This is a genomic window from Pectobacterium betavasculorum (assembly GCF_000749845.1).
GTDB lineage: Bacteria > Pseudomonadota > Gammaproteobacteria > Enterobacterales > Enterobacteriaceae > Pectobacterium > Pectobacterium betavasculorum.
The window spans coordinates 576,712-692,054 of record NZ_JQHM01000001.1; the positions used below are offsets into that span (position 1 = coordinate 576,712).

A 115,343-nucleotide genomic window follows, 5' to 3' on the forward strand; every position below is an offset into this window, starting at 1 on the left:
GCGGCGCGGGTAAGGAGAAATCAGAAAGCAATGCCTGACGATAGAGCGGGCTGTTGAAGCCACTCGCTGAAAATAGTCCGAACTGATAACTCTGTTGGCTTAGCGCGGCGATCAGCGCTGAGGGTTTACGCGCACTCAGGATACCATCCATATAGGTCGTCGAGAGGCCGTAAAACAGATTAAATAAGGCGGCATCTGGTTGAGAGCCCGAATCGTAGTGATCGCTGAAGCGCACGTTTTCTGAGGCGAAGCGCGACAGGTTAGGCATTCGATTTTGTATGTCATCTGGCTGTGTATCATCGATCATCACCATCAGCAGGTTATAGCCGCTACCGTTATCGCGGAAGGTGAGGTTATTGAGTGGATACTCTACCGTCATAGCTTCAGGATTACCCTGCTGCGTCAATCGGCGCTGATATTCCTGTGCATCCAACAGGCCATGTTTTTCCAGAAAACGACGGGCCGTCATCGGATAAGACAGCGGCAGGTTGGCACGCTGCATGGTAATCGGGCGATAGAAATTCGCATCGGCCCAAATGTACATCAGGTGCGATGCGAAGAACGCCGAGATGAAAACGCCCGCCAGCGGTTTGCCAAAATGGCGGCGATTCAGGCTGCGGAGTTTTTGCCAGCACCAGGTGCCGAAGAGCATCTCCGCCATAAAAATCAATGGAATGCCAATAAACATCCACTGCCAGTCGCGGGCAATCTCCCCTTGTCCTGGGTTGACAACGAGCTCCCAAACGGTGCTGTTAAGGTGCAAGTGAAAACGTGTAAAGACTTCAACGTCGACTAACAGTATTGTCAGCCCAGTGGTTGCCAGCGCCGCAGACAAGAACCGCAGCAGACGTTGCGACATCACAATGAATGTGAGCGGGAAGATAATCAGCAGGTAGGCAGCAAAAACAATAAAACTGAAATGGCCAAGCCAGCTAACCAGCGCGTAAATTCGACCGAACAGGGACGTTGGCCAATCGGCAACAAACAGATAGCGGCTACCCAGCCCCAGAGTGAGCAAAATGTTGAATAAGGCGAACCAGTGTCCCCAACTGATCATCTGGGAGACTTTTTCGCGGTAGCGCTGACGGTTGGTTACCATACGTTGGTCAAGACTTAGTGAGCTTTATCGGCTTTTTTAATCGAAGCCTGTAGGGCTTCAGCGAAAGAACGCGCCAGAATCTGACGTTGAGTCGGTGCGACGCTGGTGTTAATCAGGTTCGTCACCATGTTACCGAGCACCATCAAAGCAAGATCGGTCGGGGCGTGGTGCTTTTCCAGAACATTGACCATCTCAGAAAGCAGTTGTTCAACGTGTTCGTCACTATAACGGGATGATTGTGGCATAAAATGGCGTATCTCAAGCTGGTAAAGTCGCTTATCTTACCGTATAGGCTTATGCTTTTCCGCACTTTTATCATTAATGTACTTTTATCACTGACGTGCTTTTATCAATAACTAGTGTAGACGCTCAGTGCGCATACCGGTGCGAAGGGGCAGCTTTATGTATTGCGAGTGGTCCGTATCAGTGTTTGAATACGCGCCTTGCCAAAAGGAGAGTTTATCATGAGTCTGGATATTGCCCAGATTACCCTGCATCAGCTAATTAAACGTGACGAACAAACGCTGGAAATGGTGTTGCGTGATTCCCTATTGCCGACCAATGCGGCAGTAGAAGATATGATGGCTGAACTGCATCGCGTTTACAGCGCCAAGAGTAAGGCTTACGGGCTGTTTAATGAGCAAAGCGAGTTGGCGGATGCGCTGCGGGCTTGTCGCAAAGGGGATGAGGACTTTCTGAGTTTCTCACGCGCCGCGACTGGACGCCTGCGTGACGAACTGGCGAAGTATCCGTTTGCAGAAGGCGGCATTGTGTTGTTCTGCCAGTATCGTTATCTGGCGGTCGAATATTTATTGATATCGGTACTTAATAGCTGCAACAGCATGCGGGTTAATGAACAGCTGGATATCAGCACCACGCACTATCTGGATATTAATCATGCCGATATCGTCGCACGTATCGATCTGACTGAATGGGAAACTAATCCTGAATCCACGCGCTACCTGACGTTTCTGAAAGGGCGCGTTGGGCGCAAAGTGTCTGATTTTTTTATGGATTTTCTGGCAGCATCAGAAGGATTGGACACCAAAGCACAAAACCGTGGCCTGCTGAAAGCCGTCGATGAATATTGTGATGAGGCACAGTTGGATAAAAACGAGCGTCAGAATTATCGCCAGCAGGTGTATAGCTACTGCAATGAGCAGTTGCAGTCCGGCGAAGAAATCGAGCTGGCATCATTGTCTCAGGAACTACCACCGCTGGGTGAGAAAACCTTTCAGCAGTTTTCAACCGATCAGGGTTATGAGTTGGAAGAGAGCTTCCCCGCCGATCGCGGGACACTGCGTCAGTTGACCAAATTTGCGGGCAGCGGTGGCGGCATTAGTCTGAACTTTGATGCGTTATTACTTGGCGAACGGATTTTCTGGGATCCGGCGACGGATACGTTGACGATCAAAGGTACGCCGCCGAATCTGCGCGATCAGTTACAGCGTCGAACGAGTGGTAGCAAGTAGTAGAAATCGAGCAAGAAGGCACTGCTGCCCTTTTTCTTATCGTCAGGAAAAGGGCAGCAGCTGATAATGTCTGAAAATGACAACGAAATAGTTGAGCCAGCGTATGTCCCTGCGACGGGCCTTCAGGCGGGCAAAACCCCGCACATGGTCTAGTAGCATAAGTACCATCACCAGACCGCGCAAGGCATCAATAGCGGTAAGCCGTTGAGAGATATCTCGAAACATATTCACATTCCTTTGTGAATAAATTTTTTATAAAAAAAACGCCGCATAAGCGGCGTTCCTCTTTCCCGGCGTCCCGGAAAACGACTTCAGCGCAAACTAAACGCGAACGAAGTCGATATGAGTCAGTTTAGGTTTGTAAACGTGACGTTGTACAGCCTGAACTTTAACTTGAACTTCTTTGCCATCGATAGACAGGATCAGTGTTTCACCGTAGAAGCCTTCTTTCACTTCTTGGTTTTTTACTGAATCGTGGTCCAGTTCGATAGAGACTGGTGCTTCTGAACCACCGTAAACGATGGCTGGGAATTTACCAGCTGAACGCAGGCGGCGGCTCGCACCCTTACCCTGACCTTGACGTGCTTCTGCTTTGATAGTAATCATTTTCTTCTCTACTTATATAAAGTAATCCTGCTACAGGCGACCCAGCAGCAGGTTGGGTTATTCAGCTTTTGCGAACAAAAGCGGGCTAAATTCTAGCGGAATATGGCTCCGCGGGCAAATGAATCCCAAAATTACTCGTCATACTTCAAGTTTCATGTGTGTTGGCAGCGATACTCGGCACACTGGCGTGAGCCTCGTCCCGTTGGGGCCGCTGCAAGCAGCGTTCAAATCTGCTTTTAGCAGATTTGTCAGTCACCCGAATCACTTACCTGAGTAAGCTCATCGGGATTAAATGAGAGACATCCTGTCTCTCACCGGAGGCCAGCCGTTGGCTGGTCAAATTCGTTCCCGACGAATTTGACCCTCACTTGCCGCCTGCCTGAAACTCGAATTATTTAGAGTATACTTTAGCCGCGGAGCTCGTTGGCGCGGCGAAAGCGGCCCTGATAATCAAAGAGCTTTTCGCGTATTTGCCAGAATTTTCCGTGTTTACGGGCGACGACAAAATCAGGTGCGCGTAATAATAGCTGCTGTGCGATGACGTCAGCGGCATTTTGCCAGTTAAACGAGGTTCCCGGTGCGCGTTGGTGAACACGTAAGAACTGTTGCAGGAAAACGTGGCGCTGAGAGGTAGTGTGCAGGCGAAAACGTTCACTCACTTCGGCACCGTCTTCATCGTGGTAGGTAATTTTTAACCACTCACCTTTTGCATCCTGTCCCTGTTCGAAGCTCATACCACTACAGCGCAAAACCAGCGCATCTTTCAGTTTCAGCGCGGCTTTCAGCATGTCATCGGGGTCGACCAATATCTCGTCACACTGGTGGCAACGCCGTGCAGCAATATCGTTTTCTGCTCCACAGTGTGGGCAGACTTTAAACCGAAACCGGAAATCACACTGTTGGCGTTGGCCGCTTTCCGTCATTTCCCAGCCCTGACAGCGGCGGCCATAGTGTTCGATAATATCGTCGTCCGGGGTGGTTTTCCCCCAGAACAGGTTAGCAAAACCACACTCAGGGCAGAAAACCTGCACCGGCTGGCTGCCAGCATGAGGTTTACTATTGCCGACTTCTGGCGTGTAGAGATCGTGTGGGTTACCTGCGTAATCCAGTATCAGACAGTCCGTTTTCCCTGGATACAAACGTAAACCGCGTCCGACAATTTGCTGATAGAGACTCACGGACTCCGTTGGGCGAAGGATGGCAATAAGGTCGACATGCGGGGCGTCGAAACCGGTTGTTAAAACCGCTACGTTTACCAGGTATTTCAACGACTGCTGTTTAAAGGCGTCTATCAGCGCATCTCGCTCGGCGGGAGGCGTATCGGCGCTGACCAGCGCAGTCTGAACGGCGGGCAATAGCGTTGCAATTTCTTTGGCATGCTCGACGGTAGACGCAAAAATCATCACACCGCGCCGCGTTTGCGCATAATCAACAACCTGGCTGATGATGTGCGGCGTAATACGCTGCTGGCGTTTGAGTTCGAGATTCAGGTCTGCTTCACTGAATAGCCCGTTGCTGCGTGCGACAAGTTTACTGAAATCATATTGCACCACTGGCATATCCAGCCGATTCGGTGGCACCAGAAAGCCATGCTTGATCATATAGCGCAGCGGTAACTCATAGATGCAGTCGCGGAACAAACAACGCTCGTCGCCGCGCATCATGCCGTGATAGTGATACTGATATATCCAGCCTTTGCCAAGGCGATAGGGCGTCGCAGTCAGGCCAAGCAGCCGCAGTTGGGGGTTAGTCGTTTGCAGATGCTGGATGATTTGCTGATATTGACTGTTATCGTCATCGCTGATGCGGTGACATTCATCAATGAGCAGTAAGGAGAAGGCGTTATCGAACTGGTCGAGATTACGTGCGACAGACTGCACGCTGCCAAAGACGACCTTTCCCTGACTCTCTCGCTGTTGCAGTCCTGCGGCGAAGATATCTGCTTCCAAATCCCAGGCGCAGTATTTGGCGTGATTTTGTGCGACCAGTTCCTTGACGTGCGCGAGCACTAGTACACGACCACGAGCAAGTCGTGCCAGTTCGGCGATCACCAGACTTTTCCCTGCACCAGTAGGCAAGACGATGACGGCGGGTTGAGTGTGACGCCGAAAATAGTCGAGCGTGGCAGAAACAGCCTCACGCTGGTAAGGCCGCAGTGTGAATGACATCGCTAGTGCTGGCAGATTTTACTGGCGCTGGTGGTGAAGCCTGTATCGTGCGGAATGAATTTTCCGCGTTCAGACAGAAATTGCACCAGCATTGAAGCCGTCATGTTTTCGGCGGAGCAGGTATGAAAACGCGCTGCGCTGCCGAAGCGGGTTTCTATGGCGGTAATCAGCTGTTCGGTAGTAAATGACTCACCGGACGCGATCATCATTTGCAAAACTTCATGACCGTGAATAGATGACATGGTTGTCCTTAAAATATAAAAAATTGCCTTTATTATGCCTGTTGATAATACCCAGTGCGAGGGGTACGCAGCGTGAAGGTAGGCTAAAAAGAGCAACTTGCAGGCGGTGAATTGCAGGACGGGCGGGCAAAGCCCCGTTATACTACTGTCTCACGATTTGGGACCGGCAGTTATTTGAAATAGGTAGTCAGTTTTAATGCGATTGGACAAATTTTTATCCCAGCAGTTGGAAATTAGTCGTTCACTGGTGGCGCGCGAGCTCCACGCACAGCGTGTTACCGTCGATGGTGAAGTGGTAAAAAGCGGTGCATTCAAGTTATCCCCCGAGCATAACGTTGAATTTGATGGTAACCCGTTGAAACAGCAGAACGGCCCGCGTTATTTCATGTTGAATAAGCCTCAGGGTTACGTTTGTTCAACGGACGATCCCGATCATCCTACCATTCTTTATTTTATGGATGTCCCGGTGGCGTACAAACTGCATGCCGCAGGGCGTTTGGATATCGATACCACGGGGCTGGTGCTGTTAACTGACGATGGAAAATGGTCGCATCGTATTACCTCACCTAAACATGAATGTGAAAAAACCTATCTGGTGACGCTGGAGCTGCCTCTGGCCGAGGATACCGCTGCGCAATTTACGGTGGGTGTACAACTGCATAGCGAGAAGAATCTCACTAAACCCGCTACGCTTGAGAAGATAACGGACCATGTTGTTCGTTTGACGATTAGCGAAGGCCGTTATCATCAGGTGAAAAGGATGTTCGCTGCGGTGGGTAATCGCGTTGTGGATCTACATCGCGAGCGGATCGGTGGCATCTGTTTGGATAGCGAACTGGAACCGGGGGAATTCCGGGAGTTGAGTGCTGAAGAGATTTCCAGCGTAAAATAATATTGTTCAGAATAGCCTTATTTCTAATCTGGAGCTAGTTAGTGCAATTACGCCGTTCTCCTCACCTCGGGCTGATTTTTATTCTTGGCCTGATTTCGATGCTAATGCCGTTAGCTATCGATATGTATTTACCCGCGCTGCCGACCATCGCTAACGAGTTTGGCGTGGGGGATGGGCACGTCCAAATGACGCTCAGTGCTTACGTGCTGGGTTTTGCTATTGGCCAGATGTTCTACGGACCGATGGCGGACAGCCTGGGGCGTAAACCTGTCATTCTCGGCGGCACGTTGGTTTTTGCGTTTGCAGGCGTGGCCTGTGCGCTGGCGCAAACGGTAGAACAGCTGATCTATATGCGTTTCCTGCACGGTGTTTCTGCCGCCGCCGCTGCGGTCGTCATTAATGCACTGATGCGCGATATGTTCTCGCGGGATGATTTTTCTCGCATGATGTCGTTTGTCGTGCTAGTGATGACGGTTGCCCCCTTAATTGCACCGATTGCCGGTGGTTGGCTGCTGTTGTGGTTTAGCTGGCATTCCATTTTCTGGACGATCTCTGCTGCGGCTTTTCTGGCGTCAGCGCTGATCTTCTTTTTTATCAAAGAAACCTTACCGCCTGCGAAACGGCAGAAATTTCATCTGCGTACCACTATCGGGAATTTCGCCATTCTGTTTCGCCACAAGCGGGTGTTTAGCTATATGGCGGCGAGCGGGCTTTCGTTTTGCGGCATGTTCTCTTTTCTGAGTGCCGGACCGTTTGTGTATATCAATCTGTACGGCGTTTCTCCTCAGAATTTTGGCTACTATTTTGCCCTGAATGTCGTCTTTCTGTTTGTGGTGACGCTGTTTAACAGTCGCAATGTACGGCGGTTGGGGGCGCTGGCGATGTTCCGCACAGGGCTGGTCATTCAGTTTGTGATGGGGATATGGCTGGTGGTTGTCTGTCTGTTCGATCTCGGTTTCTTACCGCTGGTGTTTGGTGTTGCGCTGTTTGTCGGCTGTATCGCGATGGTGGCGTCGAATGCGATGGCGGTTATTCTTGATGATTTCCCGCATATGGCAGGGACGGCCTCATCGTTGGCTGGCACGCTACGCTTTGGTCTTGGTGCAATTGTGGGTGTTGCCCTGTCACTGGCTTCCTTCAACAGCGCCTGGCCGATGGTGTTATCTATGGCGCTCTGTTCTATCGGTGCATTTCTGCTGTACCTGTACGCGCATCGCTCTCCCGCGGCCTGATTTTCCCTATCTTTCAGATGCAGGTAAGTGTGCCTACATCTGAATCTGCTTTCTTCTCTTTCTCATTTTCCTTCTGACAATGGTAGCCTGCCATTCCTTTTTGTTTTGCTAATGTAAAATATTTGACCTAAAAGTGAACGAAGGGGCTGAAAAGGGTTGAGATATTAAATGGAAAAGGTTACATATAGCCGGAAAAGAAGAGCGATTCGTGATCAATTTGGCATTAATAGCGCTTGCAATCAGGTTCGTTAGCCACTGTCACGATATGCAAAATATGTGTTTGTTGTTTTTTTGTTCACAAAAAGTGGCAAAAAATAGTGCGAACACGTTACCATGATAAATATGTTACCATTTTGTGAATTATTACCTGAGGAAACAGTAGTGGACGGTTTTCAACTTTCGGTAGTTCATCGTTTGCCGCAAAGTTATCGCTGGTTATCGGGTTTTACAGGCATCAATGTTGAACCGATTCCGCTGAGCGGCAGAGAAGAAGACAATAACCTGATTGGCCTCAAACTGTTGAGCCATGATGGTGATATCGCATGGGAAATCATGCGCCAGCTGAATCAATCCCTGTCTGAAATACAGGTTGAATGCGCCGTTCTGGAATGGGAAGGCGAGCCGTGTCTGTTTTTGCATCGTAATGATGAAAGCACGTCAATGTGTCGTCTGAAGAATGTCGGTGTTGCTATCGCTGAATCTGTATCGGCACAGTACCCTTTTTAAACCGTAGCGTCAGCAGCCTGACGCTACGTATTCTCTCATTGTGGCGACGATGCTCCTGTCGTGCAGGATGAGAACTGTAGCAACTCCCGCGTATAATGTTCGGCAGGGTGCGTGAATACCTGTTCACATTTCCCCTGTTCGACCACTTCTCCCTGCCGTAATACAATAACCTGATGGCACAGCGAACGAATAACCTGCAAATCATGGCTGATAAACAGGTAGGCGATTTTGTGTTTTTCCTGTAATGATCTCAGCAGTGCCAGAATTTGCGCCTGAACGGTTCTGTCCAGCGACGATGTGGGTTCATCGAGGATCAGCAGTTCTGGTTGCAGGATCAGCGCCCGAGCGATAGCGATACGCTGGCGCTGACCGCCGGAAAACTCGGATGGATAGCGGTAGCGGGTGGTGGGATCAAGGCCGACCTCCTGCATCACCGCCACCACGCGCTGCTCACGTGCTTCCTTGCTTAATGCGTGATGAACGGTCAATCCCTCAGCAATGATTTGTTCCACGTTTAGTCTTGGGTTCAGCGCCGAGTTAGGATCCTGAAAGACAACCTGAATCCGGTGACGGAAGGGCAGCATTTGCTTACGGGTCAGCCCTTGCAAAGCATGCCCATCAAACCAGATATCGCCGCGTGATTGAATCAGGCGCAGTAACGCTAATCCTGTTGTGCTTTTTCCTGAACCAGATTCCCCCACCAAACCCAGGCTTTCACCGCGCCGTAAGGTGAAACTAATATTGTTAACCACCTTCTTTTCATCAACGGTACGGCGCAAAAGGCCGCGTTTGACAGGAAATGAAACGTGCAGTTGTTCCACCCGCAAGAGCGGTTCACCGTCGTCCTCTACTGGAAGCGGCTCGCCTGATGGCTCTGCGTCCAGCAATTGGCGCGTGTAAGGATGTTGCGGCGCGCTGAAAAGCTGCTGACAGCTGTTGTGCTCCACAGCCTGACCTGCCTTCATAACCGACACGTTATCCGCCAACTGACGGACGATGCTCAGATCGTGGGTGATGAACAGTAAGCTCATCCTTAATTCCTGCTTCAGCTCATTCAGCAATTTCAGTATTTGCGCCTGAACGGTAACGTCCAGCGCCGTTGTGGGCTCATCGGCAATGAGTAAATCGGGCTGGGTGAGTAGCGCCATGGCAATCATGACGCGCTGGCGTTCTCCACCGGAAAGCTGGTGTGGGAAATCATTCAATCGGCTTTTCGCCTGCCGAATACCCACGCGATCCAGACAGGAAATGACTTCGCTTCGTGCTGCCTCGGTGCGCATACCCCGATGTAGAGAAAGTACCTCAATCAGCTGTTTTTCAATGCGTTGCAGAGGGTTGAGCGACACCATCGGTTCCTGAAAGATCATCGCAATTCGGTTACCGCGTATCTGACGCAGTGTTTTTTCATCGGCATGCAGCAGCGATTGCCCATCAAAACGAATATCCCCTTGCGGATAAACCACGGGTGGGGAAGGGAGCAAACGCAAAACTGACAGTGCGGTGACGCTTTTCCCCGAGCCTGACTCACCGACCAATGCAAGCGTCTCGCCGGTGTTCACCGCCAGTGAAAGCTGGTCGACAACACGCTGTTCCTGATCGCCTTTGCGGAAGGCAATGCTGAGATTATCTATCTGCAATAAAGGTGAACTGGACATATTAATGTGCCTTGCTGGGGTCAAAGGCGTCGCGCACCGCTTCGCCGATAAAAATGAGTAAGGAAAGCACGATGGAAAGTACCATAAACACGGTAATACCCAGCCACGGTGCCTGAAGGTTATTTTTCCCTTCCAGCAATAAAGTGCCTAATGATGGCGAGCCCATCGGCAGACCAAAACCGAGAAAATCCAGCGAGGTCAGTGTGGTAATCGAGCCGCAGAGAATAAAGGGCAGATAGGTTAGCGTCGCGACCATCGCGTTTGGCAACATGCAGCGGAACATAATGGCGCGATCGCTGACCCCCATCGCCTGCGCCGCGCGAATATAGTCAAAGTTTCGCGTACGCAAAAACTCTGCCCGCACCACGCCAACCAGACTCATCCAGCCGAAAAGTACGGTAATCGCCAATAGCCACCAGAAGTCCGGCTGAATCACACTGGACAGCAGGATGATGAGAAACAGCGTCGGCATGCCAGACCACACTTCGATAAAGCGTTGGCCCCATAGGTCGAGACGTCCGCCGTAATAGCCCTGTGTCGCCCCTACGATAATACCAATCACGCTGGATAGGATGGTGAGCGCCAGACCGAACAGCAGAGAGATACGGAAGCCATAAAGCACCTGTGCGACCACGTCTTTCCCCTGACTGTCCGTCCCCAGCCAGTTCTGCCAAGAGGGGGCCGATGGAAAGGACGCCGTAGTTGCATAGTTTATGGTGTCGTAGCTGTAGTGAATCAGTGGCCAGATGGCCCAGCCGTGGCTGCTGATACGTTCGGCGATATAAGGATCGCGGAAGTCAGCCGTGGTATCTAACTGTCCACCGAACGTTCTCTCGCTATGATCAATCAGTACCGGCGTATAGAGCTGACCGTCATATTTCACCAGCAGCGGTTTGTCATTGGCGATCAGTTCGGAAAACAGGCTGAGGATAAACAGCACCATGAAAATCCACAGCGACCAGTAACCGCGACGATTACTTTTAAAACGCGCCCAGCGCGCTTGATTAATCGGGCTTAAGCGGCTCATTGGCGACCCTCAAAATCGATACGCGGATCTACTAGCGTATAAGTTATGTCGCTGACGATATTCAGCAATAAGCCGATCAGCGTGAAGATATACAGCGTGCCGAACATGACGGGATAATCACGTTGCAGCGTGGCGTCATAACCTAACAGACCCAGCCCGTTAAGAGAGAACATCACTTCGATCAACAGTGACCCGGTGAAAAACATACTGATAAAGGTGGCGGGGAAGCCTGCAATCACCAGCAGCATGGCATTTCGGAACACGTGGCGGTAGAGAATGCTCTTTTCATCGAGCCCTTTTGCGCGCGCCGTAACGACGTATTGCTTGCGAATCTCATCCATAAAGGAGTTCTTGGTGAGCATCGTGAGGGTAGCAAAACCGCCAATCACGGAAGCCAGAATCGGTAGCGCGATATGCCACAAATAGTCGGTAATTTTGCTGTACCACGGTAGGGTGTCAAAATTACTGGAAACCAGGCCTCGAAGCGGGAACCAGTCCAGATAACTGCCTCCCGCGAACAGCACAATCAAAATAATCGCAAACAAAAACGCTGGAATGGCATACCCGATAATGATTAGCGTGCTGCTCCAGGTATCGAACGGTGTGCCGTTCTTTACTGCTTTCTTGATGCCAAGGGGAATCGATATCAGGTAGACGATTAGCGTACTCCACAGTCCCAGCGTAATCGAAACAGGCATGCTTTCTTTAATGAGTTGCATCACCGAAGAGCCACGGAACAGGCTGTCGCCGAAGTCAAAACGAACGTAATCCCACAGCAGTTTAAAATAGCGCTCATGGATCGGTTTATCGAAACCATAGCGTTTAGTGATTTCCTCGATGACTTCCGGGTCGAGCCCACGTGAACCACGGTAAGCGTTCTCTATATTGGGCGCGCCGCTGGAGCCCGTGCGCGCCATGCCTGCATCCATTCCGCTATTGGCGGTATAGCCGCTGCCGTGTCCCATTTCGATTGCTGCGATAGCTTGATCGACTGGGCCGCCGGGAGCAATTTGTACAATGAAGAAGTTAATCGTAATAATCGCCCACAGGGTTGGAATGACCAGCAAGAGGCGGCGTAACAGATACGTTCCCATTTTGATTCCTTAACGTCGCTCTGCGGGCAGCGTGGCCGCCTGTTTGGTATCGAACCACCAACCATCAAAACCAAGCGAATAGGCTGGACGCACGGCGGGCATGGCAAACTTGTTCCAATAGGCAAAGCGGTCATGATTGGAATACCACATCGGAATCATGAACTGATTCCAGGTCAATACCCTGTCGAGAGCGCGACCGAGTGACTGTAGCGGCGCTTTTTGCCCCTGATGCTTAACGATTTCCTCGATAAGCGAGTCAATAGCGGGATCGCTGACTCCCGGCCTGTTGTAGGTCGAGTCGATATACTGGGTACTCCAATAAATGGGTAAGTCATCACTGGGGTAGAGAAACGCCCTATAAACTGTGGCCGTCATATCGAAATCCCGTTTACGGATACGATTATTGAACTGTGTGCTGTCGATGTTACGCACGTTCATGGTGATGCCCAGTTTTTTCAGGCTCTGCTGGAAAGGCAAGACATACTGCGAATTACCGGCGCTTGGCAATAGCAGTTCAAACGCAAATGGCTGCCCGGTTTTGCGATTAACCAGTTTTTGATCTTTCAGTTCCCATCCAGCCTCTTCCAGCAGTTTGATTGCCTTGAGCCAGTTTTGTCGATCATATCCGCTGGCATCGGAGGAGGGCGGTTGATAGCTGGAGCCAAAGACTTCGGGGGGAACGTTGTCCTTCAGTGGCGTCAGCCAGGCCAGTTCCTCTGCGCTGGGTTCCCCTTTAGCGGCATACTCAGTATTTTGGAAATAGCTATCGGTACGTTGGTAGGCGTTGTAATACAGCGCTTTGTTCATCCAGTTGAAGTCAAACGCCAGGGCTAATGCCTGACGAACGCGGCGATCCTTAAACAACGGCCGCTGGATATTGAACGCGAGCCAACGCGTATCCTGGGCGGATTGATTGATCTGCTCCTGTTTAATGATATAGCCACGCGCAAAATTGCCGCCCTGATATTGGGTCGCCCAATGTTTTGGCGATCCTTCTTCACGCAGGTCGAAGGCTCCGGCTTTAAAGGCTTCCAGCGCAACGCTGTCGTCCAGATAATAGTCGTAGCGAATTTTGTCGAAATTGTACTGGCCTTTATTTACCGGCAGATCGGCACCCCAGTAGTCTTTCACGCGGGAATAGGTGACATATTGCCCCGTTCGATAGGCGGTAATGCGATAAGGGCCACTGGCCGGAGGCGGATACGATAGCGGCTCGCTGAATTTATGATTTCTCCAGAATTTCTCCGGCATGATGGGCAGAGTCAGCAGGCTGAACATGCGGTTCTTGTCGGACACGGGAAAATCGAAGCGTACGGTCAGCGGCGCAATGGCTTTGGCGGTCACATCTTTAAAATAGATGCGGAACTGCGGCACGCCCTGCGTCATAAACATGTTGTAGGTGAACGCCACGTCAGCGGCGGTGATCGGTGAGCCGTCATGAAAGCGGGCTTTGGGATTCATCTCTATTTCAATCCAGCGGAAATCCGCCGGATGGCGTGTTGTCAGCGCGACTAACGGATAATAGCTGCCGGGTTCGTCATCAGAAGACGTAAAGAGCGAATCGTAGAGTCGTTCCGTACGTGCTGCCGCCACACCACGCAGCGCGAAACGGTTGAAATTGTCAAAAGTGCCTAATGCGCTGAGAGTAATGTTGCCGCCTTTGGGGGCTTCAGGATTGACATAGTCAAAATGGCTGAAATTCTCGGCATATTTGGGTTCACCCAAAAGCGCAAAGCGAGTGCTGTTCTCAATCGTTTCGGCGTACAGCCCAAAATGGGTCGTGCAAAGCAATACGGCAGCGATAACGCGTTTTAACATCTGACGGCAATCTCCTGCTAGCGGACGTTATCTGATTGGGCGACTGGGATAGACATGCCATATCGTAACGTCGACGATACCGATTTGTTCGGCATAAAGTTCTTGAAATAATTAACATTCCCATCGGGAAGTTGCGTGTTTTCTTTTTATCATGAAATCAGGTGATAAACCTACCTTAATCACGGCCTGTTAATGTTTCAGGTTGTTGAGTTAGTCATATTTTGCGCAATATGCCGCAGAAGGGGAGGAACGCAATGGTATTCGGGGGGCTTTAAATCGAAAGGATTCGTCTACACATGTCAGTTTAAGGGGGGCGCAAAGGCCCCCTTCAGGCTATCACCACGGAGTCGTGAGCGCAGGTGACGCGTCATGCGATGGGAAATGTGGTAGTACGTGCTCAGCCAACTCTTGAATCACTTCTGCGGCTGGCCGCTCCGAGAATTGAATACCCAGTGCGGCATGGTTGACGCCTGCTTGCCGCCATTCTTCCAGCAAGGCGATAAGACCTTTACGTCCCGTGCGTAAAACATAGCCGCCACGCAATGGGGTGCGCGGGTGATCGGGGTCGTCCACCAAGTCTAGCCATTCGTTGGTCGTGTGCGGACGGAATCCACCATCGGGAATCAGGTTGCGCCAGGCTCGGATCTTTTCTGCCAGGCGTTGCGGTCCCTGACGATTGTGTGTGGCTTCGGGATAGGTTAGCCAGCCATCTGCATGTTCGGCTATCCACGCTAGGGACTGGCCGGACGAACTGGTGACGATTAGCGGAATTGCGCCAGTGGCGGGCTTGGGCAGGAACTCTGCGCCGTTGATTCGGCCCAGAGGTGAATCAATGGACAGGTTGTCCGCTCGTACCAACTGGCGGAAGTATGCCACTGTCTGTGAGAACCGCTCCCCACGCCCGCTATGTTCCAGCCCATACGCGGGGAATTCGCTGGCTCGGTCACCGGAAGCGATGCCCATTACCAATCGGCCACTCGATAGCTGGTCGATGGTCGTGGATGCCTTGGCCAGGTCGATCGGATGGCGCAAGGAAAAGACTGCGCTGCCTGTGGCCAGCGCAATCGTCTTCGTTTTTGCTGCAAGGAAAGCCAAATAGGTGAAAGGATCGAATACCTGCCCGGCATCGCCGAACGATGGGTCAAACAGCGGCACATCGCGCACCCATACGGCGGAGAAGCCGCGACGGTCGATATCCGTTACCAGATCCGTTTGCCCAGCCAACACACGCATGTCGCCTTCGTAGAATCGCAGCGGCAAGAAGATTCCGATGGTCAGTTGGTCAGGGGCGAACATCCGCCGATAACCTGGATGTGTGGCGAACGCGGTAAAAGAAGCACCGCCTGAAACCTGGATATCAGTCATGGCTAGTATGTCCTTGTGTCGTCTTTGATTCATGCGCCCGTTGCGGGGGCAGGTAGCGTGATGCCCTTGCGCACGGCAGGTCTTGCCGCCACACGTTCATGCCAGTCAGTCAGGTGTCGGCATGCACTGAAGTCGAAATCGATGATTCGCGCAATGTGCGTCCAACCGAAGTGGGCGATATCTGCGATGGAATAGTCATCGCCAGCCAGATAAGGATGTTCGGCCAGTCGTGCATCCAATGTGGCAAACGCGTCATGCGTCAGGCGACGATAGCGCGCGATGTTGGCAGGCTGCTTATCTTGGGCGAACAGCTCGAAATGCACCCTCTGACCTATGATCGGCCCAACGCTTGCAGCGTGAAACACCAACCATTGGATGGCCTCCCAGCGTTTCCTGGGCTCTGCCGGAAGTAGTTGCTCGGTTTTTTCGGCCAGGTACAGCAGGATGGCTGCGGACTCGAACAACGTGATGCCCGTCTCATCGTCTTTAATCACAGGAATACGCCCGTGCGGATTTAGGCGCAGGAACTCGGGTTGCCGGTGTTCCCCATTGTCGATGTGGATGTGATGCAAGGTGTACGGTAAACCTAGTTCTTCCAGAGCAATGGTGATCTTGAAGCCGTTGGGCGAACTGTCGGTGTAAAGCTGAATCATCGTGCGGCCTCCACAACGGCCGTCTTGCCTGGCAGGATGAGCGCCGCGCATGCTAAACCGATCGCTACCAAGCTAGCAGATACCAAGACGGCGTAGCTAAAGCCCTGCGCGGCGCTGCCTCCATTCGCCAGCACTGCGATGCTGACGGCGACGCCGACTGTTAAGCCGATGGCGGAACCGACCTCCTGTGTTGTTGTGAGCATACCGCCAGCTATGCCATGATCGACGGCATCGACCCCTTCGATACCGGCCACCGTCCAAGCGGGGAACGCGATGCCGTAACCGATGCCTGCCAACAAGGTGCCGGGTAGGATAGATGTGCTCCATGAGGCATCAGACGTCAGTGATGCGCCCAGCAAAGCGAGTCCACCGATGAACAGCGTCAGGCCACCCAGAATGACGGGCTTGGTGTCCATTCTGGCGAGCAGTACTGGGCCAGCCCAGGCGCTTGCCAACGTAAAGGCCGTTGCCATCGGGAGCAGCCCCAGCCCTGTCTGTGTGGCGGTGAAACCCTGTATCTCCTGCATGTAGAGCGCAATGACCACGAAGGTCGGGCCTAGAGCGGTATTCGCCAGCAGTGACACCAGATTGGCACCTCCCGTCATACGTCGCCAGAAAATAGAGAGAGGCATCAACGGAGCCTCGACCTTACTTTCCACCCAGATGAACAGTGCCAGCAATCCCAGTGCCAGACCGACCAGCCCGAATGTGACTGGAGAAGACAGACCAACATGTTCGCTATTGGCAAAGGCGTAGACCAGTGTTGCGGCCCCTGCGGCGACTAAAAGTGAACCCCAAATGTCCAATTGTCGGGCGACTGTTTTGGTCTCGGGCTTACCATGCGGCAAGGCACCGGCCAAAGCGATGACCAGCAGACCGACAGGTACGTTGATCCACAGCACCCAGCGCCAGCCCATCAGGTCGGTAATGATGCCACCTAGGATCAGACCCGCGACAAACCCACTGGCAGCCACGGCTGTCCAAGCCCCAAGCGCACGGTTACGCTGTTTCTGTTCGGGAAACACGGCTAGCAGTAATGAAAATGCAGAAGGTGAAAACAATGCAGCACCAAACCCTTGCAAGGCGCGGGTGGCGATCAACACCATAGGGCTTTGTGAGAAACCGCCGAGCAAGGAACCGACGGTAAAGATTGCCAGCCCAGTCAGGAACACGCGCCGACGGCCAAACATATCGGCGGCACGTCCACCCAGCAATAGAAACCCTGCAATGGCTACACCATAGGCATTGATGACCCACTGTAGTGCGCCCGGTGTGAAGCCCAGACTTTCCTGAATCTGTGGCAAGGGAATCATGGTGATGGAGAAGTCGAGTAAGGCGACGAACTGGGTCGTGCAAAGTAGAATCAGGCAAAGCCGCCAGCGCGGATTGTTCATAGGAGCTCCTAAGTTAATATATTTTATCTAAACCGATCTATTAATTCTAAACAGGCCGTATGATGGGGGCTAACCTCCGTTATCGGAAACGATCATTTCTTCTCTTTTGATTTAGGAAAACTAAACTTGATGACAACATCGCTCCCTCTGTTGGCGCTGCGCACCTTTGTTGAGGTTGGGCAGCGGGGTAGCATCAAAGCTGCGGCTGAAGCTCTGAACGTGACATCTGGCGCAGTTAGCCAACAAATTCGGGCTTTGGAAGAGCGGGTTGGGGTGGTGCTTTTCACACGAGAGCGGCAGGGTCTGCGGCTTACCGAGGCGGGGGCTGATGTTCATCCCTTGCTGCTTCAGGCCTTCGAACAAATTGAAAAAGCAGTGCAGACTTTAGATCAGATTAAGGCTCGCCAGACCCTGACAGTCAGCACGGTTGCCACCTTTGCTGCATCATGGCTGGTACCGCGTCTGGGCCGATTTAACCATCGCTACCCGCACATCGAGGTACGGGTCGAGGCGACCTCGGCCGTGGTAGACATGCGCCGAGATCGTGTAGATGTAGCGCTGCGGCATGGGTTGGGCGTCTACCCCAGTCTGGACGTCATTCGTCTGATGGCCCCTGTACTGGTTCCGGTGGCTTGTCCTGGATTGGTTGCTACCGATGCTAGACTTAAAGAGCCCGAAGATTGCCTGACTTACCCACTGTTGCACGATAGCGATCGTGCAGACTGGCTGCTTTGGCTTGCAGCGCATGGGGTTGCCGAAGACCCTCGCGCCGAAAGAGGAACTGCGTTTGAGGATGATTTTTTGTTGATCCGTGCGGCGGAAGCGGGCCAGGGACTTGCGCTAGTGCCGTTAGAGTATGCGGAAGATGAAATTGCTGCGGGGCGCTTGGTGCAAGTGCTCGACAAGCCGTGGCCCGCACGGTTCGCCTATTATGTGGTGACGAAACCGGGTGCCATGCAGCGGCAAGAGGTCAAGGCGTTTGTGGACTGGATCCTGGAAGAAGCAGAGCGCATTGCATAACGCGATCTGCCCGACAGCGTGGTCAGTATCGCCCTAAGATTTTGATAACCCTGCTGTGGCAAGTCCAGATAGAGTCGAGAGAATTTTGGATCGGGGTCATAGTGAAATAAAAAAACGCCGCTTAGGTGATAAGCGGCGTTAGGTCGTTTCGTATCATTGGCTAGTTAAACAATACCACAGCAAGGGACGGATATTGTTTAACTGGTTTTTCCTTTACTCAGAACACGGCGTCCTTCTTGATAACGCTTGTTCCAGTAGTTTTCCGTCATTTTGGAGATGATGACGCCACTGCTGGTTGATGCGTGGACGAACTGATCGTTACCGAGGTAAATGCCAACGTGGCGTCCGGTTGAACCTGCACGGAACAGAACAAGGTCGCCAACACGCAGTTTATTGCGCTGAATTTGCTGTCCCATCTCTTGCTGTTCATAGGTAGAACGCGGTAAATCCATGCCAAATTGTTCGCGGAAGGTGCGCTGAACGAAAGCTGAGCAGTCAATGCCACGACGACTATCACCGCCTAAACGGTAACGAACGCCTTTCCAACTGGCATATTGGTTAAGCAATTTGGACTTAATGTCCACGTTGCGAACCAGTGCTTCAAATTCATCCTGAGAGGCTTGCAGTAAAAGACCATCTTTATCATTAACTGCATGCATATCAGTTTGAGCTTTATGGTTATATGCACTATTACTTCCACATGCGGAAAGCATCATTGCTACCGCTACGGCAGGCACTGCCCGCCAGATATATCTCAGAATCGGTTGAGACTTGACCATTGTTGTTATGTTCCCTTGCTGTCCTTAACGATAAATATCGCTATGTAGTATCCCCATTTGACTGGGTATAAATGCCAACGAAAACGAGACTCAGACTAAATCAGAGTTTCTTATTAGCCAAATACTCATCAGCGAAAGTGTGCCTGAATGCACATTATTTCTCCCGCCGCTGTTAGTTCATGATGCGCTAAAAAGCAAACTTGAACGAGACTACCGTAACAGCAGCAGGATTGCGAGAAGTTTCAACTATTTTATTTATAAGATTTAATGATGTATTCAGCTAAAAAACGGCGATGCAAAAATCTGAAATCATAAGGATTTATACTGTCCATTTCTTCGGTAATGGCCGATTTAACAGAGCAATAACGGCATCGCTTGCTGGCGTTAATAACCACCAGCTCAGGCCGACTAAAACAACCGAGAGCGAGCCGACTGCAATATCGGTAAACCAATGTGCACCAATCATGATACGAGGCAATGAGAAGATTACCGTGATGGCTAAGCTGATAGCGAAAGCGGTGCGGGTAAAATAGCGCAACATAAAAGCAGCATAGATCATCAGCATCATGCCGTGGTCGCCGGGGAAACTGTCCGATGATGCATCTTTGGTAGGAATGCCTGTTAAATCTGAAACGCGATTGACGTCACTAAAATAGAGTGTCGGGCTGGCGTGTTGCACGGGTAGTAAATGTCCGGCCTGATTTAGTACCACGGCAGTTAATAACATGATAAAGCCTATGATTAACAAGCGACGACGCTCTATGGGCGTGGCTTTCAGATAAAACGACAGGTACAGCGAACCCATCGCAATGAGTGCACAGCCGTCAAAGGCGCGATTATTGGTAATGGCGACCAGATGTAAAAATGTCGGACTATCAACTAAAAGACGATTGAAATAGAAAAAAATGTTGCTGTCTAGTGTGAGCCAAAAACCATGATTTTTCGGCAGATACCAGGATAAAAATAGACCAATGCCCAATACATTGAGCATTAAAATAGAAGAAAGGCGAGTAAGTGACATTAAGGCTAACCATCCAAAGACGAAGAACGTTAGCTTAATCTGCGTGAGTTAAACGTGCCTTTAACAAGGCGGTTTGTAACGTATTCCATTCCGCCGGTGTTTCATTAATGACTTCGATACGGCTATCAATCGGTGTCGTTGAGCGCGTTTCTATATTAAGGTCGTACCCTTGGCGGTTGACGACGAGCGTCCCTTCTTTTATACGCATCACTCCTTTAACCCGACTCACAGGGGAAAGGCGGACCCAGTCCAGCAGAGCGGCGGTGTCAAAAGCGGTTTCAGGCTCAAATATCCAGCCGCAGGCATGGTAGCCTTGTCCTTGATTAAGAGAACGTCGCCAGGATTCTCCACCCGGTAGCTTCAGTGCGGCTAAACCATTTGTTGGTTTATGTGAATGGTGCTGCGCGCCATCGGGAAGTTCGCGCACACGGTTTTGCGATAAAGGGTCGCGGAGGGGGGCGAGATGCTGCCAGTCAATATTTCCCTGGCTGGCTTCGATAATTTGCCGACCATCGCCGCTTGTCTGTTGCCACTGCTGTAAGGCTGTAAGATCGTCAGTGGTATAGGTATCGCGCTTGTTGGCGATAATAATGTCAGCGGCGGCAAGCTGATCGCGGAAATTTTCATTTCCCGTGTAACGTGGGTCGCTTAACTGACGTGCATCCAGCAGACACAGCGTGGCATGCAAAGTCAGCCAGGGTTCGTAGATATCGCTCGTCAGCAATGAGAGAATTTGTTTCGGGTGGCCGAGCCCAGTGGGTTCGATGAGTAACCGATGGGGTTTTTTCTGTTGCAGCAGCATATTTAAGCCAATCTGCATCGGCAAGCCGTTCACGCAGCACATGCAGCCGCCGGGAATTTCTTTCAAAACGGCACCAGTGTCCGCCAGTAAGGCACCGTCAATGCCCACTTCACCAAACTCATTAACCAGTACCGCCCAGACTTCGTTTTCAGGTTTTTGCGACAGAAGATGGCGAATAGTGGTGGTTTTTCCACTACCCAGAAACCCCGTAATCAAATTGACTTTCGTTAGCATGGCAGGCTCCTATGTGAATGGAAGGCTGAGATGTGCCGGATATGTCATCCGGCAATATGTATCGTGCTGATGGTGTGAGGTACGTTGTTAGTCTGCGCGGCCCATGTAGCGACGTTCTGGGATATGGATACGAATTTTTTCACCTGCGCTCAGGTACTCAGGAACTGGGATGACCAGACCAGTACTCATGGTTGCTGGCTTGTTGCGTGAACTGGCGGATGCACCTTTAATACCCGGCGCTGTCTCAATAATTTCCAGGTCTACCGTCTGCGGCAGTTCCAGCGCGATGATTTGACCATCCCAGCTTAATACCTGAATCCCAGGCATGCCACCCTCAGGGATAAACAGCAGCTCTTCTTCTATTTGATCTTTTTTGAAGAGGTACGGGGTGTAATCCTCATCATCCATAAAGACGTATTCGTCGCCGTCAATATAAGAGAAGGTGACCGTACGGCGCGTCAGCGTGATGGTATCGATAATATCGTCGCCTTTAAAACGCTCTTCCACTTTCAAACCCGTGCGGACATCAGAAAAACGCATTTTATACAATGTACTGGCACCTCGGGCACTTGGACTCTGGACGTCGATATCCTTTACCAGCAACAATTTGTCGTTATAGTTAACGACCATTCCGCGTTTAATCTCGTTCGCTCTTGCCATAAAAATTACCTGCTATAAGGAGTGTGATTTTTGTGGCGACACGTTACTCGCGCCGGTGAATTCAGGCAAGCATATACTCGCCATACTTCAAATTTCATGTGCATTAGTCGCGCTAATCGGCTTATCCCTGAGCGTCACCCTAAGGGCTAACGCTTGGCGCTGTTCAAAACGAATATATTTTGTTCTGAAACTCGAATTACGTAGAGTATAAGATGGATGCGCTGATATTGGTTTTTTGCTACGGGGCTGTTATGGTGGCGATCTCTATCTGTTGTCAGCCCACCGGAGAGTTTGCTGATGGACTGCCGCCCCCACTGCGGTGCTTGCTGCATCGCCGCATCGATTTCAACGCCTATGCCGGGCCTGCCGCACGGCAAGCCAGCAAACACGCCCTGTATTCATCTTGATGAGGCGATGCGCTGTGGGTTATTCCATTCCCCTCTGCGGCCTGCGGTTTGTGCGGGGCTCAAGCCGCGCGCGGATATGTGTTTCAGCCATCGCGATGAGGCGATGATTTACCTGCTCAAACTGGAAGCCGACACCACGCCTTAAATGGCGGCGGTCAGACGTCTTTGATGCGCCACATACAATAGATAGAACCGACGATCATCAGCAGTGCGAAAAAGAAAACGGCGTGGTAGTCCCAGATTTCAGCAACAATCCCGGCCAGCGAACCGGAGATGATCCAGCCAACGCGTGTGGTATTCGTAAACAGCGTCGTTGCAGCCCCTGCTTGTCCGGGCATTAAGTCCTGAAAATAAAGCATACCGATTCCGGCCAGAATCCCGATGAAAATGGCATTCAGCACCTGTAGCGCCAGCAGCGCGGTTTCTCCGTTGAACAACAACAACCCACCAAAGAACAGCAGGCCGGATGCAACAGCAAGCCGCATCAGGAAGCGCTTACCGAAGCGTGTGGCAACATAACCCGCGATCAACATCACCGGAATTTCCAACCCGGCAGCAACACCCATCATGATACCCGCCAACTTTTCTGGCAGGTGTAACTCATGCACCAGATATAGCGGCATATTAATGAGGTAAATCCCGTTGCAGGTCCACATCAAGGTACATGCTATAAACAGCAAGAGCGTGTCCCGACGGTTGCGACGCGGTGATTCCAGCGTGGAGGTGGTTTTCTCTACGACTTTAGGCATTGAAGGCAGAAAGAATTTGACCAGAATGCCACACAAGATAAAGACGACGGCGGCCGTCAAATACATCGTCGTGAAGCCGAATCCTAGTGCTAGCGCAAAGGCGATAGGTGGACCGACAACCCAGGCGAGAGAAATTTGCGCACGCAGGATTGAGCTGAACATTGCCGCTTCACGACCCGTTTTGTCTGCGTGCTCACGTGCCAACGCAAAAAGTTGCGGGTTTGCGGTTGAGCCAAAGCTGCTCAGCAAGACGCCGATAAAAAGCAGAATAAAGTAGTTACGGTTCCACGCAAACAGCATACAGGCCAGTGCGCCCAGCAGGCAGCAGACGAAGATCAGCGATTTGCGATCGCCCTGACGATCCGAGCGAGTGGCCAGCATTTGACTGACGATGATGCCGATAACCGCGCTGCCGGTATAAAACATGCCGACCAGAAAAGGGCGAGCCTGCACTTCACTGGAAAGAAAAAGGCTGAGCGTAGGGAGTTGTAGGGCACCGGCCGTTCCAGTCAGAAAGGCAATAACCAAAAATGCTGACGATGTCAGGTCAGGCGGACGTCGCGTTGTGTTTGCAGGAGTGAACATAAATAAATTGATAGCGCTTGGAAAATAGGCAGAGGCTGTCGAGCGCGACATAGTACTCGGGTTTATAATGAAACAGAAATCTTGTTTCATTATTTTTCGTCAGCACGGCTTCAGCCAGGGGATGGTTTTTGTTGGTGGGCTGCGCGTCATCCACGTTAAAATGTGCGTGATGTCAAAATTCTGGCACGTCAGCAGTGCAGAAAGCTTGCATAAATGGCGTAATAGAATGAGACTTTTGAAACGTTTCAGCGGAATTTTTTTTGAAACGCCCTAACAATCGACACATTTTTTTCTCATAAAAGCTGAAACGATTCAACTTTCAGCAAGAGAGGAGAGCCATGTTCCAGTTGTCACAGCAAGATATTCATTTGGGTGCAGCGGCCAGTAATAAGCAGGAAGCTATCCAGCTTGTTGCTTCAGCACTGACCGAGGCCGGGTGCGTTAACGCAGGGTATGTCGACGGCATGCTACAGCGAGAACAGCAAACATCTACCTATTTGGGAAGCGGCATTGCTATCCCTCACGGCACAACCGATACCCGCGATCTGGTATTGAAGACCGGGGTTCAAGTATTTCAGTTTCCTCAGGGTATCGCCTGGGGTGAAGATCAAACCGCCTATGTGGTGTTGGGGATCGCAGCGCGTTCTGATGAGCACCTTGCATTGCTGCGTCAGTTGACTCATGTCCTGAGCGACGATCGCGTAGCGGCACGTCTGGCGAGTACAACCTCAGCAGAAGAGCTCCGCAGCCTGCTAATGGGCGAACAGCAACTGGCAGAATTCCGTTTTGACACCTCGCTGATTGCGCTGGACGTGGCGACCGATAATCTATTGACGCTTCAGGCGCTAAACGCCGGTCGTCTTCAGCAGGTTGGTGCAGCAGACGCCAGTTTTGTCAGCACCACCATCAGCAATAAACCGCTGAATCTGGGACAAGGTGTGTGGTTCAGCGATAGCGCTATTGGTAACCTCAGCAGCGCGGCTGCGGTAGCGCGCCCGGCAACGCCTTTTAGCGTTGAGGGTGAAAACGTAGCTTTGCTGGTAACGGTTGCGGCGGCTGACGATCAGGCTTTTGCGCCTATCGATTACCTGAGCAACCTGCTGATTGCGCAAAAAGCAGAACGTTTGCTGACGGCTGATGCTCCGACGCTGCTGGCACTCTTGACCAGCGACGTACCGGAAGAGAGCGAAGTGCTGACAGCAGAATTTACCATTCGCAACGAACACGGCCTGCATGCCCGTCCGGGTACCATGCTGGTGAACGTGATCAAGCAGTTCACGAGTGAGATTACGGTGACCAATCTGGACGGTACCGGCAAGCCGGCAAATGGTCGTAGCCTGATGAAAGTCGTCGCGCTGGGCGTGAAAAAAGGTCACAAACTGCGTTTCACTGCCAGCGGTAGCGATGCGGAACAAGCACTGGCCGCTATTGGCGAAGCGATTACGTCCGGTTTGGGCGAGGGGGCAGCATGAGCAGGAGAGTAGCCACAATCACCCTGAATCCAGCTTACGATCTGGTTGGCTATTGCCCGGAAGTTGAGAAAGGCGAAGTCAATCTGGTTCAGACAGCGGGTCTGCACGCCGCAGGTAAAGGTATTAACGTTGCCAAGGTGCTGAAAGATCTCGGGATTGATGTCACGGTAGGTGGCTTTCTGGGGAAAGACAATCAGGATGGTTTTCAGCAACTGTTCAGTGAACTGGGCATTGCCAACCGTTTTCAGGTTGTGCCAGGACGTACGCGTATTAATGTCAAATTAACCGAAAAAGATGGCGACGTAACCGACTTCAACTTTTCCGGTTTTGAAGTGACACAGCAAGACTGGCAGCGTTTCGTCAATGACTCGCTGAGCTGGCTGGGCCAGTTCGACATGGTCGCGGTAAGCGGTAGTTTACCGGCTGGCGTCGATCCTGATGCGTTTACCGACTGGATGTCTCGTCTGCGCACCCAGTGCCCTTGCATTATCTTCGACAGCAGCCGTGAAGCGCTGGTGGCGGGGCTGAAGGCCTCTCCCTGGTTGGTGAAACCAAACCGGCGGGAGCTGGAAATATGGGCTGGGCGTAAATTACCTACGCTGGCTGATGTGGTGGATGCCGCTCACGCGCTGCGTGAACAGGGTATTGCGCATGTTGTTATCTCACTGGGCGCGGAAGGCGCTCTGTGGGTGAATGCATCCGGCGCGTGGCGGGCATTGCCACCTGCCTGTGATGTGGTTAGTACGGTAGGGGCGGGCGACTCCATGGTTGGGGGGTTGATTTATGGCTTATTAATGCGTGAGTCCAGTGAACACACTCTGCGTTTGGCTACAGCGGTTTCGGCTCTGGCCGTCAGCCAAAGTAATGTAGGTATTACCGATCGTCCTCAGTTGGCCGCAATGATGGCGCGTGTCGACCTGAAACCTTTTAACTGATACAGCAGGAGACAAACAATGAAAACGCTGCTGATTTTGGATAAATCACTGGGCCTGGCGAGAAGCCAACTGGTGAAGAACCTACTCGGCGCTGCCGCTGCGAAAGCAGGGGTGACGTTTACAGAACAAGCTAACGACGCTGAACTGGCGATCGTTCTGGGTGCATCCGCAGCGTCGGACAGCGCACTGAATGGCAAGCAGGTTTATGTCGGTGATATCGAGCAGGCTGTTTCACAGCCGGAGGCTTTTTTAGCAAAAGCGCAGGCTGAAGCAACGGTATATCAGGCTGTCGCGTCAGCTTCCGTTCAGCAACCTGCTGCTGCCAAGCGTATTGTCGCGATAACGGCGTGTCCGACTGGTGTCGCACACACGTTCATGGCAGCAGAAGCGATTGAAAGCGAAGCAAAAAAACGCGGCTGGTGGGTTAAAGTGGAAACGCGCGGCTCTGTTGGCGCCGGTAATGTGATTACTCCAGAAGAAGTTGAGCAGGCCGATCTGGTGATCGTTGCCGCAGATATTGAAGTCGATCTGGCTAAATTTGCCGGTAAGAAGATGTATCGCACGTCGACTGGGTTGGCATTGAAAAAGACGGCACAGGAGTTAGATAAGGCGCAGGCTGAAGCTAAAGTGTATCAGCCATCCGGGCAAGCCAGTGCGTCAAGCGCGAGCGAGTCTGGTCAGAAGGGCGGAGCAGGCCCGTACCGCCACCTGTTGACCGGCGTGTCTTACATGCTGCCGATGGTCGTGGCAGGCGGTTTATGTATCGCACTGTCGTTTGTCTTTGGTATTGAGGCCTTTAAACAGGAAGGTACGCTGGCAGCGGCGCTGATGAAGATCGGCGGTGGTTCTGCCTTTGCGCTGATGGTACCTGTGTTGGCAGGTTATATCGCTTTCTCCATTGCGGATCGTCCTGGTTTAACGCCGGGTTTGGTCGGCGGGATGTTGGCGGTAAGTACGGGAGCGGGCTTCCTCGGCGGGATTATTGCCGGTTTCCTGGCGGGTTATATTGCCAGAGCGATCAACAATAAACTGATTCTGCCGCAAAGTTTGACTGCGCTAAAACCGATCTTGATCATTCCGCTGGTCGCTACGTTGATCACCGGTCTTATCATGATTTATGTCGTCGGTACGCCGGTGGCGAAAATCCTGACTGGTCTGACAGGCTGGCTGCAATCCATGGGCACGGCGAATGCGGTGATCCTGGGTGCGATTCTGGGCGCGATGATGTGTACGGATATGGGTGGCCCGGTTAACAAAGTGGCGTATGTCTTTGGTACTACTTTGCTCAGTAGCCAGATTTACGCACCGATGGCCGCTGTTATGGCTGCGGGTATGGTACCACCGCTGGCGATGGGGCTGGCAACCGTACTGGCAAGCAAGAAATTTAACCCGACCGAGCGTGAAGGGGGCAAAGCGGCGTTTGTTCTGGGTCTATGCTTTATCTCCGAAGGTGCGATTCCTTATGCTGCGCGTGATCCAATGCGCGTTCTGCCTTGCTGCATCGTCGGTGGTGCACTGACCGGTGCACTGTCAATGGCAGTGGGTGCTAAGTTAATGGCACCACACGGTGGCCTGTTCGTTCTGCTGATTCCAGGCGCCATTACCCCAGCTATCGGCTATCTGTTAGCGATTATTGCGGGAACAGTAGTAGCTGGCGTGCTGTACGCACTGCTGAAACGCTCTGATGAACAACTGGCGAAAGTTGCGTAAGTTTGATCATCATCGTGAATAAAAAGTAATGCCATAACACAAGGATGTGGATGAGATAGCGCCAGTTGGTATTCACCATCTGGCGCTTTTTTTATGGGCTCTACCCCAGATGCAAGAAAAGCGATCCGAGGAACGGAAACGAGGGATGGGATAGAAGAGTAAAGCGTTTGCGCCATGGGAAAAAGCGTCAGGAACGCTTTTGAACGTCGCTTGCGACGGCTCTGCAAGGGAGAATCTCAGGGATGAGATTCATATCTGCGCAATCCGAGCGTACAAGGCTGTATTCACAGCGTCTTTACGATCTACCCATTACCCCCGTCCAGCACACTCGACTAGCAACGTTAAAAACACACCTGCGCTTGGGATAAAAACTAATTAGCATTGGGCTTCAGATTTGAGCCAGGCGATTTCGTCGGCCCAGATGTCGGGATTGATCGTTTCCAGAATCATCGGAATACCGTCAAAGCGGGCATCTTTCATGATATAGCTGAAAGCGGTTTTGCCGATGTTGCCTTCTCCGAGACTGTGGTGTCGGTCAACGCGGCTGCCGAACCCGCTTTTCGCATCATTCAAATGCATTCCGCGTAGATAGCGGAATCCAACAATGCGATCGAACTCAGCAAAGGTCGTTTCACAATCCGCTTCTGTTCGTAGATCGTAACCGCCAGCGAAGGCGTGGCAGGTATCGATACAGACGCCGACACGGCTTTTATCTTTCACTCCATCGATGATGGCCGCCAGATGTTCAAAACGGAAGCCCAGATTACTGCCTTGTCCGGCGGTATTTTCAATTACGGCAGTGACACCGTCCGTTTCCGCCAGCGCGATGTTGATGGACTCGGCAATACGCGCCAGACACTCCGCTTCCTCGATCTGTTTCAGATGGCTACCAGGGTGAAAGTTCAACAAACTCAGCCCAAGCTGCTGGCAGCGGGACATTTCATCAATAAACGCGATACGTGATTTCTCCAGCGCTTCGCTGTCTGGGTGACCCAGATTAATCAGATAACTGTCGTGGGGCAGAATCTGTGCCGACGTATAGGCGTACTTTTCACACGCGGTTTTAAAACGGTCAATGACCTCCGCGCTGAGTGCAGCAGCCTGCCATTGGCGCTGATTCTTGGTAAATAAAGCGAAAGCGGTCGCTTTTATCTCATGTGCCCGGATCACGGCCTGATCGACACCGCCTGCTGCGCTAACGTGCGCACCGATGAATTTCATGTTGGTCTCCTCTGATAACGGGGACATTATGGCATCGTCGTGTATACCCGTCATACTTCAAGTTGCATGTGCGTTGGCTGTGCGACTCAGCACACTGGCCGTGTGCCTCGCTCCGTTGGGGCCGCTGCAAGCAGCGTTCAAATCTACCTTCGGCAGATTTGTCACTCACCCGAATCACTTACTCAAGTAAGCTCATCGGGATGAAATGAGAGACATCCTGTCTCTCACCGAAGGCCAGCCGTTGGCTGGTCAAATTCGTTCCCGACGAATTTGTCCTTCTCTTGCCGCCGGCCTGCAACCCGAATTATTTAGGGTATGGGTTAACCAGATGTTAACAGGTAAATAATTTATCGTTAGCTGAATAAGTGTTCGAAGAACAGATTGATTCCCGCGCCACCGATCACCAGCCAGAGAAATAGAATAAGTGCCAGTAGCAGCGGTTTTGCTCCTGCCTGACGGATGGCACTGAATCGGGTAGTCAGGCCGAGTGCCACCATCGCCATCGTCAGTAGTACATTATCAAGTTGAACTAACTGGATGACGAGTGTCGGAGAAAGTAGCGAGAAAGAATTGAAGGCGGCGACGGCGATAAACCCTAGCGCAAACCACGGGAACATCAGTGGAACAGCGTTTTCCGCATCACTTTTTTGCGTGGTTTTTTTCAGAAAAAATCCGAGCATGAGAAGGAAAGGTGCCAGCATCATCACGCGCAGCATTTTGCTGATGACGGCGATGTTTTCCGTCGTGCCGTCAACGGCATGCCCGGCGGCAACGGCCTGAGCGACTTCATGTATCGTTGAGCCAAAATACAAGCCGACGATCTGCGGTGTAGCCTCAATCCACTGATGTTCGAGATTGAGCTGATAGAGCCACGGATACAAAAACATGGCTGTCGTACCGAATATCACCACGGTGGAAACCGCGACAGCAATGGTATTGCCAGAGGCTTTGACAACAGGTGCTGTTGCCATTATCGCCGCCGCACCGCAGATGCTGCTGCCAGCACCGATGAGAATCACCGTCTCATTGTCGAGCTTCAGCCAGCGCTTGCCAATCCAACAGGCAAGCAGAAATGTCAGCGTGACGACGGTAAGATCGACGGCGATACCCGTAAAGCCGACCGCAGCAACCTGCTGAAAGCTGAGCCGAAAACCATAAAGTATAATGCCCCAGCGGAGTAAATACTGCTTGGCCCACTGTACGCCGGGATCGCACAGAGAATGAATTCGCGGATAAACGCTATTTCCCAGCACGATCCCAATCAGGATCGCTAATGTCAGTGAGCCGGGCCCCCAGTGGGCGATTTTCGGAATATTTGCCAGCCAGAGAAGTGAAAAAGTTATTAAACTTATTAGCAGCAGACCGGGTAATCGCGCTTTTGCTCCATCGGGTGGTGTTATCGTTTGTAATGTCGCATGAAGGGCCATGGGTTGGTGCCTATTCTGACTATACCGAATTGAGAAGCCAGCTTATAATTCACGAGATTAAAAGAGAAATTGATTATATATTTATAACCTATAAGTATTTCAGATAAAGAGCGCACTATGCACATCACGTTACGTCAACTGGAAGTCTTTGCCGAAGTCCTGAAAAGTGGTTCAACGACACAGGCCTCCGTTGTGCTTTCACTTTCTCAATCGGCAGTCAGCGCCGCTCTGGCGGATTTAGAAGGGCAGTTGGGGGTTCAGCTTTTCGATCGCGTGGGTAAACGTCTGGTTGTTAATGAGCATGGCCGCCTGCTGTACCCCAAGGCGCTGGCATTGCTTGAACAGTCGATAGAGATTGAGCAGCTCTTCCGGCGTGATAATGGCGCACTGCGTATTTATGCCAGCAGTACCATCGGCAACTATCTATTGCCTGCAATGATTGCCCGCTATCGCCATGACTACCCTGAAATTCCGTTGGAACTGCATGTCGGTAATACAAAAGATGTGATCACCCGCGTGTCCGAATTCAGTGTCGATTTGGGTTTGATCGAAGGGCCTTGCCATCATCCTGATCTGATTACACAGCCCTGGCTGGAAGATGAGCTGGTAGTATTTTGTTCTCCCGAACATCCGCTCAGCCGGGGGACGGTATCATTAGCGGCGCTGGCGGATGCGCAGTGGATCCTGCGTGAACGTGGTTCAGGCACGCGTGAAGTGCTGGATCATCTGCTGTTAACGCACCTGTCGCATTTTCATTTGGTGATGGAGTTAGGGAATTCGGAAGCGATTAAACATGCGGTTCGCCACGGGATTGGTATCAGTTGCCTGTCGCGGCATGTTATTGCTGAGCAACTGGCGTCAGGTTCACTGGTGGAATTGAAAGTGCTATTGCCTAAACTCACGCGGACGCTGTATCTGGTACATCACCGACAGAAACACCTTTCAAATGTGTTGCAACGTTTCCTGAGTTATTGCTGTGAAACGCCATAGCGAATATATTTTCTGCTGCTAATGATCGGGCGTGAGTTATTAACCTCTCTTATAACTCGACGATCTTAACTATCCAGCACAACGCTATTTGTTACAATCCTGCCTCGATTTTTAGCACGAGCACGCAGGATAACAATGGCTCAGCACGATATTCAACAAACTACACAGGGCGCACCGACCCTGCGCCGTGAACTGAAAGCGCGGCATTTAACGATGATCGCCATTGGCGGATCGATAGGAACCGGGTTATTTGTCGCTTCTGGTGCGACGGTTTCACAAGCGGGTCCCGGTGGCGCACTCCTGTCTTATGCCCTGATTGGGTTGATGGTTTACTTCCTGATGACCAGCCTGGGCGAACTGGCTGCGTTCATGCCGGTTTCCGGTTCATTTTCTACCTACGGTTCCCGCTATGTTGAAGAAGGTTTCGGCTTCGCGTTAGGCTGGAACTATTGGTACAACTGGGCGGTGACCATCGCGGTCGATCTGGTAGCTGCGCAGCTGGTGATGGGATATTGGTTCCCTGAGGTTTCCGGCTGGATCTGGAGCGCCCTGTTTCTGGCGCTGATGTTCCTGCTTAACTACATTTCCGTGAAAGGATTTGGCGAAGCCGAATACTGGTTCTCACTGATTAAAGTGACGACAGTTATTATTTTCATTGCTGTTGGCGTGATGATGATTACGGGCATCATGAGCGGTGCGGAAAATGCCGGGTTCCACAACTGGCAGATCGGTGATGCGCCGTTCGCTGGGGGCTTTTCCGCGATGATTGGGGTCGCGATGATCGTCGGTTTCTCTTTTCAGGGAACCGAGCTGATCGGTGTGGCTGCTGGGGAGTCTCAGGATCCGGGTAAAAATATACCTCGCGCGATTCGTCAGGTTTTCTGGCGCATCCTGCTGTTTTACATCTTAGCGATTCTGATTATCAGTTTAATCATTCCGTATACCGACCCGAACCTGCTGCGTAATGATGTGAAAGACATTACGGTGAGCCCGTTTACGCTGGTGTTTGAGAATGCGGGCCTGCTGTCTGCCGCTGCGGTTATGAATGCGGTTATTCTGACGGCAGTACTGTCGGCAGGTAACTCCGGCATGTATGCCTCTACACGTATGCTGTTTACGCTGGCATCGGAAGGTAAAGCGCCGCGTATTTTCGCTAAGCTGTCAAAAGGCGGCGTGCCGCGTAATGCGCTGTATGCAACAACCGTGGTGGCGGCACTGTGCTTCCTGTCTTCTCTGTATGGTAACCAAACGGTTTATCTGTGGCTGCTGAATACCTCCGGTATGACGGGCTTTATTGCCTGGCTAGGGATCGCGATCAGCCATTACCGTTTCCGTCGTGGCTATGTCATGCAAGGTCATGATCTGAGCCGCTTGCCTTATTTATCGAGTTTCTTCCCGCTTGGTCCGATCTTTGCGTTTGTGCTCTGTCTGACTATCACGTTGGGGCAGAATTATCAGGCATTTTTGGAAGATAAAATCGACTGGTATGGCGTCACGGCAACGTACATTGGCATTCCGCTGTTCCTGCTGATTTGGTTGGGCTACAAGCTGTATCGTGGAACTGGCTTCATTAAGTATCAGGACATGACGTTCCCAGATTATAAAGACTAAATCGTAAGAATACGGTTATTGGGCGATTCCCTGCGGGGGTCGCCTTTTTATTGATTTTTTTCCTTTCTGATATCGCTGCTCTCACTTTCTGTCATCTATAGATATTGATTTAAATCAAATTTATTCACCTTGATTATTAAGGGGTATTTTTTGTTAATTTGATTTAATGATAGATGGGTTAGCTTAATATATTGTTTATTATGTGTTTTATATTTAAAATCACACCAATCTTATTGAGTATGTAAATGATTTTAATTTTCATTTACAATTAACCCCCGATCGTTACAATGTGTCAAACAAAAAAACTCAATGTAAATCATTCATTTTGAGGGCATAGACACATGGCAATAAATATAAAAAAATCGGTGGCATTAGCGCTTGCTACAACGGTATCTACCCCTGTTATCGCCGCACAGGACGATACACTGGTTGTAACAGCTTCTGGCTATGAACAAAAAATAACCGAAGCGGCAGCGAGTATTTCGGTTGTCAGTCAGGATGAGCTGACTAAGCGTAAGTATAACGATCTTGGTGAAGCGCTCAGCGACGTGGAAGGCGTGGATGTACGTAGTTCAACAGGTAAAACGGGCGGTCTGGACATCAGCATTCGCGGCATGCCAAGCGACTATACGCTGATTCTGGTTGATGGTATTCGCCAGAACGGTTCATCAGATGTTACGCCGAATGGGTTTGGTACGATGAATACCAGCTTCATTCCCCCGCTGGCGGCGATAGAACGCATTGAAGTTATCCGCGGGCCGATGTCAACGCTGTATGGTTCCGATGCGATGGGCGGCGTGGTGAATATTATCACTAAAAAAGTGTCGAAAGAGTGGGTTGGAAATATCACTCTGGATCATACCTTCCAGGAAGACACAGACTATGGCGACGCTTCCAAATTCTCGATTTATTCCAGCGGTGCGCTGATTGAAGATAAGCTGGGGCTTGCCCTGCGCGGCAACATTTTACGCCGCGATGCATCAGAGGTGAGTTCATCCTCGACCGGACAAGAACTGAGTATGCGTGGCCCGAACCCGGTTAAGTCAGACAATTACCTTTTGGGGGGTAAGTTATCATGGCTGCTGGATAGTCGTAATACCCTGTGGCTGGATGGTGAAGTCTCCAACCAGAAATATGATAACAAGGAAGAACAGCTTGGTGCGTTGGGAGCGGGTACTGCGGCTCGGGGCGGCGGTTATGAAGATACACTGCGCTATGAGCGTCGAAAAATTACGCTAGGCAGCGATAATCAGCTCGATTTCGGTACATGGAATTCAAGCTTTTCCTTCAACCAGACTGAAAATAAAGGACGTTTGATTCCTCGCTCTACGGTACCTGCTGGTTCAGCAATGTCAGGGCAAAAGCGCGAGCTAAAAAACACCAACTACATTCTTGATACGAAATTGGTGAGCCCGCTGGGAGAGAGTCATTTAGTGACGTTAGGTGGACAATATTGGAATGCCGTCATGAAAGACGGGATCGTTCTGGCGAATACGGGTGAAAAATTCGAACAGAATTCGTGGTCGCTCTTTGTTGAAGATGAATGGCGCATTGTTGATTCGCTAGCGTTAACCACAGGCGCTCGTTATGAGCATCATGAAGCGTTTGGTGGTCATGTGAGCCCGCGTGCTTATCTCGTGTGGAATGCGTTGGATGAATTAACGATTAAAGGTGGGGTGAGCACAGGCTACAAGGCGCCATCGTTGGCTCGGTTACATAACGGCATAAGTGGCGTAACGGGGCAGGGTACGATCAATACGATTGGTAACCCTGACCTAAAACCGGAAGAAAGCGTAAATACGGAACTGGGGGCGTACTATGAGCATTTTAGTGGTTTCTCTACTAACGCTACGCTTTTCCATAACCGCTTCCGTAATAAGATCGATAGTTACGAAATAGATACGGTAACGTCTAGCTACCGTAATATTGGTAAAGCGAACACACAAGGTCTGGAGCTGGGATCGGCTATCCCTCTGTGGTCAGATAGCTGGACGCTGAACGTGAATTACACCTTTACCGACAGCGAACAAAAAGGCGGAGAAAATCCCGGTGCTCGCTTGACCAATACCCCGAAACACATGGCCAATGCGCGTTTAAACTGGAATGTGAACGAGCAGTTGAGCACCTGGCTTAAAGCGGAATATCGGGGTAAAACGGCTCGTTTCACCGAGAATTACGATCAACTTAGCCCGGCAAACAAGGTCGTTCATGACAATCTTGGAGCGGATTTCAAATCATTCACCGTCGTGAACCTCGGCGGATCGTATAAGATCTCCAAAGATGTAACATTGAACGGATCGGTTAATAACCTGCTGGACAAAGATTTCACTAAAACTTATGTTTTCCCGGTCGGAACGGGTACGACAACGGCCGGTGATTACTTTACGTCAAGTCAGGTAACTACGGGTTCCGTCTTGCCTGGTCGTAATTACTGGGTATCAGTAAACATCAACTTCTGATGAAACCGCTCCCCGGAATGAGTCAGGCTCGTTCCGGGGGGTAATGACTCTCACTCCGCTTCTTTCCCCTCCAAAGACATTGCACCACTTCTGCATTTTTTCTCGCACATTTATTCTTGCTGATTAACGACCGAGCTTTGCTATCACTCTTATTATTGCCACCCTTTGCCAACATAATGAGAACAATGAGTGAATATCATCAACACTTATTTTCTGTGATATTTCTGAATATCGACGATAGCAATGTCGATGAATGAAATTCATTATATTAGGTATTGTTAATTGCTTTAATGCTGACTACGCTTCACGTTAGGGAGTGATGGATTTTCAATGAAGCAGGAAGTGTAACGTTATTAATACGTTCGTTGTCTTGTATCATACGGAGAATTTAATTCATTATTTTTGTATGGGAATACCTGCCGTGATTACCGACTGTGGAACCTTTGGTATCTACAATCGGAAATCAGTGTATGAATAGCAACCAGGGCGCGATGATGTTAAAAATTACCTTTTTGGATAAAGGCTCACTGCCTGAAACCATTTTCCTGAAAAAGACGAGTTTTAGGCGTCCACAATGCCGCCATGAATGGATTGAATATAACCATACCTCACCCGATCAAGTCATCGCCCGAGCAAAAGACACCCACGTTATCATCACAAATAAAACCCTATTAACGCGAGATACTTTGGCCGCGCTGCCTAGGTTGAAGCTGATTGCGGTGACGGCAACAGGGACTGACAATATCGATCTTGCGGCAGCGAAAGAGCTGGGGATCATGGTCAAAAACGTGCCGGGCTATTCGACACAAGCCGTGTCAGAACACGTTATTGCCATGATGTTCGCGTTGAAGCACAGCCTTATGGCATGGTATCGCGATCAACTAAGCGATCGCTGGGCCAGCCAGTCGCAATTTTCTTACTTCGATCATCCGGTCAAGGACATTGCGGGGTCTACGCTGGGTATCATCGGTGCCGGGACGATTGGACGAGAAGTCGCGCGTTTGGCTCAGGCGCTGGGAATGAAGGTGATTTTTGCCGAGCACAGAGGGGTATCACAGTGTCGTGCTGGGTATCTGCCATTTGAGGAAGTTTTGCGGCTGGCAGATGTGATTTCACTCAACTGCCCGCTAAATACGAGTACGCAGCATCTGATTAATTCAGAGACGCTCGCGTTGTGTAAGCCAACCGCGTTTATTATTAACACCGCCAGAGGTGGGCTGATTGATGAGAACGCGCTGGCATCGGCATTGCACCAGCGTGGAATTGCTGGTGTAGCGCTAGACTGCCTGAAACAGGAGCCTCCAGAAAAAGACAATCCGTTGATGGCCGCGGCGAAAACCCTGCCTAATCTTCTGATTACTCCGCACATTGCCTGGACATCGGCCTCATCGCTGCAATTGTTGATGGAAAAGACGATTGAGAATATTGATGAGTTCGCACAGCAGAATGGACACAAATAAGATAGAGTTTGATTTCGCCGGGTGTGAGGGAATATTGCCCGGCAGCGAAAATATGATATTCGTCAATTTTAATTCATTATCAAAATTGAACGTTCAAGCCGGTTGAATCTTTCGTAATCTATTGTCTGCTTAACTTTTTATATCCCGTGAAGATGAAAATAGCGACACATTAGTATTAAGTAATTACGTATTTTTTGTGATTATTCTTATGTTTATTTTGTTTTTATAGAAAGTATTCACCCACAAATAATAACGCAAGTAAATAGTGCTGTATGGTGGTGACTTTTTCCTGCGGTTAACGCTTATATAAAAGTAATGAGGGAACGGATTGATGGGGTGCATTGTGAATTCGCCCCAGTCAGATGAATGGGGCGGAGGTAAATAGGCATTAGCGTTTCTGGATATACGTCATCGCCAGCGCGAGCGCCAGAACCAACCCTTTGATGATATCCATAGCGTAATAAGGTACAGAAAGCATCACCAGACCATTCTGCAAGACGCCAAGAATAACCGCACCGAGCAACGTACCCAAAGCATTCGGCTTGCCGGATCCCGCCAGTGAGAAACCGATATAGGCTGCGGCAACGGCATCCATGAGGTAGCCGCCCCCGGCATTAACCTGCGAAGAGCCGATGCGTGATGCGAGTAAGATCCCACCTAGCGCGGCGAGTAATGAAGAGAACACATACGCCTGCACCCGATAACGTGCGGTGCGGATCCCAGCCAGCCGAGCGGCTTCCGGGTTGCCGCCGATGGCATACATCCGGCGACCGTGCTTGGTAAGGGACAGATACAACTGCACTAGCACCGTCACGGCCAGCATGATGACAACAATCACTGGCACCTGGCCCAGCGTGGCAAAGAACTCAGGAATAACGCCTTCCGCCATTTCGCCGCTGGGCAACACCATGTTTTGCGTGATGGAACCGCCATAGCTGTACGTCATCGCCACGCCCTGAATGACGAACAGACTGGCGAGCGTTGCCAACATATCGGGAATCTTCAGCACGACGATGAGAAAAGCGTTGAATAGCCCGACTAGCGTACACAGCAGGAGCGTCAGGACAATCGCGTCGGTGGTGCCGAATCCATGCCAGACAAAGAGGGAGATAACCAGTGCGTTGGCCAACGACGCCGTTGATCCCACGGAAAGGTCAAATCCGCCCACGGACAGCGAAATGGAGACGCCAATCGCAATCACTGTGACAATGGCGATAGAACGCAAAATATTGATGATGTTATAGGGATCGAGAAAGTTATCCGACGCTAGCCCGAACAGGGCAATCAACGCGACAACGGTAATTAACATGCCCCACTTATAGAGAAACTCGAAAACGTGGTGACGGAAGGGGAGCGCCCCGTTAGATGAAAGTGGGTGACTCACGCGGGAGTTCCTCCAGTTGAATATAAAAGTAGGGTTTCTTCGTCAATCTCTGCGGCATTCAGCTCTGCGACAATGCGGCCATCCCATAGCACGCAGATGCGATCGCAGAGCCCGACAAGTTCGGAAAACTCGCCCGATGCATAAATAATGCCTTTGCCCTGTCGGGCGAGGCCGTCAATCAATGTAAACAGGTCCTGTTTGGCCTTGATATCGACGCCTTTAGTGGGCTCATCAAAAATCAGAACTTGTGTTTCACCGCGTAGCCACTTGCCAATGGCCACCTTTTGTTGATTCCCACCCGACAGGCGTGCGAGCTTTTGCGCCGGGCCGGTGGTGCGAACCGCGAACCGCTCAACAATCTGTTTCGCCCAGCGCAATGCCTTGCCGCGGCTGAATATCCCCCAGCGGGAAAAACTGTCGGTGGCAGTGATACTAAGATTCATGGTGACGGATTCATCAATAAAAATCCCTTCTTTGCGCCGCTCTTCAGGAACCAGCGCCAGACCTTGCTCGACGGATTGGTGAGGTGAATGAGGCTGCCAGGGTTTGCCACGATATTCTCCCTGTGTTATCTGGCACGGTTCCGCGCCGAACAGTGCTTTGCACAATTCGGTTTTACCCGCACCGGCCAACCCGGCAATGCCCAGAATTTCCCCTTTGCGCAGTGTGAGCGAGATATTGTGCAGCAGCGTTTCGTCGTGCAAACCGGTGACCTGAAGCAGCGTCTCTTCGGAAGTTACGGTTCGGCGCGGTGGGAAGATATCGTCGAGCCTGTGTCCCAGCATTTTCTCTACGATCTCTTCACCGCTCAGCCCCCGCATCGCGCCGCTGCTGACAAATTCGCCGTCACGCAGAACGGTCAACGTATCGCAGATTTCACTCAGTTCATGAATACGGTGGGAAATAAACACGATTCCGATGCCATCGGCCTGTAAACGGCGAACTACTTGAAAGAGACGTGCGCTTTCAGCCTGATCCAGCGGAGCGGTAGGTTCATCTAAAATCAGGAAGCGACACTCGTGAGATAACGCACGGGCCAGTAGGATTTGCTGTTTCTCAGCCAGCGAGCAGCTACCCAGACGTTGGCGAACATTAAGGTGAACACCAAGCTGGTCAAGCAGCGTCTGTGCCTGACGGTATATCTGCGACCAACTCAGTAGATGCCCGTCCTGCGCCAGCGTATCCAGCATAATGTTTTCCGCCACGGATAGCGTGGGAACCAGCGCGACATCGACTTCCTGCTGCACCAAATGAATGCCGTACCGCTTGGCATCACGGGGCGAATGAACATCGACCTGTTTACCATTAATCAGAATATCACCCTGATAGTGATCGTAAGCGCCTGACAGGATCGTCATCAGCGTGGATTTACCCGCACCATTCGCGCCAGTCAGGGCATGAATCGAACCACCTTCCAGTGTGAAATTAACCTGCTTGAGGGCGTGGAAACCAGAAAAGGAGATAGAAATGTTGTGCATTTCCAGTCGACTTTGGAGGGTAGAGATCATGGTCGGTAACGCTCTTGGCGGTCAAGGTCATGAAATAACGGAAAAGAAAGGTAGCATATATCCCAGAGAATTTAATACAGCTTCACGTGTTTGAGTGTCGTGGGCTATGAACGAAAAGGCATAAATTAAATAAAAAAGTTCTTAATCTGCCGCTGGCAAGTGAATAAGATGGAATTATCAACAGGGTAGAACGCCATCTACCAGACAAACATAAGATAAGAGCCGTGCTCAAGATAGGGTACGGAGAGGAATGCTCAAACATGCACACCACGACCGTTCGCGTACAGGTTGGTCCTGCCAACTATTTCTCTTTTCCTGGCGCCATCGATAAGCTGCTGGAGTTTTACCCGTCAGAGGTGCTGAAAAACGCGCTGTGGATCTACGGTGAACGTGCGATCGCCGCCGCTCGTCCTTATTTACCGGCCGAGTTTGAGTCATCTTCAGCCCGACGGGTTCAATTTGGTGCGCATTGCAGCGAGGGGGAAGTCGCAAAATTGGTGGCACAGGCAGGCGGTGAATGTCAGGTTGTCATTGGCGTTGGCGGTGGAGCCGTGCTGGATACCGCTAAGGTCGCTGCGCGTCATATCGGTGTACCGCTGGTGGCCATCCCGACCATTGCGGCAACCTGTGCGGCCTGGACGCCTCTGTCCGTCTGGTATAATGATGCCGGCCAGGCTTTACGTTTTGAAATTTTCACCGATGCCAATCATTTGGTATTGGTCGAGCCGCGGATCATGCTGGCAGCGCCGGTTGAATATCTGCTGGCAGGAGTGGGGGATACGTTGGCGAAGTGGTATGAAGCCGTGGTTCTCAGCCCACAGCCTGAAACGCTGCCTCTGTCTGTTCGTCTTGGCTTACAGACTGCGCTGGATATCCGCAATGTATTGCTGCAACAAAGTGCGTCCGCGTTAGAAGCCGTCAAGCGCGGTGAGCTGACGCAGGATTTTCTAGATGTGGTGGATGCGATCATTGCTGGGGGCGGCATGGTTGGTGGATTGGGAGAGCGGTACACTCGCGTAGCGGCAGCGCATGCGGTTCATAATGGCTTGACGGTGTTGCCACAAACCGAACGCTTTCTGCACGGTACCAAAGTGGCTTATGGCATTCTGGTGCAAAGCGCCTTGCTGGGCGACAAGGAAACGTTGCTCCAGTTGAAAGCGGCGTTCAAGGTGTTTGGTTTACCCACATCGCTGGCTGAGTTGGATGTGGATATTCACGATCGCGCTGCGCTTCAGGCCGTGATTACTCGTACTTTGCAAACGGGGGAATCCATTCATTATCTGCCACTGGTGCTAAATGAAGATGTCTTGCTGGCAGCGTTTAACACCGTTGAGTCGGGCAGGGAATAGATCGTAGGGAAGAGGCGGAGGGAAGTCTCCGCCCTCAAAGACTATTCTTTATCTTTAAAAACTACTGTGTTTTCTCGTAGGGGAATGAATTTTTGATATAGCTGGCGTAGTAACGATACTTCGTCTTGCTTGCCATCAGCTCTTCATAAATCATGCGTGCTACGCCGCTGTAGAGATAGATACTCCCATTCAGCAGTTCGACTTCCAACTGACTTTTTTCTGCATCGTAACCGACTGAAAATAACTCGGTTGATGCAACGCGTTTTCTCTGCAAAATTAATCACTCCCAACCTATCGATGCCGCATCCTGACGGTATGCTACCTTTCGAAAACCATATCGTGTATACACCCGTCACACTTCAAGCTGCTTGTGCGTTGGCTGCTCTTATAGTTGCCGCCTGCCTGAAACTCGAATTATCTAGAGTATATAGCTCGAAATATATCGCGGTTAAACAAAATCATATCTTTATTAGATCATGAATAATCAGTAAATGCTCACAGAATTTCTGCTCTGTCTCCCATCGACCAGTTTGTTATTTGTCGCCGATGAGGGATATCCTGATTATGCCGTTAATCCTGAGCGATCGCTCGTTGAAAAGCAGGTTGGCTTTCTATCCGTTCAATGTACTGCTGAATATGCGGGTAGTGGCTTAAATCCAGTCGCGTTTTCGCCAAAACCAACGGCACAGCCATCTGTATATCGGCACCGCTGAGCGACTCCCCGGTAAACCAGTCCTGTTTACTCAAATGTTGTTCGATGAACTGAAGCTGAGTGGTCAGTCGCGGCACAATAAAGGCTTGCTCGATACTTTGCACAATTTTTCGTGCTATCGGGCGGATGAAAAACGGCATTGGCGCGGACTCTGTTTTCGCTAATACCAGACGCATCACCAGAAGCGGCATGAGCGAACCTTCGGCAAAATGCAGCCAGAAGCGATAGTCCAGCAACGCTTGCCCGCTCTGTGGACGCAGTCTGCCATTGCCGTAAGTCTCAATCAGGTATTCCACAATGGCCCCGGATTCGGCAATGGTCAATTCGCCATCGGTAATCACCGGCGATTTCCCTAGCGGGTGAATCTGCTTGAGCGACGCCGGAGCACTGAACGTTTTTGGGTCGCGCGCGTAGCGAATAATTTCATAGTCAACGCCCAGTTCTTCCAACAGCCAGGTCGCGCGGGTCGAACGCGATTTTTCGAGGTGATGAACGCGTATCATCAAGATTTCCTTTTTGTTTGTCTTGGTTCCGGTAATGAGGCGGGACAGGTGTGTAATCGAATATTTTAATGCGACTGCGTTGTAACAGGAAAGAGAAACAGCGCTCAGGGTGTACCGGAGCGCTGTTCTCAACGGGATAAGCATAGCACCATTATTCGAACAACTATCGTGCGAGCGGTTCTTCTTCAAACAGGTACTGGGCGTGGAAGCGCAGGTGATCTTCGATGAAACTGGCGATGAAGAAATAGCTGTGATCATAGCCGGACTGGGTTCGCAGCGTCAGCGGCCACGCGTACTGACTTGCCAGCTCTTCCAGTTTTGCCGGCTGCAACTGATCGGGGAGGAACTGATCGCAATCGCCCTGATCGACCAACATGGGCAGCTTCTTCTGGCTATTTGCCAGCAAATGACAACTGTCATACTGCAACCACTGGGTTTCATCCTCGCCGAGGTAAGCGGTAAGCGCCTTACGCCCCCAGGGAACCTGGCTTGGGTTAACAATTGGCGCGAACGCCGATGCAGACAGAAATTGCTCCGGATTGCGTAGCGCCAGCATCAGCGCACCGTGGCCACCCATCGAATGTCCACTGATGGACTGGCGGCTGTTCACATTAAAATGTTGCTGAATCAGCGCCGGTAATTCGCTACTGATGTAGTCATACATCCGGTAGTGTGTTGCCCAGGGAGCCTGCGTAGCATTCACATAGAATCCCGCGCCCTGACCGAGATCGTACCCTGCGTCATCTGCTACGCCATCGCCGCGCGGGCTGGTGTCCGGCATGACCAACACCAGACCCAGCTCGGAGGCAACGCGCTGTGCGCCTGCTTTCGTCGTAAAGTTTTCGTCGTTGCAGGTTAACCCTGACAGCCAGTAAAGCACGGGCGGCGGGGTGTCATCCTGTGTCGGTGGCAGATAAATACTGAACGTCATGGCAGTGCTCAGCGTTTCTGACACATGGCGATAGCGCTGTTGCCAGCCGCCAAACATACGGTGTTCTTCCAGCAGTTCCAGTGATGAGTTCATCGCTGTACAGCCTCCTTTTTATTCCTGACAGTGCGCAATTAACCGAAATGAATCACTGAGCGAATCGATTTTCCTTCGTGCATTAAATCGAATGCCGTGTTGATGTCGTCTAGTCCCATGGTGTGGGTGATGAAGTCATTCAGCGGGAATTCACCTTTCAGGTAACGATCAACAATACCTGGCAGTTCACTACGACCTTTCACACCGCCGAAAGCAGAACCGCGCCATACGCGACCGGTTACCAGTTGGAACGGACGTGTTGCAATTTCTTCTCCTGCGCCTGCCACGCCGATGATGATGGATTCACCCCAGCCTTTATGGCAGCACTCTAGCGCGGAACGCATAACGTTAACGTTACCGATACATTCGAAGGAGAAGTCCACGCCCCCATCAGTCAGTTCAACAATCACGTCCTGAATCGGCTTATCGTAGTCTTTTGGATTGATCAGGTCGGTGGCACCCAGTTTACGTGCCAGATCGAATTTGCTGGTGTTAAGATCGACACCAATGATGCGTCCGGCACCGGCCATTTGCGCGCCGATAATCGCCGACAAACCAATACCGCCGAGGCCAAAAATAGCCACTGTATCGCCTGCTTTAACTTTTGCTGTATTCAGCACGGCACCCATGCCGGTGGTAACGCCACAGCCCAGCAGGCAGACTGCTTCCAGTGGCGCTTCTTTATTCACTTTCGCCAGCGAAATTTCAGGTACAACGGTGTGCTCGGCGAAGGTGGATGTTCCCATGTAATGGAAAATCGGTTGGCCGTTTTTGGAGAAGCGGGTGGTGCCGTCTGGCATCAGGCCTTTACCCTGTGTGGAGCGAATAGCCTGGCACAGGTTTGTTTTGCCGGAGCGACAGAATTTACATTCGCCACATTCCGGGGTGTAAAGTGGAATAACGTGATCGCCAACGGCAACGCTGGTTACGCCTTCCCCAATGGCTTCGACAATCCCGCCACCTTCGTGGCCAAGAATTGCCGGGAACACACCTTCAGGATCTTTGCCGGACAGCGTGTAGGCATCTGTGTGGCATACGCCAGTGGCGACGATGCGCACTAACACTTCACCTTTCTGCGGGGGCATAAGATCCACTTCTTCAACCGACAGTGGCTGGTTTGGACCCCAGGCGATGGCGGCACGGGTTTTAATCATTTGCATGGTGGAGACTCCTAATGGCATACCGTTATGGGTGGTAAGTTTAATGATAGGGCGCGGTGTTCAGCACGACATCGCCTCTATTGAAAATAGTCGTTTACTGAAAATAAATGTTCATTCCGGCTGGGTGGACTGCTCAATAATGAGTTTTTTAAGCGCTTCGACATTGGGGCCGAAAGCGTCGCGCCGCCAGACTAGCCAGGTTGAGGCAGTTGCGATATCGGGTGGTAACTCATGTACCTGAACGCGTGCGCCTGCCGGCAGCGATTCGAGGACGGCATAGGGCAACATGGCCAGCCCCGCGCCGCTGGCTACACAGGCAAGCATGGCGTGGTATGAGTGGATTTCCATGATAGTGGCAGGGATGACACCATCCTGGCGGAACCAGTTCTCCAGGCGTTTTCTGTAGGAACAGCTGGGGCGAAAGGCAAACAGCGTATCGTGGCTGGCATCTCGAGCATGCGTTATCGGCGAGTGTGCAGGGTCGGAGATCAGTACTAATCGCTCCGCAAAACACGAGCAACCATTCAGTTCGTCGTACACCACGGGGCCATCGACTAACGCGGCTGCCAGCGTTCCTGCCCGCACACGCTCGATAATTTCTCCTGACGTGCCGGTATTCAGAGACAGTGAGACATTCGGGTAGCGCTGATGATAAGCTGCTAATAGCGTCGGCAAGCGAGTTGCCGCGGTGCTTTCCATCGATCCTAACGCGAAGTTACCTGCGGGTTCGCCCGTGCGCGTCATGCTGATCGCTTCCTCGCTGAGCGCCAGAATACGCTGTGCATAGCATAAAAAATTGTGACCTATCGGCGATAGACGCAGGCGCTGTTTCTCACGGATAAACAGATCGGTGCCCAGCTCCTGCTCTAACTGACGTAATCGCGTGGTCAGATTTGAGGGCACCCGATGAAGCTGCTCTGCGGCACGCGCGACGGAGCCCGTTTCGGCGACAAGACAGAACATGCGGAGTTGGGTCAAATCCATATCTTTCTCTTTTTGTAATGAACTATTGTTTGATTATTCATTTTTTGTGAAGTGTAGCGGCAAGCTGTGCATTTCGCAACTGGCTTGGATCGCATGGGTAGCGAACACAACCTCAATCTGGTGGCATGAAGCCTGCTGGCTGATGAAAATTAGAGGTGTAATTATCATCTGGATTAATATCTGGATTTAGAAAGGGAACAAATCGATGAAATGATCACGGTCTGAATTAATAGCACCACAATCACCTATTACATAAATAGGTGATATTTTCCAGAAAAAGAGGTCAGGATAAAAATAAGAATAATCACAGAAAAATAAATTCGTATTTTCCCCGACACAATGGGGGAAGAGAGAAAATAAATAGATAATTAAAATAAACAGTTAAATGTATAAGTAAATAGTTGTAACCAAACAATAGTCAAAAACTATCGCATTTCTTCATTTCTATCGCATTTGTTGATGTAAGAGCGTAAAGTGCCCAGCCAAAGTGCCGATAATGTCAATGTATGGCAGGAGCATTTTATCGTTACTGTAAGGAAGTGCATCTTTTTGTCATTAAAGGAAAATAACTCTAACTAATGAGGGCATTAGCTCTTCATTAAATGACGTAACACCCGGCGTATTTCCAATTAACGATGTGCAACTATCTTGTAGAAAGCGCAGAGGAAAACCGCCAGATAATTTATAGGAGTCTTCTGTGAATTTTTTAAAAAATATCACCATCAGGGCAATGCTTTTAACAATATTAGGGCTGTTTTTGATTGTATGGGGTGGAGCCGCTTTCTTTACCTCTACGTCATTAAGCAGCATGACTAAACTATTGGAGTCCGGCGACACTCAGCGTAAAAATGTAGAGATGCTGGTAAAAGGCAACGACCAGTATTTCCGTACGGTTACTCGCTTGTTGCGTTCGATGGATTTTCAGGAAACGGGCGAAACGGCGGAAGCAGAAAAAGTATTTACGTCTGCAACCACCGCATTGAAAAACACCTCGGATCAACTTGCTGCGTTTAAAGCTGCTACACATGCTGGCGTCGATAAAGACACGGCAGATAATATGATCGCGTCGTGGACCCAACTGTTGGATAACGGGTTGACGCCGATGTTGAACGCCGCTCGTGAGAATCGCCAAGAAGAGTTTCGTCAGCTTTTCCGTAAAGCATACCCGCCGCTGAGCGTGGCGTTTGGCAGCAATATGGAAAAATATCAGACCGCGATGATTTCGTCTTCAGAGACGTCAATGAATGAGGTCTATGGTCTGGCTAGCTGGAGTAATTATATCCTGCTGGGTGCAGCAATCATTGGGTTGTTTATCCTGCTGCTGACAGACCGCTATCTGGTTAACTATCTGGTCAAACCGTTAAATATGCTTAAAGGTTATTTCCAGGTTCTGGCGGCCGGGCAGCTTGGTCACCCACTTGACGAGTTTGGTCGTAACTGTGCTGGGCAACTGATCCCTTACCTGAAAGAGATGCAGGGAAGTCTGGTTAATACGGTTTCTATCATCCGTGACAGTTCAGCGTCGATTCATCAGGGCTCAAGCGAGATCAAAAGCGGTAACAACGATCTGTCCGCGCGTACCGAGCAGCAGGCCGCCGCACTGGAGCAGACGGCGGCTAGCATGGAAGAGTTGAGTGCGACAGTGAAACAGAATGCCGATAACGTCCATCAAGCGACGAAGCTGGCACAGGAGGCTTCTGTGGCTGCGAAGAAGGGCGGCGATGTTACAGCAGATGTGATGGCGACGATGGCGAGCATCACGACAAGCTCGAAGAAAATTGCCGATATCACCAGTGTGATCAACGGGATTGCCTTCCAGACCAATATTCTGGCGCTGAATGCGGCGGTAGAAGCAGCCAGAGCCGGTGAGCAAGGTCGCGGCTTTGCAGTCGTTGCGGGCGAAGTCCGTAATCTGGCGCAGCGTAGTGCTCAGGCGGCGAAAGAAATTGAAAGCCTGATTGCGGAATCCGTTCAACGCGTCAACATGGGGTCAAATCAGGTCACACAAACTGGCGAAGCGATGGATTCCATCATTTCTGCCATTACCCGTGTGAACGATTTGATGGGAGAAATCGCATCGGCATCGGATGAGCAGAGTCGTGGTATTACTCAGGTTGGTCAGGCTGTTACCGAGATGGATGGCGTTACGCAACAGAACGCCGCGCTGGTTCAGGAATCTGCCGCCGCCGCTGCATCTTTGGAAGATCAGGCCCGTCAGTTGACCGAGGCAGTATCGGTGTTCCAATTGTCGGCCACAGAGGGGCATCGTCGTCCTCAGCAGCGTCTGGCAGAGAAAGCGCCAATGGCGCAGAAGCCGATGTTATTAGCAGCCGCTGGCGGTAAGAAAGGTCATACCAACGACAACTGGGAAACCTTCTGATAATTTCATGACAAACGGTGTCGGAACAGCGGTGGCCGCAAAAATCAGGTGATTTATCGTTAAAAGCACTGGGATTATGTTCTCAGTGCTTTTTTGTTTATCGCCGAATAGCCGCATTCCTGTGTGTACTCTTCGACGCTTGCTAAGGCGCACTGGCACACGCGCCTGCTTGATAACTTGAATCTATTTCAACAATCATGACATACAATCGCTGGATAATCGTTACTCTCTCAACTAGAGTGTTGACGGCGCTAGGGTCTGACCGAGGCCGTGATAGTGCGATAGGCATAGTTACACCTGCAGGAGAATAATAATGTCATCACTAAGTAAAGAAGCCGTTATGGTGCACGAAGCGCTATTGGCACGCGGTCTGGAAACGCCGCTGCGCGGAGCGTTATTGGAGCGGGATACGCGTAAGCAACGTATTGCCGAGCATATGACGGAAATTATGAATTTGCTGAGCCTCGATCTGGGCGATGACAGTCTGGCTGAAACACCGACGCGTATCGCCAAAATGTACGTTGATGAAATATTCTCCGGCCTGGACTACGCAAACTTCCCCAAAATCACCATCATTGAAAATAAAATGAAGGTCGATGAAATGGTCACCGTGCGCGATATCACATTGACGAGTACCTGCGAACACCATTTCGTGACGATCGATGGGAAAGCCACCGTGGCGTATATTCCGAAAGATGGCGTCATCGGTTTGTCGAAGCTCAACCGAATCGTTCAGTTTTTCTCCCAGCGTCCTCAGGTGCAGGAGCGCTTAACTCAGCAGATTTTGATCGCATTACAAACGCTGTTGGGAACAAATAATGTTGCAGTCTCCATTGATGCAGTGCACTACTGCGTGAAGGCGCGCGGTATTCGAGATGCAACCAGTGCCACGACCACGACATCGCTAGGCGGGCTGTTTAAGTCCAGCCAGAACACACGCCAGGAATTCTTGCGCGCGGTACGCCACCATAATTAAGCCTCTTTTATTGGCGATGATGAGGAAAGTACCCGTTGTCATCGCCAAACTGATTATCGCTAAATCAGTAAGCATCTTCGCTTTTTCCCCGTCTGTGCATACAATCGCTACTTTGATGCTTTGAAAATGTAATTTGTATGCCTTCTCACACTGTACCGTCACCTCATTTGCCACCCTCGCGGATCGTTGCGCTAGATTTCGCGCGTGGCATCGCTATTTTGGGCATTCTACTGCTGAATATTACGGCGTTTGGTTTACCGCATGCGGCATACCTGAATCCGGCCTGGCAGGGGGAATCCACATTATCTGATGCCTTAACATGGGCGGCGATGGATCTGATCGCGCAGGCGAAATTCCTGACGCTATTTTCTCTTCTTTTCGGTGCGGGATTACAGCTTCTGCTCTCGCGGGGAAAACGTTGGGTACATGCACGCCTGTTCTGGTTAATGATCATCGGGCTGATTCATGCCACTTTTCTGTGGGATGGCGATATTTTGCTCGACTATGCGCTGATTGGGCTGGTGTGTTACGGCATGATTCGCCACGCGGAGAGCAGCCAACTGTTAATGCGTACCGGGGCGGTTCTGTATCTGGTTGGAATTGGCGTACTGTTTGTGCTGAGTCAGATTCTGAATTTACAACCGGGGAGATTCTGGCTGCCCGATATAGCAGAGATTACCTATGAGGCTTACTGGCGAACGTTAGGCGGGCCAGTTGCGTGGGGGAATCGTGTTGATTTGCTAACGGAAAGCCTGTTATCGCTGGGCGTGCAGTACGGCTGGCTACTGGCGGGATCGATGCTGTTAGGCGCAGGGTTGATGCGCAGTGGCTGGTTGAAAGGTGAGTTCAGTACCACACACTATCGTAAGGTTGCCCTGTGGCTGATTCCGCTGGGCGTGGCAATTAACAGTATTGGCGTGGCAGGGCAGTGGCTGGTGGGGTGGGAGTATCGCTGGAGCGGGCTATTGTTGCAGATTCCGCGTGAACTGAGTTCACCAATACAGGCGATAGGGTATCTTGCACTGTGTTACGGTTTTTGGGCCACGCTATGTCAATGGCGGATCACATATTGGGTTACGGATATCGGGCGTATGGCGCTAACCAACTATTTGCTGCAAACGCTGATTTGCGTAACGTTATTTAACCAGCTTGGCCTGTTTATGGCCTTCAGCCGTCTGCAACTGCTGGCGCTGGTTCCCATTATCTGGGGAGTCAATCTGGCCTTTTCCCACTATTGGCTACGTTATTTCCGTCAGGGGCCGCTTGAATGGCTATGGCGTAAACTGACCAATGCGATAGGTAAAACGGCGTAAAAAATACGCTACGGTGCGGTTTTCTCGTTTTGCTGTGTGGGCTCCGATACTGTTTTCGTCGGTTGATAAGGTTTAGTCTGATTTACTGGCGAAGTCAGCACCTGTTCCGGCAGAACGGCAGGGTAGTCTGGCGCATCTTCTGGGATCTTATGCTCTGCTGGAATCGGCACCTGTGGTCCTAAAAAGCGTGGTTCGCGTTTGAGAATATACAGATCGAACAGTGCACCAAGACGAGCGCCAAACTCACGAACTCGCACGGTCATCATGTTTTTTGGGGAGGGCACGGCGTAACACTGCGCCTGAATGCCAAGGTGCAGCGCGATGAATAACGCACGCTCACAGTGGAAACGCTGTGTGATGATGGTGAAATCGTTGGTGTCAAAAACCTTGCGCGTTCTGACGATGGAATCCAGCGTGCGGAACCCTGCATAGTCCAGCACGATATCGGAAGGTGGCACGCCCGCAGCGATCAAATCGCGACGCATTGTCATCGGTTCATTGTAACTTTGCAGCGCGTTATCCCCGCTTAATAGCAGATAGCTGACTTTACCGCTGTTATAGGCGTTAATCGTCCCTTGCATACGGAATAGGTAATACTGATTGATTACGCCAGTACGATAGTATTTTGCTGTTCCCAGGACGACGCCGACCTGGCGTTGCGGCAAGGTCTGAAGCTCATCGTAAATAAATGGCGCGGTTTTCCAACTGATCCAGCGGTCGAGGGCAAAAGCAGAGAGCAGCAGCACGCCAATGAGGGCTAACAAAGCGAATGTCAGGCGTTTCCACATGCTTATGCCTCGGGTAAGGCTAGTAGACTAATCATGCCTCAAGGCTACTTTACCTGACAGGGGGACGCAAGACGAAGGCGAAGAACGGGCAGTTTATTGATTGAATTTTCAGCGTTCGGGGAGATATGGCGTGAAAATAAAACGCCAGCCTTTCGGGCAGAAAAGCTGGCGTTATGGGAGCGTTAAACGCGGCTGCCCCACAGATCGTATTCGTCTGCGTGTTCGACTTTCACTTTGACGATGTCACCGACTTTCACGCCAGTTTCGCCATTTAGGTAAACTGCACCATCAATCTCTGGCGCATCGGCCATGCTGCGACCAATCGCACCTTCTTCGTCGATTTCATCGATCAGCACCAGCACTTCACGGCCAATTTTATCCTGCAAACGCTGGGTGGAGATTGCTTGTTGAAGTTGCATGAAGCGATGGAAACGTTCTTCTTTCACTTCTTCCGGCACCTGACCTGGCAATTCATTAGCCGCTGCGCCTTCGACTGGGCTGAATTTGAAACAGCCTACACGGTCAAGTTTGGCTTCTTTCAGGAAGTCGAGCAGCATCTGGAAGTCTTCTTCCGTTTCGCCGGGGAAGCCGACAATAAAGGTAGATCGCAACGTTAAATCAGGGCAAATTTCGCGCCAGCGCTTAATGCGCTCCAGCGTTCTTTCTACCGCCCCCGGACGCTTCATCAGCTTGAGGATTTTCGGGCTGGCGTGTTGAAGAGGAATATCCAGATAAGGCAGGATTTTGCCTGCTGCCATTAATGGAATCACGTCGTCTACGTGCGGGTAAGGGTAGACGTAGTGTAGGCGCACCCACACGCCAAGCGACGCCAGTTGCTCACACAGGCTGACCATACTGGTCTTGACCGGTTGGCCGTTCCAAAAGCCGATGCGCTGCTTCACATCAGCGCCGTATGCTGAGGTGTCCTGAGAAATCACCAGCAGTTCTTTTACGCCGGCATCAACCAGACGTTTCGCTTCATCCAGCACCGAGCCGATCGGACGGCTATCGAGATCGCCACGCATGGAAGGGATGATGCAGAATGTACAGCGGTGGTTACAGCCTTCTGAAATTTTCAGATAGGCGTAATGACGCGGCGTGAGTTTCACACCCTGTTCGGGAACCAGACTGGTAAACGGATTGTGCGTCGGTTTAGGAACATATTGATGCACGTGTGACAGCACTTGTTCATAGCTGTGTGGCCCGGTAATTTCCAGAACCTTGGGGTGCACTTCGCGTATTTGATTTTCTTTGGCACCCAAACAGCCTGTCACTATGACTTTGCCGTTCTCATTGAGCGCTTCGCCAATCGCTTCCAGCGACTCTTGCACGGCGCTGTCAATAAAACCACAGGTATTGACGATCACCAGTTCAGCGTCGTCATAACGTGGCACGACCTGATAACCTTCAGTACGCAGTTCGGTCAGAATCCTCTCGGAGTCGACGAGGTTTTTCGGGCAGCCGAGGGAAACAAAGCCGATACGTGGTTGCGGGGTAGAAACATTGCTCATAATGATAAAGAAATAGTCAGATTGGGGTTCATTAGGGCAGCGATTGTACCGATGCCAGCATCAAATTCCTACAAGAAGATGAGGGGTACTATTGCAATGTATCGGTGCCCAATCTACGCCAACTCGTTTGCGCATTGGTTGCGTTTGTCGGTTAGCGTATCAAATGATGAAGGGGGGAGGCTGCCGCTCTTTTTTCTTCTTCAACGTTGACAAGGAAAGCGTATAACGGGGCGAGTAAGATAAAAGCGTCCCTCAGTGTAGTTGCAAGCTGTTTATTGAATAGGTCGGGTATATTAGGGTTCTCTACCATTACGGAGAAAGACTTCCTGTTATACCAGGTAGCGATTTCATCGGGCAGATCGGGCTTTAATGAGCGCTTATAACTTTCACCAGACAGTTCGAATTGGGATAATAAGGGTCTGGTTGCTTGTAAAAAAGTTTGTTCTTTGTTCAGGATATGTTCCCTCACCCGATCCATTGTGTCACGGCTTGCGGCGTAATAACCCAAACCGTAATAAAAAGAGTGAGGTCTGATTTCGAAAAAGTAAACCGGTGAGTCGATCCATTCCTTTTGCGGACGTTTGAACACGAGCCACATTCTATCGCGATAGCGCGATTTATCTTTAGAAAATCGAGTATCTCGATATAGGCGAGAAATCGTCTTTCCTATATCGGGTCTTATTTCAATAATAGGATCGATTTCCTGTATCGTTGGTGATAATGAGACGACTAAGTTTTGGAAAGGTTCTAACAAGATCTTATTATAAGAGGCCTTATTTTCATCATACCAGTCTTTGCTGTTTTCTTCTTTTACCTTACTGAGGAACGTAAGGCTTTCTTTGGTAAAACCAGTAAATATCGGAGATGTCGATTTCATTCTTGCCCCTACATTATCCTTTGATGGCAATATCCGAGTATTAATAGGCTTTTGCTTAAGGTTTAGCAAGGAGAAAATCGCCGTGATTAAAAAGAGAACGATAAGTGTGACTTAAATCAATTTTCTATTTGGCTTATGAATTTTAGCTAGGAATGATAAAAAAGCTAATGCATACTTATTACAGGTATAAAGAATTGTTTTTATCGGTATCAGTAGGATTGACAATGGTTCTTCGCTAATTATTCGCTTGTTAATTAAGTTGAATCTTATATATTTTATTTTTTCCCGTATTCCTAATAATGTTATTGAATTTATTTTCTTGATGTTTAAGTGATTTTACAAAATTTCCGGCTTTCTGCCTATAACTATAAAAGGTCTCTAATGAACTGAGAAATAACAGATTATCTATATACGAGTCAGTTCAATGTCAGAAGGACGGCCTTTGTTGGTCTAACATTTATCAGCATGCCTAATTTTTGGCATCATCATTCTATGGTGCTTGTACACACAGACTCTGTTCCATTAAAAATCAGTGCGTTAAAATCACAAATAGGCTTTTAGTATTAATATCATGGAGTTTAAAGATTTTCTCCGTGTTACCCGTGCGAGTATTTAAATGTTCTTTTTATATGAATAAGGAATAGCGATATGTTTAAACCAAATAGTGTCATTCTCTATGTTAATGATGTCGATGCCAGCACAACGTTTTATGCGTCTATTTTTGGGGAGGGGCCTATTGAAGCTTTTCCTGGCTTCTCCGTATTTTCTTTGAAAGATGGATTTATCTTGGGGTTACAAACAAAGCATGATATTGAGCCTAAACCTGAACCTGCCTTTGGTGGGTTTGAACTGTGCCTAAGTGATATCTCAATTGAGGAAGTCGATGCTATTTATAATGACTTTGCATCCCGTAATGTGCCTATGGCATTGACGCCGACCAGACTGGAATTTGGTTACACATTTGTTGCACTTGATCCGGACGGACATCGAATTCGTCTTTGCGCGACAGACACTAGTGATATTGAAAAACTGTAATTCATCGACTGGCTTTATTCTTTTTATATTAAATTATTTGGAATAAAGTCAGTTTATTTATCTTAAGTAAATTATAAAAATCACTTATTGGTGCGGTATGACTCTGCCTGTCACTCTATAAAATGAATATTCATCCCAAATACTGAGGAGAATAATGTGGGAAAAGTATGGTTTATTACGGGAGCCTCCCGTGGTTTTGGCCGTATATGGACGGAAGCGGCATTGCGGCGTGGAGATTGCGTTATTGCCGCTGCGCGTGAGCCAGAAAAATTAGCAGATTTATGTGAGTTATTCGATGACAGACTGTTACCGGTTACGTTGGATGTGTGCGATCGGGCAGCCGCCATGCGGGCGGTAGAAAAGGGTGTACACCAGTTTGGCAGGATTGATGTGGTGATCAATAATGCCGGATATGCGCTTTTCTGTCCGTTGGAGGAGGTTCCAGAGTCTGATGCCAGGAAAATTATTGAAACGAATTTTCTTGGTTCTCTATGGGTAATACAAGCGGTATTACCATTATTAAGAGAGCAGAGAAAAGGGCACATTATTCAAATATCCAGCATTGCGGGTTTAATGACTTTCCCCGGTATGGCGATGTATAACGCGACTAAATGGGCGGTGGAGGGATTACTTGAAACATTGGCTGGTGAAGTCGACGAATTTGGTATTCATGTCACGTTAGTTGAGCCTGGTCCACATTTAACAGACTGGATTGGCTGCTCGGCTACCCGACCGCCTCATAGCGATATTTATCCTCCCTTGGAGGAGATGCAGCAGCGTTGGCCCCGATTAATGCCTGCTGCGCCGGAAAGTGTAGCGCAGCCAATGATGGAATTAGTTGACGCGGCTAAACCACCGTTGCGAATTTTATTAGGGGAGGGGTTAAAAACGCTGATTTTAAAAAATGGGCAGCATCGTCTGGCTGAGTTTATATAATGTATTGATTATAAATACCCTACTTCATAAGGAATAAGGAAATATCATGAAGCATAGCGCCACACGTGAAAATAATCGGAAGACCGTTAAGCAGTACATGGAAACTTTAGGGCAGGCCAGGCTATCACGACATGAGCTCTTTGATGATGAAGGATACGGTGGATTATGGACCACAGATACAGGAGAGCCCGTTGTCACTAAAACTAAAAAACGGTTAGCTGAACATGCGGTGTGGTCATTAGCCTGTTTTCCTGATTGGCAATGGTATAACGTCCAGATATTTGATACCCAGGATCCGGATATTTTCTGGGTGGAATGTGATGGAAAAGGCGAAATTAATTTTAAAGGATATCCAAAAGGATATTATGAAAACCATTTTATTCATTATTTTCAGTTTAAAAATGGAAAGATAATTATCCAGAAGGAGTTTATGAATCCTTGTGAGCAATTTCGTGCGCTTGGAATACCCGTTCCAAAGATAATACGTGAAGGTATTCCCACTTAATTTAATTTTTATTACTTCTATGTCAATCGCATGATGATGCGATGGTCTTTTACGCCTCAAATATTGAAGAGGATATGACATGGCTATACCCCAGATAGAAGAGTACGATCTTGGTTCTCCAGTGCTGTCGGTTAAAAATAATGTTTCATGGAATATTGAGCCTTCACGATCTTTACTTTTAGTTCATGACATGCAGGACTTTTTCCTCGCGCCGCTGCCAACAATGCTACGTAATACGCTAATAAAAAATTGTGAGAGTTTAATTGATTGGGCAAGAAAGCACTCTATTCCTATTGTCTATACCGGACAGAAAGGAAATATGACGCCGAAAGAACGTGGCCTGCTTTATGATTTCTGGGGGGCGGGCATGAGTGCCGAACCTGCTCATACTAAGATTGCGTCGGAATTATCACCACAGTCTGAAGATTATGTATTGAAAAAGTGGCGATATAGCGCTTTTTTCTCCTCACAGTTGGATGAGATTTTTAATCGTAACCAAAAAGACCAAATAATTATATGTGGTGTCTATGCGCAAATAGGGATTTTGACTACGGCTCTCGATGCATATTCTCGCGATATTGAGGTTTTCCTCGTTCAGGATGGCATTGCTGATTTTTCGTGTGCGGCGCATCAGAACATGTTGACTTATGCGGCTTCATGTTGCGCTTCTATTCTGCCTGTAAAAGAGGTGCTGAAATGACGACGGAAGCCAGCATCACTGAATTGCTTAAGCACGGTATAGGCAGAGGAAATCATTCATTTGCATTGTTATTCCGGCCAGAGAAAAAAGCCTATCCCGAAATCGAAATAATAGAGGGTGATGAGCACGAACTGGCGTATTTGCACGATTTAGACGACCTTCTGGTGAAAAAAGAGCAGGAGGAAACGCAAGATATATTACTCGTTGCCCCCTATCGCCAGATTACAGAGCGGGGCTATTGCGCGATTGATGACCATAAGCCCCTGATTGCGATTGCCATTACGGATTACAACACTGTACCGCTACACAAGGCGTTAACGTGTTTGCCCAGTGTTGCCGTGAATGTCAGAAATGCGCATTTCACACCGTCTGATGAGGAGTACGCCCGCACGGTCGCTGAGGTTATCCAGAAAGAAATTGGAACCGGGCAGGGGGCAAATTTCGTGATTCGTCGCGCTTATAACGCGACGCTAACCGACTACAGCGCGGAGATGGGATTAACCATCTTTAAAAATCTATTGCTGCAAGAGAATGGCGCGTATTGGACGTTCTTTATTCAGTGCCGTGATGTGACATTAATCGGTGCCTCTCCTGAGCGGCATATCACGTTGGATGAACAGCGTGTTTCCATGACTCCCATCAGCGGCACTTACCGTTATCCGCCGACTGGCCCGACTCGCGAAGGGCTCATTGACTTCTTATCGAATGAGAAAGAGGAAGATGAACTGTCAATGGTTCTTGATGAAGAACTGAAAATGATGACCAGGATTTGCGACTCGGACGTAAAAACCTTTGGCCCGTTTTTAACGCCAATGTCACGTTTGGTGCATACAGGTTACCGACTTGAAGGACATTCTTCGCTCTCTGTCCCCACGATTCTTCAACGGTCTTTATTTGCACCGACGGTGACCGGTAGTCCCCTCGAAAATGCGACGCGAGTTATTGAGAAGTATGAATCATCCGGTAGAGGCTACTACAGCGGTTTTGCCGCATTAGTGGGACAAACGTCTGGAAAGCCCACGATTGACTCGGCAATTTTGATCAGGACGACTGAAATTGACCGGACTGGCGCGATGACAATGGGGCTGGGAGCGACGCTGGTGAGAACCTCGGATCCTGCTTCGGAAGCGGCGGAGACGCGAGCTAAAGCTGCGGCATTTCAGTGTGCTATGGGACTAACTAACGGTTCCCAATCTGTTTTTCAGGATGAACAGGTGATGGCTGCGTTGCAGAAGCATAACCAACGCCTTGCCGCGTTTTGGCTCGACAGCCACTTCGCGGCACGTGCAAAAACGGCGGAGACGAGACATGCCCTGCTGGTCGATAACGAAGACGCTTTTACCTCCATGATGGAATATCAGCTTCGTGCTATGGGGTTGAGTGTTCGCCTTGTGCATTATTCCTCCCCTTTTCGGATTGCGTCAAACGAACTTCTGATCATTGGCCCCGGCCCCGGCGATCCAAGAGACCTGAGCGATGCGCGAGTGATTAGAAGTCGAAAATTAATGCTGAATGCGATGAGACAAGGCCATCCGTTCATTGCCGTTTGTTTTGGCCACCAGATTCTGTGTGCTTCCTTGGGATACCCCATTGCTGCGCTGGACTCCCCTAACCAGGGGATTCAAAAAGAGATTTCTTTTTTTGGCCGGATAGAGAAAGTCGGGTTCTACAACACCTTCACCGCCATTGATGACAACAACGTTCCGTTAGGTCTTCAGGGGGAAATTCGTGTCTCTCGTGATGAAAGCACAGGGCATATTTTTGGCCTCCGCGGGCCGCGTTTTTCCTCTATGCAGTTCCACCCAGAGTCGGTCTTGACCCTTGATGGGCCAAGAATTCTTTATGAATCAATACAACAGATGGTGATGCCATGATGATGGAATGGGTGTGGTGGGAACTCACGGAAGACGATCCTGATATCAAGGACCTACGGGAGCAACTTACACAACGGGATGTGGTTGCCTGGAGTTCGGTGGAAGCACTTCAGGAGAAATACTGGGTGATGAATCATTCACCCGCGCGCTGGGGGGCGATCATGCTGTGGCGTGAAAAGAAACCCGCCCTGGCAGATTTACCGCCGAATCGTTCGGCTGAAATGATCGGGCGAGCGCCGGATAAGCGCATGAGTTTTACCGTCGCCGCCTGTTGTCTGAATGAATCCCACCTGGCTCCGCTTGCTTCTCTCTTTGAGGAGGGTTTATGCACCACTATGCCATCGTAAATGCGTTCAGCGATAGGCCGCTGGCAGGGAATCCGGTCGCTGTTTTTTTTGACTGCGATGAGCTGGAAACCAACGTCATGCAGCGTATTGCGGCTGAGATGAGACTTTCAGAATCAACATTTGTATCCCAGCCGAAACATGGCGGTGATGTCCATGTCCGCATTTTTACCCCCGTCAATGAACTGGGTTTTGCAGGGCATCCGCTGTTGGGAACAGCGCTCGCCTTGTCCCTGCGTCTAGGGAAAAGCACGCTGAATATTGAAACCGCGAAGGGCATTTTTCCATTTACTCTGGAATACCCCGAACGGCTAGGTGACGCGGTCGTTGCGCATATTGATATGGTTCAGCCTGAACCGGTGATTCAGAGGTATACCCAGACTGACGCACTACTACATGCATTGGGTGTCCCGTGCAGCACGTTGCCAGTTGAAATGTATGACGTCGGTCCGCGGCATGTCTTTGTCGGCGTTGAAACACTGGAAATGCTTTCTGCACTGGTGCCCGATCAGCGTGCGCTCGCCCGGCATGAAAATATAGCCGCACTTTGCTTTTGCCGTACCGGCAATACGTGGCGTATGCGTATGTTTTCTCCTGCTTATGGCGTGGTGGAAGATGCCGCGACGGGCTCTGCCGCGGGGCCTTTGGCTCTGCATCTTGCCAGACATGGCGTCACGCGTTTCGGCACAACACTGGAAATTTTACAGGGTGTGGAGATGGGACACCCATCGAAAATGTACGGCCTTGCACAGGCTGATGGAGAGAAATATCGGCTATACGCTGGTGGACATGCGATACAAGTCGCGCAGGGAACCTATTTCATTTAAAGGGGAATCATGATGGGCAGCAGTGATTTTGAAAGCATGAGTGGAAAGGCTAATACCGACTTTCTGCACTTTCATGCCGCATTACACGACCCTATAGCACGTGCACGGGCGTGGGTAAAAGAGGCCATGGACGAAAAGGTCCGAGAGCCCAGAGCGATGGTATTAACCACCGCGAATGAGCAAGGTGAGATGAGCTCAAGAGTGATGGCTATTCTCGATTTCGCGGCGCAGGGCATTTTATTCGCAACACACAGCTGTAGCCGAAAAATTCAGGATATTCAAGGTAATTCCCACGCGTGCGGCCATTTTTACTGGAAAGAACTCGGCAGACAATTATCAGTCAGCGGTCACGTGATCGCTATGCCACATGAGGTTGCCATTGAAGTGTGGGATCAACGACCTGTTCCATTGCACGCGATGTCAACGGTGTCACACCAAAGCCAACCATTGCTGGATAGCCATAAACTCCGGGCCGCGGCAGAGGAGCTTGAGAATAAAGGGCCGCTTCCCTGCCCAGAGCGCTTTTCTGTTTATCAGCTTATCCCTCAATCCATTGAGTTTTGGGCGTCAAGTTCAGATCGGCTGCACAGACGCCTGCGTGTTGAACGTGGGCAAGACGAATGGCGTAGTACCTGGTTGCAGCCGTAGCAGAGGGAAACCATGAAAAATTTATCGAATTTTGATGCTCATCTGAAGCACATGATGCAATGGCATTTTTCTACGCACACAGGAACGCCTTTCTGGTTGGAAAGGCGGGAAACATTGGATTTTGATCCGTTAACAGACATCAACACTTTCGACGATCTGGCACGTTTTCCTGATGTCGCTGATTTGCTACGTGACGTGCCTGTCGAGCAGCTTATCCCACGCGGTTTGCATGATGAGAAAATAGCGGGCGTATTTGAAAGTGGAGGCACTACCGGTAAGGCTAAACGGCTTGTGGTATTCCAGTCCTGGCTCGATGAATTGGTGGCGTGGCGGCTGGATCAACCCGATCCCGATGGCCAACAATCGATGGGCAATACGCTGGCGCTTGTCCCCACTGGACCACATGTCGTCGGGGCGATCAATCGTTGTCGGGCGTCAGCCAAAGGCGGACTGTTTTTTACCGTCGATCTCGATCCCCGCTGGGTTAAGAAGTGTATCCAGAAAAATGATGTCGGGAGTAAGCAAGCTTATGCTGAACATATTATCGAACAGGCGGAAGATATTCTTTTCACGCAGTCTATTCAATATCTTATTGCCACACCGCCAATTCTTGAATGTATGGCAAGGCGTCCCGCATTAATTAGCCGAATGAATCAAACGTTGAAAGAAATCACCTGGGGTGGGACGCAAATGGACCCCGATACCCAGTTGTTTTTGCAAACGGAAGTCTTTCCTTCTGTTCCCATTAGAGCCAGCTACGGCAGTACGATGATTTTAGGTGAGGCTAAATCACGAATCGTGCCAGATATTGCCACGCCAGCGATTTTCGATAGTTTTGCTCCCTATGTGCTCTTTGATGTTCAGGACGTGCAGACACGTACCCCTGTTGCGTTTGGCTCGCGCGGTCAGGTGGTTATGCATCATCTCAGCCGTTATGCCTTTTTTCCCAATATTCTTGAACGCGATACAGCGATTCGCATGCCACGGGAAGATGACTTCCCCGGCGTCGCAGTCAGTCAGGTTGCGCCGCTGTCGACGGTTGCCGGGAATGTGGTGATAGAGGGGGTATATTAATGAACGACGTCTCTCCTTCTTCACATGTGGTGACGCCTGAGAAGGCCATAACCGATTATGGTATCGATGCTTCTGCATTAGGGCGCCGCTATGTTACACAACGGCGTATCTGGGTTAACGATCTGCTGGATGCGCCTGTTACAGACATGGGCGTCGCCCCCCCTATCTATATCCACAATACGATCGATGCGATGAAGTCTGCGCCGGTTTTGCCGTTGGCAGATATTCATACAGCGATGACTGAGGCGGCGGAGTTGTTCCAGTTCGGCATACTTGAGGGCTTATCCCCCGATGAATATTGCCAACGGGTGCACCGTACCACTGGCTTACCGTCTAACGTAATTCAGGAAGCGCTGACGTCAATTGCCAACGCGTTGCGAATGATGCCTGAAACACTCGATGTTGGGATGCCGAAAGGGTCGAAGTGGTCTTGGCGCGATCCTGATGCATTGGCAGGATGCAGTCTTTTCAGCCGTAAAGGAGACACATTTGCGGTTCTTGCAGCGGGTAATGGACCTGGCATTCATGCACTGTGGCCACAAGCTGTGGCGCTGGGCTACCGTGTTCTGGTCAGGCCATCATCGCGGGAACCGTTCACTGCACAGCGTGTGGTTTCCGCACTAGCCATGTCCGGTCTGGAAAATTATGTCGCGTTCATTCCCACCGATTATCGAGGCGCCGATACGTTGGTTACCTCAACGGATTTTACATTGGCCTATGGCGGTTCGGAGATGGTAGAAAAATACCGACACCATCCTACGGTGCGAATACAGGGGCCAGGGCGTTCCAAGATCGTCGTTGGTGCGGATGCCGATCGTGATGACGCGGTTGCCCTGGTAGCAAAATCCATGACCGATCTCGGCGGTGCTGCATGTGTATCCACGAGCGCAGTACTGGTTGAAGGTGACGTCACGGATTTTTGTCAGCGGCTGCGCTTGGCGCTGAAGCATATCCCCGCGCATCGCTTGCCTCTCGGATCGGCTAAAACTGTCGAGCAATTATCACGTGTATCGGGCGATAGCATTAATCATCCGTTCGACGCTCCGCTAACACCGTTTGGTTATCTTCTTCAGCCGGTCGTTATCGAACTTAGCGAATCCGACGATCCCCGGCTTCAGCAAGAACTTCCATTTCCCTGTGTCTTCGTCGCGCCTTACCACGAGACGAAAAGCCTATCCATGTTGGCGGGGTCACTAGCCGTTACCGTTTTCTCCCGCCAACGGAAACTGCTCAGGTCGGTACTGGATGAATCCAGTATCAGTAATGTTTATATCGGCGCGATTCCTACAACCTGGATGTCATCACTGGTTCCGCATGATGACTATCTCTGCACATTTCTGATGTGCTGCCGCGGAGTGCGCGTGAGTTCACTCTGGGATGACGTAACGACTACAGGGGAAAAACAGTGACAACACCTTATGCATTAATCTTTGGGCCCGCAGACGTTTCACACATGATGGCGGATATGCAGCAACTCTATGCGCATCATCCACAGGTTCGCGCCCGGTTTGAACATATTGCCAGCGTGGCGGACGTGAGCGTGGCGGTAATTCTGCGTCAGGCACCGATTCCTGACGGTTTTTCATGCATGCAGGTCGTGTCACTCGGTTTGTTTGCCGGCATGTTGGGTATTGCTGATAGCGTCGTTGCACAGCGCGGTGAACCATGCTGTGCAGGCGGTATTAGCTTGGGTGAAGTCGCGGCACTTTGTGCTTCCGGCGCATTGACGATCGATGATGCGGTTGCGCTCATCCACTTACGGGTAGATCGGCCAGAAACGGAGGATGAGACCGTAGGGTTTGTCCTGGCCATGCGAGAGGGCGATCGTGATTTTTACCATCAGCCGCCTGAAATGCGGATTTCGGTGGACTATGGCTTAATCCAGCAAGGGGTCGGCTCGCTGCTAATGGTGTCAGGGCTGCGGCGGATGCTGGAAGGGAAAGGGCAGGAAGGGCCGGGGATGCTAGAGGTACTTCCGCCCTCGCTATGTCAGTCTGCCTACCACACGCCATATCGGCAGCGAATTGCCCAGCAGGTACAAGCTTATCTTGAGACGAAAAATTTGTTTTCGCCACGTTACCCGATAGTGACGTGTCTGGATGGACTTGATGTCGTGAACGATCCCGACGGCGTAAAGGTCATGAGTGTGCGTGGCGAAACGGAGCGGTTGTCTGTGCCTGCCATGATTCAACAGATACAGCGCTTGGGCGCAGTTGAGACCGTGTGTATTGGTCCTTTCCTTCGCAGCCTGAACATGGATTTTGGTATGCCAGCGTCTTTTCGGGATGAGAAATGGGTGACTGAAATTTATCCGGCGCCGTTGGCCATTTGATCGCAAAAACAGGAGGAACCATGTCAGGTGATAATACGCATATGACGGCAGGGAATGTTTGTAGGCGAAATACAGAAACCGCGAATGCGGTAGAGCAGATTCTTGAGGCTTTTGCACATCACGCAGATAAAACGGCGCTAATTAACGCACAATTCGCAGTCAATTACACGGAGTTTGAACGGCTTGTTGTCTCGGTTCAACAGTCGTTGATGACGTCTGGCGTTAAGAGAGGGGATGTTATTGGGCTACTTTTATGCCGCGATCAATGGTTAGTCCCGAGTATGGTGGCGGCTCTGGCGATGGGCGTAACCTTTGTTCCACTAGACCCTGCCTATCCCTTATCCCGATTGCAGCAGTACGTTGAAGTCGCCAGACCGACGTTGCTGCTCAGCCACCCAGATAATGGCGCATTGGCACGTGAACTTCACGATAGCGTTATCTATCCCGAACGAGGAGTCGCGGGGAACTGGGTGTGTCTGGATATGCAACAGGATGATATTGCATATATTTTGTTCACCAGTGGCTCAACGGGACAGCCCAAAGGTGTCAGTATCGGGCATGAGGCGTTGGGCAATTTTCTCTCGGCGATCGGCAAGCGCTTGCAAATGCAGGCTTCGGAAGTTTTTCTGGCGCACACGACGGTGGCCTTTGATATTTCGATTCTTGAACTGCTTTATCCCTTAACGCTTGGCGGGACGGTTCTGCTAGCGAGCAATAGCGACGTGAACGAGATTGACCGTCTGCTTCCGCTGATAGCCAGAAGCCATTTTGTGCAGGCGACGCCGAGCTTGTGGAAGATTCTGCTGGCGACAGGATGGCGCCCTAATACCTCTGTGACGATTTTGTCTGGTGGAGAGGCTCTACCTTTGCCAGTGGCAAGGAAGTTGAATCAGACATGCCGGCGCTTATGGAATCTTTATGGACCGACGGAAGCGACGATCTGGACATCCTGTGAATGCGTCGAGAAAGACGCGACCTTTATTTCTATCGGTGAATCTTTAGAAAATACGCAGCTACATGTTCTGGATGAGGATCTTCAACCTGCCACAGAAGGCCAGTTATATCTATCCGGGGTTGGTCTGGCGCTGGGCTATTACGGCAACCCAGAGGGAACGGCAAGTGCTTTCTTCCCCCATCCGCAAAGCGGTATAAAAATCTATCGCTCAGGCGATCGAGTGCGTATGCACCCGCAGGGAAAATTGGAATGGTTGGGCAGAGGGGATGGAGAGATCAAAATCAGGGGAAATCGTATTGGTGTAAAAGAAATCGAACATGCCTTAGAAAATCTTCCCGGTATCGCGGGCGCTGTCGTCGCCGCTAAACCCTTTGCCGGACACGGCGACGATATGCTGACAGCCTATGTGATCAGCCAGGACTCACTGTCAAAGGTGGAACTGGAACAGGCGCTTCACAAGGTGCTTCCTGCCTATATGGTGCCTGATTTATTTGTTGTACTCGCCACTTTCCCTTTGCACCCCAATGGCAAATTCGACAGAAAATCACTGCCCGAACCAACGTGGGATAACACTTTGCACCATGAAACGCATGACGGGCTGTCTGTCCATCGCAACGCACATTTTAACGCGGTGGTGGCTATTATTTGTGACGTGTTTTCGACCACCCTGGGCCAAGCCGATTTTCATGAAACAGCAAATTTTTTCGATCTGGGTGGAAACTCTGCGCTGGCGGTGATTTCCGCAGGGATGATCGGCGCCAGACTGGAGAAGAAAGTGCCTGTTTCGCTGATTGCTGCTTTAGAAAGCCCTAAAGCGATCGCGGAAAAAATACTGTATGCCGAGCAGTAAGGTCACGTTCGGGGCAGGGCGAAGCGAGTGCCACTCTGCACCATGCTTGTGCTAAGGGAGCAAAAATGAATAACGAAGAACAACTACATGAAATATGTCACTTCATGAGCCAGGAGCGCCTGTTAACGCTGAGCGCTGCGGCAGAAGGGCAAGTGTGGTCTGCCAGTTGTTTTTATCATTTCCAGCAAGATGAAATGACAATGTATGTCATGAGTGATATTACCACACGCCATGCCAGTCTTATGCTTAAGGCACCCGAAGTTTCAGGGACGATTACGGGGTCTGACATTTCACTGATGCAGCTTAAAGGGTTGCAATATCAGGCTGTTGCATCGCTATTGTCGACGGAACAGGAGGGCATCGCCCGTGCGCGCTATTATCAGCGATATCCGCTTAGTCGTGTCATTGCCAGGCCAATGTGGTCTTTAAAGCTAATAGAAATCAAATTTATGCAGAATCGTTTGGGAATGAAACGATGTATGCGCTGGCACTGCTCGACCCGGCCGGAGAGAGGACTATGAAGAAGAAAAATCTGGCTATTATTGGTGGTGGCGCAGCGGGAATGGTTGCCGCATGGCTATTACGCAATACGCACAACATCACTCTCTTTGAAGCCAATAATTATATTGGGGGCCATGTTTATACGCAGCGAGTTGATATAGGAAAAGGGATAAGCGTGCCTATTGATATGGGGGTTGAATATTTTAACGAGCGTATTTCGCCTAATTTATTCAATATATTACAGAGATTAGGTATTGGGAGCTATGTTGCGCCTTCCTCTTTCCATGCATCTTTTCCCAGTGAGAAACAGTATTGGAGCAATGTCACATTGGAGGGCCCGTTACGTCAGGCCATTCAGGAGGAATGCAGTCGTTTCCAACTTGGCATGTCTGAGGTGATGAGCTCTGGTGACCCTCGTTATAAAGCGATGACAATTGCGGAGTATTTAAGTGAGAAAGGGTATTCTGAGACGTTTATTCATCAGGCTCTGTATCCCATGATCAGTATTTCTACGGGATGCAATGTCGATCTACGCGTATACCCACTGATGTTTTTTGCAATCTCATTTAATGCCAATCTGGTTTCGTTTTTTTCTCCAGGATACTGGCGAAAAGTTCGTGGTGGGATGCAGCGCTATTTGCAGGTGCTGGCCGGGACGCTGGGAGAACACATAAAGCTCAATACGGCGGTGAAGTCGGTGAAGCCGTGTCGAGGGAAGGTTCAGGTTTGTTATGGCGATCGGGACGCCTCGTTCGATGCGGTGATTTTTGCCACCCCGGCGGACGTCACCTTATCTTTACTAGCTGAGCCCACGCACAAACAACAGGAAATATTATCCCAGTTTGAATACCACGATATCACCAGCGTCGCGCACCATGATGCTGACTACCTTAATACCGATACCTCATCACATTATTTCAACTTTCGTCAGTTTACGGGCACTCAGGCGCATCATACGCATTTATTCGGCAGTGTGACTCGAGTGAGTAATGCATTAATGGCGTATCAGAATATTACGAAGCCTTTATTGGTGACGCTTGATCCTACGCATCCTATTCACGCTGAAAAAATCGTGAAAACGTGTCATTGGCGTGTAGCTAAACAGCGACCTGCGGATTTCATGCATAAAATGCGATTACGCGAGTTACAGGGAAAAGATAACCTGTGGTTTTGCGGGGTAGATACCAGTTTAGCCGGGCATGAGGGAGCTGTCGTGTCCGGTATGGTTATCGCTGACAGGTTAGGGGCACCCTATCCTTATAAAGACGACACACTGGCGTTTATTCAATTTCGAATAACAAAAGATATTATGGGCGTAAAAACACGTCATGAAGCGCTAAATGATGCGCTATCAGGATTGATGTTTGTTTTAGCTAAAAAGCTCGCTCTCCATAAAACACTGTCTTACAAATTCGTGAAGGACTTCATTATGTAAATACTGCGGCTTCCTGAGTTATCTGGTTAGCGTCGGCGCTGGCGGTCATTTATATCGTAGCGCCGTTACTTTCTTCAATAAATGTAAACCTTACCCCGTTTTTTTGCACAAACACCGCCCGCCGCCTAAATTTACAGGACTTTTGTTGGATGGAGACAACGCTATGTCCGCTTGCCTGATGCCTCGCAATTCCGCTTCACACACTGTGTTACGACGATTTTCTGCTGCGCCACACTGGTTATTGCTTAGCGCAACGTTGCTGTTTTCCAGCCAGTTATTGGCGGCTGAACCGAAGGTGACGGAATTACAGGATAAGCTGGATCACCCGTGGTCATTAGCGTTTTTGCCGGAAGAACAGGGAATCCTGATTACGGAACGTGCGGGGAATCTCCGCTTATGGAAAGCGGGTAGCGCACTGTCTGCGCCAATCGCTGGCGTGCCGAAAGTCTTTGCCAAATCACAAGGTGGGCTACTGGAAGTCGCGTTATCGCCAGATTTTGCGCAGAACCGGCGCATCTATCTGAGCTTTGCTGAAGAAGGGAGCGATGGTAAAGCGGGAACCGCCGTCGGATATGGCAAACTTTCTGAGGATAATCAGCGGGTAGAGAATTTCACGGTCTTCTTCCGTCAGGAACCGAAGCTGTCGACGGGTAATCATTTTGGCGGAAAGCTAGCCTTTGATCGACAGGGGCATCTGTTTATTGCGCTGGGTGAGAATAATGAGCGCCCGACTGCACAGGATCTGGATAAATTACAGGGTAAAATTGTTCGCCTGACGGCAGATGGCAAGGTGCCGCCCGATAACCCGTTTGTCAACACGCCTAACGCGCGGCCGGAAATCTGGTCTTATGGGCACCGTAATCCACAGGGATTGGCGATTAATCCCTGGTCTGGCGTGCTGTGGGAAAATGAACATGGCCCGAAAGGTGGCGATGAGATTAACATCCCCAAAGCGAGAGAAAATTATGGTTGGCCGATTGCAACACATGGCATCAACTATTCCGGGCTAAAAATTCCAGAAGCGAAAGGAAAAGAGATCGCAGGAATGGCGAATCCTGATTTTTACTGGGAGAAATCACCGGGAATCAGTGGAATGGCGTTCTATAACAGCGATCGTTTCCCGCAGTGGAAAAACTCGGTCTTCATCGGCGCTCTGGCAGAGAAGAACCTGATTCGTCTGACGCTTGAGGGTGACAAGATCGCGTCACAAGAGCGTTTACTGAACGACCGCGGGGAACGTATCCGCGACGTAAGGCTGGGGCCTGATGGCTACCTCTATTTGTTGACCGATCACGACAATGGCAAATTGCTGAAAGTTGGGCTGGAGTAAAAAATCAGGCACCGGAAGGTGCCCCGTTGACAAACCTATGAAACGAGAGCGGGGTAATGGGATAGAAGAGTAAAGCGTTTGCGCCATGGACAAAAACGTCAGGAACGTTTTTGAACGTCGCTAGCGACGGCCCTGAAAGGGTGAATCTCAGGGATGAGATTCATATCTGCGCAATCCGAGCTTACAGGGATGTACTTGCAGCGTCTTTACGATCTACCCATTATCACCGCTCTGCATGCTTTGTCAGCAAAATCAGTCGCCTAACGGTGCCTGTGTTCACTTAAGACAGCGGGATCATGACGTGCTTCTGATAAGCCGGACGCTCGGTTAGCTGCTGATACCAGCGCTCCAGATGAGGATGTGTCTGACGTTCAATCGACATATTCAGCCAGCCGTAGACTACGCAGCCTAGCGGAATATCGCCAATGCCAAACCGATCGCCGGATAGCCATGACTGACGAGCCAGAACCGCATCGACAATACCGAACAGACGCTCACATTCGGCTATGCCTTTCTGTACCAATGCCATATCGCGTTTCTCTGGCGCGATGCGCACCATATTAATGAATACCGGGCCGAAAGAAGCCGCAAGCGAGCTGGTCCAGTCCATCCACTTTTCTGCGCCGGCACGTTCACCCGCATCAGCGAGATACAGCGAATCCTGACCGTACTGTGCTGCCAGATAACGCACGATAGTATTGGATTCCCACAGCACCAGATCGTCGTCCTGTAAACAGGGGATGAGGCCATTCGGGTTCATTGCCAAATAATCAGCATCATGATTCCGGCCGAATTGTCCGCCAGCCACAATGTGTTGATAAGGCAGGGCAAGTTCTTCCGCGCACCACAGGACTTTCTTTACGTTGGTCGAATTGTCACGACCCCAAATCGTTATCATAGCTACCTCTTTCTACATAAAGGATGTTCAGACGTTTGTGACAGTCGATGAGAAATAATGATATGCCTTTTTAGTCTTTATGATTTAACTTGTCATTCTTAATAATGACAACAAGTTACATTTAGACAGGAAAGTTACACAATGAAATTGACGCATTCTGTTCGCGCCGCGCTGGGCATCACGTTGTTTGCCGCTGGTTTGCAACTTGCTGTGGCCAGCAGCGATCCGCAGACGATCACGTTTGGCGTGGCTCCGGGGCCGTATGGCGACATGGTGAATTTGGCGATTAAACCTGAACTGGTGAAAAAAGGCTATAAAGTCGTCGTACGTGAATTCAGTGATTACGTTCAACCCAATCTGGCGCTGGCCAACGGCAGCATCGACGCCAACCTGTTTCAGCATACGCTATATCTGGAGAAATTTGCCGCCGATAAAGGGTTAAAAATCTCTCCACTGATCGTGGTACCGACGGCCAGCATGGGCTTCTATTCGAAGAAGATTACCTCGCTGGATGAACTGAAGAAAGGGGACGTCGTCACGCTCTCTAACGACGCCACCAATCTGGCACGTGGTCTGCGTTTCCTGCAATCGATAGGGCTGATTACGATCAAGGCCGATATCGATCCGACCAAGGCGTCTGAGAAGGATATTCTTGAAAATCCACGCGGACTGGTCTTCAAACCGATGGAAGCGGCACAGTTGCCTCGTACGCTGGACAGCGTGACGGCATCGCTGGTGAACGGTAATTTTGCGCTGGCATCTGGCATGAAGCTGTCATCGGCCATCAAGCTGGAAACGCTGGATGAAAATCTGAAGAATGTTATTGCTGTGCGTACCGACGATCTCAATAAGCCATTCGTGAAAGATACAAAAACGATTGTGGAATCACCGGCGTATGCCGCTGTGATCAACGATCCGGCGTTGATGTATAGCCAATTCCAGAAACCTGAGTGGATGCAGGCGAAAACGCCAGCGCCCGCACAGTAAGCATTAAGCTGCACAGAATACGATTTGGCCGGTCTATGACCGGCTTTCTTCTTTTCCGCTCAGGCCAGGAGTTTGCGGATAATGATCAAGTTAGAAGGGGTTTGCGTTGACTTCTCACAAGGGAAGCAACCAGAAAATCGTGCGGTAGACAATGTGTCTCTGCATATCCAGCGCGGAGAGGTTTACGGGATTGTTGGTACCAGCGGCGCGGGGAAAAGCACGCTGCTGAGAACCATCAACCTTTTGCAGCGACCAACCTCCGGCCGTGTGCTGGTTAATGGCGTGCTTATCAGTGAATTAGCCGGACAGCCATTGCGGGAACAACGGCAAAAAATCGGCATGATATTTCAGCATTTCAACCTGATGCAGACGCGCACCGTGACGGAAAACGTCGCGTTCAGCCTGAAGGCAGCGGGGAAATCCAATGCAGAAATCACTCTGCGCGTGCCGGAAATCCTGACTCTGGTCGGGTTGTCGGATAAAGCGTCGTCTTATCCAGCACAGCTCAGCGGCGGTCAGAAACAGCGAGTGGGCATCGCCAGAGCGATTGCCAACGATCCCGAAGTGTTGCTGTGCGATGAGCCGACCTCGGCGCTCGATTTGGAAACGTCAGCCGCTATTCTGGCACTACTGAAAGAGATTAACGATAAACTGGGTATTACTATCGTGCTGATCTCCCATGAGATGAGCGTAATTAAGGCGGTCTGCGATCGGGTCGCGGTGATGACGGGCGGTCGGGTTGTGGAAGAGGGTGATGTTTTCGATATCTTCGCTACACCGCAGCACGCGTTTACCCGCCAATTGGTATCCCATACGCTGGATCTCGCCTTGCCGCCTCGCTTGCTGGAGGATTTACAGGGCACGTTATTGAAGATTCTGTTCGTCGGTGAATCGGCGGAGCAACCGGTACTGTCGGACGTGGCGACGCGCTTTGGTGTATCCGTCAACATCCTGCACGGTAAGATTGAATACATCGGTAATCGTGCGTTGGGCATACTCGTGGCGCTATTGACTCATCCATCCGACCCCGAAAAAGTGGTGGAAGCAGTGGAACATATTCAGGTAAGAACGGCGAACGTGGAGGTGCTACATGGCTGATTTATGGATCGATCTGCTTGCCGCGTTTGGTGAAACCTTCCAGATGGTGGGTATTTCCACGCTGTTTGCTGTGATCGGTGGTTTACCGCTGGGGCTGCTGATTTACGTTACGGACAGGAATCTGTTCTGGCAAAACCGCGCCGTCTATCTGTTTGGCACGGTGTTGGTGAATATCATCCGTTCTATTCCCTTCGTTATTCTGCTGGTGTTGCTACTGCCGCTTACGCAGATTCTGTTGGGCAATACCATTGGACCTGTGGCGGCGGCGGTGCCGATGTCTGTCGCGGCGATCGCGTTTTATGCCCGGCTGGTGGATAGCGCACTACGTGAGATTGATCCCGGCATCGTGGAAGCGGCCGAAGCTTTTGGCGCCAGCCCGATGCGCATTATCGGCACGGTACTGTTGCCAGAGGCAAAAGCTGGGCTATTACGTGGCCTGACGATTACGCTGGTAAGCCTCATCGGCTATTCGGCGATGGCGGGCATTGTTGGCGGCGGTGGCGTGGGCGATTTGGCAATCCGCTTCGGCTATTACCGTTATGAAACCGAGGTGATGGTGATTACCGTGATTGCACTGGTTATTCTGGTGCAGGTAGTGCAGACGCTGGGTGACTGGTTGTCGAAACGCGCGGATAAGCGCGAGCGTCGTTAGACGCCACGTCCTGGCACGAGGGCAGGCCGATGTGCCATGTTCCCTCGTGCCTCTGTTATTTTTCTGATTTCCCTGTCATTTGCATTTTCAGACATTCCTTATTTTCTCTAAGTTACTTTTTTATAAACGTTTTTTTAGAACCTTTCATTTCTTTGACTATCTTTACAGAGGCAACGGTTTTCATCCCAAGGATGACGCGTTACCTTTATATGTTACTAAAGTTTTCAAAACATATTGAAAATTAAGAATTTTAACGACTGATGGACATTGCGGCGAACTCATGAAAACAACTCCTTTCCTGACCAGACTCACGTCTTTCTCTGTAGGTACGGTATTGCTTGTTGGTTTGGTGCCTCTCACCTATGCGGAACAGTTGCCAGCCGTGCCGCAGATTGATGCCAAAGCTTTTATCCTGATCGATCACAACAGCGGTAAAGTGCTGGCGGAGAGCAACGCAGATGAGCGTCTTGATCCTGCCAGCCTGACAAAAATCATGGCGAGCTATGTGATTGGGCAGGCGATAAAATCCGGTAAAATTCGTCCGACGGATGAAGTCACGGTGGGAAAAGACGCGTGGGCAACGGGTAATCCGGCGCTGCGCGGATCGTCGCTGATGTTCCTTAAGCCTGGCGATCGCATCCCGGTTTCTGAGTTAAATAAAGGGATTGTGATTCAGTCGGGCAATGATGCCAGCATTGCACTGGCGGATTACGTCGCGGGCAGTCAGGATGCATTCGTCAGCCTGATGAACAATTATGCGAAGGCACTGAATCTGACGAATACGCATTTTCTTACTGTACACGGCCTTGATGCGCCGGGGCAGTACAGCACCGCGCGCGATATGGCGCTGTTAGGGCAGGCGCTGATTCGCGACGTACCGGAAGAGTATGCATTGCACAAAGAAAAAGAGTTCACCTTCAATAATATTCGTCAGCCTAACCGCAACCGTCTGCTATGGAGCACGAATCTGAATGTGGACGGCGTGAAAACCGGTCATACCAACGGAGCGGGACACAATCTGGTGGCCTCGGCCACCGAAGGCAATATGCGCCTGATTTCTGTGGTGCTGGGGGCGAAAACGGATGCCATTCGCTTCCGTGAAAGTGAAAAATTGCTCACCTGGGGCTTCCGCTTTTTCGAAACGGTAACACCTATCAAGACGGATGCGCCTTTTACTACGCAGCGAGTGTGGTTTGGCACCGAGAAAGAGGCGCGCCTTGGTGTTGCACAGGATGCTGCGCTGACCATTCCAAAAGGGCAAATGAAGAACCTGAAAGCCAGCTTTACGCTAAATCAGCCGCAGCTTTCCGCACCACTGACCAAGAATCAGGTTGTCGGCACTATCGACTTCCAACTGGAGGGTAAGAGCATCGGACAGCGCCAACTGGTGGCGATGGATGATATCCCCGAGGCGGGTTTCTTTAGTCGCCTCTGGGATTCGGTGGTGATGAAAGTGCAGCAGTGGTTCGGTGGGCTATTCGGCTAATTTTCCGGATGAATTAACTGAATGCCGTTGTTGGAGAAGTAACGCAGGTATTGTTCTCCCGGGGCGCTGTCTGAAATTACCGTATCAAACAGCGTCATCGGGCCGATGCAGGCGCGTTTGATCTGACCGAATTTACTGTTGTCTGCCACAATAATGATGCGCTGTGCGGTCGCCATCGCGCGTTGCTTCATGCTCAGTTCTGCAAAGTTAAAGCAGGTCGCACCTGCGTTAAGTTCGATACCCGCCGCAGAGATAAAGGCTTTATTCGGACAAATATTGTCTAGTTCACAGCGTTGATTGAGCGGGGTAAAGATCGCGTTATCGGGATGGTATTCCCCGCCGCATAAAATCACTCTGCACGCCTTTTTTTCCTGTAACGCCAAAAAGGTGTTCAGGGAATAGCAAATCGCGGTAAAGGGCAACTCATCAGGAATGGCATCGATGATGAAGGGAATGGTCGTGCCACAGTCGAAAAAAACGGTATCGTTTGCTTCCACCAGATAGGCAGCCGTAGTACCGATAGTCTGCTTCTCGCTTACGTGCTTGGTCTGCTGGTCGGAGACAAAATAGTTTGTGACACCGTTATTCTTCAGGTCGCTAACGACATAGCCGCCGAGCAGCATAACGTTGGTGGAATCTGCATTTAGATCGCGGCGCACGGTCATCTCGGACACGCCGAGTAGTTGTGCGGCGTCCTTAAGATGGAGTTTATCGGTTTTCTTTAATGCCTGAGTCAGTCTGCCGATTCGTTCGTCGCGCCGCGTTTCCATAAAATTCCCTGCGAGTAAGCTATTTTTGTTGTTAGTAGTTTCCTGCGGCAGCAGCGTCACCTGAAACGATAGCAACGCCTGAACTGGTGCCAATACGCGTGGCGCCAGCTTCAATCATACGTTGTGCCGTTTCGCGATCGCGAACCGCGCCGGAGGCTTTTACACCCATCTCACTGCCGACGGTATTACGCATCAGTCGGACGTGTTCTTCGCGTGCGCCGCCAGTGCTGAAACCGGTGGACGTTTTGACAAACGCGACATCCAACTGACGACACATTTCACACACCAGCACAATCTGTTCGTCATCAAGCAGACAGGTTTCCAATATTACCTTCAACGGTATGGCGGCGCAAACCTCACGCACGGCCTGAATATCTGCTTTGACGGCCTCAATCTTCCCGCTTTTTAGCCAGCCGACGTTAATCACCATGTCGATTTCCTGGGCACCAGCATCAATCGCGGCTTTTGCTTCAAACGCTTTGCTGGACGTCAGTCCTGCACCGAGAGGAAAACCAATAACCGAGCACACCTGTACCGCTGAACCTTTCAGTTTGTCAGCGACTAAGGGAACGTAGCCGGAATTAACACAGACGGCATAAAAATGGTGCGCTATCGCTTCTTCGCACAGCGTGGCGATTTGTTGTTCGGTGGCATTTGCTGCCAGCAGAGTGTGGTCGATATAGCGTGCGTAGTCAGTCATGGTGAATCCTTGGTTATGTCAATAAAAAATCAGCTAGCGTGATTATGGCACTCAATGACTTTAGTGTCACAGGAATAACAAAAAAATTAATTTTTGTTATTTTTATAACAAATAATGGCGTACATGCGGTAACCGATGCATGGGAAGTGGAGGTTGTTTTGAATTGCGCACACTAGAAAAGAAAACGCCCATCGCTCTTGAACCTGAAAGGCGGGAACGATGGGCTCCTCAATAAGGGGAATCAAAGAAAAGCAGTGGCACTTATTCAGACTTTAGAGCAAAGAAAAAGTTCTGGTTTTTAGAAAATAATATTGACGATTTTTTACATTTTTCAGCCGGGTAATTCAGGCCAGATAACCACGATAAGTGAACCTGCTAGTGTGAGCAGCACGTTAGCAATGGCGTAGGTACCCGCATAGCCGAGCGCAGGAATGTTACTGCGTGCCGTATCGCTGATGATCTCCATCGCCGGTGCGCAGGTTCGTGCACCCATCATGGCACCAAACAGCAGCGCTCGGTTCATTTTCAGTACATACGCGCCGAACAGAAAACAAATCACCACCGGGACAAGGCTGACAATCAGCCCTGAAGCCAGCATCTGGATACCAACCTCACCCAGACTACTGTTGATTGTACTACCTGCACTCAGGCCTACGCCCGCCATAAAGACCATCAGGCCAAATTCTTTGACCATGTTAAGCGCACCTTGCGGAATGTAGCCGAAGGTCGGGTGGTTGGCGCGCAGAAAGCCCAGCATAATACCGGCGAAAAGCAATCCGGCCGCGTTACCGATACCAAAGGTGAAATTGCTGAACTGAATCGTGATCAGCCCGATCAACACGCCGATAACGAAAAAGGCGCAGAAGGCTAGCAGATCGGTGACCTGGCTATGAATAGAAATGAACCCGATTCGCTCAGCAATGCTTTTTACCCGGCGGGTGTCACCGCTGACCTGCAAGACATCGCCTTTATTCAGCACGACGTTATCGTCAATCGGCATTTCGATCTGGCTACGCACGATACGGTTAAGGAAACAGCCGTGATCGGTTAGCTTTAATTGGCTAAGGCGCTTGCCGACGGCATTGTGATTCTTGACGACGATCTCTTCCGTCACGATGCGCATATCCAGCAAATCGCGGTCGAAAACTTCCTTGCCATCGCGGAAGTTGGAATTCAGGCGAGAGTGTGCATCTGGATAGCCTACCAGCGAGATCTCGTCGCCGATTTGCAAGACAGCATCGCCGTCAGGGCTGGCCAAAATACCGTTACGTCGAATGCGCTCGATGTAGCAACCCGTTTGGCGATAGATCCCCAGCTCACGCAAATTCTTGCCCGCCGCCCAGTCGACTAGCTCAGGCCCAACGCGATAGGCGCGAATTACCGGCAGATACACTTTTCGCTGGCTGTCTGCATCTAACCCACGCTCGCGTGCGATCTGCTGTGCGCTGGTGGGGAGATCCTGATGCTGGAGTTTGGGCAGATAGCGTGCACCAAAAATGAGGCTGACCAGCCCGACCAGATACGTCAGTGCATAGCCCAGACTCAGGTGATCTTGTTCAATATTAAGCTGGCTACCCAAACTGGCGGTATTGCGCAGCGTGTCGCCCGCGCCGACCAGCACCGGCGTTGATGTCATGGATCCTGCCAGCATGCCCGCAGTCAGGCCTATTCCCCAGCCAAAGAGTTTGCCCAGACCTAACGCCAGTAACATAGCGCTGCCGACCATTACCAGCGCGAGCATGAAATAATTTTTCCCGTCGCGGAAGAAAATAGAAAAGAAGTTCGGCCCCGCTTCTACTCCAACGCAAAAAATAAATAACATAAAACCTAGGCTCAATGCTTCGGTATTAATCGAAAAATGTTGTTGACCGAGTAATAAAGAAACAACTAAAACGCCAATAGAATTACCGAGTTGTACTGGTCCGAGGCGTAACTTCCCTAGACAGAGTCCTAATGAAAGAACCACAAATAAAAGCAGAATGTAATTCCCATTTAACAAATTAGCGACGTTTATATTCATGGAATGTAACTTGTTGTTTACCAATAAGCTCTTGATGTTATTCATTATAGCGGCTAAATTTAGCCATGGAATGCATGAATTCTTATGACGGTATCAATACACGTCAGCTGAAAGGAATCAGCCTCATTCAGTATAATTTATCCGATAAAAATTGTTCAGTGTAATTATTGTTTAATTAAATGATCGTGGTGTCGCTGTTGACGAAATACGCGGGGTATCGTCTTTTTCTACTGACAGTCTGGGCGTCGAATAAATCATAGCGAAGCCTCATGTTTTTCATGTCGGGGAATAGAGACACCCTAAATAATTCGAGTTTCAGGCAGGTGGCAAGAGAATGAGTCCCGATGAGCTTACTCTGGTAAGTAATTCGGGTGAGTGACAAATCTACCAGTGGCAGATTTGAACGCTGCTTGCAGCGGCCCCAACGGGTTGAGGTACACGCCAGTGTGCCGAGTATCGCAGCCAACGCACATGCAACTTGAAGTATGACGGGCACACCAATCATTTTTACCATACCGAGTGCTTCGGTATCTAGTTGATGCAGATTGGGAAGCATATTGAAAGGGGCGATTTATGGCAATAAATAAAGGCTGGGTCGGTGCGACCTGTTGTTTTCTATTGTTCACCGTAGTGTTTCTGAGCCAAAAAATTGAAGTATCGGGTGTCGCGGTGAATGACGGGTTGCGCGGTAGTCCTGGTATGTTGCTCTTTCTGTTTCCCGGCATGGTGGCTTGTTTTCTTTCCGCACGTGGTCGCCTGCTTTACCCGCTGTTCGGCGCGCTGGCGGCGATGCCTGTGTGTTTACTGGTTCTCCACCTGTGGAATACGCCGATGCGTTCTTTCTGGCAAGAGTTGGCCTATGTGATGAGTGCGGTCTTTTGGTGTGTACTGGGGGCGCTGGGTATGCTGTGTTTACGCGGCCTGTATCGACGCTACCTGCGCTGAGTGGGGTTGCGATAAAAACCCATAAAAAAGCGCGGACTTCCGCCGCGCTTTTGTCCTGCCAGTCGGATGATTATGACTGGAACAGCGCCAGATGCTCTTTGGCATAGGCTTCAAAATCGGTGCAGCCACCGATGTGTTTTTCGTCCAGGAAAATTTGCGGCACGGTTTCAACCGGCTTTCCTACCGTCTTGGACAAATCTTCTTTCGAAATACCTTCTGCGTGAATGTCTACATAGCGGAAGCTGAAGTCATCACGTTGCTCGGACAGTTTTTCTGCCAATTCTTTCGCACGTACACAATAAGGGCAAGCTGGGCGCCCGAAAATTACAGCGAACATGTAAACTCCTTTGTAAAATTAGAAAATGTGCTCATTCTTGAAACGCATAGCGTGACGCCTGTTGCAGACAAGGCCGCGGCTAAAAATGTTACGGTTAATGAGACTACTGCGAATCGCGCTACTATGCCTGCATTCATTTTTGAAAAAAAGTAGTCATTACCTGTTACAACGATTTACTGAGGCTATTATACCGTCATATCTCAAGCTGCATGTACATTGGTTGGTCAAATTCGCTCCCAACGAATTAGTCCTTCTCTTACGCTTCACGTTGTTCAAAACGCCAACGTATTGTCCTGCAACTCGAATTATTTAGGGTATAAAGAATGAAATAACTTTACCGACCCAAGGATGCCAGCGTGACACCAACTATTGATTTGCTACAACGCCACCGTTCCATTCGCGCGTTTACGTCTCAGGCTGTGACAGATGAGCAACGCCACGCCATCATCGCCTCCGCACAAAGCGCATCCAGCTCCAGTTTTTTACAATGCAGTTCGATTATCCGTATTACCGATCCTGCCGTGCGTGAAACGCTTGTTCACTATACCGGCGAGCAAGGTTATGTGGCACAGGCTGCCGAATTTTGGGTCTTTTGTGCTGATTTTTATCGGCATGTGGAGGTTTTCCCACAGGCGGAAACCGGGCTGGCGGAGCAATTACTGATTGGCTGTGTCGATACCGCTATCATGGCGCAAAATGCGCTGGTTGCCGCCGAATCGCTGGGGCTAGGCGGGGTGTTTATTGGCGGCATTCGCAATCGCATTGCTGATGTGACGCAGTTACTGCAATTGCCAACGCTGGTGATGCCGCTGTTTGGTCTGTGTCTGGGGCACCCGGACGCCGAGCCGATGCTGAAACCGCGCATGCCAACCGCTATGATGCTGCATGAAAATGTCTATCAGCCGCTCGACCGAGACGTGTTGGCGCAATACGATGAACAAATGGTGGAATATTATCTGCAACGTACCGGTAGTCGGCGTGAAAGCTGGAGTGAGCACGTTGAACTGACGCTGAAAAAAGAGTTACGTCCGTTCATGTTGGACTACTTACATCAGCAAGGATGGGCGATACGCTAGTATCTGTAGGGTATTTATGAAGATAGCCATTCTGTCTCGTGATGGGGCGTTGTATTCCTGCAAACGTCTGCGTGAAGCGGCTGAAGCGCGCAAGCACAGCGTTGAGATTATTGATCCGCTCTCCTGCTATATGAATATCAATTCGGCGGCGCCGTCGGTGCATTATCGTGGGCGTCGGCTGGATAAATATGATGCAGTTATTCCGCGTATCGGCTCACAGATCACGTTTTATGGCACGGCGGTATTGCGCCAGTTTGAAATGCTGGGCAGCTACCCGCTGAATAATTCTGTTGCGGTTATTCGCGCTCGTGACAAGCTGCATTCATTGCAACTGCTTGCCCGCGAAGGGATTGACCTGCCGATCACCGGATTCGCTCACTCGCCGGACGATACCGGCGACCTGATTGCGATGGTAGGCGGTGCGCCGTTGGTGGTCAAGCTGGTAGAAGGTACGCAGGGAATCGGTGTTGTATTAGCTGAGACGCGCCAGGCTGCGGAAAGCGTGATTGATGCCTTTCGCGGGCTGAATGCGCATATTCTGGTGCAGGAATATGTGCATGAAGCTCAGGGCAAGGATATTCGCTGTTTTGTGATCGGCAATCGGGTTGTTGCGGCTATTGAGCGACAGGCAAAGGCGGGAGAGTTCCGTTCAAACCTCCATCGCGGTGGTTCGGCGAATAAAGTGAAAATTACGGCGCAGGAACGTACGATTGCCATCAAGGCGGCGAAAACATTGGGTCTAAATGTGGCGGGTGTTGATATTTTGCGTGCCGAGAGGGGGCCGCTGGTGATGGAAGTGAATGCTTCACCGGGGTTGGAAGGGATTGAAACGACAACCGGACTCGACATTGCTGGCATGATGATTGAATTCATTGAGCAAAATACTCCGAGGCTCATCGCAACATCAGCAACAATCGTCAAAAGTTAGTTTTTTGAAACAGGGCTGTACCGTAAAATGGGGCTTTACCCCTTAGTGTGTGGGCCTTGGGCTAAGCCGACCTGCTGTGTGGCTGCGCAGTAGAATGCGGAAAGCGGAAAGTTGTGTGCTTTTATCATGGCATCGTCAAACAATATTCCGTAAGCTATGTGCCGTTTTTGGCATTGTTTCTGTTTAAGGCGGTTTCTGTTTTAACATCGCTTCTGCATAAACGGTGTTCTCTTTTCAATAACGCTGTCTGTACGGCGGCAAGTATGAGGCAAACATGATGGATTCACTCATCGTTCCGGATTTGGCTATGCTACGGCGGTGGCTGGATCAATTGAACATTCTGTATTTTGAATGTGACTCCTGTCAGGCGCTGCATCTTCCTCATATGCAAAATTTTGATGGTATTTTCGACGCAAAAGTTGATCTGGTAGATAATGTGATTCTGTTTTCTGCTCTTGCCGAAGTGAAACCTAGCGCGCTTATTCCTCTGGTCGGCGATCTAAGTCAAATCAATGCTAGCTCGTTGACCGTCAAGGCCTTTATCGATGTTCAGGACGATAACCTGCCAAAACTGATTGTCTGTCAGTCATTCAGTGTTGCCGCAGGCATGACGTTGGAACAATTCAGACATTTTATGCAGCAATCCGAAGAACAGATCTCGATGGTGATCCTTGAAGCCGGCGCTAATAATCTGCTGTTTATCGGTGAGGAAGAAGAGGGCTCTGCTGTCAGAGTCACGACCTCACATCTGCATTGATACGGTTGCTGCCAACGGCAGCAATTGGTTTTACTTATTTTTCTTTCACCGCCATTTATTCTGGTTATTTCGCATTATTGCCAGATATTTCTCTTTGTTTATCGCTAAACGCCTTCATCACATCGATAAAATATGAATAAATAATCGTTAAAAGCCATTTTTTACGTTCAAGTATGGTGCGTACGATGTTGTGGGGTTATGCTTTATTCCTGTAAGGGACAGACTGCCGAGTCAGGGCTATGTCTGTGTCTGAGCGAATAAAAATTGGTGCATACTCATTCACCGGTTTGATAGCGCGGCAGGATATATTTTGTATCGGAACGATACATATACCCACGAATCACCCCCTTGTATGGAGGAAGGAACGGATGTTCACCCAACGTAAAAAATGGTTATCGGGTGTTGTTACCGGCTTGCTGATGGCCGCGTCCGTCACCGCAACTGCGGAAGAGAAAACGCTGCATGTTTATAACTGGTCCGACTATATCGCACCGAACACGTTAGCCAATTTCCAGAAAGAAACCGGCATTAAGGTCGTCTATGATGTGTTTGACTCCAACGAAGTGTTGGAAGGCAAGCTCATGGCGGGCAGCACGGGTTTTGATCTGGTGGTACCTTCTGCCAGCTTCCTTGAGCGCCAGCTCTCAGCGGGAGTGTTTCAGCCATTAGACAAGAGTAAGTTGCCGAATTACAAAAATCTGGATCCTGAGCTGATGAAGCTGATAGCTCAGCACGATCCAGATAACAAATATGCGTTGCCTTACCTGTGGGCGACCACCGGCATCGGCTATAACGTTGATAAAGTTAAAGCTGCGCTGGGTGCCGATGCGCCAGTTGACAGTTGGGATCTGGTACTGAAGCCAGAGAATCTGGAAAAGCTGAAAAGCTGTGGCGTATCCTTCCTGGATGCACCGGAAGAGATCTTCGCCACGGTACTGAACTATCAGGGTAAAGATCCGAACAGCACCAAACCGGGTGATTACAGCACGTCAGCGACCGATCTGTTGCTGAAATTGCGTCCAAGCATTCGTTACTTCCACTCATCGCAATATATCAACGATCTGGCTAACGGCGACATCTGCGTTGCAGTCGGCTGGGCTGGCGATATCATGCAGGCGGGGAACCGTGCAAAAGAAGCGAAGAACGGGGTAAATATCCAATACAGCATTCCGAAAGAAGGTGCGTTGGCATTCTTTGATGTCCTCGCCATTCCGAAGGATGCTAAAAATCTGGATGAAGCCTACGCGTTTCTGGATTACCTGATGAAGCCGGAAGTGATGGCTGAGATCAGTAACCACACGTATTACGCCAGCGGCAATCTGGCATCCTTGCCTTTGGTGAACGAAGATATTCGTAACAACCCAGGCGTTTACCCGCCAGCCGATGTCCGCGCTAAAATGTTTACGCTCAAGGTACAATCTCCTCAGATTGACCGTACACGTACACGTGCATGGACCAAGGTCAAAAGCGGCAAATAGCCTTTTGGATCTGAATAGTTACCCACGCACTTGATGGTTGCTGGTTTCGGCAACCTGAGAATGGATGGGTATAAAATGTGGCAAAGAACAGGCGGAGATACCGCCTGTTCGCGCTCTATATTGTGTCACACCGCTGGATATAAAAGTGCCTACTGGCAACATCAGCGATGTGACTTGTTCTGCTTTTGCCGGAGAGCAATGCGAAGTGAATGACGCGATCCCCCGCCCTCAATCAAAACCTCAAAAAGCGGCCACGCCGCTGCTGGAAGTGCGTAACCTGACGAAGTCTTTTGATGGTCAGGCCGCCGTTGATGATGTCAGCTTGACGATTTACAAAGGCGAAATTTTTGCTCTGCTGGGTGCCTCCGGCTGTGGGAAATCCACGCTGCTGCGCATGTTGGCAGGTTTTGAGCTCCCCACGCAGGGGCAGATTGTTCTGGATGGTCAGGATTTGTCATTGGTGCCGCCTTATCAGCGTCCCATTAATATGATGTTTCAGTCTTATGCGCTGTTCCCACACATGACGGTGGAAAAGAATATCGCGTTTGGTTTGAAACAGGACAAGCTCCCGCGTGCAGAAATCAAAGAGCGCGTGGAAGAGATGCTGTCGCTGGTGCATATGCAGGAGTTCGCTAATCGTAAACCGCATCAGCTTTCCGGTGGTCAGCGTCAGCGTGTGGCGCTGGCACGAAGTTTGGCGAAGCGTCCAAAATTGTTGTTGCTAGACGAGCCGATGGGGGCGCTGGACAAGAAATTGCGCGACCGTATGCAGCTTGAAGTCGTCGATATCCTGGAGCGCGTAGGTGCGACCTGCGTGATGGTGACGCACGATCAGGAAGAAGCTATGACCATGGCTGGTCGTATTGCCATCATGAATCGCGGCAAGTTCGTACAGATTGGCGAGCCAGAAGAGATTTATGAGCACCCGAATACGCGTTTCAGCGCGGAATTTATCGGCTCGGTCAATATGTTTGAAGGGATATTGCAGGAACGTCAGGACGATGCGCTGATCATCAAAAGCCCTGGGCTGGTGCATTCGCTGAAAGTAGATTCGGATGTCTCGGTGGTGGATGGCGTTCCGGTTTACATCGCGTTGCGTCCTGAAAAAATTATGCTGTGCGAAGAGGTTCCGGCTGATGGCTGTAATTTCGCGGTGGGGGAAGTTGTGCACATCGCTTATCTGGGCGATTTGTCGATTTACCACGTCAGGCTCAACAGTGGGCAAACTATCAGCGCGCAGTTACAAAATGCCTACCGTTATCGCAAAGGCACACCGACCTGGGGAGATGAGGTTCGGTTGTGTTGGGATGCGGATAGCTGTGTGGTTCTGACGGTGTAGTGAGGAAGAATGACATGACTTTATTTCCCGAACATCACACGGCGGAACCACCGGGCAAGGCCAGGCTCTGGCTGCGAGTGTTGATGGCGCGCTGGCGTCAAAAACACGGACGCAAGCTGGTTATCGCGCTGCCGTATCTGTGGCTGCTGCTGCTGTTCATGCTACCGTTCCTGATCGTATTTAAAATCAGTTTTGCTGAGATGGCGCGGGCGATTCCGCCCTATACCGATCTGGTTTCCTGGATGGACGACAAACTGGATATTTCCCTGAACCTTGGGAACTACCTGCATTTGTTGGACGATCCACTGTATTTCGATGCTTATATGCAATCGCTTCAGGTTGCTGCGGTATCAACGCTGTGCTGCTTGTTTATTGGTTATCCACTAGCCTGGGCAGTCGCGCACAGTAAACCGTCAACACGCAATATTCTGCTATTGCTGGTAATTCTGCCGTCATGGACGTCATTCCTGATTCGCGTTTACGCCTGGATGGGGATTCTGAAAAATAACGGCATCCTGAATAATTTCCTGCTATGGCTGGGTGTGATTGATGAACCGCTGATCATTTTGCACACCAATCTGGCGGTTTATATCGGCGTCGTCTATTCCTATCTGCCGTTTATGGTGTTGCCTATCTACACCGCGCTGACGCGGCTGGATTATTCGCTAGTGGAAGCCTCGTTGGATCTGGGGGCTCGACCGCTAAGAACCTTTTTCAGCGTGATCGTCCCGCTAACGAAAGGCGGAATTATTGCGGGATCGATGCTGGTGTTCATCCCGGCGGTGGGGGAATACGTGATTCCCGAACTGCTTGGTGGGCCGGACAGCATCATGATTGGTCGTATTCTGTGGCAGGAATTCTTCAATAACCGCGATTGGCCAGTGGCATCCGCTGTTGCCATCGTCATGCTGCTGCTGTTGATTATGCCGATTATGTGGTTCCACAAACATCAGAGCAAAACGGCGGAGGGGGAAGCGTGAATAATTTACCTGTTGTTCGCTCACCGTGGCGTATTGTGATTTTGGTGCTGTGTTTTACGTTCCTCTATGCGCCGATGCTGATGCTGGTGATCTATTCGTTCAACAGTTCCAAGCTGGTTACCGTATGGGCGGGGTGGTCGACGCGCTGGTATGTCGAGTTATTCCACAATACGGCGATGATCAGTGCGGTGCTTCTGAGCCTGACGATTGCTGCCGCTTCGGCAACGATGGCCGTAATCCTCGGAACGATTGCCGCCGTAGTAATGGTGCGTTTTGGCCGTTTTCGCGGGGCAAATGGGTTTGCGTTTATGCTGACCGCACCGCTGGTGATGCCAGATGTGATTACCGGTCTGTCACTGCTGTTACTTTTTGTCGCATTAGGGCATGCGATTGGATGGCCAGCAGAGAGGGGGATGTTCACTATCTGGCTGGCGCATGTGACGTTCTGTACCGCGTATGTCACCGTGGTGATCAGCGCTCGCCTGCGTGAACTGGATCGTTCGATTGAAGAAGCAGCGATGGATCTGGGTGCGAACCCGCTCAAAGTCTTCTTCATTATCACGGTGCCGATGATTGCCCCTGCATTGCTTTCTGGCTGGCTGCTGGCGTTTACGCTGTCGCTGGACGATCTGGTTATCGCCAGCTTCGTTGCGGGGCCGGGTTCGACAACATTGCCAATGCTGGTGTTCTCCAGCGTCAGAATGGGCGTTAATCCACAAATTAACGCATTGGCTTCCCTGATATTGTTAGTCGTTGGTATTATTGGGTTTATTGCCTGGTGGTTTATGGCGAGAGCAGAGAAGCAGCGCTATCGCGATATGCAAAAAGCGAGACGCGGCTGATTCGATTTCTCATCGTAATTTGTTAGCCTAGCGAAGATTTCCAGCAACGCCGCCAGAGGATGGGGGCGTTGTTGTTTTATATGACTATCAAGTTTTTATATCAGTATCACGTTTTATGTTGGCATCGAATTTATAGTGGTGCTGTATTTTTGGCGGATAAATGCCGCATGAAGGGAGAGCGTTGAAATTCTGTACACAAAGAAGGAAATAGCACAACGCAAAACTTATGCTCCGGTGCCTGTGATGGTGGCGGGGATTGCGATTATAGCTACCCGATTTTTGGGGATTGTGCTGCTCGTGTGGGAGTTAGGGCTCAGCGATTTAAGCGGCTGGATTGGTAGCAACGCGGAAGCCTGGGATTCGACGCTGGTGTTAATGCTATCGCTCGTTATTGTCGGCATTGAGATCCGCTGTGGCTTTGCGGTTTTGGCTGGTGTGAACTGGGGACGATGGGGCTATATAGCCTGTCAGGGCATCGTTGTGTGTTATCTCCTGCTGGCGTCGCTAAGTGAATTTATGCCAGCGATATTCCATATTTCAGGAGAGAGCAACGCCGCCGTACTGCATCAACTCCTGCTACAAAAAATCCCAGATCTTCTGGTGATTGTTTTACTGTTTTTGCCACGGCGCAGTAAGCGTTTTTTTCTGCGTCAGAAATAGACATTTCTATCTTCTGAGCCAATCGGCTGCTGGCGTCGCCCATGAACAAGCGGAAAATTCGCGGGGTGACGCCGTCAGGGTGATATAATCCTCTCATTCTGTATTATTTTAATAGTTAGATTTTTATGCATTGTGCCCGCTACAGCACGGGAACCTGTCGTTCCTGCCAATGGCTGGAAAAAGCCTACCCACAGCAATTATCTGATAAGCAGCAGCACCTTGAAGGCTTGCTGCAACCGCACGCCGTGCAGCGCTGGCTACCGGTGCAACCTTCTGCGCAGACCGCATTTCGTAATAAAGCCAAAATGGTGGTGAGTGGCAGCGTGGAACGCCCGTTATTGGGGATGTTACACCGTGATGGAACTGCGGTGGATCTCTGTGATTGCCCGCTTTATCCGACCAGCTTCGCGCCAGTTTTCGATGTGCTTAAAGCTTTTATCGCCCGTGCGGGGTTGACGCCTTATAACGTGGCCCGACGCCGCGGAGAGCTGAAATACCTGTTGCTGACGGAAAGTACGCAGCACGGTACATTCATGCTGCGCTTTGTCCTACGCTCGGAAACCAAGCTGGCACAGCTGCGAGCCGCATTGCCCTGGTTACAGCAGCAGTTGCCTCAGCTTGAAGTGATATCCGCTAACATCCAGCCAGTGCATCAGGCGATTATGGAAGGTAAAACCGAGATTATCCTGAGTGACGCTGCCACGCTGGCCGAGCAGTTTAATCAGGTGCCGCTGTATATCCGCCCGCAAAGTTTCTTCCAGACTAACCCACAGGTAGCGGCTGCGCTGTATGCGACAGCGCGCGACTGGGTTGCTGAGCTGAAGATTACCAGTATGTGGGATCTGTTTTGCGGGGTAGGGGGTTTTGGCCTGCACTGTGCGTCATCGGAGATGCGTTTGACGGGCATTGAAATCAGCGCCGAGGCGATAGCCTGTGCGCGTCGCTCGGCGGAACAGTTAGGGTTGAAGCAGGTAGAGTTTCAGGCGCTGGATTCCACGCAGTTCGCGACCGCTAAAGCGGAAATCCCGGATCTGGTATTAGTCAACCCGCCACGCCGCGGTATCGGCAGTGAACTGTGCGCCTACCTGAGCCGGATGGCACCGGATTATATTCTCTATTCCAGCTGTAACGCTGAAAGTATGGCAAAAGACATGGCAGAGTTGGCGAACTACCGCCCGCTGCGCGTACAGTTGTTCGACATGTTCCCACACACGGCGCACTACGAAGTACTGATGTTATTGAAGCGCGCTTGATAAGCGATGACTGTATGTAATAAAAAATATCTCGGTAGCAATTTACTACGTTGTTGTATCCATGTTCGACAGTATGAAAGTGTCGGGCGTGTCAATTCTAGTGCTTTTCTATGATTTCATCACACGCCCGACAAGGAGCGCTCAATTGCCGCAGCTCCTTGACCACTGGCTTTTGGCGTGAATTGCGCCGCTGCGCGGTGCCTTCGGTGATCGTTCCCGCTTTTCGAGCCGCCAGTAACGCGTTTACTCGCCCCATGAATGGGACTCGCCCTTCGGGCCAGCACAAGTGCTGTTCAAAAACGTCTCTGACGTTTTTGTCCGATGCGGCACTGTCTTTCGCGGCGTCCTGCCGCTCACTCGACGGTAACGATCACCTCAGCGCAATTTTTTACGCCTGGACGACAAAAAAGCGGCGTTATATGCATGATTTCATACGATATCACACTGCGCAGATCGAACTTTATTGCGGGAACCACTTGTCATTGATGGTTTTGTAAGTGCCATCAGCTTTGATCGCATCCAGCGCTTTGTTCAGTTTTTCCAGTAGTGCCTTGTCATCGGGACGAACGGCGATGCCCAGCCCGGTGCCAAAGTATTCGGCGTCAGTCACACGCTCACCAACCGTCGCCAGTTCCGGGTTCGTCTTAATCCACTCATTGACGACAGCGGTATCACCGAATACGCCGTCGATACGGCCATTCTTCAGATCCAGTACTGCGTTCTGGTAGCTGTCATAAGAGACGGTTTGCACTTCCGGGTGCTTATCGTGCATGTATTTCTGATGCGTCGTACCATTTTCCATACCAATACGTTTGCCTTTCATCGCGGCAAAGTCACTGAATTTCCCTTTCTGCGCGATAACCACGGCTGAGTTGGCATAGTAAGGCTGCGTGAATGCGACCTGCTTGCTGCGCTCAGGGGTGATATCCATCCCAGAAATCACCGCGTCGTAGCGACGGAATTTCAGCGCAGGGATTAGGCTGTCAAACGCCTGATTGGTGAACGTACAAGTGGCTTGCATTTGTTTGCATAGCGCTTTTGCCAGATCCATATCGAAACCGACGATTTCATTGCTGGCATCCAGTGACTCAAATGGCGGGTAGGTGGCTGATGATGCAAAACGGATGGTGTCTGCTGCGGTGGCGCTGAAGGTGATTCCTGCCAGTAACGTGGCGAGCACTAATTTTTTCATTACCTACTCCTGTCTGTTTTTCTTATAGTGCATACCCGTCATACTTCAAGTTGCATGTGCGTTGGCTGCGTTCAAATACTCGGCCCGTCGTGGGCCTCACCCCTTCGGGGCCAACGCTTTGCATTGTTCAAAACGCTAACGTTTTGTCCTGAAACTCGAATTATTTAGGGTATGAATATATGTGCGGAAGGGTTCCGGCGTCATGGCGATTACCATGCCATTGATTGAATTTATATGCAATTAAAATGATTAATAAGTCGATTGGTTGCATGTTTTTACATCAGCAGACAATAAAAAATTTCCGGCAGAAATTTTTAACCTGGTGTCAGCAACGGCTCTTAAGCGGGCGGTCAGGGATGGCACGCCATAAAAAAGCAGACTATTAAAGCCTGCTTTCTAAACGGATAGGTGCGGTAAGGATCAGTTGCGGCGTTCGAATACCAGTGAACGACGTTCAACCCAGCGCATCAATAATGTCAGTAACCCATTGACGCAAAGATAGATAATCCCGGCTGCGCCAAACACCATCACATCATATGTCCGGCCGTACATCAGTTGACTGTAACCCATGACTTCCATCAGCGTGATGGTATAAGCCAGCGACGTGCTCTTAAATACCAGCACCACTTCATTTGAATAAGAAGACAGCGCACGTTTAAACGCGAACGGCAGCAGAATGCGTAATGTCTGCTTCTGATTCATTCCCAGAGCCGCACAGGATTGCCACTGTCCGGCGGGGATAGCTTTTACTGCACCATAGAACAATTGTGTGGTATAAGCCGCGCTATTGAGCGCCAGCGCCACCATCGCACACAGCCACGGCTGTGACAGCAGGCTCCACAGCCAGGGGATTTGCTGAATAGAGGTAAATTGCCCAGGGCCGTAGTAAATCAGAAAGATTTGCACCAGCAGCGGCGTACCAGTAAACAGCGTAATGTAGCCTTTCGCCAACAGTGATACGACGGGCGTTTTCAGCGTCAGCACGACAGTCAGTAGCAGTGACAGAAGCAGCGCCACGACAATCGAGACGGCGGTTAATGTCAGACTGGTATGCAGGCCTTTTAATAGCTCAGGTAAATAAGCGAGCATCAGGAAGGTCTCCGCTCAAAACGCGTGGTGTGCAGATCAATGCGTTTCAGCACATACTGACTTAACAGCGTGATAACCAAATAGATTGCTGCCGCAACGACGTACCAGGTAAAGGGCTCCTGCGTCCGTGTCGCAATGCTTTTGGTTTGCAGCATCAAATCGTTAACGCTAATCAGGGAAACCAACGCGGTATCTTTCAGTAATACCAGCCATTGATTACCTAATCCGGGCAGGGCGTGACGCCACATCTGCGGCATAATCAAGCGGAAAAAGATCGCGGATTTACTGAGTCCCAGTGCTTGTCCTGATTCCCATTGTCCTTGCGGCACGGCTTTCAGTGCACCGCGCAGCGTTTGGGACGCATAGGCTGCATACAGCAGCGCCAGCGCAATCACGCCACACAGAAAGGGGCTGATTTCAAACATACCGATATCCAGTTTTACCGGAATCTGCACAATGAGAAGATTCAGGGTAAAACCGTCCGCCAGCATCATCAGCAGTTGGGAAGAGCCGAAATAGATAAACAGCACCACCAGAATTTCTGGCAGACCGCGCAATAGTGTGACTACCGCTGTACCCGTCCAGCTAACGGCTTTCCAGCGAACGGTTTCCCAAACGGCAAACAGCATCGCTAGCGCCAGGCCTAGCACCAGTGCACAAACGGCAAGGCCGACGGTCATCCCTGCGGCGCTTGCAAGAGGTTGAAATTCAATCATTGAGCATCAGATTACTGCTGGAACCATTTTTTATAGATGGTCTCGTAAGTGCCATCCTGCTTGATTTTGCTGAGCGCGTCGTTGAATTTTTTCAACAGCTCATCGTTATTCTGGCGCACAGCGATGCCCAGACCGACACCGAAGTAATCTTTATCCGTTACGTTTTGACCGACGGATGTCAGTGTATCATTCTGCTTTAGCCATTCGTTAACCACGGCAGTGTCACCGAATACCGCATCCAGACGGCCATTTTTCAGATCCAATACCGCATTCTGATAACTATCGTAAGGCACCGTTTTGATATCGCTATGTTTTTCCATCAGATATTTCTGGTGGGTTGTGCCATTTTGCACGCCAACGCGTTTGCCTTTCAGCGCAGCGACGTCGGCAACTTTCCCTTTCTGAGCGATAAACAGAGCGGCGTTATCGTAGTAAGGCTGAGTGAATGACACCTGTTGCTGACGCTCTGGAGTAATATCCATCCCTGCGATGACAGCTTCAAAACGACGGAATTTCAGACCGGGGATCAGGCTGTCGAAAGCCTGATTACTGAACGTGCAGTTGGCCTGCATTTCTTTGCACAGTGCGTTAGCCAGATCGATATCAAAACCCTGAATCTGGTTATTAGCGTCAACAAATTCGAACGGAGGGTAGGAGGCTTCTGTCGCGAAACGGATCGTATCCGCGGCGTTAGCAGAAACGGCACCGACTGCGAATAAGGCTGCAACAATCAATTTTTTCATTATCATTTTCCTGATAGTAATCAATGTGATAAATAACCAGTGAATTCAGGTGTTTGCGGATGAGCAAAGTGCGTCGCATCTCCTTGTTCAACGATGCGGCCGTTTTCCATATAAACCACTCGGCTGGCCGTTTTACGGGCAAATTCGACTTCATGGGTTACGATCACCTGCGTAATGCCAGTTTGCGCCAGTTCACGGATGATGTTGACGACCTGAGCGGTAATCTCTGGATCTAATGCGGCAGTCGGCTCATCAAACAGCAAGACTTTAGGCTCCATCATTAGCGCACGAGCAATCGCCACGCGCTGCTGCTGCCCACCAGAAAGATGGAGAGGAAAGCGATCGGCAAAATCATTGAGGCGCAGGCGAGTCAGCAACTTGTCAGCACGGGCTCTGGCTTCTTCTTTACTGAGTCCCAGCACGCGGCAGGGCGCTTCAATCAAATTCTGCACCACGGTCAGATGCGGCCACAAATTATATTGCTGAAACACCATCCCGACGTTCTGACGCAGTTCACGGATCGCACTGTCGGATGGCGTGCGCTGAAAATCAAACTGATTACCCGTGATGGAAAGTGTGCCTGAGCGCGGCATTTCCAGCAGGTTAAGAACGCGTATCAGCGAACTCTTTCCTGCCCCGCTGGGTCCAAGAAGAACCAGCGTCTCACCCGCAGGACAATCGAGGGTGATATCAAATAGCGCCTGGTATGTGCCGTAGAAACAGTTGATGCCGTTTAGTTGAATACTCATGCGTAAGAATTGAATAGACATTGATGCGGCGAATGTTAACGTTGGCAGAATAGTTATGCAATCACCGTGGGTTAAAATTTGCCAATAAGCGATTTATTGGTTAAATAATAGCACAAAATAATGCCTTATGACCCGAGGCACGCTCTAGGAGAGACAAATGCAATTATCCACTACCCCCAATCTGGAAGGCTTCACCATTACTGAATATTGTGGCGTCGTGACAGGCGAGGCCATTCTTGGGGCGAACATCTTCCGTGACTTTTTCGCCAGCATCCGCGATGTCGTTGGCGGCCGTTCCGGTGCCTATGAGAAAGAGCTGCGCAAGGCGCGTCAGATTGCGTTTAAAGAACTACAGGAACAAGCTGAAGATTTAGGGGCAAACGCCGTTGTCGGCATCGATCTTGACTATGAAACCGTTGGGAAGGATGGCAGCATGCTGATGGTGACCGTCAGCGGCACGGCGGTAAAAGTACGCCGTTAGTTACTAATGGTCTAATTGAGCGAGAATGGGCAAACACGTCGTGAAAATGCACGGATATAGTGGAATAACGATGTTGAAATGGCTGAGCTGCATAGCGTTAGGGCTGTTGGCAGGTTGCCAGACGTCTCACTCGTTGCAGGAACAGAATAATTATGTGCTGGAGACCGCGTTGCAGTCGCGTGCGCAGGAATCCCGTATCCGCTTTTTGGTCATTCACTACACGGCAGAAGATTTTGCCACCTCGCTGAATATTTTGACGGACGATCACGTTAGCGCCCATTACCTTATTCCTGCATATCCGCCGTTGCGGCACGGCAAGCCGCTTGCCTGGCAATTGGTGCCTGAGTCTCAGGCCGCCTGGCATGCGGGGGCGAGCAGTTGGCGCGGGTTTAGCCGGCTGAATAATTCCTCGATTGGTATTGAAATTGAAAATGCGGGCTACCAGCGCACGCTAACGGGCTATACGTGGTCACCGTTCACCGCTTCGCAGATTCAGCTCGTGACCGCAATCGCTCATGATATTGTCGCACGTTATAAGATAGCACCGCAGAATGTGGTGGCACACAGCGATATTGCCCCGCAGCGGAAACAAGATCCTGGGCCGCTTTTCCCCTGGCAGGCATTGGCACAAGCGGGCGTCGGTGCCTGGCCGGATGCGGATCGGGTTACGTTCTATTTGAATGGGCGACTGCCGCTACAGCCCGTTGATGAAGTGGTTCTGCTAGAAAAGCTGGCACGTTATGGCTATTCGGTGCCGGAAACAATGACGTCACGCGAGAAGCGGCAGGTAATTGCCGCTTTCCAGATGCATTTTCGTCCTGAGAATTATCAAGGCCAGCCAGATGCGCAGAGTGAAGCGATCGTTGATGCGCTATTGGAGAAATACGGCAGCCGCTAAACCGTTTCCTTCTCTGCGAGCTTCGCAATACGGGCCGCCATGCCACGGAAAATAAACAAATGGGCGGGCATCATCAAAAACCAGTAGACCAATCCGTTAAACCCGGAAGGGTGCCAGCGGGCGCGCACATCCAGGGTTCTGTGAGTGCCTTTGTCTGTAATAGTAAAATTGAGTTTACCCAACCCCGGCGCTTTCATGCCGAATAGCAGCACCAACTGGCGCTGTGGCTTGATCGAAATCACCTTCCAACCGTCGATCTTGTCGCCGACCTCCAGCGTCGGGCGTTCGGGGCGCCCGTAAGTCACGCCGTTGCCGCAGAGGTCGTCCAGCCGGGCGCGGATATTCCAGAGCGTATTGGCATAAAAATAGCCTTCCTGGCCACCAACCTGCTGGATAACCTGCCAAAGTGCCTGACTGGATGCTGATGTCTCAAGCGTATGACCTGCCTGTTTGGGGTAAAAGCCGTAATTCGGCTTCCAACGTGCACGTACTTCGGTGTCGTCGCCCCAGTCAGCCTGCTGTACGCTCTCCATTTCGCTTTGCAACGTGAGACGCACGGCGTCATCAAAGCTCATCAGTTGTTGTGGGATTAATGCCTGTAGTTCACGGCCATCGGCCTGTAGATCATGTTTTAACCCCTGAATCAGGGCGCGGGCGATAGACGGGGGAACCGAGGTCACCAGATGCAAGAACCAGACAGACACCAGATGCGTGGGCATGGGAACCGGAATCAACAATCTGCGCTTGCCACTAATCTGAATGAAACGCTCGAACATCGTCTGATAGCTGATGTATTCGGGGCCTGCGGCATCCATGATGCGATTTTCTGTCGAGGGGTGATGCGCAATGTTGATCAGATAAACCAGCAGGTTTTCCAGCGCAATCGGCGACGATTTAGATCGCACCCAGCGCGGCGGCGTTAATATCGGCAGGTTATAGACCATATCACGCATGATCTCGAATGCAGCCGATCCGGTACCGATAATAATACCTGCACGCAGCTCCGTGACGGGAATACCACTACTGCGTAAGACATCACCGGTGATCTGGCGCGCCAGCATATGTGGTGAGGTGTCATCCTTCGCCTGAAGCGATCCCAGATAGATAATCTGTTTTACGCTGCTGGAGGCCAGCGCCAGCAAAAGATTCATGGCAGCCATACGCTCTCTTGCGACGAAATCCGCCCCGTCGCCCATGCTGTGCACCAGATAATAGAGCGTCTCCGCTCCCCACAGGCCATCAGGCAAGCTTTCTGGCTTGGTGAGGTCAACCTGTTGACAGTCGACGCCCGGCCAGTTCCGTGACGCAAGGGATTCAGTATTTCGACCGGCTGCAATCACCCGCTTGCCCTGTTTGCTCAAGCGTTCGGTTAAATGGCGGCCAATGTAGCCAGTTGCGCCCAGAATCAGGATCGGGGCTAAGGGGGATGTCATGCGCCAGCGGCTCCACAGCAAAATATAACCATGGCTTACTATAACGGGGAAAAAGAAGAAAGTGAGAAAAAGTGTGCGATAACAAGGCGTAATTTACGATGACCTACCTGCCCGATAGCCGTGCTACCGAGCAGAAAGGGGTAAAATGGTGAAATATCAGGCCAGAACAGTGTCGCCTTGTAGCTGGCAGCTACAGGCCAGAACATAGCCTTGCTCGATCTCAGCCGGTGTCAGCGTCATGGTGCTGGTCGTGGTGTAATTACCGGACAGCACGCGGGTTTTACAACTCCCACACACCCCAGCGCGGCAGGCGGCGAGAACTTGCACCTTATTGGCTTCCAGTGCGGCCAGCAGACTGATACCCACCGGAACACGCAGATTCTTCAGCGGACGACTGATGGTCAGCGTGATCTGATCGGCGTCTTCATCCACGACTTCATCCGTCGTACGGAACTGCTCTTTAAATATGCGATTTGACGCCACGCCGAGCTGCTGACTCAGGGTTTCAATCTGGTTCATGTACGGTGCAGGACCGCAGGTCATCACGGTGCGGCTGGCGATATCCGGCACGTGTTCGACCAGCAAATTACCGCTGATGCGTCCGGCGAGGAAACCGGGCACGGCGTCAAACTCCGCCATCAGCGTCAGATGCAATTGCTGCGGATAACGCTGCACCAGATCTTGCCATTCGTTGGCGAAGATCACCTGCTGTGGGTTGCGCACGTTGAAAATGACGTGGATGTCGGTTTGCGGTTTGTTCGCCAGCAGCCAGCGGCACATCGACATAATGGGGGTGACGCCACAGCCTGCTGCTGCCATCAGGTAACGATCGCTGACCGCGCCGGTACAGGTAAATTCGCCCTGTGCCTCGGACAGCCACAGATAATCACCAACTTTCAGCGTTTGAGTCAGCCAACGGGAACCGACGCCGTCGTCCAGCTTTCTTACCGTCAAGGTAATAAAGCGGCTGAGACCCGGCGAAGAGGAGATCGTATAAGCCCGTAGCGTCTCCGCGCTGTTGGCAATGCTGACGAGCGCATACTGACCCGGCTGATACGGATAAAAATCATGATTAATTAGTGAAATCGTCCAGACATCCGACGTTTCCTGGGTAATCGAGTGTACCTGCATGCGGTTAGAACAAAGCGGCGTCGGCCCCGTCTGTAGTGCGGGCATGGTCATAATTAATCTCCATAACAAACGGATGCGGTGAGGCGTGTAAAAAGGCAGCCCATAAGACATTGAGCCTAGTGTGAGGCGTCAATACCGACACCTCGCGCTGCGTGATGAGGAGTGCGTTCCTCCGTCCGCGCTGATTTATCAAGCGGCCAGAATGGTGTTCATATCCTGTTCAACGGTGGTAATCGCCCGCATACCGAACTTGTCGTTCAGAATGGCAAGCAGGTTGTCCGTCAGGAAGCCTGGTGCAGTTGGCCCGGTGTAGATGTTCTTCACGCCGAGGGACAGCAGGGTCAGCAGGATGACAATCGCTTTCTGTTCAAACCACGACAGCACCATGCTAAGCGGCAGATCGTTCACGCCACAGCCCAGTTTTTCCGCCAGTTTGATGGCTAGAATAATGGCCGCGTAGGCGTCATTACATTGACCGACATCCAGCAGGCGTGGCAGGCCTTCCAGCGTACCGAAGTCCAGTTTGTTGAAACGGTATTTACCGCAGGCCAGCGTCATGATCAGGCAGTCTTGCGGGACGTTCAGCGTGAAGTCGGTGAAGTAGCTACGTTCTTCACGGCTGCCATCACACCCACCAACGAGGAAAACGTGGCGCAGTTTTTTCTGTGCAACCAGATCGATGACGGTATCGGCGGCGCTCAGCAGCGTTTCACGACCAAAACCGACGGTGATCATGTGTTCGATTTCGCTGTACGGGAAGCCAGCCAGACCCTGTGCCTGTTCGATAACCGGGCTGAAATCGTCGCCTTCCAGGTGGTTCACGCCCGGCCAGCCAACGATGCTACGCGTCCAGATGCGGTCGCCGTAGTTGCCCACGTTTGGATCGATAATACAATTGGAGGTCATGACGATTGCGCCGGGGAATTTAGCAAACTCAGTCTGCTGGTTCTGCCAACCGCTGCCGTAGTTACCCGCCAGATGCTTGAATTTTTTCAGTTCTGGGTAACCGTGTGCAGGCAGCATTTCGCCGTGGGTATAAATATTCACGCCGGTGCCGTCGGTTTGCTCCAGCAGCATGCGCAGATCTTTCAGGTCATGACCTGAAATCAGAATCGCTTTACCCGCAATTGGGCGGACGTTAACGGAGGTCGGCTGTGGGTGGCCGTAAGCATGGGTCTCGCCATGGTCAAGGATCGCCATAACGTTGAAGTTCATTTTACCGATGCCCATTGCGTTGTTCAGCAGGGTGTCAACATCGGATGGCTGTGTGCCCAGCCATGCCATGAAGGCATGATATTCGGCATAGATCGCGTTGTCATACTGACCGAGAACGTGGGCGTGCTCCATATAAGCTGCCGCACCTTTCAGGCCGTAAAGGTTGAGCATGCGCAAGCCGTGAACGTCATCACCGATACTGGCTTTATCGCTGTCCAGCGCAAAATCCTCCGCCTGTTGTAGTAAGGTCGGAATATCGTTACCAGCCAGTTGCAGGGCTGCCATTGGGTGATCTACGGTCGCCGTGGCATCGTGCAGACGGCAGCGAACCGCCAATGACTCACGCAGTGTGATGGCCTCTTGCGCGTAGCCAATAATCCGTTGGGAATCGAAGTTAACGTTGGTTAACGTAGAGAAGAAGGCGCGTGGCGCAAAGCTGTCGACATCGTGATCGATAATATCCAGCTCGCGTGCTTTCAGCGCCCAGGCAGAAAGTCCTTGTAGCACAGCCACCAGCAGGTCTTGCAGATCTGAGGTTTCTGCGGTTTTGCCGCACATGCCCTGCGCGTAAGAGCAGCCGTTTCCAACAGGGGTACGAATCGTTTGTTCACATTGCACACAAAACATAATGACTTCCTTTTTTAAGTTGCATTTAAAATGCTTGTTTAAAGCATAATGTCAGCCGAGGAAGGTAAAAAGGCTTTTTTAATGCAATTTTAGGTAAATTTGATTTAGCGCAATTTTGGCGATGGGCAATGAAAATCACTCTCAATCACAGCCCATAAACGAGGAGGAAAACGATGAGACAAGCGCTTTTATGAGGTAAAGAACGCCATCAATATCGGCGCCGCGAGGCTTAACAAGAAACCGTGTACGATGGCAGCAGGTACGATATCAACACCCGCGCTACGCTGTAAAACTGGCAGTGTGAAATCCATTGATGTCGCGCCGCAAAGGCCTAATGCACATGAGCGGTTGCGCTGTGCCAGCGCAGGAATCAGCATAATCGCCAGCAACTCGCGGGTCAGATCGTTGAAAAATGCCGCGCTGCCGATGACGGGACCAAGGGCGTCGGTCAACAGGATGCCTGACAGAGAATACCATCCATAGCCGGATGCCATCGCCAGACCGGTTTTTGGCGGTAAATCCAGCATCCACGCGGCAAGCAGTCCGCCACCGAGGGCGCTGATACCCACGATAATCGCAATAATCAGACCGCGACGGTTTAATACGATCTGACGCAGCGTCATCCCGCTGTTACGCAGTTGAACACCTACTAAAAGTAGCAGAAAGATCAGGGCATATTCGCTGCCTTTGCTGGCGTAGGTGAATCCTGACCATTGCGTTAAACCGAGTAAAAATCCCGCGAAAACCACGCCACAGAGTTTGAACGATTCAAGGATCATATGCAGCCGGGAAGGCGGTGCGGCGTCTCTGAATTTGCTGTGCCACGCGCTACGTTTTTCCCATAGCCACAGCGCAAGACCGTTTGCCGCGACAATACAGAATGCGAAGACAGCGGTGTAGCGAAGGATCAGTAACAAATTGCTGCTGAGATTTTCCAGAAAGGCCAGACTAATTCCCATCAAAAACAGAATAACGTACACCATCCAACTCAGTAGTTGGTTAATCAGATGTAGTGCTTTTTTGGCGCGCAGCGGTACCAGATAGCCAATGATGAGCGGTAATAAAATAATTAATAATCCTGAATACATCACAGAATTGATGTCCTTACGTGAGAAAAACGGCGCTAACCCGTATTTTAGGATTGGCGTGGGGCGCCGTAGTCAAACAATGAGGCTTTTCTTCTTCATTCTACCCCCGATAGGCGTTGACACGGCGGAAACACCAACCGTGCATTGACAGCATCGTGGGATTCATCGGCTAAACTTGGCGGGAAGAAAAACGATAATCTATTAAAATTAAACAAATTATCGGAGCGAGTAAAGCGCTGTCTGGCAGGATATTCTACCCGGTAGGGATCTTGCCAGTATAAACCCGCAGACAGCTGCAACAGGAGAGAAGAATGCATCTGGAAAGTATTGAGATCCTGGGGTTTCGGGGAATTAATCGTCTGTCTCTGATGCTGGACGAGAATAATGTGCTGATTGGGGAGAACGCTTGGGGAAAATCGAGCCTGCTGGATGCACTTTCGCTGCTGCTGGCACCGACATTGCCGCTCTATCATTTTGACATACAGGATTTTCACTTTACTCCGGGGGATGAAAACAGCCGGGAAAAGCACCTTCAGATTATTTTTACTTTTTGCGAGACAGCACCCGGCCACCATTTATCCCCTCGCTATCGTTCGCTTAGCCCCGTTTGGGTGGAGGGAAACGAATCGCTATATCGCGTTTTTTATCGGCTAGAAGGAGAAGTAGACGAAAGCCAGTCTGTCTTCACCTGGCGCAGCTTTCTGGATGCCGACGGGCATCCGATACCGCTGGATGATATTGACGAACTGGCTAGAGAAATCATCCGCCTGCATCCGGTGTTGCGACTGCGTGATGCGCGATTTATGCGGCGTTTGCGCTCCGGGACGTTGGCGGCGACGTTAGATAATAGTAATGACAAGCTAGCTCAGCAGTTTGAGCAACTGATGCGTGAGCTGGTGCAAAATCCGCAGAAGCTGACGGATAAAGAACTACGCCAGGGCTTAGTTGCGATACGGCAACTGCTGGAGCACTATTTTTCCGAGCAAAGCGCCACGGGTAACGATCGACGCCATCACCGGCATGCGCGAACGCACAACGGTAAATCGTGGCGGTCGCTGGACAACATCAACCGTCTGATTGCTGACCCAAATAGTCGCAGTCGCCGAATTATCCTGTTAGAGCTGTTCTCCACGTTATTACAGGCGAAAGGGTCTGTGGCTCTGGATCCCCACGCTCGTCCGCTCTTGCTGATTGAAGACCCGGAAACCCGGCTGCATCCGATTATGCTATCAGTTGCATGGGGACTTCTGACGCAATTGCCACTTCAGAAAGTCACAACAACCAACTCGGGAGAACTGCTATCGCTGGTGCCGATGGAGCAGGTGTGCCGTCTGGTGCGGGAATCCTCACGGGTGGCGACATACCGCATTGGTCGTCAGGGTATGAGTGCGGAAGATAGCCGACGTATTGCGTTTCACATTCGTATGAATCGACCCGCGTCACTCTTTGCCCGCTGTTGGCTGCTGGTGGAAGGTGAAACCGAAGTTTGGATGCTAAATGAACTGGCGCGCCAATGCGGACATCATTTTGAGGCGGAAGGGGTTAAGGTGATTGAATTTGCCCAGTCCGGGATCCGACCATTGCTGAGGTTCGCACGTCGTATGGGGATTGAATGGCATGTGCTGGTCGATGGCGACGATGCGGGGAAAAAATATGCCGCGACGGCGAAAAGCATGTTAACCGTACAGGACGAGAGCGAGCGCGATCATTTGACCGTCTTGCCCGCATCGGACATGGAACACTACATGTACCGTGAGGGATTCAGCCACGTTTATCACCGCATTGCGCAGTTGCCGGAAAAAGTGCCGCTCTCGATGCATAAAATCATCATCAAGGCTATCCATCGTTCATCCAAGCCCGATCTGGCGATTGAAGTCGCGATGGAAGCCGCAGCGATGGGCAGCGAGGCAATCCCACCGCTTATTCGCGGTATGTTCTCTCGCGTGCTGTGGCTGGCTCGCGGGCGGGCGGATTAATGTTATGCAATGATAAAAAAATGCCGTTCAGTGTGCTGAACGGCATTTGTCGCATTGTATTAATTTTTACTGTTTAGCGTCGTGTGTTCTGAGTAGAAATGTAGGGTGGTAGAAGGGGTCAGGATACGGCCTCGACGATTTGCGGGACGATCAGACAGGCATGATTGCCTTTCGGCCCTTGATGAACATCAAACCTGACAACCTGTCCGGCTTTCAGCGTCCGGTAGCCATCCATTTGAATAGTTGAGTAGTGCGCGAAGATATCGTCACCGCCCCCTTCTGGACAGATAAAACCAAACCCTTTGGCATTATTGAACCATTTAACAGTACCTGTCTCCATGCATTGACATCCTTCGCAAGAGTATTCTTTTCAGTAAGGTGTGGTTATTTGGTTACTACGAATACGAATTGATTAAAACCTCATCAATTCTTCCGTACACTTTAGTGAAATCGATCCCGGCGTCAAGCGATCCACAGCGTGGTGGAGAGGGGAGTTTGCCAAAGTTTGATGCAGATAACGCTATTGATGAACCAACAATCGTGTTGCGTAATCAAGATATCGTATACGGGCCTTGAATTTTGCTTTCTGGGAACCATTTCATTCCCCAGGTGGTAAAATAAAAAGTAGACGTGCTACTGTAAATGTAGAAATACTCGTAATGCCGATCGTTTAAGGATCGAGATTCAAGGGCTACCACGGTGCGAGGCATCCCTGCGAAAGCCTCATCATCGTGCTTCTCCCTAATCCCATACTGAAGTGGCCAGCATTAAGAGGTACCCGTCATCTTTCAAGTCGCAGGCACGCCTTTCCTGCTTCTCGGATCTATTGGGAATAAACAGACCAATATCGCGAGTCGCGATATTCGTTACATGATGTGGATAGAGAATGGGAAACAATAGTACGTGGTCACAATCGGAAAGCTTGACCGCCGATCAACAGAAAGAAAAATTGCAGCCGCCGTCCATGTATAACGTGGTGTTGAATAACGATGATTACACCCCGATGGAATTTGTTATTGACGTTCTGCAAAAGTTCTTTTCTTATGATATTGAACGTGCCACACAGCTTATGTTAACTGTGCATTATCAAGGTAAAGCAATTTGTGGCGTATTCAGCGCTGAAGTGGCTGAGACCAAGGTCGTACAAGTTAATCGTTATGCCAGAGAAAACGAGCATCCGCTGCTCTGTACGCTGGAAAAAGCCTGAAGTCAGGCGATTTATTGGGAGAGGTGCCTATGCTCAATCAAGAACTGGAACTCAGTCTCAACATGGCTTTCGCCAGAGCGCGTGAGCACCGACACGAGTTTATGACCGTGGAGCACCTGCTGTTGGCTCTGCTCAGTAATCCGGCCGCCCGTGAAGCACTGGAAGCCTGCACGGTAGATTTAGCCGCACTACGCCAAGAGCTGGAAGCCTTCATTGAACAGACCACTCCAACATTACCGAAGAGTGACGATGAGCGTGAAACGCAACCCACACTCAGCTTCCAGCGCGTACTACAACGCGCAGTTTTCCACGTGCAGTCCTCTGGCCGTAGTGAAGTGTCTGGGGCCAACGTTCTGGTCGCGATTTTTAGCGAACAGGAATCTCAGGCCGCCTATCTCCTGCGCAAGCATGACGTTAGTCGTCTGGATGTCGTGAACTTTATTTCTCACGGCACGCGCAAAGAAGAAACCGATCAGGCACCTAACGCTGAAAGTCCCGTCAATGAAGAACAGGCAGGAGGGGAAGATCGTATGGAAAACTTCACCACCAATCTGAATCAACTGGCTCGCGTTGGCGGTATTGATCCGCTCATTGGCCGGGAGAAAGAGCTGGAGCGCACGATTCAGGTATTGTGTCGCCGCCGTAAAAATAACCCGCTGCTGGTTGGCGAGTCCGGCGTCGGTAAAACCGCGATTGCCGAAGGTCTGGCCTGGCGTATTGTGCAGGGCGATGTACCAGAAGTGATGGCAGAGTGCACCCTGTACTCGCTGGACATCGGTGCGCTGCTGGCTGGTACCAAATACCGCGGTGACTTTGAAAAACGCTTCAAGGCGCTGTTGAAACAGCTAGAGCAGGATAAAAATAGCATTCTGTTCATTGATGAAATCCACACGATCATCGGTGCTGGTGCAGCGTCCGGTGGTCAGGTTGATGCGGCTAATCTGATTAAACCGCTACTTTCCAGCGGCAAGATCCGCGTTATTGGTTCCACCACGTATCAGGAGTTCAGCAATATTTTCGAAAAGGATCGGGCGCTGGCGCGTCGTTTCCAGAAAATCGATATCACTGAACCTAGTGTAGAAGAAACGATACAAATCATTAATGGCCTGAAGCCGAAGTATGAGGCTCACCATGATGTTCGCTATACGTCAAAAGCGGTTCGTGCAGCGGTAGAGCTGGCAGTGAAATATATCAATGACCGTCATCTACCAGATAAAGCCATCGATGTGATCGATGAAGCCGGTGCACGCAGCCGTCTGATGCCTGTCAGCAAGCGTAAGAAAACGGTCAACGTGAGTGACATCGAATCGGTTGTCGCTCGTATTGCCCGTATTCCAGAAAAAACCGTCTCCGCTAGCGATCGTGATGTGCTGAAAAATCTCAGCGATCGCCTGAAAATGCTGGTGTTTGGGCAGGATAAAGCTATCGAAGCGCTGTCCGAATCGATCAAGATGAGCCGTGCAGGACTGGGTCAAGAGCGCAAACCGGTAGGTTCTTTCCTGTTCGCTGGGCCTACTGGTGTCGGTAAGACAGAAGTGACGTTACAACTGGCAAAAGCGTTAGATATTGAACTGCTGCGCTTTGATATGTCCGAATACATGGAGCGTCATACCGTCAGCCGCTTGATTGGTGCGCCTCCAGGCTATGTGGGCTACGATCAGGGCGGCCTGCTGACGGATGCGGTGATCAAGCATCCTCATGCGGTGCTGCTGCTGGATGAAATCGAAAAAGCGCACCCGGACGTCTTTAACCTGCTGTTGCAGGTGATGGATAACGGTACGTTGACGGATAACAATGGCCGCAAGGCGGACTTCCGCAATGTCATTGTCGTCATGACCACCAATGCGGGCGTGCGGGAAACACAGCGTAAATCCATCGGCATCATCCATCAGGACAACAGTACGGATGCGATGGAAGAGATTAAGAAGGTGTTTACGCCGGAGTTCCGCAACCGTCTGGATGGCATTATCTGGTTCAATCATCTGTCGACCGATGTTATTCAACAGGTTGTTGATAAGTTTATTGTTGAACTCCAGGCGCAGTTGGACGCGAAAGGCGTGTCGCTAGAAGTGAGCGATGAAGCACGTGACTGGCTGGCAGAGAAAGGTTACGACAAGGCGATGGGTGCCCGACCGATGGCGCGTGTGATGCAGGAAAGCCTCAAGAAACCGCTGGCCAACGAGCTGCTGTTTGGTTCGCTGGTGGATGGTGGCTCTGTGACGGTAGAACTGGATAAAGAGACGCAACAGCTGACGTACGGCTTCCAGAGTGCGCAGAAGCGGAAAGCGGAAAGCGTTAATTAATCGATACTGTGTGTTACCTAAGAGGGATGCTGATGCATCCCTTTTTTACATCTCGTGCACGAGCCCTTCCAAAAAACAAAGCCCTTGCCATGAAGGAAAGGGCTGGAGAGGGAGTCACATCCTCATATACCGCTGTTATCAGCGATGAGCTAACCGGTTAACGGCTGCGGAAGACAATGCGGCCTTTACTCAGGTCGTACGGGGTTAACTCTACAGTGACTTTGTCACCCGTCAGGATGCGGATATAGTTTTTACGCATTTTACCGGAGATATGAGCGGTAACCACGTGCCCGTTTTCCAATTCAACGCGGAACATGGTGTTGGGCAGCGTATCAAGCACGGTGCCTTGCATTTCAATATTGTCTTCTTTGGCCATCGAATCCTCTAGGTCTAACTACCTTTATTTTTTAACCGCAAGATAATGCCGAAAAACCGACATTATGTAAAGAAGCGTTCGCGTTTAGGGCGTTATTTACCCACTTTTCTCTACTAAAAAGTCGGTTCTGCGAGCTTTTGTGGTAGCCAACAACCGTCATCGGCAGCGATATCCTGCCACTGAGAAAGCTGTTGCAGAAAGCGATCTCGGGGAATTTCACACACGCCCAGAGAAGCGGTATGGGAATTTAACACCTGACAATCAATCAAATGACCGCCGTGGCGAATAAAATGCTGTTGAAACGCCAACAGCGCAAATTTTGACGCATTATCCGTACGGCTGAACATTGACTCACCGCAAAATAATCGCCCTTGTTCAATACCATATAGCCCACCAACTAATGCGCCATTATGCCACACTTCGACGGAATGTGCTTTCCCAACCTGATGAAGCTGGCGATACGCTGAAATTATGTCTGGCGTAATCCAGGTGCCATCATGATGTTCATGTGCACAGGCGTGAATAACATCATCAAATGCCTGGTTCAGCGTGGCATGAAAAGGATGGCGTTTCAGGAATTTTTTCATGCTACGGCTAAGATGGAGTTCACCGGGAAACAGAACCGCACGCGGATTCGGAGACCACCACAAAATAGGCTCACCGGGAGAGAACCAGGGGAAAATGCCCTGTCGGTAAGCCGCTTTTAACCGTGCGACAGAGAGATCGCCGCCAACGGCCAGCAGGCCGTTGGGGTCATCTAGCGCATGATTCGGATCAGGGAACTGAAGCGATTGAAGCGAAAGCTGGTATAGACGCATGTTTTTCAAACGTTATGTTTCAACCGAGTTTGTCCTAAACGTGTTGGCGGAACTGCCAATAACGACCTTGTTGTGCCATTAAGTCCTGATGGCTCCCCTGTTCGATCACTTTGCCACCATCCAGAATACAGATGCGATCCATCGATTCTAAGCCGTATAGCCGGTGAGTGATGACGAGCAGCGTCTTATCGGCACAGTGCTGGCGGAGCAGTTGCAGAATACGCTTTTCAGTTTCTGCATCCAACCCTTCTGTCGGTTCATCCAATAGAACGAGCGGTGCGTCGTGCAATAAGGCGCGTGCTAATGCGATACGGCGCTGCTCGCCACCGGACAGTTGTCGACCGCCTTCGCCCAGCCAGGCATTCAGCCCTTCGTTTTCCAGCAGTTTTTCTAACCCAACCTGCTGTAATACTTCAGCCAGTTTTTCATCCCGTGCGGCTGGTGCGGCTAGCAGCAGGTTATCACGCAGTGTTGCGCTGAAAATATGTACGCGCTGCGGAACCACACTCATCATGGCGCGGAGATCTTCCTCTCGCCAGTCGGTAAGGGCGTGGCCGTTAAGCGTAATCTCCCCGTATTCAGCATTCCATGCTCGCGTCAGCAGTTGTAATAGCGTTGATTTCCCGCACCCAGTACGCCCCAACAGCGCCAGATGCTCTCCTGGCTGAATGGAAAGGGAGATATTTTGCAGCGCGGGCTGGGGCTGACCAGGATAAGTGAAACCGACATGTGAGAGTTCAAGTGACGCCGTGCGCGAGGCTTGTGGGCCATGTGTTGGGAACGTGACATCAACGGGCTGACGAATGATTTGATCGACCCGAGCTGCGGAAGCAATCACTTGCCCCATATGCTGGAAGGCCACCGTGACGGGAGCCAGCGCCTCGAAGGCAGCAAGCGAAGCGAACACGAACAGGGCGATCAACGCGCCGGGCTGCGGGTTACCGCCAACGCCATCCGCTGCCAGCCATAGAATCAAAGTAACAGTTAGCCCGCTGCATAAAATCATCACCGCCTGCGACAGACCGGTAAGATTGGCCTGCTGACGCTGGCGACGCAGCCAGTTAATTTCCACCAGTGCCAATTGTTGGCGGACGCGATCCAGCGCACCGAAGACGGTTAACTCCGCCTGACCTTGCAGCCAGGTCGTTAGCTGAAGGCGATATTGTGCACGCAGTGCGGTCAAGTCCTGCCCGATACCGTTCCCTGCCTGATAAAAGATAATTGGCAGGCACAGCAGTAATACCAGCATGATGGCACCCAGCGTCAGAGCCAGTGAGGCATCAATGAAGCTCAGACCGTAGCAAACGATAAGAATGACGGCGAAGGCGCTGATGATGGGGGAAATAACGCGAAGATAGAGGTGGTCGAGCGTATCAACGTCCGCTACGAGCCGATTTAGCAGTTCTGCCTGACGAAATTGTGCCAGCCCTCCGGGGGAGAGCGGCAGGATGCGGGAGAATGTGAAAACGCGTAGACGCAGCAAAACGCGGAATGTGGCATCGTGGCTGACGACTCTTTCACCATAGCGTCCAGCCGTACGCGCGATGGCAGCACCTCGCACGCCAGCGGCGGGCAGCATGTAGTTAAAAGTAAGCAGCCCGACGATTCCTGCCAGTGCGGAGCCCGCCAGAAACCAGCCGGATAGGGCGAGTAGACCGATACTGGCCAGCATAGTTGCAATCGCCAGCACTACGCCAAGACTCAAATACCAGAAGTGTTGACGATAAAGTGCCAGAAACGGTTTTAATACCCGCATCGTTTTCATCTGAGCCATTACAGCGCCTCCTGTCGTTGTGCCAGCAGCGCCGCGAAGGGACCTGTTTCGGCTCGGAGTGTGTGATAATCACCCTGTTGAACTAATCGACCGCCTTCCATCACCCAAATCGCATCATACTCGGTGATATCGGTGAGCTGATGTGTGACTAGCAGCGTGGTTTGGGAACGTGCAGCCTTGTTCAGCGCCGTCATAACGAGCTCCTCGCTATGGGCATCCAGGCTGGCAGACGGTTCGTCCAACAGCAGTAAATTACAAGGATGAATGAGTGCTCGAGCAACGGCGACGCGCTGTGCCTGCCCAACGGATAACCGTGCCGCACCATCACCGATCGTGGTTTCTAGCCCCTGTGGAAGCTGTGGTAGAAATTCTTGTACATAAGCACGTTCAATCGCCTGTTGCAGCTCAATCATATTGGCTTGCGGGTTGCCAAGCAGAATATTGCTGCGCAGCGTCTGTTCCGGTAAATGGGGGTTTTGTCCAACCCAACTCAACTGTTTGCGCCATGATTCTGGCGTAAGCGTATTCAACGCCTGCCCATTCACGGTTAATGAACCGCGATAAGGCAAGAACCCTAGTAGCGCATTAAGCAGTGAGCTTTTTCCTGCTCCGCTGATACCAACCAGCGCGATACGTTCGCCTGCGCGAATATCGAACGTCAACGGTTGAGTCAACGGTGTGCCATTCGGTGCGAGGACAACCAAGTCTTCTGCCCTAATGGCAATGGCGGTATCGTTGCTGAATTCGCGAGTGCCGAAGCCGACCGTCTCGCCTTCCTCTGCCAAAAAGGTTACTAGCGATTCTGCTGCGCCAATAGCTTGAGCTTTGGCATGATAGAACGTGCCGAGATCGCGTAGAGGCTGAAAGAATTCCGGTGCCAGAATCAGCACGAGAAAACCAGCGAAGAGCGTTACGCCCATTCCATAATGGCCAAAATCCAGCTCCCCGAGATACGAGAAACCGAAATAGACGGCGACAACGGCGATCGAAATGGAGGCAAAAAATTCAAGCACGCCTGAGGAAAGAAATGCCATGCGCAGCACTTCCATGGTACGGCTACGGAAATCTTCGGAAGCATGACGGATTTGTTCGGTTTCAGCCTGACCGCGATGAAACAGACGTAGTGTTTCCATCCCGCGTAGGCGGTCGAGGAAGTGTCCGCTCAGACGAGCCAACGCCAGAAAGTTACGTCGGTTGGCATCCGCTGCGCCCATACCGACCAGCGCCATAAACAGAGGGATGAGCGGTGCCGTCAGAAACAGAATCAGACCCGCTGCCCAGTTGAGCGGGAAGATCGTAATCAAGATAAGTAACGGGATTAGTGCGGCAAGATACATTTGCGGCAGATAGCGGGCGTAATAATCCTGCATATCATCAACCTGTTCAAGAATCATCGTTGCCCAACTGCCTGCGGGTTTACCCTGAACCCACGCTGGGCCAAGCTGCTGCAATCGATCCAGTACCAGCTTACGAATTTGCTGCCGAACGGCTTGTCCGCAAAGAAAGCCAACACGCTCGCGTACCACACTATTTAGTGCACGCAGAATAAAGGTGGCGATCAGAAGGAGGAATGGCGAGATCAGGGATTCACGTGGGGCATGGTCGATGATCAAGGCATGAAGCAAGGTAGCTAACAGCCAGGCTTGTGCCACGATTAGCGCACCGCTCAGGAATCCAAGCAGCAGTGAAAGCCGTAGCCACCGTTGCGCCAGCTTACTTTGCTGTTTCAGCCAGGCGGTCAGTTCTTGCTGTCTGGTTTTTTTCATCAGGCACCAGTTCGTTATGTTGCAGAAATGGACTTAACAGAAAATAACTCTTATGTAACTGTTAGGTAACAAAATTATCTTCTATCATGCAGAATGACGCCATGTTACCGCGACAGCGACGCACTGCAAATGAAAAGCAGAAGGGAAATGGGGGAGGCGATCAATTTTTGTGTTGTGGGAGGCAAACAGGAAGGAAGAAACGGATAGGCAATTGCCGATCCGTTTCAGTATCGTATTACTTATTAACGGTCAGTCCGTCCAGGTAACGCTCTGCATCCAGTGCGGCCATACAGCCTGTACCGGCTGAGGTAATAGCCTGACGATAAATGTGATCCATCACGTCACCTGCGGCAAAGACGCCAGGAATACTGGTCTGTGTCGCATTGCCGTGAATACCGGATTGCACTTTTATATAGCCGTTTTCCAGTTCTAACTGACCGCCGAACACCGCCGTATTCGGGCTGTGGCCGATAGCGATAAATACGCCAGCCAGTTCCAGTTCTTCTGCGGTATCGCTTTGTGTATCGCGGATACGCACACCGGTCACGCCCATGTCATCGCCCAGCACTTCGTCCAGCGTACGGTTGGTATGCAGGATGATGTTGCCGTTTTTGACTTTGTCCATCAGACGGTCGATCAGGATTTTCTCCGAACGGAATGTCTCGCGACGGTGGATCAAATGCACTTCCGCAGCGATGTTAGACAAATATAACGCTTCTTCTACGGCAGTATTCCCGCCACCAACAACGGCAACTTTCTGATTACGGTAAAAGAATCCGTCGCAGGTTGCACAAGCTGAAACGCCTTTGCCTTTAAATGCGTCTTCAGATGGTAAACCAAGATAACGAGCTGATGCGCCAGTAGCGATGATCAGCGCGTCACAGGTGTACTCGGCGCTATCCCCGAATAAGCGGAATGGACGGTTCTGCAAATCAACGCGCTCAATATGATCGAAGATCACGTCGGTATTGAACTTGGTCGCATGTGCGTGCATACGCTCCATTAACAGCGGGCCAGTTAAATCATCGGCGTCGCCCGGCCAGTTTTCTACTTCGGTCGTGGTCGTCAGCTGACCGCCTTTTTCCATACCAGTGATTAATACTGGCTGTAAATTCGCCCGTGCAGCATAAACTGCGGCAGTGTAGCCAGCAGGGCCTGAGCCCAGAATCAATAACTTGTGATGTTTAACGGTACCCATGCTTTCCTCATTTCATGACGGCAGATAATGCCCATACGGATTGTTCCTACGACAACGGACCTTCCATACTATGAACAATCTATAACGATGAACATATCTACCACGGACAATGAGAATGATTGTAAGGAAATTACAAGAGTAAAAAAAGTGTGCAGAAAAGTTGCTGGCTATTTGTTTAATCGTTAATGACGATGATGATGACAAACCGCTGAAAAATCAGCCACATTCATAAGCAAAATGATTGAAGTCACCTTGGCGAATGGCTTTGGCTTATCCAATCTGGCAGTTTCTTCTGATTTTCGTTGTTTTGCTTTGACAATCGGCTGTGCATTTGCGAAAACATCTGGGTAAGAGGAAATTTTTTGTATATGGACAGTTAAAAGCTCGGCTTTTTGTTCGTTTTTACGCAGGTAGGCCTTTGGGCTACGGATATGTCGTGATGGTCTTCTTCGCGGGTGAGTAATGCCTGGAGCGAGAGCGAGAAGTTAATCACTGTTGATATACAAAATAGGCAGCGTGTCTTCTTTAAGGGTAACTCTGATACATGAGGTCTATCGGGGTAAAGCGTGTGCAGGGAAAAGTGAAGAGAGACAATAATAATGGTAGACACTAAAAAACGGCCAGGAAAAGATCTCGATCGTATTGATCGTAACATCCTGAACGAATTGCAAAAAGATGGGCGTATTTCCAATGTCGAGCTTTCCAAACGGGTTGGGCTATCGCCAACGCCTTGTCTGGAGCGTGTGCGTCGTCTGGAAAGACAAGGTTTCATTAACGGCTACACAGCGCTGCTAAACCCGCATTATCTGGATGCGTCACTGCTGGTTTTTGTTGAAATAACGCTAAACCGCGGCGCGCCTGATGTATTTGAACAGTTTAACTCTGCGGTGCAGAAGCTAGAGGAAATTCAGGAATGCCATCTGGTTTCCGGTGATTTTGACTACCTGTTGAAAACGCGCGTGCCGGACATGTCTGCTTACCGTAAGCTCCTGGGCGAAACATTGCTGCGTTTGCCGGGCGTAAACGACACCCGTACTTACGTGGTGATGGAAGAAGTGAAGCAAAGCAATCGTCTGGTCATTAAGACGCGATAAACACGTGGGTGCAAAACCCGATAAATTCAGCTACACTCCTGTGAATTTATACAGTCCCAGCGCCGGGTTTGCTCGGCGCTTTGTCATAAACCTTACAGGCCCCTGGAGAGACTCTTGAGCCAGGAATATACAGAAGATAAAGACGTTACCCTGAAAAAACTCAGCGGAACACGTCGCTTGCTTGAAGCGATTTTGATCGTTGTGGCACTTTTTGCGGTTTATCTCAGTGTCGCACTACTCAGTTTTAGCCCCTCGGATCCCAGTTGGTCACAGACTGCGTGGCATGAGCCTATCCATAACTTTGGTGGTGTGGCGGGTGCCTGGTTGGCCGATACGCTGTTCTTTATTTTTGGCGTTTTGGCCTACGCCATTCCGCCGATTATGTTATCGCTGTGCTGGGCTGCTTTCCGCCAGCGTGATAACCACCAATCTATTGAATATTTTACCTTTTCACTTCGCCTGATTGGGACGCTGGCGCTGATCCTGACCTCGTGTGGTTTGGCTGCGTTGAATATTGACGATCTCTACTATTTCGCTTCCGGTGGTGTCTTGGGAAGCCTGTTGAGCAGTTCAATGATCCCTCGTTTCAATAGCATGGGGGCAACGCTAATTCTGCTGTGCGTTTGGGGCGCTGGCTTGACGCTGTTTACTGGCTGGTCATGGTTAACCATTGCCGAGAAAATCGGCGCCGGTGTGTTGGGCTGTCTGACATTTATGTCAAACCGTTCGCGCCGCGATGAGGACTATCGTGAAGAAAACGAGCGTGAGGACGATGAACGTGATGCGCTTAACGTGCAGCATGATAAAGTATCAGGCGAAGCGATAACACAACAGCGTGATGACGATGATGTGCTGTTTTCTGCGCCTTCCGTTGCTGATGTCGTAAGCGACACGGCGACGGATAATAGGGCAGAGGAAGAGTCATCACCTTCTGCCGAAAACGCGCCAGTAGCGACACAACCGGCTATCTTGGCAGACACACCAGCGGTTGCGTCAACGTTACCTGACCTGGTAGCGTCTGGCATTGTTCCTCCCGTTACCCCATCAACGATTGACACAGCACCGTCGCTGAACCCGCCACTATATTCGTTTGAGGTTCCTGAAGCCCCTGCCGCGATGTCGGAGAATGTCGCTACGCCTGCTCCTCTTAGCAGTGCGCATACGCCTTACGGGAATACTTATGGAAATAGTGTCGTACCGCCGATTGTCGTGTCTCCAGCGGTTCAACCATTTGCTGAACCGCCACAGCCGGCACAAGATACGGATTTCAATGCGAACAACACCTTTACGCCTGCATTCAGTGCTGATGGGGATGATAATCCTCAGATCAAACGCGGCGTAGGGCCGGAACTGCCACGTCCTAATCCGGTTCGAATTCCTACGCGCCGTGAACTGGCGTCATACGGAATCAAGCTGCCGTCACAGCGTCTTGCCGAAGAACAAGCAAGGCTACAGGTGCAGAACGGTAGCACAGAAACGGAATTGATGAACGATGTGTATCAGGAAGAGACGCCTGATGATATCGCTCAGCAAGAAGCTGCGTTGCAGCAAGCGTATCTGGATCAGCAGCGCCAGCGTTACGGTGATGAGTACCCGTTACAGGAAGACGATGAAGACGCACTTCTGCAAGCGCAGCTAGCCAGAGATTTCTCTGCACAGCAGCAGTCACGTTATGACGCCAGTACGTCGCAGCGCGATGAAGACATTCCTGCTCCGATAGCATCGCCTGCGGCCAGTGAGCCGATTCAGCCAAATCCTGTGGCATCACATAACGCCTTTTCATTCTCACCGTTTAGCGCGGAGAGTGAGCGCCAGCCTGAGCCACGTACGTTCAGCGAACCCACGTATTCGCAGCCAGCCTATAACACTGAGCCCGATCTTCCGCCGATGCATGCTGGCGAAGATGAAGATGTGGACGACGGGCGCAATCCGCAGGTGTCTGATCAGCCAGTGCAATCGACGTCAGCGCCTGTTGACGTTACGCGGCAGGAAAATTCAGCAGCGCCAACGCACCATCCGGCAATGGATGGCCTGATTCATCCGTTCCTGATGCGTAATGAGCAACCGTTGCAGAAACCGACTACGCCGCTGCCAACGTTGGATTTGTTGACTCCGCCACCAGCAAGCGAAGCGCCTGTTGATAATTTCGCTCTGGAGCAAACGGCGCGACTGATTGAAGCGCGGTTGGCTGATTTCCGGGTAAAAGCGGATGTGGTCGATCGCTCTCCTGGGCCGGTAATCACACGGTTTGAATTGGATCTGGCACCGGGCGTTAAAGCGGCGCGTATCTCGAATTTGTCGCGTGATTTGGCGCGTTCACTGTCAGTCGTTGCCGTGCGTATTGTTGAGGTTATTCCCGGCAGGCCTTACGTTGGGCTGGAATTGCCGAATGCACACCGTCAGACGGTTTATCTGCGAGAAGTGTTGGACTGTGATGCATTCCGGCATAACCCTTCACCGCTGGCGATAGTGTTAGGGAAAGATATTTCTGGCGAGCCTGTCGTTGCAGATTTGGCGAAAATGCCACACCTGCTGGTTGCTGGTACGACGGGGTCGGGTAAGTCGGTCGGCGTCAACGCCATGATCATCAGTATGTTGTATAAAGCCACGCCAGAAGACGTGCGCTTTATTATGATCGACCCGAAAATGCTGGAGCTCTCTGTATATGAAGGCATTCCGCATTTGTTGACGGAAGTCGTGACTGACATGAAGGATGCAGCAAATGCACTACGCTGGTGTGTGGGTGAAATGGAGCGCCGTTATAAGCTGATGTCTGCGCTTGGCGTGCGCAATCTGGCGGGATACAACGAACGGGTGATGACAGCAAATGCCATGGGGCGTCCGATTCCCGATCCGTTCTGGAAGCCGGGCGACAGTATGGATATGACGCCACCAGTCTTGGAAAAACTGCCGTATATTGTCGTTATGGTCGATGAGTTTGCTGATCTGATAATGGCAGTGGGTAAGAAGGTTGAAGAACTGATTGCCCGACTGGCGCAAAAAGCGCGTGCCGCGGGAATTCACCTGGTACTGGCGACGCAGCGTCCTTCGGTCGATGTGATCACTGGGCTGATCAAAGCGAACATTCCAACGCGAATTGCGTTTACCGTTTCCAGCAAAATCGACTCACGAACTATCCTCGATCAAGGCGGCGCGGAATCGCTCTTGGGAATGGGGGATATGCTGTATATGGCACCTAACTCCTCAATACCTATCCGTGTTCACGGTGCTTTTGTACGCGATGAGGAAGTTCATGCTGTCGTTCAGGACTGGAAAGCGCGCGGTCGCCCTCAATATATCGATAATATTGTCAGCGGTGGCGATGATGCTGAAGGTGGAAGCCTCGGTCTTGATGGCGATGAAGAACTCGATCCTTTGTTTGATCAGGCCGTGGCGTTTGTGGTCGATAAGCGTCGTGCCTCCATCTCCGGCGTACAGCGCCAGTTCCGAATTGGCTATAACC

Annotated in this window: 103 protein-coding genes (2 of these 103 only partly in view); 54 read left to right on the forward strand and 49 right to left on the reverse strand. The window is 50.8% G+C overall.

What is annotated here, in order from left to right:
- Positions 1-1,099: the 5' portion of an LPS biosynthesis-modulating metalloenzyme YejM gene (yejM, locus tag KP22_RS02585; RefSeq protein ID WP_039322216.1), read on the reverse strand. 650 nt of this gene lie to the left of the window's left edge; 1,099 of the gene's 1,749 nt are visible here — the first part of the coding sequence; it begins with the start codon at positions 1,097-1,099; its stop codon lies beyond the left edge, outside the window.
- 14 nt (positions 1,100-1,113) lie between these two features.
- On the reverse strand, positions 1,114-1,344 hold the full coding sequence (locus KP22_RS02590) for a YejL family protein (RefSeq protein WP_039300958.1): 231 nt from the start codon (positions 1,342-1,344) through the stop codon (positions 1,114-1,116).
- Positions 1,345-1,563: 219 nt separating this feature from the next.
- On the opposite strand from KP22_RS02590, the gene yejK reads away from it, so the two are divergent.
- Positions 1,564-2,571, forward strand: coding sequence for a nucleoid-associated protein YejK (gene yejK / locus KP22_RS02595; RefSeq protein ID WP_039300954.1), 1,008 nt, complete (start codon positions 1,564-1,566; stop codon positions 2,569-2,571).
- A 321-nt stretch (positions 2,572-2,892) separates the two neighbouring features.
- Here the strand turns inward: yejK and rplY are convergent, their stop codons facing one another.
- The 3 genes from rplY to KP22_RS02615 form a co-directional block, all read right to left on the reverse strand.
- Positions 2,893-3,177 carry a 50S ribosomal protein L25 gene (rplY, locus tag KP22_RS02605; protein WP_011094282.1) on the reverse strand — a complete coding sequence of 95 codons (285 nt, stop codon included), beginning with the start codon at positions 3,175-3,177 and terminating at the stop codon, positions 2,893-2,895.
- A gap of 407 nt (positions 3,178-3,584) precedes the next feature.
- Entirely contained in the window at positions 3,585-5,345 is a 1,761-nt protein-coding gene (gene radD, locus KP22_RS02610; protein ID WP_039322217.1) for a DNA repair helicase RadD, read from the reverse strand.
- A gap of 2 nt (positions 5,346-5,347) precedes the next feature.
- A complete protein-coding gene (locus KP22_RS02615; RefSeq protein WP_039300943.1) occupies positions 5,348-5,587 on the reverse strand; it encodes a YecH family metal-binding protein in 240 nt (79 codons plus the stop codon).
- Positions 5,588-5,783: 196 nt separating this feature from the next.
- Between KP22_RS02615 and rsuA the strand changes: the two genes are divergently transcribed.
- From rsuA to KP22_RS02630, 3 genes are all read left to right on the forward strand, one after another.
- Positions 5,784-6,479: a 16S rRNA pseudouridine(516) synthase RsuA gene (rsuA, locus tag KP22_RS02620; RefSeq protein WP_039322219.1), complete on the forward strand. Its 696-nt coding sequence runs from the start codon at positions 5,784-5,786 to the stop codon at positions 6,477-6,479.
- A gap of 41 nt (positions 6,480-6,520) precedes the next feature.
- Entirely contained in the window at positions 6,521-7,711 is a 1,191-nt protein-coding gene (locus tag KP22_RS02625) for a Bcr/CflA family multidrug efflux MFS transporter (RefSeq protein WP_039300937.1), read from the forward strand.
- Between the two features lie 381 nt (positions 7,712-8,092).
- The gene (locus KP22_RS02630) at positions 8,093-8,437 is read left to right on the forward strand and encodes a YejG family protein (RefSeq protein WP_039300934.1); all 345 of its coding nucleotides are present in this window, start codon (positions 8,093-8,095) and stop codon (positions 8,435-8,437) included.
- Between the two features lie 35 nt (positions 8,438-8,472).
- Here the strand turns inward: KP22_RS02630 and yejF are convergent, their stop codons facing one another.
- From yejF to KP22_RS02665, 7 genes are all read right to left on the reverse strand, one after another.
- Positions 8,473-10,092 carry a microcin C ABC transporter ATP-binding protein YejF gene (yejF, locus tag KP22_RS02635; RefSeq protein WP_039322228.1) on the reverse strand — a complete coding sequence of 540 codons (1,620 nt, stop codon included), beginning with the start codon at positions 10,090-10,092 and terminating at the stop codon, positions 8,473-8,475.
- Position 10,093: 1 nt separating this feature from the next.
- Positions 10,094-11,119 (reverse strand): ABC transporter permease, encoded by a 1,026-nt coding sequence (locus tag KP22_RS02640; RefSeq protein ID WP_039300929.1) that lies wholly within the window; start codon positions 11,117-11,119, stop codon positions 10,094-10,096.
- The gene (locus KP22_RS02645; RefSeq protein ID WP_039300926.1) at positions 11,116-12,213 is read right to left on the reverse strand and encodes a microcin C ABC transporter permease YejB; all 1,098 of its coding nucleotides are present in this window, start codon (positions 12,211-12,213) and stop codon (positions 11,116-11,118) included. The genes KP22_RS02640 and KP22_RS02645 overlap by 4 nt, the downstream gene beginning before the upstream one ends.
- A gap of 9 nt (positions 12,214-12,222) precedes the next feature.
- Positions 12,223-14,031 (reverse strand): extracellular solute-binding protein, encoded by a 1,809-nt coding sequence (locus KP22_RS02650; protein ID WP_039322229.1) that lies wholly within the window; start codon positions 14,029-14,031, stop codon positions 12,223-12,225.
- A 336-nt stretch (positions 14,032-14,367) separates the two neighbouring features.
- A complete protein-coding gene (locus KP22_RS02655; RefSeq protein ID WP_039322232.1) occupies positions 14,368-15,396 on the reverse strand; it encodes an LLM class oxidoreductase in 1,029 nt (342 codons plus the stop codon).
- 29 nt (positions 15,397-15,425) lie between these two features.
- On the reverse strand, positions 15,426-16,049 hold the full coding sequence (locus KP22_RS02660) for a glutathione S-transferase family protein (protein ID WP_039300918.1): 624 nt from the start codon (positions 16,047-16,049) through the stop codon (positions 15,426-15,428).
- A complete protein-coding gene (locus tag KP22_RS02665) occupies positions 16,046-17,443 on the reverse strand; it encodes an MFS transporter (protein WP_039322234.1) in 1,398 nt (465 codons plus the stop codon). The genes KP22_RS02660 and KP22_RS02665 overlap by 4 nt, the downstream gene beginning before the upstream one ends.
- Before the next feature lie 129 nt (positions 17,444-17,572).
- Between KP22_RS02665 and KP22_RS02670 the strand changes: the two genes are divergently transcribed.
- Complete coding sequence (locus tag KP22_RS02670) at positions 17,573-18,463, forward strand: LysR substrate-binding domain-containing protein (protein ID WP_039300912.1); 891 nt, start codon at positions 17,573-17,575, stop codon at positions 18,461-18,463.
- Positions 18,464-18,660: 197 nt separating this feature from the next.
- On the opposite strand, the gene mepS is transcribed toward KP22_RS02670, so the two are convergent.
- The 4 genes from mepS to yeiP all read right to left on the reverse strand — a co-directional run bounded on the left by mepS (position 18,661) and on the right by yeiP (position 21,959).
- Positions 18,661-19,242: a bifunctional murein DD-endopeptidase/murein LD-carboxypeptidase gene (mepS, locus tag KP22_RS02675; RefSeq protein ID WP_039300908.1), complete on the reverse strand. Its 582-nt coding sequence runs from the start codon at positions 19,240-19,242 to the stop codon at positions 18,661-18,663.
- Positions 19,243-19,561: 319 nt separating this feature from the next.
- Entirely contained in the window at positions 19,562-20,263 is a 702-nt protein-coding gene (locus KP22_RS02680; protein WP_039322236.1) for a phosphatase PAP2 family protein, read from the reverse strand.
- Between the two features lie 34 nt (positions 20,264-20,297).
- Positions 20,298-21,299, reverse strand: coding sequence for a CobW family GTP-binding protein (locus KP22_RS02685; RefSeq protein WP_039300899.1), 1,002 nt, complete (start codon positions 21,297-21,299; stop codon positions 20,298-20,300).
- Between the two features lie 87 nt (positions 21,300-21,386).
- On the reverse strand, positions 21,387-21,959 hold the full coding sequence (gene yeiP, locus KP22_RS02690) for an elongation factor P-like protein YeiP (protein ID WP_039300896.1): 573 nt from the start codon (positions 21,957-21,959) through the stop codon (positions 21,387-21,389).
- 297 nt (positions 21,960-22,256) lie between these two features.
- Between yeiP and KP22_RS02695 the strand changes: the two genes are divergently transcribed.
- Complete coding sequence (locus tag KP22_RS02695) at positions 22,257-22,511, forward strand: hypothetical protein (protein WP_039300893.1); 255 nt, start codon at positions 22,257-22,259, stop codon at positions 22,509-22,511.
- Positions 22,512-22,521: 10 nt separating this feature from the next.
- Here the strand turns inward: KP22_RS02695 and setB are convergent, their stop codons facing one another.
- Complete coding sequence (setB, locus tag KP22_RS02700; protein WP_039301136.1) at positions 22,522-23,700, reverse strand: sugar efflux transporter SetB; 1,179 nt, start codon at positions 23,698-23,700, stop codon at positions 22,522-22,524.
- 67 nt (positions 23,701-23,767) lie between these two features.
- On the opposite strand from setB, the gene KP22_RS02705 reads away from it, so the two are divergent.
- The 4 genes from KP22_RS02705 to fruA all read left to right on the forward strand — a co-directional run bounded on the left by KP22_RS02705 (position 23,768) and on the right by fruA (position 27,817).
- Positions 23,768-23,974 (forward strand): hypothetical protein, encoded by a 207-nt coding sequence (locus KP22_RS02705; RefSeq protein WP_039300889.1) that lies wholly within the window; start codon positions 23,768-23,770, stop codon positions 23,972-23,974.
- 64 nt (positions 23,975-24,038) lie between these two features.
- Entirely contained in the window at positions 24,039-25,172 is a 1,134-nt protein-coding gene (gene fruB, locus KP22_RS02710) for a fused PTS fructose transporter subunit IIA/HPr protein (RefSeq protein ID WP_039300886.1), read from the forward strand.
- Positions 25,169-26,107, forward strand: a complete 939-nt coding sequence (gene fruK, locus KP22_RS02715) for a 1-phosphofructokinase (protein ID WP_014699594.1) — start codon at positions 25,169-25,171, stop codon at positions 26,105-26,107. The genes fruB and fruK overlap by 4 nt, the downstream gene beginning before the upstream one ends.
- An 18-nt stretch (positions 26,108-26,125) precedes the next feature.
- Positions 26,126-27,817 carry a PTS fructose transporter subunit IIBC gene (gene fruA, locus KP22_RS02720; protein WP_039300882.1) on the forward strand — a complete coding sequence of 564 codons (1,692 nt, stop codon included), beginning with the start codon at positions 26,126-26,128 and terminating at the stop codon, positions 27,815-27,817.
- Between the two features lie 375 nt (positions 27,818-28,192).
- On the opposite strand, the gene nfo is transcribed toward fruA, so the two are convergent.
- Together nfo and KP22_RS02730 are read right to left on the reverse strand one after the other, a co-directional pair.
- Complete coding sequence (gene nfo / locus KP22_RS02725) at positions 28,193-29,038, reverse strand: deoxyribonuclease IV (RefSeq protein ID WP_039300879.1); 846 nt, start codon at positions 29,036-29,038, stop codon at positions 28,193-28,195.
- A 353-nt stretch (positions 29,039-29,391) separates the two neighbouring features.
- Positions 29,392-30,465 carry a YeiH family protein gene (locus KP22_RS02730; protein ID WP_039322238.1) on the reverse strand — a complete coding sequence of 358 codons (1,074 nt, stop codon included), beginning with the start codon at positions 30,463-30,465 and terminating at the stop codon, positions 29,392-29,394.
- Between the two features lie 117 nt (positions 30,466-30,582).
- On the opposite strand from KP22_RS02730, the gene yieE reads away from it, so the two are divergent.
- The 4 genes from yieE (at position 30,583) to KP22_RS02750 (ending at position 36,985) form a co-directional block, all read left to right on the forward strand.
- On the forward strand, positions 30,583-31,455 hold the full coding sequence (yieE, locus tag KP22_RS02735) for a DNA-binding transcriptional regulator YeiE (protein WP_039300873.1): 873 nt from the start codon (positions 30,583-30,585) through the stop codon (positions 31,453-31,455).
- A gap of 135 nt (positions 31,456-31,590) precedes the next feature.
- Positions 31,591-33,066, forward strand: coding sequence for an amino acid permease (locus KP22_RS02740; protein ID WP_039322239.1), 1,476 nt, complete (start codon positions 31,591-31,593; stop codon positions 33,064-33,066).
- A 341-nt stretch (positions 33,067-33,407) separates the two neighbouring features.
- Positions 33,408-35,525, forward strand: a complete 2,118-nt coding sequence (locus KP22_RS02745; protein ID WP_039300866.1) for a TonB-dependent receptor — start codon at positions 33,408-33,410, stop codon at positions 35,523-35,525.
- A gap of 470 nt (positions 35,526-35,995) precedes the next feature.
- Positions 35,996-36,985 (forward strand): 2-hydroxyacid dehydrogenase, encoded by a 990-nt coding sequence (locus KP22_RS02750; RefSeq protein WP_081923365.1) that lies wholly within the window; start codon positions 35,996-35,998, stop codon positions 36,983-36,985.
- Between the two features lie 388 nt (positions 36,986-37,373).
- On the opposite strand, the gene KP22_RS02755 is transcribed toward KP22_RS02750, so the two are convergent.
- Together KP22_RS02755 and KP22_RS02760 are read right to left on the reverse strand one after the other, a co-directional pair.
- Positions 37,374-38,294 (reverse strand): ABC transporter permease, encoded by a 921-nt coding sequence (locus KP22_RS02755; RefSeq protein ID WP_244880008.1) that lies wholly within the window; start codon positions 38,292-38,294, stop codon positions 37,374-37,376.
- 71 nt (positions 38,295-38,365) lie between these two features.
- Positions 38,366-39,877: a sugar ABC transporter ATP-binding protein gene (locus KP22_RS02760; RefSeq protein ID WP_039322243.1), complete on the reverse strand. Its 1,512-nt coding sequence runs from the start codon at positions 39,875-39,877 to the stop codon at positions 38,366-38,368.
- A 260-nt stretch (positions 39,878-40,137) separates the two neighbouring features.
- Between KP22_RS02760 and KP22_RS02765 the strand changes: the two genes are divergently transcribed.
- Positions 40,138-41,226 carry an oxidoreductase gene (locus tag KP22_RS02765; protein ID WP_039322247.1) on the forward strand — a complete coding sequence of 363 codons (1,089 nt, stop codon included), beginning with the start codon at positions 40,138-40,140 and terminating at the stop codon, positions 41,224-41,226.
- Between the two features lie 61 nt (positions 41,227-41,287).
- On the opposite strand, the gene KP22_RS02770 is transcribed toward KP22_RS02765, so the two are convergent.
- The 5 genes from KP22_RS02770 to ptrR all read right to left on the reverse strand — a co-directional run bounded on the left by KP22_RS02770 (position 41,288) and on the right by ptrR (position 45,609).
- Positions 41,288-41,500 (reverse strand): KTSC domain-containing protein, encoded by a 213-nt coding sequence (locus KP22_RS02770; protein ID WP_039300853.1) that lies wholly within the window; start codon positions 41,498-41,500, stop codon positions 41,288-41,290.
- A gap of 296 nt (positions 41,501-41,796) precedes the next feature.
- A complete protein-coding gene (locus KP22_RS02775) occupies positions 41,797-42,441 on the reverse strand; it encodes a glutathione S-transferase family protein (RefSeq protein ID WP_039300850.1) in 645 nt (214 codons plus the stop codon).
- Positions 42,442-42,604: 163 nt separating this feature from the next.
- The gene (gene fghA, locus KP22_RS02780) at positions 42,605-43,465 is read right to left on the reverse strand and encodes an S-formylglutathione hydrolase (RefSeq protein WP_039300849.1); all 861 of its coding nucleotides are present in this window, start codon (positions 43,463-43,465) and stop codon (positions 42,605-42,607) included.
- Positions 43,466-43,503: 38 nt separating this feature from the next.
- Positions 43,504-44,625 (reverse strand): S-(hydroxymethyl)glutathione dehydrogenase/class III alcohol dehydrogenase, encoded by a 1,122-nt coding sequence (locus tag KP22_RS02785; RefSeq protein WP_039300847.1) that lies wholly within the window; start codon positions 44,623-44,625, stop codon positions 43,504-43,506.
- Between the two features lie 111 nt (positions 44,626-44,736).
- On the reverse strand, positions 44,737-45,609 hold the full coding sequence (gene ptrR, locus KP22_RS02790; protein ID WP_039300844.1) for a putrescine utilization regulator PtrR: 873 nt from the start codon (positions 45,607-45,609) through the stop codon (positions 44,737-44,739).
- Positions 45,610-46,306: 697 nt separating this feature from the next.
- On the opposite strand from ptrR, the gene KP22_RS02795 reads away from it, so the two are divergent.
- From KP22_RS02795 to yeiB, 3 genes are all read left to right on the forward strand, one after another.
- Positions 46,307-47,989, forward strand: coding sequence for a methyl-accepting chemotaxis protein (locus KP22_RS02795; RefSeq protein ID WP_039300841.1), 1,683 nt, complete (start codon positions 46,307-46,309; stop codon positions 47,987-47,989).
- A 313-nt stretch (positions 47,990-48,302) separates the two neighbouring features.
- Positions 48,303-48,965 (forward strand): GTP cyclohydrolase I FolE, encoded by a 663-nt coding sequence (folE, locus tag KP22_RS02800; RefSeq protein ID WP_039300838.1) that lies wholly within the window; start codon positions 48,303-48,305, stop codon positions 48,963-48,965.
- A gap of 137 nt (positions 48,966-49,102) precedes the next feature.
- Positions 49,103-50,278 carry a DUF418 domain-containing protein YeiB gene (gene yeiB, locus KP22_RS02805; protein WP_039322250.1) on the forward strand — a complete coding sequence of 392 codons (1,176 nt, stop codon included), beginning with the start codon at positions 49,103-49,105 and terminating at the stop codon, positions 50,276-50,278.
- Between the two features lie 8 nt (positions 50,279-50,286).
- Here yeiB and sanA read toward each other — a convergent pair whose 3' ends face one another.
- The 3 genes from sanA to KP22_RS02820 form a co-directional block, all read right to left on the reverse strand.
- Positions 50,287-51,066, reverse strand: a complete 780-nt coding sequence (sanA, locus tag KP22_RS02810; RefSeq protein WP_039322253.1) for an outer membrane permeability protein SanA — start codon at positions 51,064-51,066, stop codon at positions 50,287-50,289.
- Between the two features lie 182 nt (positions 51,067-51,248).
- Complete coding sequence (gene rimO, locus KP22_RS02815) at positions 51,249-52,577, reverse strand: 30S ribosomal protein S12 methylthiotransferase RimO (RefSeq protein ID WP_039300829.1); 1,329 nt, start codon at positions 52,575-52,577, stop codon at positions 51,249-51,251.
- A 151-nt stretch (positions 52,578-52,728) separates the two neighbouring features.
- Positions 52,729-53,454, reverse strand: a complete 726-nt coding sequence (locus KP22_RS02820) for a DUF2461 domain-containing protein (RefSeq protein WP_039322256.1) — start codon at positions 53,452-53,454, stop codon at positions 52,729-52,731.
- 648 nt (positions 53,455-54,102) lie between these two features.
- Between KP22_RS02820 and KP22_RS02825 the strand changes: the two genes are divergently transcribed.
- From KP22_RS02825 to KP22_RS02895, 15 genes are all read left to right on the forward strand, one after another.
- Complete coding sequence (locus KP22_RS02825; protein ID WP_039322258.1) at positions 54,103-54,489, forward strand: VOC family protein; 387 nt, start codon at positions 54,103-54,105, stop codon at positions 54,487-54,489.
- A gap of 156 nt (positions 54,490-54,645) precedes the next feature.
- The gene (locus KP22_RS02830) at positions 54,646-55,425 is read left to right on the forward strand and encodes an SDR family oxidoreductase (protein ID WP_039300820.1); all 780 of its coding nucleotides are present in this window, start codon (positions 54,646-54,648) and stop codon (positions 55,423-55,425) included.
- A 46-nt stretch (positions 55,426-55,471) separates the two neighbouring features.
- On the forward strand, positions 55,472-55,930 hold the full coding sequence (locus KP22_RS02835) for a PhzA/PhzB family protein (protein WP_039300816.1): 459 nt from the start codon (positions 55,472-55,474) through the stop codon (positions 55,928-55,930).
- 79 nt (positions 55,931-56,009) lie between these two features.
- A complete protein-coding gene (locus KP22_RS02840; RefSeq protein WP_039322260.1) occupies positions 56,010-56,630 on the forward strand; it encodes an isochorismatase family protein in 621 nt (206 codons plus the stop codon).
- A complete protein-coding gene (locus KP22_RS02845) occupies positions 56,627-58,504 on the forward strand; it encodes an anthranilate synthase family protein (RefSeq protein ID WP_039322263.1) in 1,878 nt (625 codons plus the stop codon). Before KP22_RS02840 ends, KP22_RS02845 begins: the two co-directional genes overlap by 4 nt.
- Complete coding sequence (locus tag KP22_RS02850; protein WP_052012457.1) at positions 58,501-58,851, forward strand: hypothetical protein; 351 nt, start codon at positions 58,501-58,503, stop codon at positions 58,849-58,851. The genes KP22_RS02845 and KP22_RS02850 overlap by 4 nt, the downstream gene beginning before the upstream one ends.
- The gene (locus KP22_RS02855; protein ID WP_039300806.1) at positions 58,830-59,675 is read left to right on the forward strand and encodes a PhzF family phenazine biosynthesis protein; all 846 of its coding nucleotides are present in this window, start codon (positions 58,830-58,832) and stop codon (positions 59,673-59,675) included. Before KP22_RS02850 ends, KP22_RS02855 begins: the two co-directional genes overlap by 22 nt.
- A gap of 9 nt (positions 59,676-59,684) precedes the next feature.
- Complete coding sequence (locus KP22_RS02860) at positions 59,685-60,323, forward strand: pyridoxal 5'-phosphate synthase (protein ID WP_052012458.1); 639 nt, start codon at positions 59,685-59,687, stop codon at positions 60,321-60,323.
- 12 nt (positions 60,324-60,335) lie between these two features.
- Complete coding sequence (locus KP22_RS02865; protein WP_039300802.1) at positions 60,336-61,397, forward strand: phenazine antibiotic biosynthesis protein; 1,062 nt, start codon at positions 60,336-60,338, stop codon at positions 61,395-61,397.
- Positions 61,397-62,806 (forward strand): aldehyde dehydrogenase family protein, encoded by a 1,410-nt coding sequence (locus KP22_RS02870; RefSeq protein ID WP_244879997.1) that lies wholly within the window; start codon positions 61,397-61,399, stop codon positions 62,804-62,806. Before KP22_RS02865 ends, KP22_RS02870 begins: the two co-directional genes overlap by 1 nt.
- Positions 62,803-63,729, forward strand: coding sequence for an acyltransferase domain-containing protein (locus tag KP22_RS02875; protein ID WP_039322268.1), 927 nt, complete (start codon positions 62,803-62,805; stop codon positions 63,727-63,729). Before KP22_RS02870 ends, KP22_RS02875 begins: the two co-directional genes overlap by 4 nt.
- 20 nt (positions 63,730-63,749) lie before the next feature.
- A complete protein-coding gene (locus tag KP22_RS02880; RefSeq protein WP_052012459.1) occupies positions 63,750-65,534 on the forward strand; it encodes a non-ribosomal peptide synthetase in 1,785 nt (594 codons plus the stop codon).
- A 65-nt stretch (positions 65,535-65,599) separates the two neighbouring features.
- Positions 65,600-66,055 carry a PNPOx family protein gene (locus KP22_RS02885; protein WP_039300797.1) on the forward strand — a complete coding sequence of 152 codons (456 nt, stop codon included), beginning with the start codon at positions 65,600-65,602 and terminating at the stop codon, positions 66,053-66,055.
- Positions 66,052-67,470 carry an FAD-dependent oxidoreductase gene (locus KP22_RS02890; RefSeq protein WP_072012528.1) on the forward strand — a complete coding sequence of 473 codons (1,419 nt, stop codon included), beginning with the start codon at positions 66,052-66,054 and terminating at the stop codon, positions 67,468-67,470. The genes KP22_RS02885 and KP22_RS02890 overlap by 4 nt, the downstream gene beginning before the upstream one ends.
- Positions 67,471-67,633: 163 nt before the next feature.
- Positions 67,634-68,800: a PQQ-dependent sugar dehydrogenase gene (locus KP22_RS02895; RefSeq protein WP_039300794.1), complete on the forward strand. Its 1,167-nt coding sequence runs from the start codon at positions 67,634-67,636 to the stop codon at positions 68,798-68,800.
- 280 nt (positions 68,801-69,080) lie between these two features.
- Here the strand turns inward: KP22_RS02895 and KP22_RS02900 are convergent, their stop codons facing one another.
- The gene (locus tag KP22_RS02900; protein WP_039322272.1) at positions 69,081-69,698 is read right to left on the reverse strand and encodes a glutathione S-transferase family protein; all 618 of its coding nucleotides are present in this window, start codon (positions 69,696-69,698) and stop codon (positions 69,081-69,083) included.
- A gap of 141 nt (positions 69,699-69,839) precedes the next feature.
- Between KP22_RS02900 and KP22_RS02905 the strand changes: the two genes are divergently transcribed.
- From KP22_RS02905 to KP22_RS02920, 4 genes are all read left to right on the forward strand, one after another.
- Positions 69,840-70,685 (forward strand): MetQ/NlpA family ABC transporter substrate-binding protein, encoded by an 846-nt coding sequence (locus KP22_RS02905; RefSeq protein WP_039322275.1) that lies wholly within the window; start codon positions 69,840-69,842, stop codon positions 70,683-70,685.
- An 81-nt stretch (positions 70,686-70,766) separates the two neighbouring features.
- Complete coding sequence (locus KP22_RS02910) at positions 70,767-71,783, forward strand: methionine ABC transporter ATP-binding protein (protein ID WP_039300785.1); 1,017 nt, start codon at positions 70,767-70,769, stop codon at positions 71,781-71,783.
- Positions 71,776-72,435, forward strand: coding sequence for a methionine ABC transporter permease (locus KP22_RS02915; RefSeq protein ID WP_039300784.1), 660 nt, complete (start codon positions 71,776-71,778; stop codon positions 72,433-72,435). Before KP22_RS02910 ends, KP22_RS02915 begins: the two co-directional genes overlap by 8 nt.
- Positions 72,436-72,715: 280 nt before the next feature.
- Complete coding sequence (locus tag KP22_RS02920; protein ID WP_039300780.1) at positions 72,716-73,921, forward strand: serine hydrolase; 1,206 nt, start codon at positions 72,716-72,718, stop codon at positions 73,919-73,921.
- On the opposite strand, the gene deoR is transcribed toward KP22_RS02920, so the two are convergent.
- From deoR to KP22_RS02935, 3 genes are all read right to left on the reverse strand, one after another.
- A complete protein-coding gene (gene deoR / locus KP22_RS02925) occupies positions 73,918-74,691 on the reverse strand; it encodes a DNA-binding transcriptional repressor DeoR (protein WP_039322278.1) in 774 nt (257 codons plus the stop codon). The genes KP22_RS02920 and deoR overlap by 4 nt on opposite strands.
- 31 nt (positions 74,692-74,722) lie before the next feature.
- Positions 74,723-75,391, reverse strand: coding sequence for a deoxyribose-phosphate aldolase (deoC, locus tag KP22_RS02930; RefSeq protein WP_039300775.1), 669 nt, complete (start codon positions 75,389-75,391; stop codon positions 74,723-74,725).
- A gap of 331 nt (positions 75,392-75,722) precedes the next feature.
- On the reverse strand, positions 75,723-77,411 hold the full coding sequence (locus KP22_RS02935; RefSeq protein WP_039300772.1) for an aspartate:alanine antiporter: 1,689 nt from the start codon (positions 77,409-77,411) through the stop codon (positions 75,723-75,725).
- A gap of 573 nt (positions 77,412-77,984) precedes the next feature.
- Between KP22_RS02935 and KP22_RS02945 the strand changes: the two genes are divergently transcribed.
- Positions 77,985-78,356: an inner membrane protein YbjM gene (locus KP22_RS02945; protein WP_039300770.1), complete on the forward strand. Its 372-nt coding sequence runs from the start codon at positions 77,985-77,987 to the stop codon at positions 78,354-78,356.
- 70 nt (positions 78,357-78,426) lie between these two features.
- Here the strand turns inward: KP22_RS02945 and KP22_RS02950 are convergent, their stop codons facing one another.
- The gene (locus KP22_RS02950) at positions 78,427-78,693 is read right to left on the reverse strand and encodes a GrxA family glutaredoxin (RefSeq protein ID WP_039300768.1); all 267 of its coding nucleotides are present in this window, start codon (positions 78,691-78,693) and stop codon (positions 78,427-78,429) included.
- 356 nt (positions 78,694-79,049) lie between these two features.
- Here KP22_RS02950 and nfsA point away from each other — a divergent pair, with 356 nt between their 5' ends.
- From nfsA to rlmC, 9 genes are all read left to right on the forward strand, one after another.
- Positions 79,050-79,769, forward strand: a complete 720-nt coding sequence (gene nfsA, locus KP22_RS02955; protein ID WP_039300765.1) for an oxygen-insensitive NADPH nitroreductase — start codon at positions 79,050-79,052, stop codon at positions 79,767-79,769.
- A gap of 16 nt (positions 79,770-79,785) precedes the next feature.
- Positions 79,786-80,697, forward strand: a complete 912-nt coding sequence (gene rimK / locus KP22_RS02960) for a 30S ribosomal protein S6--L-glutamate ligase (protein ID WP_039300762.1) — start codon at positions 79,786-79,788, stop codon at positions 80,695-80,697.
- A gap of 277 nt (positions 80,698-80,974) precedes the next feature.
- A complete protein-coding gene (locus KP22_RS02965; protein WP_039300758.1) occupies positions 80,975-81,454 on the forward strand; it encodes a type III secretion system chaperone family protein in 480 nt (159 codons plus the stop codon).
- 368 nt (positions 81,455-81,822) lie between these two features.
- Entirely contained in the window at positions 81,823-82,932 is a 1,110-nt protein-coding gene (gene potF / locus KP22_RS02970; protein ID WP_039300755.1) for a spermidine/putrescine ABC transporter substrate-binding protein PotF, read from the forward strand.
- Positions 82,933-83,137: 205 nt separating this feature from the next.
- Positions 83,138-84,271, forward strand: coding sequence for a putrescine ABC transporter ATP-binding subunit PotG (gene potG, locus KP22_RS02975; protein ID WP_039301116.1), 1,134 nt, complete (start codon positions 83,138-83,140; stop codon positions 84,269-84,271).
- 14 nt (positions 84,272-84,285) lie between these two features.
- Positions 84,286-85,251 (forward strand): putrescine ABC transporter permease PotH, encoded by a 966-nt coding sequence (gene potH / locus KP22_RS02980; protein ID WP_039295648.1) that lies wholly within the window; start codon positions 84,286-84,288, stop codon positions 85,249-85,251.
- Positions 85,248-86,093: a putrescine ABC transporter permease PotI gene (gene potI, locus KP22_RS02985; protein WP_039300752.1), complete on the forward strand. Its 846-nt coding sequence runs from the start codon at positions 85,248-85,250 to the stop codon at positions 86,091-86,093. Before potH ends, potI begins: the two co-directional genes overlap by 4 nt.
- Before the next feature lie 207 nt (positions 86,094-86,300).
- Positions 86,301-86,753, forward strand: a complete 453-nt coding sequence (locus KP22_RS02990; RefSeq protein WP_039300749.1) for a YbjO family protein — start codon at positions 86,301-86,303, stop codon at positions 86,751-86,753.
- A gap of 125 nt (positions 86,754-86,878) precedes the next feature.
- Positions 86,879-88,006: a 23S rRNA (uracil(747)-C(5))-methyltransferase RlmC gene (gene rlmC, locus KP22_RS02995; protein ID WP_039322284.1), complete on the forward strand. Its 1,128-nt coding sequence runs from the start codon at positions 86,879-86,881 to the stop codon at positions 88,004-88,006.
- A 460-nt stretch (positions 88,007-88,466) separates the two neighbouring features.
- Here the strand turns inward: rlmC and artJ (KP22_RS03000) are convergent, their stop codons facing one another.
- From artJ (KP22_RS03000) to artP, 5 genes are all read right to left on the reverse strand, one after another.
- Positions 88,467-89,198, reverse strand: coding sequence for an arginine ABC transporter substrate-binding protein (gene artJ, locus KP22_RS03000; RefSeq protein WP_039322288.1), 732 nt, complete (start codon positions 89,196-89,198; stop codon positions 88,467-88,469).
- Positions 89,199-89,618: 420 nt separating this feature from the next.
- Positions 89,619-90,287, reverse strand: coding sequence for an arginine ABC transporter permease ArtM (gene artM, locus KP22_RS03005; protein WP_039322290.1), 669 nt, complete (start codon positions 90,285-90,287; stop codon positions 89,619-89,621).
- Positions 90,287-91,003 (reverse strand): arginine ABC transporter permease ArtQ, encoded by a 717-nt coding sequence (gene artQ / locus KP22_RS03010; RefSeq protein ID WP_039322293.1) that lies wholly within the window; start codon positions 91,001-91,003, stop codon positions 90,287-90,289. The genes artM and artQ overlap by 1 nt, the downstream gene beginning before the upstream one ends.
- 11 nt (positions 91,004-91,014) lie before the next feature.
- Positions 91,015-91,746, reverse strand: coding sequence for an arginine ABC transporter substrate-binding protein (artJ, locus tag KP22_RS03015; protein ID WP_039322296.1), 732 nt, complete (start codon positions 91,744-91,746; stop codon positions 91,015-91,017).
- A 20-nt stretch (positions 91,747-91,766) separates the two neighbouring features.
- Complete coding sequence (gene artP, locus KP22_RS03020; protein WP_156103711.1) at positions 91,767-92,495, reverse strand: arginine ABC transporter ATP-binding protein ArtP; 729 nt, start codon at positions 92,493-92,495, stop codon at positions 91,767-91,769.
- 157 nt (positions 92,496-92,652) lie between these two features.
- On the opposite strand from artP, the gene KP22_RS03025 reads away from it, so the two are divergent.
- Entirely contained in the window at positions 92,653-92,976 is a 324-nt protein-coding gene (locus KP22_RS03025) for a heavy metal-binding domain-containing protein (protein WP_014915058.1), read from the forward strand.
- Positions 92,977-93,046: 70 nt separating this feature from the next.
- Positions 93,047-93,874 carry an N-acetylmuramoyl-L-alanine amidase gene (locus KP22_RS03030; RefSeq protein ID WP_039300726.1) on the forward strand — a complete coding sequence of 276 codons (828 nt, stop codon included), beginning with the start codon at positions 93,047-93,049 and terminating at the stop codon, positions 93,872-93,874.
- On the opposite strand, the gene KP22_RS03035 is transcribed toward KP22_RS03030, so the two are convergent.
- From KP22_RS03035 to KP22_RS03050, 4 genes are all read right to left on the reverse strand, one after another.
- Entirely contained in the window at positions 93,871-95,307 is a 1,437-nt protein-coding gene (locus KP22_RS03035; RefSeq protein WP_039322298.1) for a DUF2867 domain-containing protein, read from the reverse strand. The two genes, KP22_RS03030 and KP22_RS03035, sit on opposite strands and share 4 nt — an antisense overlap.
- A gap of 156 nt (positions 95,308-95,463) precedes the next feature.
- The gene (gene hcr, locus KP22_RS03040; protein WP_039300721.1) at positions 95,464-96,489 is read right to left on the reverse strand and encodes an NADH oxidoreductase; all 1,026 of its coding nucleotides are present in this window, start codon (positions 96,487-96,489) and stop codon (positions 95,464-95,466) included.
- Between the two features lie 138 nt (positions 96,490-96,627).
- Positions 96,628-98,280: a hydroxylamine reductase gene (gene hcp / locus KP22_RS03045; RefSeq protein ID WP_039322300.1), complete on the reverse strand. Its 1,653-nt coding sequence runs from the start codon at positions 98,278-98,280 to the stop codon at positions 96,628-96,630.
- Between the two features lie 188 nt (positions 98,281-98,468).
- Positions 98,469-99,368, reverse strand: coding sequence for a LysO family transporter (locus KP22_RS03050; RefSeq protein WP_039322302.1), 900 nt, complete (start codon positions 99,366-99,368; stop codon positions 98,469-98,471).
- 311 nt (positions 99,369-99,679) lie between these two features.
- On the opposite strand from KP22_RS03050, the gene KP22_RS03055 reads away from it, so the two are divergent.
- Positions 99,680-101,344: an ATP-dependent endonuclease gene (locus KP22_RS03055; RefSeq protein WP_039300712.1), complete on the forward strand. Its 1,665-nt coding sequence runs from the start codon at positions 99,680-99,682 to the stop codon at positions 101,342-101,344.
- A gap of 118 nt (positions 101,345-101,462) precedes the next feature.
- On the opposite strand, the gene cspD is transcribed toward KP22_RS03055, so the two are convergent.
- Positions 101,463-101,684: a cold shock-like protein CspD gene (cspD, locus tag KP22_RS03060; protein ID WP_039300708.1), complete on the reverse strand. Its 222-nt coding sequence runs from the start codon at positions 101,682-101,684 to the stop codon at positions 101,463-101,465.
- A 546-nt stretch (positions 101,685-102,230) separates the two neighbouring features.
- On the opposite strand from cspD, the gene clpS reads away from it, so the two are divergent.
- The gene (gene clpS, locus KP22_RS03065) at positions 102,231-102,551 is read left to right on the forward strand and encodes an ATP-dependent Clp protease adapter ClpS (RefSeq protein WP_039300706.1); all 321 of its coding nucleotides are present in this window, start codon (positions 102,231-102,233) and stop codon (positions 102,549-102,551) included.
- 29 nt (positions 102,552-102,580) lie between these two features.
- Complete coding sequence (clpA, locus tag KP22_RS03070) at positions 102,581-104,854, forward strand: ATP-dependent Clp protease ATP-binding subunit ClpA (RefSeq protein WP_039300704.1); 2,274 nt, start codon at positions 102,581-102,583, stop codon at positions 104,852-104,854.
- Positions 104,855-105,011: 157 nt separating this feature from the next.
- Here the strand turns inward: clpA and infA are convergent, their stop codons facing one another.
- The 5 genes from infA to trxB all read right to left on the reverse strand — a co-directional run bounded on the left by infA (position 105,012) and on the right by trxB (position 110,786).
- The gene (gene infA / locus KP22_RS03075; RefSeq protein ID WP_002211347.1) at positions 105,012-105,230 is read right to left on the reverse strand and encodes a translation initiation factor IF-1; all 219 of its coding nucleotides are present in this window, start codon (positions 105,228-105,230) and stop codon (positions 105,012-105,014) included.
- A 113-nt stretch (positions 105,231-105,343) separates the two neighbouring features.
- Entirely contained in the window at positions 105,344-106,048 is a 705-nt protein-coding gene (aat, locus tag KP22_RS03080) for a leucyl/phenylalanyl-tRNA--protein transferase (protein ID WP_039300701.1), read from the reverse strand.
- 34 nt (positions 106,049-106,082) lie between these two features.
- Positions 106,083-107,822, reverse strand: coding sequence for a heme ABC transporter ATP-binding protein/permease CydC (gene cydC, locus KP22_RS03085; RefSeq protein ID WP_039300699.1), 1,740 nt, complete (start codon positions 107,820-107,822; stop codon positions 106,083-106,085).
- Positions 107,822-109,588, reverse strand: a complete 1,767-nt coding sequence (gene cydD / locus KP22_RS03090) for a heme ABC transporter permease/ATP-binding protein CydD (protein ID WP_039322304.1) — start codon at positions 109,586-109,588, stop codon at positions 107,822-107,824. Before cydD ends, cydC begins: the two co-directional genes overlap by 1 nt.
- Before the next feature lie 235 nt (positions 109,589-109,823).
- Complete coding sequence (trxB, locus tag KP22_RS03095; protein WP_039322306.1) at positions 109,824-110,786, reverse strand: thioredoxin-disulfide reductase; 963 nt, start codon at positions 110,784-110,786, stop codon at positions 109,824-109,826.
- A gap of 599 nt (positions 110,787-111,385) precedes the next feature.
- On the opposite strand from trxB, the gene lrp reads away from it, so the two are divergent.
- Together lrp and KP22_RS03105 are read left to right on the forward strand one after the other, a co-directional pair.
- The gene (lrp, locus tag KP22_RS03100) at positions 111,386-111,880 is read left to right on the forward strand and encodes a leucine-responsive transcriptional regulator Lrp (RefSeq protein WP_005967536.1); all 495 of its coding nucleotides are present in this window, start codon (positions 111,386-111,388) and stop codon (positions 111,878-111,880) included.
- 114 nt (positions 111,881-111,994) lie between these two features.
- On the forward strand, positions 111,995-115,343 hold the 5' portion of the coding sequence (locus tag KP22_RS03105; protein WP_039322308.1) for a DNA translocase FtsK 4TM domain-containing protein. 101 nt of this gene lie beyond the right edge of the window; 3,349 of the gene's 3,450 nt are visible here — the first part of the coding sequence; it begins with the start codon at positions 111,995-111,997; its stop codon lies off the right edge, out of view.

Excerpts from the sequence above, each read along its gene's own strand:
- KP22_RS02590 (WP_039300958.1), bottom strand. The coding sequence starts at position 1,344 with ATGCCACAATCATCCCGTTATAGTGACGAACACGTTGAACAACTGCTT.
- yejK (WP_039300954.1), top strand. The coding sequence starts at position 1,564 with ATGAGTCTGGATATTGCCCAGATTACCCTGCATCAGCTAATTAAACGT.
- rplY (WP_011094282.1), bottom strand. The coding sequence starts at position 3,177 with ATGATTACTATCAAAGCAGAAGCACGTCAAGGTCAGGGTAAGGGTGCG.
- radD (WP_039322217.1), bottom strand. The coding sequence starts at position 5,345 with ATGTCATTCACACTGCGGCCTTACCAGCGTGAGGCTGTTTCTGCCACG.
- KP22_RS02615 (WP_039300943.1), bottom strand. The coding sequence starts at position 5,587 with ATGTCATCTATTCACGGTCATGAAGTTTTGCAAATGATGATCGCGTCC.
- rsuA (WP_039322219.1), top strand. The coding sequence starts at position 5,784 with ATGCGATTGGACAAATTTTTATCCCAGCAGTTGGAAATTAGTCGTTCA.
- yejF (WP_039322228.1), bottom strand. The coding sequence starts at position 10,092 with ATGTCCAGTTCACCTTTATTGCAGATAGATAATCTCAGCATTGCCTTC.
- KP22_RS02640 (WP_039300929.1), bottom strand. The coding sequence starts at position 11,119 with ATGAGCCGCTTAAGCCCGATTAATCAAGCGCGCTGGGCGCGTTTTAAA.
- KP22_RS02645 (WP_039300926.1), bottom strand. The coding sequence starts at position 12,213 with ATGGGAACGTATCTGTTACGCCGCCTCTTGCTGGTCATTCCAACCCTG.
- KP22_RS02650 (WP_039322229.1), bottom strand. The coding sequence starts at position 14,031 with ATGTTAAAACGCGTTATCGCTGCCGTATTGCTTTGCACGACCCATTTT.
- KP22_RS02655 (WP_039322232.1), bottom strand. The coding sequence starts at position 15,396 with ATGACTGATATCCAGGTTTCAGGCGGTGCTTCTTTTACCGCGTTCGCC.
- KP22_RS02660 (WP_039300918.1), bottom strand. The coding sequence starts at position 16,049 with ATGATTCAGCTTTACACCGACAGTTCGCCCAACGGCTTCAAGATCACC.
- KP22_RS02665 (WP_039322234.1), bottom strand. The coding sequence starts at position 17,443 with ATGAACAATCCGCGCTGGCGGCTTTGCCTGATTCTACTTTGCACGACC.
- KP22_RS02670 (WP_039300912.1), top strand. The coding sequence starts at position 17,573 with ATGACAACATCGCTCCCTCTGTTGGCGCTGCGCACCTTTGTTGAGGTT.
- mepS (WP_039300908.1), bottom strand. The coding sequence starts at position 19,242 with ATGGTCAAGTCTCAACCGATTCTGAGATATATCTGGCGGGCAGTGCCT.
- KP22_RS02680 (WP_039322236.1), bottom strand. The coding sequence starts at position 20,263 with ATGTCACTTACTCGCCTTTCTTCTATTTTAATGCTCAATGTATTGGGC.
- KP22_RS02685 (WP_039300899.1), bottom strand. The coding sequence starts at position 21,299 with ATGCTAACGAAAGTCAATTTGATTACGGGGTTTCTGGGTAGTGGAAAA.
- yeiP (WP_039300896.1), bottom strand. The coding sequence starts at position 21,959 with ATGGCAAGAGCGAACGAGATTAAACGCGGAATGGTCGTTAACTATAAC.
- KP22_RS02695 (WP_039300893.1), top strand. The coding sequence starts at position 22,257 with ATGGACTGCCGCCCCCACTGCGGTGCTTGCTGCATCGCCGCATCGATT.
- setB (WP_039301136.1), bottom strand. The coding sequence starts at position 23,700 with ATGTTCACTCCTGCAAACACAACGCGACGTCCGCCTGACCTGACATCG.
- KP22_RS02705 (WP_039300889.1), top strand. The coding sequence starts at position 23,768 with ATGAAACAGAAATCTTGTTTCATTATTTTTCGTCAGCACGGCTTCAGC.
- fruB (WP_039300886.1), top strand. The coding sequence starts at position 24,039 with ATGTTCCAGTTGTCACAGCAAGATATTCATTTGGGTGCAGCGGCCAGT.
- fruK (WP_014699594.1), top strand. The coding sequence starts at position 25,169 with ATGAGCAGGAGAGTAGCCACAATCACCCTGAATCCAGCTTACGATCTG.
- fruA (WP_039300882.1), top strand. The coding sequence starts at position 26,126 with ATGAAAACGCTGCTGATTTTGGATAAATCACTGGGCCTGGCGAGAAGC.
- nfo (WP_039300879.1), bottom strand. The coding sequence starts at position 29,038 with ATGAAATTCATCGGTGCGCACGTTAGCGCAGCAGGCGGTGTCGATCAG.
- KP22_RS02730 (WP_039322238.1), bottom strand. The coding sequence starts at position 30,465 with ATGGCCCTTCATGCGACATTACAAACGATAACACCACCCGATGGAGCA.
- yieE (WP_039300873.1), top strand. The coding sequence starts at position 30,583 with ATGCACATCACGTTACGTCAACTGGAAGTCTTTGCCGAAGTCCTGAAA.
- KP22_RS02740 (WP_039322239.1), top strand. The coding sequence starts at position 31,591 with ATGGCTCAGCACGATATTCAACAAACTACACAGGGCGCACCGACCCTG.
- KP22_RS02745 (WP_039300866.1), top strand. The coding sequence starts at position 33,408 with ATGGCAATAAATATAAAAAAATCGGTGGCATTAGCGCTTGCTACAACG.
- KP22_RS02750 (WP_081923365.1), top strand. The coding sequence starts at position 35,996 with ATGAATAGCAACCAGGGCGCGATGATGTTAAAAATTACCTTTTTGGAT.
- KP22_RS02755 (WP_244880008.1), bottom strand. The coding sequence starts at position 38,294 with ATGTTAATTACCGTTGTCGCGTTGATTGCCCTGTTCGGGCTAGCGTCG.
- KP22_RS02760 (WP_039322243.1), bottom strand. The coding sequence starts at position 39,877 with ATGATCTCTACCCTCCAAAGTCGACTGGAAATGCACAACATTTCTATC.
- KP22_RS02765 (WP_039322247.1), top strand. The coding sequence starts at position 40,138 with ATGCACACCACGACCGTTCGCGTACAGGTTGGTCCTGCCAACTATTTC.
- KP22_RS02775 (WP_039300850.1), bottom strand. The coding sequence starts at position 42,441 with ATGATACGCGTTCATCACCTCGAAAAATCGCGTTCGACCCGCGCGACC.
- fghA (WP_039300849.1), bottom strand. The coding sequence starts at position 43,465 with ATGAACTCATCACTGGAACTGCTGGAAGAACACCGTATGTTTGGCGGC.
- KP22_RS02785 (WP_039300847.1), bottom strand. The coding sequence starts at position 44,625 with ATGCAAATGATTAAAACCCGTGCCGCCATCGCCTGGGGTCCAAACCAG.
- ptrR (WP_039300844.1), bottom strand. The coding sequence starts at position 45,609 with ATGGATTTGACCCAACTCCGCATGTTCTGTCTTGTCGCCGAAACGGGC.
- folE (WP_039300838.1), top strand. The coding sequence starts at position 48,303 with ATGTCATCACTAAGTAAAGAAGCCGTTATGGTGCACGAAGCGCTATTG.
- yeiB (WP_039322250.1), top strand. The coding sequence starts at position 49,103 with ATGCCTTCTCACACTGTACCGTCACCTCATTTGCCACCCTCGCGGATC.
- sanA (WP_039322253.1), bottom strand. The coding sequence starts at position 51,066 with ATGTGGAAACGCCTGACATTCGCTTTGTTAGCCCTCATTGGCGTGCTG.
- rimO (WP_039300829.1), bottom strand. The coding sequence starts at position 52,577 with ATGAGCAATGTTTCTACCCCGCAACCACGTATCGGCTTTGTTTCCCTC.
- KP22_RS02820 (WP_039322256.1), bottom strand. The coding sequence starts at position 53,454 with ATGAAATCGACATCTCCGATATTTACTGGTTTTACCAAAGAAAGCCTT.
- KP22_RS02825 (WP_039322258.1), top strand. The coding sequence starts at position 54,103 with ATGTTTAAACCAAATAGTGTCATTCTCTATGTTAATGATGTCGATGCC.
- KP22_RS02835 (WP_039300816.1), top strand. The coding sequence starts at position 55,472 with ATGAAGCATAGCGCCACACGTGAAAATAATCGGAAGACCGTTAAGCAG.
- KP22_RS02840 (WP_039322260.1), top strand. The coding sequence starts at position 56,010 with ATGGCTATACCCCAGATAGAAGAGTACGATCTTGGTTCTCCAGTGCTG.
- KP22_RS02845 (WP_039322263.1), top strand. The coding sequence starts at position 56,627 with ATGACGACGGAAGCCAGCATCACTGAATTGCTTAAGCACGGTATAGGC.
- KP22_RS02850 (WP_052012457.1), top strand. The coding sequence starts at position 58,501 with ATGATGATGGAATGGGTGTGGTGGGAACTCACGGAAGACGATCCTGAT.
- KP22_RS02855 (WP_039300806.1), top strand. The coding sequence starts at position 58,830 with ATGCACCACTATGCCATCGTAAATGCGTTCAGCGATAGGCCGCTGGCA.
- KP22_RS02860 (WP_052012458.1), top strand. The coding sequence starts at position 59,685 with ATGATGGGCAGCAGTGATTTTGAAAGCATGAGTGGAAAGGCTAATACC.
- KP22_RS02865 (WP_039300802.1), top strand. The coding sequence starts at position 60,336 with ATGAAAAATTTATCGAATTTTGATGCTCATCTGAAGCACATGATGCAA.
- KP22_RS02870 (WP_244879997.1), top strand. The coding sequence starts at position 61,397 with ATGAACGACGTCTCTCCTTCTTCACATGTGGTGACGCCTGAGAAGGCC.
- KP22_RS02880 (WP_052012459.1), top strand. The coding sequence starts at position 63,750 with ATGTCAGGTGATAATACGCATATGACGGCAGGGAATGTTTGTAGGCGA.
- KP22_RS02885 (WP_039300797.1), top strand. The coding sequence starts at position 65,600 with ATGAATAACGAAGAACAACTACATGAAATATGTCACTTCATGAGCCAG.
- KP22_RS02890 (WP_072012528.1), top strand. The coding sequence starts at position 66,052 with ATGAAGAAGAAAAATCTGGCTATTATTGGTGGTGGCGCAGCGGGAATG.
- KP22_RS02895 (WP_039300794.1), top strand. The coding sequence starts at position 67,634 with ATGTCCGCTTGCCTGATGCCTCGCAATTCCGCTTCACACACTGTGTTA.
- KP22_RS02900 (WP_039322272.1), bottom strand. The coding sequence starts at position 69,698 with ATGATAACGATTTGGGGTCGTGACAATTCGACCAACGTAAAGAAAGTC.
- KP22_RS02905 (WP_039322275.1), top strand. The coding sequence starts at position 69,840 with ATGAAATTGACGCATTCTGTTCGCGCCGCGCTGGGCATCACGTTGTTT.
- KP22_RS02910 (WP_039300785.1), top strand. The coding sequence starts at position 70,767 with ATGATCAAGTTAGAAGGGGTTTGCGTTGACTTCTCACAAGGGAAGCAA.
- KP22_RS02915 (WP_039300784.1), top strand. The coding sequence starts at position 71,776 with ATGGCTGATTTATGGATCGATCTGCTTGCCGCGTTTGGTGAAACCTTC.
- KP22_RS02920 (WP_039300780.1), top strand. The coding sequence starts at position 72,716 with ATGAAAACAACTCCTTTCCTGACCAGACTCACGTCTTTCTCTGTAGGT.
- deoR (WP_039322278.1), bottom strand. The coding sequence starts at position 74,691 with ATGGAAACGCGGCGCGACGAACGAATCGGCAGACTGACTCAGGCATTA.
- deoC (WP_039300775.1), bottom strand. The coding sequence starts at position 75,391 with ATGACTGACTACGCACGCTATATCGACCACACTCTGCTGGCAGCAAAT.
- KP22_RS02935 (WP_039300772.1), bottom strand. The coding sequence starts at position 77,411 with ATGAATATAAACGTCGCTAATTTGTTAAATGGGAATTACATTCTGCTT.
- KP22_RS02945 (WP_039300770.1), top strand. The coding sequence starts at position 77,985 with ATGGCAATAAATAAAGGCTGGGTCGGTGCGACCTGTTGTTTTCTATTG.
- KP22_RS02950 (WP_039300768.1), bottom strand. The coding sequence starts at position 78,693 with ATGTTCGCTGTAATTTTCGGGCGCCCAGCTTGCCCTTATTGTGTACGT.
- rimK (WP_039300762.1), top strand. The coding sequence starts at position 79,786 with ATGAAGATAGCCATTCTGTCTCGTGATGGGGCGTTGTATTCCTGCAAA.
- KP22_RS02965 (WP_039300758.1), top strand. The coding sequence starts at position 80,975 with ATGGATTCACTCATCGTTCCGGATTTGGCTATGCTACGGCGGTGGCTG.
- potF (WP_039300755.1), top strand. The coding sequence starts at position 81,823 with ATGTTCACCCAACGTAAAAAATGGTTATCGGGTGTTGTTACCGGCTTG.
- potH (WP_039295648.1), top strand. The coding sequence starts at position 84,286 with ATGACTTTATTTCCCGAACATCACACGGCGGAACCACCGGGCAAGGCC.
- rlmC (WP_039322284.1), top strand. The coding sequence starts at position 86,879 with ATGCATTGTGCCCGCTACAGCACGGGAACCTGTCGTTCCTGCCAATGG.
- artJ (WP_039322288.1), bottom strand. The coding sequence starts at position 89,198 with ATGAAAAAATTAGTGCTCGCCACGTTACTGGCAGGAATCACCTTCAGC.
- artM (WP_039322290.1), bottom strand. The coding sequence starts at position 90,287 with ATGCTCGCTTATTTACCTGAGCTATTAAAAGGCCTGCATACCAGTCTG.
- artQ (WP_039322293.1), bottom strand. The coding sequence starts at position 91,003 with ATGATTGAATTTCAACCTCTTGCAAGCGCCGCAGGGATGACCGTCGGC.
- artJ (WP_039322296.1), bottom strand. The coding sequence starts at position 91,746 with ATGAAAAAATTGATTGTTGCAGCCTTATTCGCAGTCGGTGCCGTTTCT.
- artP (WP_156103711.1), bottom strand. The coding sequence starts at position 92,495 with ATGAGTATTCAACTAAACGGCATCAACTGTTTCTACGGCACATACCAG.
- KP22_RS03025 (WP_014915058.1), top strand. The coding sequence starts at position 92,653 with ATGCAATTATCCACTACCCCCAATCTGGAAGGCTTCACCATTACTGAA.
- KP22_RS03030 (WP_039300726.1), top strand. The coding sequence starts at position 93,047 with ATGTTGAAATGGCTGAGCTGCATAGCGTTAGGGCTGTTGGCAGGTTGC.
- KP22_RS03035 (WP_039322298.1), bottom strand. The coding sequence starts at position 95,307 with ATGACATCCCCCTTAGCCCCGATCCTGATTCTGGGCGCAACTGGCTAC.
- hcr (WP_039300721.1), bottom strand. The coding sequence starts at position 96,489 with ATGACCATGCCCGCACTACAGACGGGGCCGACGCCGCTTTGTTCTAAC.
- hcp (WP_039322300.1), bottom strand. The coding sequence starts at position 98,280 with ATGTTTTGTGTGCAATGTGAACAAACGATTCGTACCCCTGTTGGAAAC.
- KP22_RS03050 (WP_039322302.1), bottom strand. The coding sequence starts at position 99,368 with ATGTATTCAGGATTATTAATTATTTTATTACCGCTCATCATTGGCTAT.
- KP22_RS03055 (WP_039300712.1), top strand. The coding sequence starts at position 99,680 with ATGCATCTGGAAAGTATTGAGATCCTGGGGTTTCGGGGAATTAATCGT.
- cspD (WP_039300708.1), bottom strand. The coding sequence starts at position 101,684 with ATGGAGACAGGTACTGTTAAATGGTTCAATAATGCCAAAGGGTTTGGT.
- clpS (WP_039300706.1), top strand. The coding sequence starts at position 102,231 with ATGGGAAACAATAGTACGTGGTCACAATCGGAAAGCTTGACCGCCGAT.
- clpA (WP_039300704.1), top strand. The coding sequence starts at position 102,581 with ATGCTCAATCAAGAACTGGAACTCAGTCTCAACATGGCTTTCGCCAGA.
- infA (WP_002211347.1), bottom strand. The coding sequence starts at position 105,230 with ATGGCCAAAGAAGACAATATTGAAATGCAAGGCACCGTGCTTGATACG.
- aat (WP_039300701.1), bottom strand. The coding sequence starts at position 106,048 with ATGCGTCTATACCAGCTTTCGCTTCAATCGCTTCAGTTCCCTGATCCG.
- cydC (WP_039300699.1), bottom strand. The coding sequence starts at position 107,822 with ATGGCTCAGATGAAAACGATGCGGGTATTAAAACCGTTTCTGGCACTT.
- cydD (WP_039322304.1), bottom strand. The coding sequence starts at position 109,588 with ATGAAAAAAACCAGACAGCAAGAACTGACCGCCTGGCTGAAACAGCAA.
- trxB (WP_039322306.1), bottom strand. The coding sequence starts at position 110,786 with ATGGGTACCGTTAAACATCACAAGTTATTGATTCTGGGCTCAGGCCCT.
- lrp (WP_005967536.1), top strand. The coding sequence starts at position 111,386 with ATGGTAGACACTAAAAAACGGCCAGGAAAAGATCTCGATCGTATTGAT.